The 115,343-nt window shown below is 72.8% G+C and carries 95 protein-coding genes and 1 tRNA gene (1 of these 96 running past the window's edge); 48 read left to right on the top strand and 48 right to left on the bottom strand.

The features are described from left to right. The 5 genes in view from Asi02nite_RS00480 to Asi02nite_RS00460 are tightly spaced (at most 57 nt apart) and all read right to left on the bottom strand, a layout consistent with a single transcriptional unit that may run on beyond the window. Window positions 1-1,057, bottom strand: partial view of an alpha/beta hydrolase gene (locus tag Asi02nite_RS00480; RefSeq protein ID WP_203710044.1) — the 5' portion only. Its footprint begins 26 nt before the window's first position; only the first 1,057 of its 1,083 coding nucleotides appear in the window; its start codon is at window positions 1,055-1,057; the stop codon falls past the left edge of the window. Window positions 1,058-1,076: 19 nt separating this feature from the next. Further along, a complete protein-coding gene (locus tag Asi02nite_RS00475) occupies window positions 1,077-2,192 on the bottom strand; it encodes a calcium:cation antiporter (RefSeq protein WP_203710043.1) in 1,116 nt (371 codons plus the stop codon). 23 nt (window positions 2,193-2,215) lie between these two features. Next, on the bottom strand, window positions 2,216-2,989 hold the full coding sequence (locus tag Asi02nite_RS00470; RefSeq protein WP_239126371.1) for an alpha/beta hydrolase-fold protein: 774 nt from the start codon (window positions 2,987-2,989) through the stop codon (window positions 2,216-2,218). Window positions 2,990-3,046: 57 nt separating this feature from the next. Continuing rightward, complete coding sequence (locus tag Asi02nite_RS00465) at window positions 3,047-3,448, bottom strand: hypothetical protein (protein ID WP_203710041.1); 402 nt, start codon at window positions 3,446-3,448, stop codon at window positions 3,047-3,049. Further along, on the bottom strand, window positions 3,441-3,896 hold the full coding sequence (locus Asi02nite_RS00460; protein ID WP_203710040.1) for a hypothetical protein: 456 nt from the start codon (window positions 3,894-3,896) through the stop codon (window positions 3,441-3,443). The genes Asi02nite_RS00465 and Asi02nite_RS00460 overlap by 8 nt, the downstream gene beginning before the upstream one ends. A gap of 250 nt (window positions 3,897-4,146) precedes the next feature. On the opposite strand from Asi02nite_RS00460, the gene Asi02nite_RS42220 reads away from it, so the two are divergent. Together Asi02nite_RS42220 and Asi02nite_RS00450 are read left to right on the top strand one after the other, a co-directional pair. Continuing rightward, a complete protein-coding gene (locus Asi02nite_RS42220; RefSeq protein ID WP_203710039.1) occupies window positions 4,147-7,170 on the top strand; it encodes a S8 family peptidase in 3,024 nt (1,007 codons plus the stop codon). Between the two features lie 200 nt (window positions 7,171-7,370). Continuing rightward, window positions 7,371-7,895: a GNAT family N-acetyltransferase gene (locus tag Asi02nite_RS00450; protein ID WP_203710038.1), complete on the top strand. Its 525-nt coding sequence runs from the start codon at window positions 7,371-7,373 to the stop codon at window positions 7,893-7,895. Between the two features lie 91 nt (window positions 7,896-7,986). On the opposite strand, the gene Asi02nite_RS00445 is transcribed toward Asi02nite_RS00450, so the two are convergent. The 3 genes from Asi02nite_RS00445 to Asi02nite_RS00435 form a co-directional block, all read right to left on the bottom strand. After that, complete coding sequence (locus Asi02nite_RS00445) at window positions 7,987-9,210, bottom strand: sensor domain-containing phosphodiesterase (RefSeq protein WP_203710037.1); 1,224 nt, start codon at window positions 9,208-9,210, stop codon at window positions 7,987-7,989. 92 nt (window positions 9,211-9,302) lie between these two features. Then, on the bottom strand, window positions 9,303-12,035 hold the full coding sequence (locus tag Asi02nite_RS00440; protein ID WP_203710036.1) for a helix-turn-helix transcriptional regulator: 2,733 nt from the start codon (window positions 12,033-12,035) through the stop codon (window positions 9,303-9,305). An 87-nt stretch (window positions 12,036-12,122) separates the two neighbouring features. After that, window positions 12,123-14,147: an Hsp70 family protein gene (locus tag Asi02nite_RS00435; RefSeq protein ID WP_203710035.1), complete on the bottom strand. Its 2,025-nt coding sequence runs from the start codon at window positions 14,145-14,147 to the stop codon at window positions 12,123-12,125. Between the two features lie 154 nt (window positions 14,148-14,301). On the opposite strand from Asi02nite_RS00435, the gene Asi02nite_RS00430 reads away from it, so the two are divergent. Further along, window positions 14,302-14,838: a hypothetical protein gene (locus Asi02nite_RS00430; RefSeq protein WP_203710034.1), complete on the top strand. Its 537-nt coding sequence runs from the start codon at window positions 14,302-14,304 to the stop codon at window positions 14,836-14,838. Between the two features lie 14 nt (window positions 14,839-14,852). On the opposite strand, the gene Asi02nite_RS00425 is transcribed toward Asi02nite_RS00430, so the two are convergent. The 9 genes from Asi02nite_RS00425 to Asi02nite_RS00385 form a co-directional block, all read right to left on the bottom strand. Beyond that, on the bottom strand, window positions 14,853-16,325 hold the full coding sequence (locus Asi02nite_RS00425; RefSeq protein ID WP_203710033.1) for a dynamin family protein: 1,473 nt from the start codon (window positions 16,323-16,325) through the stop codon (window positions 14,853-14,855). Window positions 16,326-16,368: 43 nt separating this feature from the next. Further along, the gene (locus tag Asi02nite_RS00420; RefSeq protein WP_203710032.1) at window positions 16,369-18,159 is read right to left on the bottom strand and encodes a dynamin family protein; all 1,791 of its coding nucleotides are present in this window, start codon (window positions 18,157-18,159) and stop codon (window positions 16,369-16,371) included. 99 nt (window positions 18,160-18,258) lie between these two features. Next, window positions 18,259-19,311, bottom strand: coding sequence for a hypothetical protein (locus Asi02nite_RS00415; RefSeq protein WP_203710031.1), 1,053 nt, complete (start codon window positions 19,309-19,311; stop codon window positions 18,259-18,261). A gap of 175 nt (window positions 19,312-19,486) precedes the next feature. Further along, window positions 19,487-21,865, bottom strand: a complete 2,379-nt coding sequence (locus Asi02nite_RS00410) for a LuxR C-terminal-related transcriptional regulator (RefSeq protein ID WP_239126370.1) — start codon at window positions 21,863-21,865, stop codon at window positions 19,487-19,489. 16 nt (window positions 21,866-21,881) lie between these two features. Beyond that, a complete protein-coding gene (locus Asi02nite_RS00405) occupies window positions 21,882-22,238 on the bottom strand; it encodes an MmcQ/YjbR family DNA-binding protein (protein WP_203710030.1) in 357 nt (118 codons plus the stop codon). Window positions 22,239-22,242: 4 nt separating this feature from the next. Further along, window positions 22,243-24,978, bottom strand: a complete 2,736-nt coding sequence (locus Asi02nite_RS00400) for a bifunctional polysaccharide deacetylase/glycosyltransferase family 2 protein (protein ID WP_308440139.1) — start codon at window positions 24,976-24,978, stop codon at window positions 22,243-22,245. Continuing rightward, complete coding sequence (locus Asi02nite_RS00395) at window positions 24,975-26,201, bottom strand: hypothetical protein (protein ID WP_203710029.1); 1,227 nt, start codon at window positions 26,199-26,201, stop codon at window positions 24,975-24,977. The genes Asi02nite_RS00400 and Asi02nite_RS00395 overlap by 4 nt, the downstream gene beginning before the upstream one ends. Window positions 26,202-26,607: 406 nt before the next feature. Beyond that, the gene (locus Asi02nite_RS00390) at window positions 26,608-27,378 is read right to left on the bottom strand and encodes a dihydrodipicolinate synthase family protein (RefSeq protein ID WP_203710028.1); all 771 of its coding nucleotides are present in this window, start codon (window positions 27,376-27,378) and stop codon (window positions 26,608-26,610) included. 10 nt (window positions 27,379-27,388) lie between these two features. Next, window positions 27,389-29,065: a dolichyl-phosphate-mannose--protein mannosyltransferase gene (locus tag Asi02nite_RS00385; RefSeq protein ID WP_203710027.1), complete on the bottom strand. Its 1,677-nt coding sequence runs from the start codon at window positions 29,063-29,065 to the stop codon at window positions 27,389-27,391. A gap of 79 nt (window positions 29,066-29,144) precedes the next feature. Here Asi02nite_RS00385 and rsmI point away from each other — a divergent pair, with 79 nt between their 5' ends. Next, window positions 29,145-30,008, top strand: coding sequence for a 16S rRNA (cytidine(1402)-2'-O)-methyltransferase (gene rsmI, locus Asi02nite_RS00380; protein WP_203710026.1), 864 nt, complete (start codon window positions 29,145-29,147; stop codon window positions 30,006-30,008). Here the strand turns inward: rsmI and Asi02nite_RS00375 are convergent. Next, window positions 30,002-30,877, bottom strand: coding sequence for a hypothetical protein (locus tag Asi02nite_RS00375; RefSeq protein ID WP_203710025.1), 876 nt, complete (start codon window positions 30,875-30,877; stop codon window positions 30,002-30,004). The two genes, rsmI and Asi02nite_RS00375, sit on opposite strands and share 7 nt — an antisense overlap. Before the next feature lie 135 nt (window positions 30,878-31,012). Here Asi02nite_RS00375 and metG point away from each other — a divergent pair, with 135 nt between their 5' ends. Next, window positions 31,013-32,809: a methionine--tRNA ligase gene (metG, locus tag Asi02nite_RS00370; RefSeq protein WP_203710024.1), complete on the top strand. Its 1,797-nt coding sequence runs from the start codon at window positions 31,013-31,015 to the stop codon at window positions 32,807-32,809. A gap of 59 nt (window positions 32,810-32,868) precedes the next feature. On the opposite strand, the gene Asi02nite_RS00365 is transcribed toward metG, so the two are convergent. Further along, the gene (locus tag Asi02nite_RS00365; protein WP_239126369.1) at window positions 32,869-34,143 is read right to left on the bottom strand and encodes a hypothetical protein; all 1,275 of its coding nucleotides are present in this window, start codon (window positions 34,141-34,143) and stop codon (window positions 32,869-32,871) included. Between the two features lie 109 nt (window positions 34,144-34,252). Between Asi02nite_RS00365 and Asi02nite_RS00360 the strand changes: the two genes are divergently transcribed. Further along, on the top strand, window positions 34,253-35,146 hold the full coding sequence (locus Asi02nite_RS00360; RefSeq protein ID WP_203710023.1) for a TatD family hydrolase: 894 nt from the start codon (window positions 34,253-34,255) through the stop codon (window positions 35,144-35,146). Between the two features lie 7 nt (window positions 35,147-35,153). After that, on the top strand, window positions 35,154-35,726 hold the full coding sequence (locus Asi02nite_RS00355; RefSeq protein WP_203710022.1) for an isochorismatase family protein: 573 nt from the start codon (window positions 35,154-35,156) through the stop codon (window positions 35,724-35,726). 3 nt (window positions 35,727-35,729) lie between these two features. On the opposite strand, the gene Asi02nite_RS00350 is transcribed toward Asi02nite_RS00355, so the two are convergent. Then, the gene (locus tag Asi02nite_RS00350) at window positions 35,730-36,101 is read right to left on the bottom strand and encodes a VOC family protein (RefSeq protein WP_203710021.1); all 372 of its coding nucleotides are present in this window, start codon (window positions 36,099-36,101) and stop codon (window positions 35,730-35,732) included. 91 nt (window positions 36,102-36,192) lie between these two features. On the opposite strand from Asi02nite_RS00350, the gene rsmA reads away from it, so the two are divergent. From rsmA to Asi02nite_RS00325, 5 genes are all read left to right on the top strand, one after another. Further along, on the top strand, window positions 36,193-37,056 hold the full coding sequence (rsmA, locus tag Asi02nite_RS00345) for a 16S rRNA (adenine(1518)-N(6)/adenine(1519)-N(6))-dimethyltransferase RsmA (RefSeq protein WP_203710020.1): 864 nt from the start codon (window positions 36,193-36,195) through the stop codon (window positions 37,054-37,056). A 32-nt stretch (window positions 37,057-37,088) separates the two neighbouring features. Further along, a complete protein-coding gene (locus tag Asi02nite_RS00340) occupies window positions 37,089-38,042 on the top strand; it encodes a 4-(cytidine 5'-diphospho)-2-C-methyl-D-erythritol kinase (RefSeq protein ID WP_203710019.1) in 954 nt (317 codons plus the stop codon). Next, complete coding sequence (locus Asi02nite_RS00335) at window positions 38,042-39,871, top strand: ABC-F family ATP-binding cassette domain-containing protein (protein ID WP_203710018.1); 1,830 nt, start codon at window positions 38,042-38,044, stop codon at window positions 39,869-39,871. Before Asi02nite_RS00340 ends, Asi02nite_RS00335 begins: the two co-directional genes overlap by 1 nt. A 97-nt stretch (window positions 39,872-39,968) precedes the next feature. Continuing rightward, window positions 39,969-40,421: a DUF4383 domain-containing protein gene (locus Asi02nite_RS00330; protein ID WP_203710017.1), complete on the top strand. Its 453-nt coding sequence runs from the start codon at window positions 39,969-39,971 to the stop codon at window positions 40,419-40,421. 55 nt (window positions 40,422-40,476) lie between these two features. Continuing rightward, the gene (locus Asi02nite_RS00325; protein ID WP_203710016.1) at window positions 40,477-40,956 is read left to right on the top strand and encodes a DUF4383 domain-containing protein; all 480 of its coding nucleotides are present in this window, start codon (window positions 40,477-40,479) and stop codon (window positions 40,954-40,956) included. Here Asi02nite_RS00325 and Asi02nite_RS00320 read toward each other — a convergent pair. Both Asi02nite_RS00320 and Asi02nite_RS00315 read right to left on the bottom strand, forming a co-directional pair. Next, the gene (locus Asi02nite_RS00320) at window positions 40,953-41,552 is read right to left on the bottom strand and encodes a TetR/AcrR family transcriptional regulator (RefSeq protein ID WP_203710211.1); all 600 of its coding nucleotides are present in this window, start codon (window positions 41,550-41,552) and stop codon (window positions 40,953-40,955) included. The two genes, Asi02nite_RS00325 and Asi02nite_RS00320, sit on opposite strands and share 4 nt — an antisense overlap. A 108-nt stretch (window positions 41,553-41,660) precedes the next feature. Further along, the gene (locus tag Asi02nite_RS00315; RefSeq protein ID WP_203710015.1) at window positions 41,661-42,623 is read right to left on the bottom strand and encodes an acyl-CoA desaturase; all 963 of its coding nucleotides are present in this window, start codon (window positions 42,621-42,623) and stop codon (window positions 41,661-41,663) included. Window positions 42,624-42,794: 171 nt separating this feature from the next. On the opposite strand from Asi02nite_RS00315, the gene Asi02nite_RS00310 reads away from it, so the two are divergent. The 9 genes from Asi02nite_RS00310 to cysN all read left to right on the top strand — a co-directional run bounded on the left by Asi02nite_RS00310 (window position 42,795) and on the right by cysN (window position 51,778). Continuing rightward, window positions 42,795-42,866 (top strand) — tRNA-Gln (locus Asi02nite_RS00310). A gap of 142 nt (window positions 42,867-43,008) precedes the next feature. After that, window positions 43,009-44,469, top strand: coding sequence for a bifunctional UDP-N-acetylglucosamine diphosphorylase/glucosamine-1-phosphate N-acetyltransferase GlmU (glmU, locus tag Asi02nite_RS00305; RefSeq protein ID WP_239126391.1), 1,461 nt, complete (start codon window positions 43,009-43,011; stop codon window positions 44,467-44,469). A gap of 31 nt (window positions 44,470-44,500) precedes the next feature. Further along, window positions 44,501-45,481: a ribose-phosphate diphosphokinase gene (locus tag Asi02nite_RS00300; RefSeq protein ID WP_203710014.1), complete on the top strand. Its 981-nt coding sequence runs from the start codon at window positions 44,501-44,503 to the stop codon at window positions 45,479-45,481. 202 nt (window positions 45,482-45,683) lie between these two features. Then, on the top strand, window positions 45,684-46,340 hold the full coding sequence (locus Asi02nite_RS00295) for a 50S ribosomal protein L25/general stress protein Ctc (protein ID WP_203710013.1): 657 nt from the start codon (window positions 45,684-45,686) through the stop codon (window positions 46,338-46,340). Window positions 46,341-46,432: 92 nt separating this feature from the next. Beyond that, the gene (gene pth / locus Asi02nite_RS00290; protein ID WP_239126368.1) at window positions 46,433-47,020 is read left to right on the top strand and encodes an aminoacyl-tRNA hydrolase; all 588 of its coding nucleotides are present in this window, start codon (window positions 46,433-46,435) and stop codon (window positions 47,018-47,020) included. A gap of 245 nt (window positions 47,021-47,265) precedes the next feature. Continuing rightward, window positions 47,266-48,720 (top strand): sugar transferase, encoded by a 1,455-nt coding sequence (locus tag Asi02nite_RS00285; RefSeq protein WP_203710209.1) that lies wholly within the window; start codon window positions 47,266-47,268, stop codon window positions 48,718-48,720. A gap of 16 nt (window positions 48,721-48,736) precedes the next feature. After that, on the top strand, window positions 48,737-49,525 hold the full coding sequence (locus Asi02nite_RS00280) for an inositol monophosphatase family protein (protein ID WP_373312097.1): 789 nt from the start codon (window positions 48,737-48,739) through the stop codon (window positions 49,523-49,525). A gap of 55 nt (window positions 49,526-49,580) precedes the next feature. After that, window positions 49,581-50,486, top strand: coding sequence for a sulfate adenylyltransferase subunit CysD (gene cysD, locus Asi02nite_RS00275; protein WP_203710011.1), 906 nt, complete (start codon window positions 49,581-49,583; stop codon window positions 50,484-50,486). Continuing rightward, a complete protein-coding gene (gene cysN, locus Asi02nite_RS00270) occupies window positions 50,486-51,778 on the top strand; it encodes a sulfate adenylyltransferase subunit CysN (protein WP_203710010.1) in 1,293 nt (430 codons plus the stop codon). Before cysD ends, cysN begins: the two co-directional genes overlap by 1 nt. A 264-nt stretch (window positions 51,779-52,042) precedes the next feature. Here cysN and Asi02nite_RS00265 read toward each other — a convergent pair whose 3' ends face one another. Together Asi02nite_RS00265 and galK are read right to left on the bottom strand one after the other, a co-directional pair. Then, entirely contained in the window at window positions 52,043-52,591 is a 549-nt protein-coding gene (locus tag Asi02nite_RS00265; RefSeq protein ID WP_203710009.1) for a hypothetical protein, read from the bottom strand. A 350-nt stretch (window positions 52,592-52,941) separates the two neighbouring features. After that, window positions 52,942-54,093 (bottom strand): galactokinase, encoded by a 1,152-nt coding sequence (gene galK, locus Asi02nite_RS00260; RefSeq protein ID WP_203710008.1) that lies wholly within the window; start codon window positions 54,091-54,093, stop codon window positions 52,942-52,944. Window positions 54,094-54,152: 59 nt separating this feature from the next. Between galK and Asi02nite_RS00255 the strand changes: the two genes are divergently transcribed. Continuing rightward, window positions 54,153-55,184, top strand: coding sequence for a hemolysin family protein (locus Asi02nite_RS00255; protein WP_203710007.1), 1,032 nt, complete (start codon window positions 54,153-54,155; stop codon window positions 55,182-55,184). Here Asi02nite_RS00255 and Asi02nite_RS00250 read toward each other — a convergent pair. Beyond that, window positions 55,181-56,392: a beta propeller repeat protein gene (locus tag Asi02nite_RS00250; protein ID WP_203710006.1), complete on the bottom strand. Its 1,212-nt coding sequence runs from the start codon at window positions 56,390-56,392 to the stop codon at window positions 55,181-55,183. The two genes, Asi02nite_RS00255 and Asi02nite_RS00250, sit on opposite strands and share 4 nt — an antisense overlap. Next, a complete protein-coding gene (locus Asi02nite_RS00245; protein ID WP_203710005.1) occupies window positions 56,379-56,903 on the bottom strand; it encodes an RNA polymerase sigma factor in 525 nt (174 codons plus the stop codon). Before Asi02nite_RS00245 ends, Asi02nite_RS00250 begins: the two co-directional genes overlap by 14 nt. Before the next feature lie 141 nt (window positions 56,904-57,044). Between Asi02nite_RS00245 and trpS the strand changes: the two genes are divergently transcribed. The 3 genes from trpS to Asi02nite_RS00230 are packed head-to-tail and all read left to right on the top strand — an operon-like array spanning window position 57,045 to window position 59,546. Continuing rightward, window positions 57,045-58,070 (top strand): tryptophan--tRNA ligase, encoded by a 1,026-nt coding sequence (gene trpS / locus Asi02nite_RS00240; protein WP_203710004.1) that lies wholly within the window; start codon window positions 57,045-57,047, stop codon window positions 58,068-58,070. A gap of 44 nt (window positions 58,071-58,114) precedes the next feature. Then, window positions 58,115-59,086 carry a YihY/virulence factor BrkB family protein gene (locus tag Asi02nite_RS00235; RefSeq protein WP_203710207.1) on the top strand — a complete coding sequence of 324 codons (972 nt, stop codon included), beginning with the start codon at window positions 58,115-58,117 and terminating at the stop codon, window positions 59,084-59,086. Between the two features lie 7 nt (window positions 59,087-59,093). Further along, a complete protein-coding gene (locus Asi02nite_RS00230) occupies window positions 59,094-59,546 on the top strand; it encodes a hypothetical protein (RefSeq protein WP_203710003.1) in 453 nt (150 codons plus the stop codon). A gap of 88 nt (window positions 59,547-59,634) precedes the next feature. Here the strand turns inward: Asi02nite_RS00230 and Asi02nite_RS00225 are convergent, their stop codons facing one another. The 3 genes from Asi02nite_RS00225 to Asi02nite_RS00215 form a co-directional block, all read right to left on the bottom strand. Next, entirely contained in the window at window positions 59,635-61,236 is a 1,602-nt protein-coding gene (locus tag Asi02nite_RS00225) for a glycoside hydrolase family 13 protein (protein WP_203710206.1), read from the bottom strand. Between the two features lie 89 nt (window positions 61,237-61,325). After that, window positions 61,326-62,345: a LacI family DNA-binding transcriptional regulator gene (locus Asi02nite_RS00220; protein ID WP_203710002.1), complete on the bottom strand. Its 1,020-nt coding sequence runs from the start codon at window positions 62,343-62,345 to the stop codon at window positions 61,326-61,328. A 78-nt stretch (window positions 62,346-62,423) separates the two neighbouring features. Continuing rightward, window positions 62,424-63,011, bottom strand: coding sequence for a TetR/AcrR family transcriptional regulator (locus Asi02nite_RS00215; RefSeq protein WP_203710001.1), 588 nt, complete (start codon window positions 63,009-63,011; stop codon window positions 62,424-62,426). Window positions 63,012-63,114: 103 nt separating this feature from the next. On the opposite strand from Asi02nite_RS00215, the gene Asi02nite_RS00210 reads away from it, so the two are divergent. From Asi02nite_RS00210 to Asi02nite_RS00175, 8 genes are all read left to right on the top strand, one after another. Further along, a complete protein-coding gene (locus tag Asi02nite_RS00210) occupies window positions 63,115-64,101 on the top strand; it encodes a hypothetical protein (RefSeq protein WP_203710000.1) in 987 nt (328 codons plus the stop codon). A 239-nt stretch (window positions 64,102-64,340) separates the two neighbouring features. Beyond that, window positions 64,341-65,414: a BMP family lipoprotein gene (locus Asi02nite_RS00205; RefSeq protein WP_203710205.1), complete on the top strand. Its 1,074-nt coding sequence runs from the start codon at window positions 64,341-64,343 to the stop codon at window positions 65,412-65,414. Window positions 65,415-65,562: 148 nt separating this feature from the next. Continuing rightward, on the top strand, window positions 65,563-67,080 hold the full coding sequence (locus tag Asi02nite_RS00200; protein WP_308440138.1) for an ABC transporter ATP-binding protein: 1,518 nt from the start codon (window positions 65,563-65,565) through the stop codon (window positions 67,078-67,080). Then, window positions 67,073-68,365 carry an ABC transporter permease gene (locus Asi02nite_RS00195; RefSeq protein ID WP_203709999.1) on the top strand — a complete coding sequence of 431 codons (1,293 nt, stop codon included), beginning with the start codon at window positions 67,073-67,075 and terminating at the stop codon, window positions 68,363-68,365. The genes Asi02nite_RS00200 and Asi02nite_RS00195 overlap by 8 nt, the downstream gene beginning before the upstream one ends. A gap of 4 nt (window positions 68,366-68,369) precedes the next feature. Then, window positions 68,370-69,650, top strand: a complete 1,281-nt coding sequence (locus Asi02nite_RS00190; RefSeq protein ID WP_203709998.1) for an ABC transporter permease — start codon at window positions 68,370-68,372, stop codon at window positions 69,648-69,650. 9 nt (window positions 69,651-69,659) lie between these two features. Next, complete coding sequence (locus Asi02nite_RS00185; RefSeq protein WP_203709997.1) at window positions 69,660-70,352, top strand: cytidine deaminase; 693 nt, start codon at window positions 69,660-69,662, stop codon at window positions 70,350-70,352. Then, window positions 70,349-71,626, top strand: coding sequence for a thymidine phosphorylase (locus Asi02nite_RS00180; RefSeq protein ID WP_203709996.1), 1,278 nt, complete (start codon window positions 70,349-70,351; stop codon window positions 71,624-71,626). The genes Asi02nite_RS00185 and Asi02nite_RS00180 overlap by 4 nt, the downstream gene beginning before the upstream one ends. A 72-nt stretch (window positions 71,627-71,698) precedes the next feature. Further along, window positions 71,699-72,379: a DUF4272 domain-containing protein gene (locus Asi02nite_RS00175; RefSeq protein ID WP_203709995.1), complete on the top strand. Its 681-nt coding sequence runs from the start codon at window positions 71,699-71,701 to the stop codon at window positions 72,377-72,379. On the opposite strand, the gene Asi02nite_RS00170 is transcribed toward Asi02nite_RS00175, so the two are convergent. Beyond that, complete coding sequence (locus tag Asi02nite_RS00170) at window positions 72,372-73,184, bottom strand: putative RNA methyltransferase (RefSeq protein WP_203709994.1); 813 nt, start codon at window positions 73,182-73,184, stop codon at window positions 72,372-72,374. The genes Asi02nite_RS00175 and Asi02nite_RS00170 overlap by 8 nt on opposite strands. 26 nt (window positions 73,185-73,210) lie before the next feature. Here Asi02nite_RS00170 and Asi02nite_RS00165 point away from each other — a divergent pair, with 26 nt between their 5' ends. The 5 genes from Asi02nite_RS00165 to Asi02nite_RS00145 all read left to right on the top strand — a co-directional run bounded on the left by Asi02nite_RS00165 (window position 73,211) and on the right by Asi02nite_RS00145 (window position 79,846). Then, entirely contained in the window at window positions 73,211-74,284 is a 1,074-nt protein-coding gene (locus tag Asi02nite_RS00165) for an adenosine deaminase (protein ID WP_203709993.1), read from the top strand. Between the two features lie 364 nt (window positions 74,285-74,648). Beyond that, window positions 74,649-78,380, top strand: a complete 3,732-nt coding sequence (locus Asi02nite_RS00160) for a sensor histidine kinase (RefSeq protein ID WP_239126366.1) — start codon at window positions 74,649-74,651, stop codon at window positions 78,378-78,380. Next, window positions 78,377-78,781 carry a roadblock/LC7 domain-containing protein gene (locus tag Asi02nite_RS00155; protein ID WP_203709991.1) on the top strand — a complete coding sequence of 135 codons (405 nt, stop codon included), beginning with the start codon at window positions 78,377-78,379 and terminating at the stop codon, window positions 78,779-78,781. The genes Asi02nite_RS00160 and Asi02nite_RS00155 overlap by 4 nt, the downstream gene beginning before the upstream one ends. Window positions 78,782-78,879: 98 nt before the next feature. Continuing rightward, window positions 78,880-79,257: a DUF742 domain-containing protein gene (locus Asi02nite_RS00150; RefSeq protein WP_203701264.1), complete on the top strand. Its 378-nt coding sequence runs from the start codon at window positions 78,880-78,882 to the stop codon at window positions 79,255-79,257. Then, a complete protein-coding gene (locus Asi02nite_RS00145; RefSeq protein ID WP_203709990.1) occupies window positions 79,238-79,846 on the top strand; it encodes a GTP-binding protein in 609 nt (202 codons plus the stop codon). The genes Asi02nite_RS00150 and Asi02nite_RS00145 overlap by 20 nt, the downstream gene beginning before the upstream one ends. A gap of 83 nt (window positions 79,847-79,929) precedes the next feature. On the opposite strand, the gene Asi02nite_RS00140 is transcribed toward Asi02nite_RS00145, so the two are convergent. The 3 genes from Asi02nite_RS00140 to Asi02nite_RS00130 form a co-directional block, all read right to left on the bottom strand. After that, window positions 79,930-81,129: an ABC transporter substrate-binding protein gene (locus Asi02nite_RS00140; protein ID WP_203709989.1), complete on the bottom strand. Its 1,200-nt coding sequence runs from the start codon at window positions 81,127-81,129 to the stop codon at window positions 79,930-79,932. 106 nt (window positions 81,130-81,235) lie between these two features. After that, the gene (locus Asi02nite_RS00135) at window positions 81,236-84,013 is read right to left on the bottom strand and encodes a transposase (protein ID WP_239126365.1); all 2,778 of its coding nucleotides are present in this window, start codon (window positions 84,011-84,013) and stop codon (window positions 81,236-81,238) included. 62 nt (window positions 84,014-84,075) lie between these two features. After that, complete coding sequence (locus Asi02nite_RS00130) at window positions 84,076-85,098, bottom strand: SatS C-terminal domain-containing protein (protein WP_373312095.1); 1,023 nt, start codon at window positions 85,096-85,098, stop codon at window positions 84,076-84,078. A 175-nt stretch (window positions 85,099-85,273) separates the two neighbouring features. Between Asi02nite_RS00130 and Asi02nite_RS00125 the strand changes: the two genes are divergently transcribed. Next, the gene (locus Asi02nite_RS00125; protein WP_203709988.1) at window positions 85,274-85,600 is read left to right on the top strand and encodes a PadR family transcriptional regulator; all 327 of its coding nucleotides are present in this window, start codon (window positions 85,274-85,276) and stop codon (window positions 85,598-85,600) included. Here Asi02nite_RS00125 and Asi02nite_RS00120 read toward each other — a convergent pair. The 9 genes from Asi02nite_RS00120 to Asi02nite_RS00080 form a co-directional block, all read right to left on the bottom strand. Then, window positions 85,597-86,268: a permease prefix domain 1-containing protein gene (locus tag Asi02nite_RS00120; RefSeq protein WP_203709987.1), complete on the bottom strand. Its 672-nt coding sequence runs from the start codon at window positions 86,266-86,268 to the stop codon at window positions 85,597-85,599. The two genes, Asi02nite_RS00125 and Asi02nite_RS00120, sit on opposite strands and share 4 nt — an antisense overlap. A 41-nt stretch (window positions 86,269-86,309) precedes the next feature. Beyond that, window positions 86,310-88,007 carry a thiol reductant ABC exporter subunit CydC gene (gene cydC / locus Asi02nite_RS00115; protein WP_203709986.1) on the bottom strand — a complete coding sequence of 566 codons (1,698 nt, stop codon included), beginning with the start codon at window positions 88,005-88,007 and terminating at the stop codon, window positions 86,310-86,312. Next, window positions 88,004-89,656, bottom strand: a complete 1,653-nt coding sequence (gene cydD / locus Asi02nite_RS00110; RefSeq protein ID WP_239126364.1) for a thiol reductant ABC exporter subunit CydD — start codon at window positions 89,654-89,656, stop codon at window positions 88,004-88,006. Before cydD ends, cydC begins: the two co-directional genes overlap by 4 nt. Then, complete coding sequence (locus tag Asi02nite_RS00105) at window positions 89,653-90,651, bottom strand: cytochrome d ubiquinol oxidase subunit II (RefSeq protein ID WP_203709984.1); 999 nt, start codon at window positions 90,649-90,651, stop codon at window positions 89,653-89,655. Before Asi02nite_RS00105 ends, cydD begins: the two co-directional genes overlap by 4 nt. A gap of 15 nt (window positions 90,652-90,666) precedes the next feature. Further along, on the bottom strand, window positions 90,667-91,926 hold the full coding sequence (locus Asi02nite_RS00100; protein WP_203709983.1) for a cytochrome ubiquinol oxidase subunit I: 1,260 nt from the start codon (window positions 91,924-91,926) through the stop codon (window positions 90,667-90,669). A gap of 143 nt (window positions 91,927-92,069) precedes the next feature. Beyond that, window positions 92,070-92,975 (bottom strand): M56 family metallopeptidase, encoded by a 906-nt coding sequence (locus tag Asi02nite_RS00095; protein ID WP_203709982.1) that lies wholly within the window; start codon window positions 92,973-92,975, stop codon window positions 92,070-92,072. A 3-nt stretch (window positions 92,976-92,978) separates the two neighbouring features. Further along, a complete protein-coding gene (locus Asi02nite_RS00090; protein ID WP_203709981.1) occupies window positions 92,979-93,377 on the bottom strand; it encodes a BlaI/MecI/CopY family transcriptional regulator in 399 nt (132 codons plus the stop codon). Then, a complete protein-coding gene (locus Asi02nite_RS00085; protein ID WP_239126363.1) occupies window positions 93,374-96,298 on the bottom strand; it encodes a hypothetical protein in 2,925 nt (974 codons plus the stop codon). Before Asi02nite_RS00085 ends, Asi02nite_RS00090 begins: the two co-directional genes overlap by 4 nt. Window positions 96,299-96,366: 68 nt before the next feature. Next, window positions 96,367-97,116: a Rossmann-fold NAD(P)-binding domain-containing protein gene (locus tag Asi02nite_RS00080; RefSeq protein WP_203709979.1), complete on the bottom strand. Its 750-nt coding sequence runs from the start codon at window positions 97,114-97,116 to the stop codon at window positions 96,367-96,369. 47 nt (window positions 97,117-97,163) lie between these two features. Between Asi02nite_RS00080 and Asi02nite_RS00075 the strand changes: the two genes are divergently transcribed. Continuing rightward, complete coding sequence (locus tag Asi02nite_RS00075) at window positions 97,164-97,544, top strand: winged helix-turn-helix transcriptional regulator (protein ID WP_203709978.1); 381 nt, start codon at window positions 97,164-97,166, stop codon at window positions 97,542-97,544. A gap of 615 nt (window positions 97,545-98,159) precedes the next feature. On the opposite strand, the gene Asi02nite_RS00070 is transcribed toward Asi02nite_RS00075, so the two are convergent. Genes Asi02nite_RS00070 through deoC form a run of 3 tightly spaced genes read right to left on the bottom strand, consistent with a single transcriptional unit; the run spans window position 98,160 to window position 101,357 of the window. Then, on the bottom strand, window positions 98,160-98,981 hold the full coding sequence (locus tag Asi02nite_RS00070; protein WP_203709977.1) for an aldehyde dehydrogenase family protein: 822 nt from the start codon (window positions 98,979-98,981) through the stop codon (window positions 98,160-98,162). Next, window positions 98,974-100,404, bottom strand: coding sequence for an aldehyde dehydrogenase family protein (locus tag Asi02nite_RS00065; RefSeq protein ID WP_203709976.1), 1,431 nt, complete (start codon window positions 100,402-100,404; stop codon window positions 98,974-98,976). The genes Asi02nite_RS00070 and Asi02nite_RS00065 overlap by 8 nt, the downstream gene beginning before the upstream one ends. A gap of 2 nt (window positions 100,405-100,406) precedes the next feature. Next, window positions 100,407-101,357, bottom strand: coding sequence for a deoxyribose-phosphate aldolase (gene deoC / locus Asi02nite_RS00060; protein WP_203709975.1), 951 nt, complete (start codon window positions 101,355-101,357; stop codon window positions 100,407-100,409). Between the two features lie 107 nt (window positions 101,358-101,464). Here deoC and upp point away from each other — a divergent pair, with 107 nt between their 5' ends. From upp to Asi02nite_RS00045, 3 genes are all read left to right on the top strand, one after another. Beyond that, window positions 101,465-102,097, top strand: a complete 633-nt coding sequence (gene upp / locus Asi02nite_RS00055) for a uracil phosphoribosyltransferase (protein WP_203709974.1) — start codon at window positions 101,465-101,467, stop codon at window positions 102,095-102,097. Window positions 102,098-102,152: 55 nt separating this feature from the next. Next, complete coding sequence (locus tag Asi02nite_RS00050) at window positions 102,153-102,842, top strand: GOLPH3/VPS74 family protein (protein ID WP_203709973.1); 690 nt, start codon at window positions 102,153-102,155, stop codon at window positions 102,840-102,842. 224 nt (window positions 102,843-103,066) lie between these two features. Continuing rightward, complete coding sequence (locus Asi02nite_RS00045; protein WP_203709972.1) at window positions 103,067-104,869, top strand: hypothetical protein; 1,803 nt, start codon at window positions 103,067-103,069, stop codon at window positions 104,867-104,869. Between the two features lie 4 nt (window positions 104,870-104,873). On the opposite strand, the gene Asi02nite_RS00040 is transcribed toward Asi02nite_RS00045, so the two are convergent. Beyond that, window positions 104,874-106,520, bottom strand: a complete 1,647-nt coding sequence (locus Asi02nite_RS00040) for a phospho-sugar mutase (protein ID WP_203709971.1) — start codon at window positions 106,518-106,520, stop codon at window positions 104,874-104,876. Window positions 106,521-106,563: 43 nt separating this feature from the next. Beyond that, window positions 106,564-108,414, bottom strand: coding sequence for a serine/threonine-protein kinase (locus Asi02nite_RS00035; RefSeq protein WP_275410234.1), 1,851 nt, complete (start codon window positions 108,412-108,414; stop codon window positions 106,564-106,566). Between the two features lie 181 nt (window positions 108,415-108,595). On the opposite strand from Asi02nite_RS00035, the gene Asi02nite_RS00030 reads away from it, so the two are divergent. Next, the gene (locus tag Asi02nite_RS00030) at window positions 108,596-110,176 is read left to right on the top strand and encodes an acyl-CoA mutase large subunit family protein (protein ID WP_203709969.1); all 1,581 of its coding nucleotides are present in this window, start codon (window positions 108,596-108,598) and stop codon (window positions 110,174-110,176) included. A gap of 415 nt (window positions 110,177-110,591) precedes the next feature. Continuing rightward, the gene (locus Asi02nite_RS00025; RefSeq protein ID WP_203709968.1) at window positions 110,592-111,857 is read left to right on the top strand and encodes an amidohydrolase; all 1,266 of its coding nucleotides are present in this window, start codon (window positions 110,592-110,594) and stop codon (window positions 111,855-111,857) included. Here Asi02nite_RS00025 and Asi02nite_RS00020 read toward each other — a convergent pair. After that, window positions 111,854-112,897: a DUF4349 domain-containing protein gene (locus tag Asi02nite_RS00020; RefSeq protein ID WP_203709967.1), complete on the bottom strand. Its 1,044-nt coding sequence runs from the start codon at window positions 112,895-112,897 to the stop codon at window positions 111,854-111,856. The two genes, Asi02nite_RS00025 and Asi02nite_RS00020, sit on opposite strands and share 4 nt — an antisense overlap. Before the next feature lie 112 nt (window positions 112,898-113,009). On the opposite strand from Asi02nite_RS00020, the gene Asi02nite_RS00015 reads away from it, so the two are divergent. Genes Asi02nite_RS00015 through Asi02nite_RS00005 form a run of 3 tightly spaced genes read left to right on the top strand, consistent with a single transcriptional unit; the run spans window position 113,010 to window position 115,295 of the window. Continuing rightward, on the top strand, window positions 113,010-113,642 hold the full coding sequence (locus tag Asi02nite_RS00015; protein ID WP_203709966.1) for an MBL fold metallo-hydrolase: 633 nt from the start codon (window positions 113,010-113,012) through the stop codon (window positions 113,640-113,642). After that, window positions 113,635-114,495: a hypothetical protein gene (locus Asi02nite_RS00010; protein WP_203709965.1), complete on the top strand. Its 861-nt coding sequence runs from the start codon at window positions 113,635-113,637 to the stop codon at window positions 114,493-114,495. The genes Asi02nite_RS00015 and Asi02nite_RS00010 overlap by 8 nt, the downstream gene beginning before the upstream one ends. Continuing rightward, on the top strand, window positions 114,492-115,295 hold the full coding sequence (locus tag Asi02nite_RS00005) for an SCO6745 family protein (RefSeq protein WP_239126361.1): 804 nt from the start codon (window positions 114,492-114,494) through the stop codon (window positions 115,293-115,295). The genes Asi02nite_RS00010 and Asi02nite_RS00005 overlap by 4 nt, the downstream gene beginning before the upstream one ends. The last annotated feature ends 48 nt before the right edge of the window (window positions 115,296-115,343 follow it).

Here is a 115,343-nt window from a genome sequence, read left to right as displayed (position 1 = left end):
CCGGGCCCCACGAGCCCAGGCTCCAGGACGTCTCGCCCCACGACCGGGCCAGCAGCCGGGTGAGGTGCGGATCGAACGCGTCCCGCCAGGCGGTGAAGTGGTGCCCGTCGGGCACCTCGACGAGTTCCGCCGGATAGCCCGTGCGGGCCAACGCTTCCGCCATCTCCCGGTTGTTGGTCAGGTTCTCCTCGACGGTGCCACAGGTGAGCAGAGTCGGCACGGGATGCGCGGCGAACTCCGACGCCACGACCGGTCCGGTGAACCGGGTGATCCGGTTGAAGTACCGGAAGCCGGACTCCTGCGGATCCAGCCGCGGCCGGAAGAAGCTGCCGGACTGGAGGAACAGGCCGGCGAACGCGGCGGGGGCGCGGCGCTGCGCGTGCAGCATCGCGAGGCCGCCGAGGCTCGCGCCGATACCGGTAATTTTTCCGGTGAAGCCGAGCTCCCGACGCAGGCGGGTGAGCACCGGCCCGGTGAGGGCGGCCATGTAGGCGTTGTTGGCCGAGTACCAGTTGTCGCGGTCGCCGGGCGCGAGCAGCACCAGGTGGAACGGGGGCAGTGAGCCCGAGCCCACCATCGCCGCCGCGTAGTGGCCGAGGTCGGCCAGCTTGTCGTACTCCGGGCCGTCGTTGGCGACCAGCACGCGCTCGCCGGCGCTCGGCGGCGACCAGGTGCGCGCGTGGATGTCGGCGTCCAATGTGGGCGCCGGCACGGTCAGCTCGCGCCAGGTGCCGCGGGCGCCGGGCAGATCGAGCCAGGCCGGCTCGACGTAGTCGGCCCGGTGCAGCACCGACTTGTCGCCGAACGCGCCGCCGACCCGCGCCGGGTTGTCCGGGTCGTTGACGGTCTCCTCACGACCGTCGAGGTGGCGCAGCCGCAGTTGGTATTCCAGCCGCCAGGCCGCCGGGGCGCGCAGGTCGAGGTGCCAGGCCTGGTCGCGGTAGTCGAACTCCAGCACCTCCCGGGGCAGGCCGGCGTGCTGCGCCAGGCTCACACCGGCGAGCCGGCGTTGCGGATCGGCGTAACGGAACGTCAGCCGACCGTCCACCCATCCCATCGCCGCACTGTAACGGTGCTCACGGGCGTACCGCGAGGAAAACGAAAGCGGCGAGCAACGACAGGTGTACGCCGCCCTGCAGCGGCGTCGCCCGCCCCGGCACGACGGTCAGGATGCCGACGACGACCGTCAGGCCGAGGAGCACGAGTTGCGTGGCCGGCAGGCCGAGGGTGAGCGGGCCGTCGAGCCAGATCGACGCGATCGCGATCGCCGGGATGGTCAGGCCGATGCTGGCCATCGCCGAACCGTACGCCAGATTCAGGCTTGTCTGGACCCGGTCCCGGAGCGCGGCCCGGACCGCGGCGAGGGTCTCCGGCAGCAGCACCAGCAGCGCGATGATCACGCCGACCACGGTGGGCGGGAAGCCGGCCGCGGCGACGCCGCTCTCGATGGTGGGCGAGACCGACTTGGCGTTGCCGACGACCGCGATCAGGGCCGCGGTCAGCAGCCCCAGGCTGACCAGCGCGGCGGTGTGCGAGGGCGGGTCCGCGTGCTCCTCGCTGTCGACGACCTCGCCGGCGCTGGTGATCGGCAGGAAGTAGTCGCGGTGGCGGACGGTCTGCACCGCGACGAACAGGCCGTAGAGGCCGAGCGAGGCGACGGCCGCGAAGGTGAGCTGGGCGGGGGAGAACTCGGGGCCGGGCTCGCTGGTCGTGAAGGCCGGGAACACGAGGCTGAGCGTGGCCAGGGTGGCGACGGTGGCGAGGGCGCCGCCGGTGCCCTCCGGGTTGAACACCGCGATCCGGCGGCGCAGGGCACCGACCAGCAGGCAGAGCCCGACGATCCCGTTGCAGGTGATCATCACGGCGGAGAAGACGGTGTCGCGGGCCAGGGAGGCGGTCTTCTCGGGCGTACCGCTGATCATCAGGGTGACGATCAGCGCGACCTCGATGAAGGTGACGGCGACGGCGAGCACGAGGGAACCGAACGGCTCGCCGACACGCGCGGCCACGACCTCGGCATGGTGTACGGCGGCGAGCACGGCGCCGGCGAGGCAGAGCGAGACGACCACCACGACGGGGCCGGACAGCTCACGCCCCCAGGTGAGCAGCAGGGCGATCAGCGCGACGATCGGGACGCTGACTGTCCAGTTTGTCAGGTACGCACGTCTGGTCGCTGTCGCCTTCGCTGTCATGCGACCAAAGGTGCCATGCTTTCTCAGGTCGGGCTGGGCGCCGGCCTCGTCAGCATGCCCCCGACGAACCGGAACGCTTCGGGCATGACGGACTTCCAGTAGCTCATGTCGTGCCCACCGTCGCTGTAGTGCCCGGCGATCGGTGGGAGGGGCAGGGCCATCTGCAGCGCGCGGACGTTCTCGAGCAGGTCGTCGTCGAGCCCGCACCAGAGCCCGAGGGGGTGGTTGCGCAGCCGCGCGACGTTTTCGAAGATGTCGTCCCCGCGCCGGACGGCGGGCGAGAAGGCGGCGGTGGCCTTGACGAACCCGCGGAAGGTCTGCGCGAGCCGGATCGCGCCGGCGCCACCCATCGACCAGCCCCAGACGGCGAGGCGCGAGATGTCGAAGCCGCGCTCGGCACACCAGTTGGGGATTTCCTCGTACGCCATCCGCTGCGGATCGTCACCGTCGTGCGGCCGCCACCCGCGCGAGCCGCCGTCGGCGCCGGCGAGAACGAAGGGCGGAGCGCCCTTCTCGACGGCCCGGGTGAGCGCCCGCCCGAACCCGAGCCGCTGAAAGTCCTCGGGCCGGCTCGTCCGGCCATGCAGGACGAGACAGACGGGAAGCCCTTTCCCGTCGCCGTGCCCGGCGGGTACGGCGGTGTAGAAGTCGACGGCCTTCTGCCGGGAAACGGACTGCTTACGCTCGAGCCGCTCATCACCGGCGGCGGCCTCGGTCTCGGTGGTTTGAGCGGCCGCCAGCCCACTGACGGCCGCGACCGCACACCCGGCAGCAGCAAGAACGGCCCCGTTAATCAACGCCCGACGTCGCACACCCTGCCCAACGCCACGGCGCGCCCGTCCGTTATGCGCGGCTTAGACGCTTTCGAGGAACAGGTCGAGCGCGCTGAACTGCTCCGGGTTGAACTCGTCGCTCCAGCCCGCGGAGAGCACCGTTCGCTGCAGCAGGTCCGGGGAGGCGCGCAGTTCTTCCGCGTCGGCGGCAGTGATCACGACCGTCGTCACTTCGGCGTGCCGCGAGCGGAACACCTCCGCGAGATCGTCTCCGAGGACCAGTGCGAGCGGGAAGAATTTGCTGATCTGGGCGAGGATCCGCTCGTCGACCACATGGACCCACTCCTCGTCGCCGGGCTCCCAGTCGACGCCGACGGAGCGTACCGCCGCGATGTCTTCCGCGACGCGGACCGCTTCGCGCACATCCCAGGCGGCGGGCGCACCGTCGACCCACGGCCGCAGCGCCGGATCAAGGTCAATCAACTGGGCTCCCTGGTGATGCGTGGATGGTCCGCGACTTCCGGCGATAGACGTTGACCACGTTGGTGGGCCGACCCGTCTCGCCGTGCGTGCCGATGTGGTCGTCGAAGGTCACCCTCGCCTTCGTGCCCTCCTTGAGGTTCCAGAGGTTGGCGCTGTCGGCGCGTTGTGCGGCTTCGAGTGTGAGCCGGTCGACGTCGGTGCCAGGGTAGAACGAACTCTTGCCGGCCAAGGCCTGCCCGTGGGTGTGCTTGAGATTCTCCCTGGAGTTGACGCGGTATCGGCCGTCGGTCAGGAAGCCGTGTCGGTCGCGGCTGATCGGGCGCGCCTCGAACCCGCCTGTCGGCTTGGGTGGGCCGTGCCGTGGTGCCGGTCGTCGGCGGGCGCGCCTGACCGTCTTCCGGAGGAACTCCAGAGCCTTGCGGATCAGCAGCCCTCGGCCACGCGCCATCGACACCTCCTCCCGATGCATCGGAGGCTATAGATGGGAGGTCGCGGCTGTCAGGCCCGAAGCGGAATCCCGGGGTCGGATACAGGACGGGCTTGGCGTCGGTGGGATATAGACCTATGCTGCTGCGTCGGGAGCCGTGCGGGCGTACCACGGCCCTCGCGGGTTGTCCCTTGATTCAACCCTTCACCTGACCCTCATCGGGAGCTTTGAGGGTTTAGCGCGCGTCTATGCGGACCATAGTCTGCCGTCCATGTTGGGCATCCCTCGTGCCGGGCGGCGTCGCTCGGTTATCGCGCTGGTCGCTGTGTCGACCCTGTCCGCGTTCACTTTGACCAGTGCGCCCGCGCAGGCCGCGCCGCCGGAGGCGCCGGTGGCGGGGGGCGCGCCCACCCAGAGCTACATCGTGCAGACCACCGACGCGCCCGCCGCCACCTACAACGGTGGGGTCGCGGGGCTGGCGCCCACCCGCGTCAGCGGCGGGGCCAAGCTCGACAGCTCCAGCCGCAACGTGCGGGCCTACCGCCAGCACCTGGCCCAGAGCCGCGCCCGCGTGCTCGACCGGGCCGGCCTCAGCACAAGCAAGGTCAGGCACGACTACACGCTGGTGTTCGCCGGGTTCTCCGCCGACCTCACCGCCGTCGAGGCCGAGCGGCTCAAGCGGACCCCGGGCGTCGCCAACGTCTGGAAGAACGAGATCGTGCACGGCGAGACCTTCACGACACCGGAATTCCTCGGGCTCGACGGGCAGACCGGCGCCTGGCGCAAGCAGTTCGGCGCCGCCGAGAAGGCCGGCGAGGGCATGATCATCGGGGTCATCGACTCCGGCTTCTGGCCCGAGAACCCGAGCTTCGGGCCGCTGCCGACGCCCCGCAAGGACCAGAAGGTCATCGACGCCAAGTGGCGCGGCAGCTGTGACCCCGGCACCGAGGCCCCGGTCTCCTGCAACAACAAGGTGATCGGCGCCCGCTGGTACGCCGCCCGTGGCATCTCCCGGGTCAACCCCGGTGAGTTCGACTCGCCGCGGGACTTCTACGGCCACGGTTCGCACACCGCCAGCACCGCCGCCGGCAACCACGACGTGACCGCGACCATCAACGGCGCCGTCGCGGGTGTCATCTCCGGCATGGCGCCGGCCGCGCGCCTGTCGATCTACAAGGTGCTGTACGCGAACGCCGCCGGCACCCAGTCGACCGGCAACAGCGACGACATCGTCAAGGCGATCGACCAGGCCGTCGCCGACGGTGTGGACGTTATCAACTACTCCATCGGCGACAACGACGACAACTTCAGCGCCGTCGAGCTCGCCTTCCTGAACGCCGCCAACGCCGGCATCTTCGTCGCCGCTTCGGCGGGCAACGCCGGCCCCGGCGCCTCCACCGTCGACAACGGCATGCCGTGGACGACCACCGTCGCCGCCGGCACGCACGACCGGTCCGCCACCAAGACCCTGACGCTCGGCAACGGCCAGGTCTTCAACGGCGTCGGCACCGGACCGCAGGCGGTGACCGCGCCGGTCGTCGACGGCCGCACCAGCGGCGCTCCCGGCAGCACCGAGCAGTTCGCCGCCCAATGCGTCAGCAACCCGCCGCAGCTCGACCCGGCCAAGGTCGCCGGCAAGATCGTGCTCTGTGAGCGCGGCAACAACAACCGCGTCGACAAGAGCCTCGCGGTCAAGAACGCCGGTGGCGTCGGCATGATCCAGTTCAACCCGACGCCCAACACGCTCAACGCCGACTACCACGCGGTGCCGTCGATCCACGTCGACCTGGCCGCCGGCACGGCCGTCAAGGCGCACATCGCCGAGGGCAACGCGACCGCGACGATCTCCGCGGCCAGCAACGCCAAGGTCCGCGCCCCGATCGTCGCGACGTTCTCCAGCCGCGGCCCCGGCACCTCCACCGGCGGCGACCTGCTCAAGCCCGACATCATGGCGCCGGGCGTCGACGTGGTCGCCGCGACCGGCCCGCCGAGCCACTCCGGCAACCTGTGGGACACCAGCAGCGGCACCTCGATGGCGAGCCCGCACATCGCCGGCATCGCGGCGCTGATCCTCGCCAAGCACCCCAACTGGTCGCCGATGATGGTCAAGTCGGCGCTGATGACCACGGCCAGCGTGCGCGACAACGAGGGCCAGGCCATCCAGGACGAGGCCGACGCCAGCAACGCGAACCCGCTGGAGATGGGCGCCGGCCAGGTCACGCCCAAGGAGGCGTTCGACCCGGGCCTGGTCTACGACTCGGGGATCACCCAGTGGCTGCAATATTCCTGCGGCATCGGGGTGCACATCACCTCGGGTGGCCAGGACACCTGCGACACCGTCGGCGCCGTCGACCCGAGCGACTTCAACAACCCGACGCTCGCCGTCGGTGACCTGGCCGGCAAGCAGACGCTGACCCGCACGGTCACCAACGTGAGCAAGCTGCCCGCGCTCTACCTGCCGACCGTGCAGGCACCGGCGGGCTTCAAGGTCGACGTCTCGCCGAAGATCATCGCCCTGCTGCCGGGCAAGAAGCAGACGTTCAAGGTGACGATCACCCGTACCACCGCCGCCTTCGGCGAATGGGCCTTCGGCTCGCTGCGCTGGCGCGACCTGCTCGGCCACGACGTGCGCAGCGCGATCGCGGTCCGGCCGGTGCCGGCCGCGGTGCCGCTGGAGCGCAGCGGCGAAGGCGCCAGCGGCCAGGTCGCGCTGCCGGTGACCGCCGGCTACGCGGGCACGCTCGCCGCGCAGGGCCACGGCTTGCAGGCGGCCACGGTCGACCAGTGGAACCTGACCCCGAACCCGGCCACGGCGTTCAACGTGAACGCGCCGGCCACCGCGAGCGACATCGTCTCGGTCACCATGGACGTGCCGGCCGGCACCAAGGTCGCCCGGTTCGCGACCTTCGACGCCGACTACCCGGCGGGGACCGACCTCGACATCGCCGTCTACCGGCAGGGCGCCGGCGGCGCGCTGACCCTGGTCGGCCAGAGCGCCAGCGGCACCTCCGAGGAGACGGTGACGGTCACCGAGCCGGGCACGTACGTGGCGTTCGTCGACGTGTTCGCCGCGCCGAGCGCCGTCGACGTCAAGCTCCACCGCTGGGCGGTCGGAGCGGGCAACGCCGGCAACCTGACCGTCACCCCGGCCAGCCAGCCGGTGACGGTCGGCGGCTCGGCCACGGTGACGGCGGCCTGGAACGGCCTCACGGCCGGCCAGCGCTACCTCGGGGTCATCGAGTACACCGACGGCACCACCACCCTTGGGCGTACCAACCTCATGGTCGTGGCGTAACCCCGGTTGCGAGAAGGGCGTCCCCGGCCTCGGGGGCGCCCTTCTCGATGCCCGGACAAGTATCATTGCCCGGGTCCGCCGGGGGCACGACCGTCGCTCCCGCCGGAGACCGCTGCGCTGCGCTCCGCTCGCCAGGTCCGCGGTGGGCTGGGCTCGAGGCCGAACCCCACTTAACGTCCGGTGAGCGCTACGGTGGCTCGATGGTGCTGGAGGTCTCGATCGACCGGTCCACCGAGCCCGCATTCGTGGCGGAGCTGACCGACCTCGTCAACCAGGTCTATGCCGACGCCGAGAAGGGGCTCTGGGTGCCCGGCACGCGGCGGACCGACGAGGCCGAGGTCGCCGCCGTCCTCGAAGCCGGCGAGTTCGCGGTCGCCCGCCTGGACGCGGCGCTGGTCGGTGCCGTGCGGGTCCAACGGTTGCCCGGCGGCGAGGGCGAGTTCGGGATGCTCGTCGCAAGCCCGGCGCACCGCGGTGCCGGGATCGGCCGCGAGCTCGTCCGCTTCGCCGAGGCCTGGGCCCGCGGCCGAGGCGCCCGCACCATGCAGCTCGAACTGCTCGTGCCGCGCGACTGGACGCACCCGGTCAAGGAGTTCCTCCGCGAGTGGTACGAACGCCTCGGCTACCGCGCCATCCGCCGGGACCAGTTCGAGCAGGCCCACCCCACGCTCGCGCCCCGGCTCGCCACACCCTGCGACTTCGTCGTCTACCACAAGCCGATCTAGGGGTGTCCAACCGCGGACCGGGCAGCGTAGCGAAGCGGAGCGGTGTCTGGCGGGAGCGACGGTCGCGCCCACCGCGGACCCGAGCCCGGCGTTATTTCCGCAGTCGGCGCACCAGGGGCAGTGTCGCCTCGACGATCCGTTCGCGGTCGTAGCAGACGCCCGCCTCGAAGCCCGTCCCCGCCTCCCGGGCGAACACCCCGCTGGCGTAGTGGCTGCCGATGAAGAGCGCCGCCCGCTCGTGCACCAGCGGGTCCGTGGCGTCCAGCGGCACCCCGCGGATCCGCCCGCCCGGCTCGGGTGCCACGCCGTGGCCCAGCAGGTAGACCTCGACTCCCCGGGTGGTCATGTAGCCGTACCGCAGCCGGGCCTCGTCGTCGAGGTTGTCCACGTGGCCCACGTTGACCACCAGGATCGCCGCGTCGTCGGTGTGCAGGGCCTGGTTCTCGATGTGTCCCGTCATGGCCGCCAGCAGCGCGGGCGTGGTCGGGTTGACCTGGTCCGTGCCCGAGAGCATCTCGTACGGCGTCCGCTCGGGCACCTGCCGCGCCGTCACCCGGGCCAGCGTGGTCGTCGAGGGCCGCACCCTGGACGGCAGCGGCGCCGGACGGCCGAACAGGTAGCCCTGCGCCAGCGTCGCGCCGAGTGAGCGGGCCACGTCCAGGTGCTCCTCGCTCTCGATGCCTTCGGCGAGGATCTGCGCGCCGCTGCGGGTCGCCTCGTGCAGCACGGCGTTGACCACGTGCGAGACCGCCCAGGTCGGCGAGTGGGCCTGCACCACGCTTCGGTCGATCTTGATGATGTCGGGGTTGACCAGCGGCATCGCGGCCAGGCTCGACGGTTCGACGCCGACGTCGTCGAGGGCCACCCGCACCGACATCCGGCGCGCCTGGAGGACGGCGTCCATCAGCGCGGGCGGGTTCTGGGTCACCGACCGCTCGGTGATCTCGATGACCAGTTGCTGCCCGTCGCGCATGAGCCCCGCGAACACGTCGAGGAGCCGCTCCCGGAACGGACCGCTCAAGGTGTACGGGTCGAGGTTGACGAACAGCGCCAGGTCCCGCAGGCCGGAGGCCACGAAGTGCTCACCGGCGGCGCCCGCGCACAGCCAGTCGAGGTCCATCGAGCGGCCGAGCCGGGCGGCGGCGTCGAACAGGGCGCCCGCCGTCTCGTACTGGCCTTTCGGGCCCCGGGCGAGCGCTTCGAAGCCCACCACGGAGCGGTCGGCGATCGCCACCACGGGCTGGAAAAGCGGAAAGATCGCGCGTTCCCGGAGGATCGCCTCGAACGCTGTGTCGGGTGACCGTTCGGCACACATCGCGACCAGGCCTCCCTCGGGTCCCGAAGACCTCCGCAACCGCGACGCTAACAAGCGACGGGCTCGCGGGTCAGCGAATCAGCCCAGGCAGGTCAACCGGGCGGCGCGGCGCCGAGCAGGCGGGTGAGCTGGGCGCGGTTGCGCACGCCGTGCCGGCGGTAGAGCCGGGTCAGCTTCGCCTCGATCGCCTTCACGGAGAGATGGGTGGCCCGGGCGATCTCCCGGTTGGTGGCGCCGGCCAGCACGAGGTCGACGATCCGCCGCTCCGTCTCGGACAACCCCGGGCCCTGGCCGCCGTCGAGCCGGGACAGCTCCGCCTCCGCCGCGGCGAGCCAGGGTGCCGCGCCGACCGCGGCGTACCCGGCGACCGCCTGGACCAGCGCGGACCGCGACGCGCCCCGGCGGTGCGCGCGGCGCTCCAGCGTCGCGAGCGTGTGCCAGGCCCGGGCGACCTCCATCGGGTACTGGCGGTCGCCCGCCTCGGCCAGCGCCTCCGCGAGGTCGACGGCCGCCTCCCGCGGCTCGCCCTGGGCCGCCCGCAGCAGCGCGCCGGCCCGGGACAGTCCGAGCTGGACGACGCCGCGGTTGAGCATGGTCGCCACCGCGCGGGTCTCGGCCAGCACCTCGGCCGCCTCGTCGAGCGCGCCGACCGCGGTCAGCCCCTCGACGAAGTCGGCGTGCCAGAGGAAGATCGCCGGGTCGTTGCGGCCGAGCCGGCGTTCCAGCTCGCGCGCCTTGCGGAACTCGGCGACGGCCGCCTCCGGCGCGTCCAGGAAGAGCTGGACCTGCCCGTACGCGGCGTGGGCGAGCCGCAGCCAGTCCTCGTCGCCGGCCGCCGTGCAGGCCTCGACCGCCTGCACCAGCAGGTTGGCCGCGACCGCCGGCGAGCCGGCCAGCGCCTCGGCGAGCGCGCCGACGACCAGCCCGTGCCCGGGCGTCGCCTCCATGTCGAGGATCAGCCGCATGCCCTCGCGCCCGGCCCGCAGCGCGTCGGCGCCGCGCCCGGAGCGGGAGTAGATCGAGGCGCTCGCGAGCAGCACGAAGGACAGGTCGCGCAGGGTGCCGGAGCGCAGCACCGCGTCGCGCTGCACCTCGATCACCCGGGTCGCCTCGGCCATGTCGCCCGCGTAGATCCGGCCGCGGGCGTAGCTCGCCGCGGCGTGCACGCTCTCGGTGCTCGGCGGGAGTTCGGCGGCCAGCGACGCGACCCGGCTGAGCAGCTCGGTGCTCTCCGGGTCGTTGGCGCCGCGGATCAGCGAGCGGGTGGCCAGCAGCGACACGAGGTGCTCGGTGGCGCCGGCCTCGCGGGCCTCCGCCTCGCCGCGCTTGAGCTCCGCGTCGGCGAACTCGATGTCGGCGTCGTAGTAGGCCTTCAGCGCACGGTAGTGCCGCACCCGGCAGAGCAGCGCCGGGTCGTCGCCGGCGTCCGCGTACGCGGCGTCCAGCACCGGGCCGACCGCCGACTGGTCCTGGCCGGCGAGGTCGACGATGAGCAGCCGGGCACCGACGCGGACGGCCGGGTCGTCGGCGGCGGCGAGGGCCGCCGAGGCCAGCCGGTGCGCGTCGGCGGTGAGGCCCGCGGCCTGGGCGTATTCGGCGGCGGCGTAGCGGCGGGCGGCGACGAGGCCGAGCAGCGTGGCCGGCGTCCGCTCGGCGGCCCGTTCGGCGAGGTCGGCCGCGACGGCCGGGGCGCCGCGCATCTGCGCGGTGGTGGCCGCCTCCGCGAGCTTGGACGCGAGGTCCTCGTCGGCGTGCGGGCGGGCCAGCGCCAGGTGCCGGGCGCGCTCGACCGAGTCGTCGGTGTGCGCGGCGATGTGCTCGTGCGCGGCGGCCCGGGCCGTCGGGGTGGCGTCGGCGTAGACCAGCTCGCGCAGCAGCGGGTGGGCGAACCGGACCGTCTCGTCCGGACCGACGGTGGCGAGGCCGGCCCGCATCGCCGCGTCGAGCCCGGCCTTGGCGTCGCCGTCGCGGCCGATCAGCGCGACCGTCGGCCGGGCGGCCGCCGCGGCGCGCAGCAGCACCGGGCCGCTCTGTGCGGGCAGGTTGGCCAGCCGCTGGGCGAGCAGCGGCCGGAGCCGTTCGGGCACCGGCAGCGGCTGGTCGACGCCGATGGTGCCGCCGCGGGCGACCAGCGTGCGGCCCAGCTCGACGGCGAGCAGCGGGTTGCCCTGACTCGCCTCGTGCAGCCGGGCGATGGTCGACAGCGACAGCACCGGGCCGAACCGCACCCGGAGCAGATCGGCGGTGTCGTACTCCGTGAGCGGCGGCAGGAGCAGCTCGCTGACGGGCGCCGGGCAGAGGTCGGTGTGTCGCGGGCCGGCGGCGTCGACGCGCTCGGCACCCAGCAGCCGGACCCGCGCACCGCCCAGCCGGCGGGCGACGAACCGCAGCACGCCGGCGCTGTGCGGGTCGACCCACTGCAGGTCGTCGACCAGCAGCAGGACGGTGCGGTTGGCGGCGAGCCGGCGGAGCACCTCGAGGGTGGCCAGGCGCACCGCGAGCTGGTCCTGCGCGGTGACCGGGGCGGCGCCCCGGAGCAGGGCGCCGTCGAAGGCCGCCCGCAGGTGGCGGGGCAGGCCGTCACCGCTGATCCCGTCGAAGAGGTCGACGAGCGTCAGGTAGGGCAGGCCGGACTCGACCTCGGCGGCGTTGGCCCGCAGCACCAGGGCGTCGCCGGCCAGCGCCGGGTAGGCCGCGAGCACGGTGGACTTGCCGATGCCGGCCGGTCCGTAGACGACCACGCTCTCGCCCGCGGCGAGCCGGGCGTGCAGCTGGTCGAGCACGTCGGACCGGCCCACCGGAGCCGTGTCGCGGTTGAGTGCCACGAAAGCGAGTCTGCCTTGCGGTTTGTTCCCTGTCGGTCGGTGGACCGGCCTTTTTTGCGAAAGCGAAACGTTCCTGGTGGTGGCAACCTAACGGCGGTCCTGGATGGTTACGCAGTTGCCGGTGCCGTAACCACCCTTGGTGTCCTTGACGAGATGGTCGGCGGCGTCGGAGATGCGGGCGCACACCTTCGGGTTGTCACCGATGATGTCGCGGTAGTTGGCGCCCGTGACCGAGCGCACCGACGGCTGCTTGTCCTCGAGATAGAACCGGCCGGGCTGGTCCGACTGGTAGCCCATCCGCTCCGCCGGCGGGTTGCGCCCGTCGCCGCCGTAGATGTGCAGGTGGAAGCCGCCGCTGTTCTGCGGGGCGGCACCGGCCCACTCGGCGTCGTACTCGACCACGAACTTCTCGTTGTCGACGAACGCCAGCTTGATGCAGACCCAGCGCGGGTTGGCCTGGATCGCCTGGGTGCACTCCTCCTCGGGCGGGAGCGCCGGCAGGGTCGCGGCGGCCGCGTTGGTCGGCGCGTTCGTCGGGTCGGCGCCGCCGAGGCCGAGGTTGCCGCGGTTGACCCAGAGCGCGGCGCCCGCCAGGGCCAGCACGACCACGACCGCCGACGTGACGAGCAGGGCGCGGCCGCGCGGGCGGGTGGGGGTGGGGTCGGGCGCCGGTGGGCGGGGGGCGGCGTACTCGTATTGGACCTGGTGGGGGCGGGGGGCCGACCCCGCGCGGCCGGGGGAGAACGGCTGTTGCAGGCGGGCGGTGACCTCCTCGGACCGGGGGGCGCGCGGCGGGCTCGAGACCGGTGGGCCGGACGTGGGCGCAGCCGGTGGGGCGGGGCGTGCGGGCGGTCGGCCCATCGGTGCGTGCGCGGTCGGCGCGGGGCTGACCGGCCGGGCCGGACTGACCGGTCGCGCCGGGCTGACCGGGGCGCTGGGCATGGGCGGGGCGCTGACCGGGGCGGAGCCGCTGGCCCGCGTCGGGGGGTGGTGGATGACCACCGTGGCGGAGCCGCGGGCCGCGACGTCGGGCCCCGGCACGGCCGCTCCGGCCGGTGTTCCGGCCAGCCGGGCCGCGCCGAGCGCGACCGCGTGCTTCGGGTGCGCGTCGACCGCCACGGGCCGGTTGAGCTCGGCCGCCACGAGCTGCGCGACGATCGGCATCCGCGAGGAGCCGCCGACCAGGAGCACCGAGTGCAGCTCCTCGGCCTCGACACCGGCCGAGCGGACCGCGCGGCGCAGCGCCTCGATCGAGCCGTAGAGCGCCGGCCGGACCATCGCCTCCAGCTCGCCGCGGGTCAGCCGGACCTCGGTGGAGACGTTGGGCAGCAGCACCGGGATGGACGCGTCGGTGTCGGCGGAGAGCGCCTCCTTGGCCGCCACGCACTCCTCGCGCAGCCGGGCCACGGCGGCGATCGCGGCCGGGTCGTCCTCGTCGAGCTCGCCCAGCTTGCCGCCGAGGGCCTGGGTGACGTGGTGGAACACCGCCGCGTCGAAGTCGATGCCGCCGAGCCGCTCGATGCCCTCCGGCTGGCCGAGGATCTCGAAGCCTTGGGCGGTCTTGCGCAGCACCGCGGCGTCGAACGTGCCGCCGCCCAGGTCGTAGACGGCGACCACGGCGCCGGTGTCGATGCGCTGCTGGCTGGCGTAGAACACGGCCGCGGCCTCGGGCTCGGTGATGAACGAGACCGGCTCCTCGATGCCGGAGAGCCGCACGGCCTGGCGCAGCAGGTCGGTCTTGTAGGGACCCCAGTTGGCCGGGTGCGAGACGGTGATCGCCTGGGGCCGGCCGCCCTCCCGGCTGGCCACCTCCTCGGCCGTCCAGCGCAGCAGGCGACCCATCAGGGACTCCGCCGAATAGGGCACGCCGCCGAGCAGGATCGGCGTGGTGTCGCCGAACCGGCGCTTGAACTCGCGGGCCACCCGGTGCGGCTCGCTCAGCCCGCGCCGGTTGGCCGGCTCGCCGGTCAGGAACGTCTCGTCCTCACGGAGCAGCACCACCGACGGTACGGCGGCCGCCCGGCTGCCCAGCGTGGCGATCTCCGCATGCCCCGCGCGCCAGGTCGCGGCGGCCGTGAACGTGGTGCCGAGGTCAACGCCGAGTGCGTACATCGCGGTCGCTCCGTGATCGTGGGCAGTGGCTGGATCGAGTGTTCTGGATGGCGCGGACCCACGCCCGGTGCTGTCGGGAGTCCGACCGGGTTGGGGGGCAGGCACGGGGAAGTCCCCGACGGAGGTGGGCGGGCAGCCGCCCTAGGGTTGACGCATGGACGCGCGACCGCTCAAGGACGTACTCACCGACCTCGTCGGTGACCCGTCCGCGACCGCCGAGGCGCTGGCCGGCGCCGGCCACGACCTGCCGCCCGATCTGGTGGCCGAGGCCGTGGTCAGCTTCGCCGGCAGCGCGCCCGCGGAGGTCGCCGAGCACCTCGCGCCGTTCGTCACCGCGCACAGCGGCGTCCCGGTCGACGCGGAGCCGGGCGAGCCGGCCGACTGGGCCGCGCTGCTGGCCACCGCGCCCGGCACCGAGGCCGATCTCGACGACGCCGCGCCGGTGGGCGACGACGAAACCCCGGCCACCGAGCCCCTGGAGCTGGCCTTCGGCGCCGGTGACGACCACACCGCCGGGCCCGATCCGGACCCGGACCTCGACCTCGACGGAAGCCCCGACGGCGACCTGGACGACGAGCCGGTCGCCGCCGGTGGCGAACCCGCCTACCCGGAGGAGCCGACACCGTCGGCCGCGCTCTACGACGACGACGCCGACGACGAGCCCGACGACCTCGACGACCTGGACGGCTGAGCGGGGCACCATGGTCAGCGCGCCCGTCCGTCGAGGTCGGCCAGCAGCCCCTCGCAGGAGCGCACCGCCACCCGGGCCGCGACCGCCATCTCGTGGGCCGTCATCGGGTTCTCGGCCCGCCGCTGCCAGCGCACGAGCGCCTCGGACGCGGTGGAGCGCAGCTGGCCCACGGCGGCGTCCGGCGGCAGGTCGAGGCGGATGTGCGGGGCGGTGCCCGTGCCTCCGATGACCCGTTCCAGCTCCTCGACGACCGCCGGCTTGCCGCCCAGCCAGCCCGCGCGCAGCGTGGCCAGCACCCGCAGCTCGTTGAACGGGTGGGCCGACGCGACGATCTCCTCGACCTCGGCCGCCACCGCGGGGCTGCCGGTGCGGGGCCGGCCGCGGGCCAGCGCGTCCAGGGCGAGCAGCGCCGAGCGGGCCTTGAGCACGTCGCGGCGCTCGAAGAACAGCGAGCCGAGCACCTCCTGCAGGTCGGTCAGGCCGCTGCGGTCGGTCAGCTCGCGGGCCAGCCCGGTCGCGGTGGTCTGCCCGTCCTGGCGGAGCAGCGTGCTGGCCAGCCGGATGCCGTAGAGGCCGAACCGGGCCAGCAGCGACTCGCGCTCGATCGACGTCAGGCCCAGCTCGGGCAGGGTGTTGACGAACCGGTCGGCGGTCAGCAGCAGCTCCTCGGCCGGCTTGACCTCGAGCGCGGCGACGGCGCGCAGGTGGCGCACCTCGGTCTCGGTCAGCGTCGCCGCGGTCTCGGCCAGGAGCCCGGCCACAGGTACGACGGTCTGCACCACCCGCCGGACGTTGGCGTCCCCGCCCAGCCGGGTGGCGATCCGGCGCGCCGAGGCCATCGCGTCGAGCCGGCCCACGCCGATCTCGTCGGCCCGCGACAGCACGCCGATCGCGTTGACCGGGTTGGGCCGCGACACCTCGGTGTCGTGGAAGGCGTGCAGGAACTCCAGGTCCTTGGCGTGCAGGTGGCGCATCAGGTAGACGACGGCGTCCGCCGGCGTCTCCTCGTCGTCGGGCGCGAGCAGCTCCCAGGCGCGCTGGGACACCCGCTCGGAGAGCGAGCCGATGCCCGGGGTGTCGATCAGTGTGGCCCGGCGCAGCGCCTGCGACGGCCAGGTGATGTCGAGGGAGTGCGCGTCCTCCGGCCGGACGCCGCCGAGGTCGACCTCGATCGCGCCGTCGTCGCGGCTGAACCGCAACTGGCGCGGTGCGCCGCTGCGCGGGTGCAGGGTGACGCGGTAGGTGTGGCCGTCGCGGTACCAGGTGACGATCCGGGTGCACTCGCCCGCGTCGGTGGGTGCGAGCCGGTCGGCGACGAGCGCGTTGAGCAAGGTGGACTTGCCGGACTTGACCCGGCCGGCGATGGCCACCCGCAGTGGCTCGTCCAGGCGCTCGCGGACCTCGGCGATCCGCGCGTCGAACCCGCTGCCGCGGTAGACGGCGGCGGCCCGATCGAGCGCGGCGCGGGTGCGCGCGACCAGACTCATCCGCCGGCCTCGTTCCGCGCGGGAGCCGGGCCACGGGGCCGGCTCACGCGGCACCGGCCAGCTTGGTCGCGCGGTCGCGGAGCTGGCCCAGCCGGGTCAGCTCGGCGTCGAGGTCCTTGAGCCGTTTCTGGCGGTCGGCCTGCGAGCGCTTGGCGGTGTCGGTAGCGGCGGCCAGCGCGGCTGCGGTGGAGCGGTTGAGCTCCTCGGCGAGCCGGGTGTAGTGGTCGCGGAGCTGGCGCTGGACCCGGCGCACGGTGTCGCGGCTGTCCTTGCCGGAGACGAAGCTGATCTCGTCGCAGTAGCGGCGCATCGCGTTCTTTCCCTGCGCGCGGCGCCGCTCCAGCTGGCGTTTCTTCTCGTCCTTGAGGCCGCGATGGCCCATCACCACGCCGATGCCGATGCCGATCGGGCCCAGCGCGACGCCCATCAGGCTGCCGAGCATCGTGAACATCAGGGCGCCGCCGTACGCGCTCTTCAGCGCGACCATCACCTGCTTGCCGGCGGTCATCTTCGCCAGCTCGATGCGGTGCTCGACCTCGCGCTCCTCGACCAGGAAGCTCGGGTTGTAGACCTTGAGCAGCCCGACCGCCTCGCCCGACGCCTCGGTGAAGTGGCTGGCCACCTGCTCGCTCAGCTCCGTGGCCTGGCGGCGCAGGTAGGTGTAGTTGCCGAGCAGGTCGTATGAGATCCGCGCGCGCAGCCACTCCTCCATCTCGGGCCACATGTCGGCCGGGTCGACCTCGTCGATCGCGTCGTCGGCCTCCGTGGTGATCTTGCGGATCCGGTCGCGCAGGTCGAAGTCGACGTCGGCGGTCAGGTCGGCCGTGCCGTCGTTGAGCGTCACGCTCCACCGCGCGGCCGCGGTCTTGAGCTCCTCCACCCGGCGCTTGGCGGCGTTGAGGTCGTCGACGATCCGCTGCGCGTTGGCCGGGTCGGCCAGCGCCTCCCGTTCGGCGGTGAACTGGCCCGCGAGCTGCTCGCAGACCGCGAGCACGTCGGCGGCCGCGTCGGCGGACCGGCGGGCCGCGGCGCCGCCGCCGACCCGCTCCTGCACGAACTTGACCAGGTCCGGGAAGCCGGACTCGACGTTGAGCGGCTGGTCGTTGGCGCGCACCGCGCGGGTCCGCAGCGGCGACGAGACCGGCATCAACGGGATGTCGCCCACCATCCGCAGGTGGCCGGCGTCCAGGTCGCGGATCCGCCGCCAGGCCGGGTAGAAGTCGATCTTCGTCAGCACGCAGACCACCGTCGGGCACAGCTCCCTGGCCTGGCGCAGGAACTCGACCTCGCTGCGGGTGAGCTCCTGCGAGGCGTCGGTGACGAAGAGGACCGCGTCGGCCACCGAGATCGCGGCCAGGCCGGCGGCGGCGTGCGCGGAGCCGAGCCCGCCGACGCCGGGGGTGTCGACCAGCACCAGACCGCCGCTGAGCAGCTTGCGGGGGACGGTCACGTCGACCCGGGCCGGCCGGGCGCCCTCGGCACCCTCGACCACGTGCCGGCGCAGGTCGGCGAAGTCGACGGTCTCGCGCCGTCCTTCGTAGACGACGGTCGCGGTCTTCTCGGCGCCGTGCCGCACGAAGGTCGGCACCGCCGTCGCCACGTCGTCGTCGACCGGGCAGACCGGGATGCCGAGCAGCGCGTTGATCAGTGAGCTCTTGCCCTGCTTGAACTCGCCGGCCACCACGATGTGCACCGCCGGGTCGTCGAGCCCGGCCCGGATCCGGCCCAGCCGCGCCGCGAGATCCTCCCGCCCGTACGCCGTGCAGGCCTTGACGCCGAGGTCGACCAGGGCCGTGGCCGGGCTCGTGGGCGACCCCGCTGCTGCGGTGCTCATCGCTGCGGTCCCTCCGGAGTGGACACCGCAGCGGGCCGGCCGGGCCGGGTGGCCCGACCGCCCGCTGTCGGCGAGTCGTATGTGGATTTAGGGGTTGCCTCAGGCGGGGGCGTCCTCGGGCTGGTTGTCGCGCAGGGCCGGCTCGTCGGGCTCGTCGAGGGTGCGGACCGGCGGCAGGCCGAGGTCCACGTCGATCTCCGGCTCGAAGTCGGCGTCCTGGTCGCCGGGGCCCTGCTCGGTGTTGACCACCGAGTCCTCGGCGTTGACGTTCGTGTTTTCGGTGATGGTGGTGTCGTTGTCCTCGTTGCGGGTGTCGCCGTCGCCCAGACCGATCGCGGAGTCGTCGTTGTCGGCGATGTTGGTGCCGGAGCCGACGTTCGAGTTGTCCAGGGTCGAGTCGTTGACGTTGTTGACGTCGCCGTCGCCGAAGTTGATGACACCGTCGTTGTCGCCGTCGACGTCCACGTCGTTGGCCTGCTGCTGGTTGTTGTTGCCCACGATCGCGTCGTCGACGTCGCCGTCGGCCACGATGCCGGTGTTGACGCCGGTCACCACGGGCGCCTCGAGGTCGCCGTCGACGGAGACGGCGCCGTCGCTGTTGAACAGGTTGTCGCCCTCGACGTCGCCGTCGACGACCTGCGAGTTGGCCCCGGTCGCGGCGTTGACGCCCCCGTCGGCCTCGCCGACCGCCACGGCGCCGGCGCCGGACGCGTTCGCGTTGTTGGTGTCGATGTCGATGTCACCGTCGAAGTCGTCGCCGACCTCGACGTTGGTGCTCTGGTCGACGATCTCGTTGATGATGTCGTTGTCGTTGGTCACCTGGGTGACGTAGGTCAGGTGCTGGACGACCTGCTCCATCGAGTGGGAGCCGGAGGTGACCGGGTGCGCGGGCGGGTTGTAGCCGCCGCCACCGCCACCGCCGCCGCTGGTGTAGCTCTGCAGCGCCCGGCTCGCGTCGGCCGGGAAGCCCGGCTCGCCGCAGGCGATCTGCGTGATGGCGGGCATGTCCAGACCGGACAGGTCGTGCTCGGTGACGCCCTGGGCGGCCAGCTCACCCTGCGGGTTCTGGACGAACTGGAGGGCCTTCTGCGGATCGGTCGCCAGCTCCTTGATGAAGTTGACCAGGAGGTTGGTGAGCTCGACGTTCTGCATTTCCTTCTCCCCCTTCAGAGGATCGCTCCCGGCCTGTCTGGCGGGGTGTGAGTACAGCCTCGCCGCCGGCCCACCCCCGGGACATCGGGAAGTCCCCCCTGCCTGGGGGGACGCGTTAGGGGGTGCGAGCCGGTACTCAGCAGACCGCGAAACGGCCCCGTCATGACGCGGACTGTCAGGAATTGAGCAGCGATTTCAACGCGGCGACGAACTCGGCCCGATCCGTGGCGCCGACCTTGACGCGGATCCGGGCGACGTGGTGCTCGACGGTCTTCGGCGAGATGTAGAGCTGTGCCCCGATTTCCTTGTGCGTACGGCCGTCGAGGACGAGCCGGGCCACCTCGACCTCGCGCTCCGACAGCCCGGCCGCGTTGCTCTCGCCCGCCGCCCGCTCCTGCTCCACACCGGACAGCTCCCGGGCCACCTCCAGCAGTCGGCGGGCGGCGGCCGGGTCGGCGGTGCGGATGGCCGCGTGCCCGGCCAGCCGGGACGCCTCCCAGGGCAGCTCGGCCGCGGCCAGCCCCTCGACCGCCGTGACGACGGAGGCGGCGTCGACGTCGCCGCCCATCGAGCGGGTCCAGACCTCCGCGGCGACCGCCTGGGCCCGTTGCCGACCGCGCACCGGACCGGCCGCCGCGAGCGCGTCGGCGGCCGCGGCGACCGCGGCCGGGTCGTCGGCGGCCACCCCGAGCTGCAGCCGGAGCCACGCCACCGTGACCGTCCAGGCCGGCGGGTGCCCCAGACCGGCGACCGCGGCGTCGAGCGCGGCGAGCACGGGTGCGATCCGGCCCGGCCGGCGCAGCCGAATGGCGGCCACCGCCAGCTCCTCCACCTGTTCGGCCTGGAACAGATCGACGGCCTGCCGGGCCAGCACCGGCTCCACGCCCGACCAGGCGGCGCGCAGGGTCGCGATGTCACCCGAGCGGCGGGCGAGCCCGGCCCGCAGCGCGGCGGCCAGCAGCACCTCGCGGCCCGGCAGCCCGGCGCCGGTCCGGCGCAGCTCCGCGACCGCGGTGTCGTAGCGGCCGGTCCGCATCCGCACCCAGGCCAGCAGCAGCCGGTGTCGTTGCGCGCCGACCGGGCCCCCGACGCCGCGGTCGAGGGCGCGGCCCAGCAGGTGCTCGGCGGTCGCGGCGTCGCCGGCGGTCACCGCGACGACCGCACCCCACGCGTGCGGCGTGTCGGGCAGGACCACCGCCGGCGGCACCCGCTCCGCGGCTTCCGCGGCCTCGATCAGCAGCGGTACGGCGGTCGCCGGCTCCGCACCCGCGGCCAGCACCGCCTCCGCCAACAGCCAAAACGGTCGGGCCGGCCCCGACGCGACGCCGGCGCCGACGAACGAGCCCGCGGACGTGCCGACCACGTCGGCCGCGGCCAGGTCCACGCCCTCCGCCGGCCGGGTCAGCGGCTTGCCCTCCGCCGGCCCGGCCAGCAGCTCGCGGGCCGCCGCGGCCCGGCCCAGCGCGACCAGTGCCGGCACCGCGAGCAGCGGGCCCGGCGGCGCCGCGGCGGCGAGCACGTCGGCGGCGCGGGCCGCTCGACCGTCGTGGGTGGCGACCGCGCCGGCGACCAGGGCGAGCCGGTGCGCGGTGTCCGGGTCGCCGGCCGGTGCCGGGTCGGCGGGCAGCCCGACCAGGGCGGCCGCCTCCGCCTGCCCGGCCGCGACCAGGGCCGGGTCGGCGCCCGCGTCCACCGCGTCCGCGTACCAGCCGATCGCGGCGGCGGGGTCGGTGAAGCGCAGCCGGTCGCCGGCGGCGCGGAACACGTCGGCGCCGGTGCGGATCCGGGCGGCCCGCAACTGGGTGGCCGCCGCCACCGGATCCGCGCCGGAGGCGGCGAGCGCGGCCGCCACCCGCGCGTGCACCCGGCGGCGCTCGGCCGGGGCGAGGTCGTCGAGCAGCGCGGCGGCAACCGCCGGCACCAGCCGCTCGGTGGCTGGCACCAGAAAACCCAGATCGCGCAGCTCCCGCAGCGCGCCCGGCACCACGTCGGCGGGTTGGCCGGCCGCGGTGGCCAGCACGTCGTCGTCGAGGTCGAGGCCGAGCGCGACGACGCGGGCGACCTCGGCCACGGCCGGCGGCACCGTGGCGAGGCGGCGCTGGACGCGGGGGAGCAGCCCGCCGGTGGCGAGGAGTGTCGCGATCGCGGGCCATCCCGCCGAGGCCTCGTGCAGGTCGGCGCGGCCGGTCAGCGCGGCGACGGCGGCGGCGTCGAGCGGGTCGAGCTGGACCACCCCGGTGCGGGCGGCCGCCTCGTCGAGGTCGGCGAGCGCGGGCCGGTCGAGCGTCGGGCGCCGGCCGAGCAGCACCGGCACGCCACCGCGGGCCACATCGGACACCGCGCGCAGGGTCGCGTCATCGAGCCGGTGGGGGTCGTCGACCACCAGTGCGGAACCGATGCCTGGACTGTCGGTCGGCAGGGAGGAACGCCCCTCAGGGGCGGCGGCCGTGGGCACCCCGGGGTGGTCCGGGGTGATCCAGACCGCGCCGGGTGGGGCCAGGGCGCGCAGCCGGTGCGTCCGACCGGCTCCGTCCACCCCGACCACCACCGTCACGAGGCGCAGCCTGCCATCACTCGAGCCCGGCGACCAGCCGTTTGGGCGCGACTGTCCGGTACGCGTCGATGGCCAGCTCACGGATCTCGGCCCAGTCGGGCGCGCCGTCGAGCCGCACGCCGAGCCAGCCGCGATGACCCACGTACGGCGGCCGGAAGAACCGCGCCGGGTCCTCCGCGATCAGCTCGCCCTGCACGCCGTCGGGCGCCGCGCACCACAGGTGCGGGAACCGGTTGTCGTGGTGCCCCTCGACGTGCAGGGTCACGAAGACCGTGCGGTCCCGGACGAACCAGGTCGGCGAGCCGTGACTCAGCCGCTCCGTGGTCTCCGGCAGCGCCAGGCAGATCTCCCGCATCCGGGCCAGCAGGTCCATGCGCCTAAGTCTGCACCGCGGCCTCGCCGGTCCGGCGCAGCTTGTGCCAGCGCAGCCGGCCACCGGTCAGCGCGGTGACCAGCGACTGGATGAGCACGAGATACATGAGCTGGCGGTACGCGAACTGCTGCAGCGGCAGCGTCCACAGTGGGGTGAGCCGCTCCTTGTCCAGCTTGAACGCGACGAAGCCGGTGACCAGCTGCATGCCGAGCATGGCGAGCCAGGCGAGCGCCGTCTCCGTGCGACCGGCGAACAGGACCGCGTAGACGGCCAGCAGGTCGATCACCGGGGCCAGCAGCGGCAGCGCGATGCCGAACAGCGCGAGGAACGGCAGGCCGCGGCGGCCGAACCGGCCCGAGGGCCCGTCGTCGACCAGCGCGTGGCGGTGCTTCCACATCGCCTGCATGGTGCCGTAGCTCCACCGGTAGCGCTGCCGCCAGAGCTGGCCGAGCGAGGCCGGTGCCTCGGTCCAGGCGCGCGCCCGGCCCTCGTACACCACCTTCCAGCCGTCCCGGAGGAACGCGATCGTGACGTCGGTGTCCTCGGCGAGCGTGTCGTCGCTCATCCCGCCGACTTCCAGCAGCGCGTCCTTGCGCCACGCGCCGATCGCCCCGGGCACGGTCGGCATGCAGCGCATCGACTCGTACAGCCGGCGGTCGAGGTTGAAGCCGATCACGTACTCGATGTGCTGCCAGCGGGCGACCATCGTCTTCCGGTTGCCGACCTTGACGTTGCCGGCGACCGCGCCCACCTCGGGGTCGGCGAACGGCTGCACGAGCTGGCGCACCGAGTCGGGCTCGAAGACCGTGTCGCCGTCGACCATCACGACGATGTTCGCGCGGGCGGCCGCGACGCCGGTGTTCAGCGCGGTCGACTTGCCCCCGTTGGGCTTGCGGATCACCCGTACGTTCGGTAGCCCGAGCGACTCGGCGATGTCCGCGGTGCCGTCGGTCGAGCCGTCGTCGACGACGATCACCTCGATGCCGCCGGGATGGTCGCCGCCGGCCAACGACCGCACGGCCGCCTCGATGCCCTCCCGCTCGTTGTAGGCGGGCACGATCACCGACACCGGCTCGGTCACCGGCGGGCCCCACGACCAGTCGCCGCGGCGGCGCCGGGCCTGGCGGCCGGAGAGCACGAAGAGCAGCAGCGTACGGGCCAGCGTCAGCACGCCGACCACGAGGAAGAGCACCGCGAAGAAGTCCAGCGCCCAGTCCGCGATTCGGATCGCGGTGGCCAGCGCCTGGCCCCGCTGCGTGTCGGTGGCCGCGGCGGGCGGGTTGCGCGGCACGCTCGGCGCGGCACCGGTCACCGGGTCGGCCAAGGCCTTGCTCAGGCCGTCGCTGACGGTCACGAAGGTGTAGCCGCGGGCCTGCATCATCGGGATGAACCGGTCGAGCGCCTGCACCGTCTGCGCGCGGTCACCGCCGGCGTCGTGCAGCAGGACCACCGCGCCGTCGTCGCCGTCCGGCACCATGTTGGCGACGATCCGGTCGACGCCGGGACGCGCCCAGTCCTGGCTGTCCCGGTCGTTGACCACGGTGACGTAGCCGAGCGCGCCGGCCTGCGTGATCAGCTTCCAGGAGGCGTCGTCGATGGCGTCGGGCCGGGACGAGTACGGGAAGCGCAGCAGCGACGTGCGCACCCCGGCCGCCTCGGCCAGCGCGAGCTGGGTCTGCGAGAACTCCATCCGCCGCCGCCACTCGGGCAGCGTCGCCACGTCGGGGTGGGTGAAGGTGTGCGCGCCGAGCTCGTGGCCGTTGGTGACGAGCCGGTCGGCCAGCTCCGGGTGGCGCACGACCTGCGAGCCGACGACGAAGAAGGTTCCCTTGGCGCCGTACCGGTCGAGCGCTTCCATGACCTTGGGGGTCCAGACCGGATCGGGGCCGTCGTCGAAGGTGAGCGCGATGGTCTTGGGCGGCAGGCGGTAGGAGCGGGCCTCCTGACCGGCCGCCGCGTTGATGATCGGCCCGCCCTCGTGGATCTGCTCCGGCACGGCGGTGGTCCGGCCGGCCTCACCCTGGTGGTCGGGGGTGAAGCGGGCGTTGGCGTAGGCCTCGACGACCAGCACGCAGACGAAGACGAAGACCAGGACGGCGGCGACGACCCACTTGGGTTTCGGCACGACCCGCCGCCCGGTCCGCCGCGGCGGCTCGAAATCCGCGGGTACGGTGCTCGACTCCGCGGGCGGCGGCGCGGGCGCGTCGATGACGGCGGTGGGGGCTTCACTGGCATGGAGCGAGACGCGCTGGGCGGGCACGGTTCGGGTGGCGAGCCTGATGGGAAAGCGCGGTGCGCTGGGCACGAGGGCGCGCCCCCTCGGCGGCGGCAACGGCACGGGAATGGGCAGCGTGTCCTCATCACCGTCGCCACCCGGCTCGTTCTCCCGGTCCGGATGCTCGGCACCGACGGGCAGGTATTCGGGATCCAACGGATACCCGGGCTGGCCCGGCGAGTAGCCGAGATTCAGGGGGAACTCCCGATCCCTTGGCCCACGCGCCGGTCCAGAGTCCAGGGCGGCACGGGCCAGGTCCGGGGAGTAGTCCTCGTCCCGGGGTTGGTGGTCGAGGTTCGACGAGTATTCCGGGTCTTGCGCTGGGTCGCTGAGGTCCCGTGGGTGGCCCGCGTCTTGCGGGCGTTGGGGGACGATCTTCATGCCGGCGGGGATGGTGGCTCGGCCGCGGACGGGCTCGTCGGCGGTGCCGGCGAGCCCGTCCGGGTCCCTGGTGGGTGCGCTCATGCGGCGCTGACTGTCGCCGCGGGTGACGTCGGGTCACCGGCGGCGGACGGGTCGGGGGTGCTGGACTGGTCCGCGGATGATCTGTTCGCGGCGGCGAGCACGGTGGTGCCGGCGTTGTTGCCGCCGCCGGTCCCGCCGTTGCTGGCGTTGCTGCCGCTGCCGCTGCCGGTGCCGCCGTTGCCGGCGCCGTCGGAGGCGCTGCTCCCGCCGCCGGTTCCGGTGCTGCCGCCGCCTGTTCCGCCGGTTCCGGTTCCGCCGCCGCTTCCGCTCGTGGCGCTGCCGCCGCTGCCGCCGGTGCCGGAGCCACCGCCGCTACCGCTGCCGCCGGTGCCGGCGCCGCCACCGCTGCTGCTGCCGCCGCTACCGGTTCCACCGCCGGTGCCGCCGCTTCCTGTCCCGGCGCCGCTGCCGCCCGTGCCGTTGCCGGAACCAGAACCGGAACCGGATCCGCCGTTGCCGGCGCCGCTGCCCGAACCGCCTCCGGTGGTTCCGCCACCGCCGGTGCCCGTGCCGCTACCGCCGCCCGAGCCATTGCCTGAGCCGCTGCCGGAGCCACTGCCCGAGCCGCTGCCGCTGCCGGAGCCGCCGCCCGAGCCACTGCCCGAGCCACCGCCGCTACCGCCCTGGTCCGGGTTCGTGCCCGTGCCCGGTTGAGGGTCGACCGGTTGGCCGCCGCCTCCGCCTGGCGGCTCCGTCGACGGGGTTGGCGTCGGGTCCGCCGGGCCCGGGGTCGGGGTGCCCTCGGGCGGGCGGGTCGGCGTCGCCGTGGCCGGTGGAGGCGAAATAGGCGCGGTGCCCTTCGTCGGGCTCGGGGTCGGCCGCGCGGCCACCGGGACCGTCGACGTGCGTAGGCGTGCGCCCGGGCCCGTCGGTGGCGGTAGGGGCGCGACGAACGGGCCGGGGCTCGGCGGCCGGAAGGCCGTCCGCACCGGGTTCTGCTCCGGCGTGCTGTCCCCGTTGGGCCGTTGGACGCGGTCCGGGAACGGCATCAGCGCGTGCGGCAGCGCCGGGCCGCCGGCGATGCTGACACCGACCAGCGCGGTGTAGCCGAGGCAGACGGCGCCCACGCCGTATGCGACGAAGCGCACGAGCCGCCGTCGGCGGCCGGTCTCGTCGACGAAGATGGGTGCCGCGGGATCCTGACCCAGGGTCACTCCGGGCGCGTCCACCGGCTCTGCGGCGCTGACGATGATGTCGGTTTCGGGTTCGTGGTCCGGAATCACGCCGGGAAGCGTAGGTAGCACTCTCCGCAATGTGGAGATCCTGGTCACTCGTGTGAGCGTCGGCGGCCCAGAGGAGAAAACTGCCCGAACCGGCCGTCACCATCACAAGCGGGCAGCGGACGGATGGGCGCACGTCACCGTGACCAGCATGGATGTGGAGGTGACGGGCGCACTGTGCGACCCGACCTGTCCGCTAAGCGACACATGCCGGTCTTGTTCGGCGGTGCTCGCGTCGGGAATCCGACCACACATCTACCCCGCATCACCCGTTGTGCCGGTGATCGTGACTCGTTAAACTCTCACGTGCGCGCCCCTATCGCCCGCTTCCCCCGTGGCAGGCGATCGGGGCGCGTCTTTCTTTCTTCCTGAAAGATCGCGGCACGTGCGGTGAAAGATTTCGCCCGCCTCAGCCCAGCCGCGCGGCAGTCGACGTGCCGTAGCGATCGGCCACCATGGCCTTCAACCCCGCCGGAAACTGGTGCTTCGCCCGCAGGTGCGGCGTGAGCAGGGCCCGCTGGGCCGCGACGTCACCGTTGAAGGCGGCGACCGACTCCGCCGGGTAGGCGTTGGCGACCGCGAGAATCGCGCCGGCGGCACCGACCGCGCCGGCCATCAGGACCAGGGCGCTCGACCCCACGTAGACGGGCCCGCCGAAGACCGCCAGCTCCTCCAGGAGCCGCTCGGCGGAACCGGTCGAGTCCTTCAGCCCCGCGATCGGCAGGTCGGGCAACGCGGAGATGGACACCTCGCCGCCCGCGGTGCCGGGGAAGTGGTAGGCCAGCACGGGTGTGCCACCGGCCGCCTTCGCGACGGCCTCGTAGTAGGCGGCCAGGTCCGGACCCGACCGGCGCGGCGGCGCGACCAGCACGGCATCGGCGCCGCCACTCACCGCCGCCTCGACGCGGGCCGCGGCGCCGCCCCGCCAGGCACCGCTGGCGCCGGTCACCACGGGCACCGAGGCGGGCAGCGCGGCCCGCACGGCCGCGGTCAGCGCCGCGAGCTCCGCGTCGGTCAAAGCGTCGTACTCGCCGGTGCTGCCGGCCACCAGCACGGCGGCGATGCCGTCCTGCGCCAGCCGGGCGGCGTGTGCCGCGGTCGCGCGCTCGTCGACCGCGCCGTCGTCGTCGAACAGGGTCACCAGCGCTACCGCGACGCCGGTCCACAGCGGTTGGGTCACGCCCCACACGCTATATCCAGCGGGACCCCAGCCACATCCGCGCGGACCAGTCCGCGTACGGCATGACGTCGCCGACGAAGACCTTGAAGAAGTACGCGAAACAGAGCACGAACAGCACCAGGTACGCGCCGGCGATCACGCCGCCCACCAGCCGCCGGTCGGCCAGCTTGCGGACGGTCTCCGGGCTCGGTGCCCCCGTCGGTCGGCTGGCCGGGTACATGATCGCGCCGAGGACGTAGACCACCGCCAGCACCAGGAACGGCAGCGCGGGCGCGGTGTAGAAGGAGAACATCGTGCGGCCGTTGTCGATCGCGAAGTAGAACCAGGGCGCCAGGCCGACGAACACCATCAGCAGGATCGCGCCGGCCCGCCAGTCGCGCCGGGCGATGCCGAGCCAGACCAGCGCGGCCAGGGCCGGCAGGAACGACCACCAGAGCACCGGCGTGCCGAGCAGCAGCACCTCGGAGGCGCACGAGTCGGCGCCGCAGGCGCCGGTGTTGGACCAGTAGAACGCGACCGGCCGGCCGAGCAGCAGCCACTGCCACGGCCACGACTGGTAGGTGTGCCTGGTGTCGAGGCCTTCGTGGAACTTGAAGGCCTCCTCGTGGTAGTGCCAGAGGTTGTGCAGGGCGCCGATGACCGCCGGCTCGGGCCGGTTGCTGTCGGCCAGCCAGTGGCGGTAGAACCCGTCGTCGCTGAGCAGCCAGCCGCTCCAGCTGCCGACGTAGACCACGACCCCGACGGCGACGAACATGACGAGCCAGCCGAACTCGTCGAGGAGCGTGTCGCGGATCGGGTGCCGGGCGCCGACCGTACGCCGGGCTCCGTATTCCCACCACAGGATCAGCAGCAGGAACGCCGGCAGGAAGAACAGCGCGCTCCACTTGACCGAGACCGCGCAGCCGAACAGCACCGCCGCCGCGAGCCGCCACCAGGGGAACGCGAAGCCGAGCCGGCCCGCGCGCCCGAGCCGGGTGGGGTCGAGCCCGTTCTCCATCGCCGTCAGCCAGCGGCGCCGGCGGCTGTCGCGGTCGGCGACCAGCGCGGCGAAGGTGGCGAGGATGAAGAGCAGCAGGAAGATGTCGAGGATCGCGGTACGGGACAGCACCAGGTGGAAGCCGTCGAGCGCGAGCAGCAGGCCCGCCGCGGCGCCGAGCACCGTCGAGCCGAACATCCGCCGGGCCACCCGCACCATGATCAGCACGGAGATCGTGCCGGCGACCGCGGCCGAGAACCGCCAGCCGAGTTCCGGGGCGGCGGTCCACAGGTGGCCGGCGGCGCTGACGTTGCCGTCGGCGTCCTGGTAGCCGAACATCCACTCGCCGATCGAGATCAGCCACTTGCCCAGCGGCGGATGCACGACGTACGACGCGGTGCCGTCCTTGTAGTTCCATTCGACGCCCTTGGACAGCAGCCCGTACGCGTCCTTGGCGTAGTAGGTCTCGTCGAAGATCTTGCCGGGCGGGTTCGAGAGGTTGACGAACCGGACCAGCGCGGCGACCGCGACGACGAAGCCGGTGATCGCCCACGACCAGGGGTCGCGGCGGGCGTCGAACGGCAGCAGCCGCCGCCGGATGTGATCGGGGACCCCGTCGCGGGGCGCCGGTATGCCGGAGGGCTGCTCCGGGACCGTGGCCTCCTCGGGCCTGGCCTCGGGGCTCGCTACGCTCGTCGCCGCCAGGGTCACCCCGCGATCGTAGGCTGCCGGGACCCGTTTGGGGGCTTCGGCAGGCAGGCTGTAGGCGTACCGGTTGATGACAAGGGGAATGGAAGTGCCGGAAGAGGACCGGAATGGCCGCTTGATTCTGGTTGGTGCGCCGCTCGGCAATCCCGGCGACGCGTCCCAGCGGATGCGCGACGCGCTGGCCGCCGCCGACGTCGTCGCCGCCGAGGACACCCGCCGGCTGGGCCGGCTGGCCCGCGATCTCGACATCACCGTCGCCGGCCGGATCGTCTCCTACTTCGAGGGCAACGAGGAGCGGCGCACCCCGGAGCTCGTCGAGGCGCTGCGCGAGGGCGCGCTGGTGGCGCTGGTGACCGACGGTGGCATGCCGAGCGTCTCGGACCCCGGCTACCGGCTGGTGCGGGCCGCGCTTGACGCCGGCCTGCCGGTCACCGCCGCGCCCGGCCCGAGCGCCGTGACCACCGCGCTGGCGCTCTCCGGGCTGCCGACCGACCGGTTCTGCTTCGAGGGTTTCCTGCCCCGCGCCCCGGGCGCCCGCCGGTCGCGGCTGGCCGCTTTGGCCGGCGAGGAGCGCACCCAGGTGTTCTTCGAGGCGCCGCACCGGCTGACCGCGATGCTGGCCGATCTCGCCGCCGCCTTCGGCGCCGACCGGCCGGCGGCGGTCTGCCGGGAGCTGACGAAGACCTACGAAGAGGTGCTGCGCCGGCCGCTGGGCGCGCTCGCGGAGTGGGCCGCGGCGGGGGAGCCCAAGGGCGAGATCACGGTGGTGGTGGCGGGCGCGCCGCCGGCCTCGGCGACCCGGCCGCCGGACGAGGCGCTGCGGACCGAGGTCGCCGACCTCGAGGCCGCGGGCAGCTCACGGCGCGACGCGATCGCCATGGTCGCGGAACGCTACGGCGTACGCCGCCGCGAGGTCTACGCGATCGTGCACGGCCCCGGTCAGTAGGTCGCGGCGAGGAAGCCGACCGTGACCAGCAGGGGGGCGGCCAGGCCGCAGAGCGCGGCCGTGCGTCGGGCCCGGCGGTCCTCCAGGCGCAGCGCTCCCGTGGCGAACACGATGCCGAGGCCGCAGAGCAGCACGAGCACGATGCCGAGCAGCCAGCGCAGGGTCATCAGCAGGCGGTCGTCCAGGTAGGCGCTCGCGCTGCCCGCGTGCACCATCTGTGCCCGTACCTGGGTGCCCGGCACCGTCTGCGCCTGGGCGACGCCGACCACGCGTACCAACTCCGTGGTGTAACGCCCGTCCGCCGACGTGAACGAACCCCGGCAGCGCTGGGTGACCCCTTCGCCGACGCAGCCGGCCACCGTCGCCGTGCCGGTGTCGCCGCGCCCGACCGCCAGCCAGATCGGTTCGGCGCTGACCCACGCGAAGAACGTGCCGGTGAGCGCCAGCACGATCAACATGGCCAGCGCGACCTTGAGCCGGCGCGGCTTGCGGGCGCGCTTCTTCCGCTTCGCGGCGTGCCGGTTGGGGCGGTTGGTGCCCCGGGCCAGCGCGGCCAGCCGGGCCGGCGACCAGGTGTCCCGGTCGACCTCCTCGGTGACCCACAGCTCGCCGCCGACCGACGTGCCCGGCGCCGGCTGCGCGGGTGGCGTCGCGTCGCGCAGCGTCTCGACCGGCGCCCCGGCGCGGGCCAAACTGGCGCCGTGCACGGCCGCGGCCAGTCCGTTGACCGCCGCCGGCTCCCGGCTAGGAACGGGAACTTGTGCCCGGGCGACCACGTCCGGTGTCCGCTGCCGCTCGTTGAGGGGCACGGTGTCGAAGGCGAGGTCCGGCTCGCCGGAGGTCTCGGGTCGTTCGGGCGTCGCGCTCACGAATCTCATTGGACAACGCCTCACGTCACCCTTCGTGCAGGTAAAGGGCGTGTCGGCGGATAAATCCGGACAATGCGGTTCGGCATGCCGCTACTCGCTGGCCGGGCTCCAGCCGGGCTCACTACCCTTGCGCCCATGAGTCACGTTCTCGCCGCGGTCGCCTGGCCCTACGCCAACGGCCCGCGTCACATCGGCCATGTTTCCGGCTTCGGGGTGCCCTCCGACGTGTTCAGCCGTTACATGCGCATGGCCGGGCACGACGTGCTCATGGTGTCGGGCACCGACGAACACGGCACGCCGATCCAGGTGCAGGCCGACAGCGAGGGGCTGACCCCCCGTGAGCTGGCCGACCGCTACAACCGGGTGATCGTCGAGGACCTGCACGGCCTCGGTCTCTCGTACGACCTGTTCACCCGCACCACCACCGGCAACCACTACCAGGTCGTCCAGGACCTGTTCGACGGGCTCTACCGCAACGGCTACATCATCGCGAAGACCACCCTCGGCGCGATCTCGCCGTCGACCGGCCGCACGCTGCCCGACCGCTACATCGAGGGCACCTGCCCGATCTGCGGGTACGGCAGCGCGCGCGGCGACCAGTGCGACAACTGCGGCAACCAGCTCGACCCCGAGCAGCTGATCAACCCACGGTCCCGGATCAACGGCGAGACGCCGGAGTTCGTGGAGACCGAGCACTTCTTCCTCGACCTGCCCGCGGTCGCGGAGGCGCTGGCCGCCTGGCTGGACACCCGCGACGGCTGGCGCCCCAACGTGCTGCGGTTCTCCCGCAACCTGCTCGACGACCTGCAGCCCCGGGCGATCACCCGCGACCTCGAGTGGGGCGTCCCGATCCCGCTGGAGGGCTGGCGCGACCGGTCCGACAAGCGGATCTACGTCTGGTTCGACGCCGTGATCGGCTACCTGTCGGCGTCGATCGAGTGGGCCCGCCGGTCCGGCGACCCGTCCGCCTGGAAGAGGTGGTGGTCGGCCGACGGCGAGGGCAAGGACGCCGGTGCCTACTACTTCATGGGCAAGGACAACATCGTCTTCCATTCGGTGATCTGGCCGGCGATCCTGCTCGGCTACTCGGGCCAGGGCGCGCGCGGCGGCGCGCCGGGCGACCTGGGCTCGCTCAACCTGCCCACCGAGGTGGTCTCCAGCGAGTTCCTCACCATGGAGGGCCGCAAGTTCTCGTCGTCCCGCCAGGTCGTCATCTACGTGCGCGACTTCCTGGAGCGGTACGACGCCGACGCGCTGCGCTACTTCATCGCGGTGGCCGGGCCGGAGAGCCAGGACACCGACTTCACCTGGGCCGAGTTCCTCCGCCGCAACAACGACGAGCTGGTCGCCGGCTGGGGCAACCTGGTCAACCGGTCGATCTCGATGGCGGCGAAGAACTTCGGCGAGATCCCGCCGGCCCTGGACCTCACCCCGGAGGACGAGGCGCTGCTGGCCGTGGCCAAGGCCGGCTTCCGTACGGTCGGTGAGCTGATCGAGAAGCACCGGCAGAAGCAGGCGATCGGCGAGGCGATGCGGGTCGTCGCGGAGGCCAACAAATACCTCTCCGAGCAGGCGCCGTGGAAGCTCAAGGACGCGGCCGACAAGGCCCGGATGGGCACGATCCTGCACGTCGCCCTGCAGGTGGTCAGCGACGCCAACACCCTGCTGACGCCGTTCCTGCCGCACTCCGCGCAGAAGGTGCACGAGCTGCTCGGTGGCACCGGCACGCACGCGCCGATGCCGGTCATCGAGGAGGTCGACGACCTCGACGGCGGGCCGTCCTACCCGGTGCTGACCGGCGACTACTCGGTCGGCGCGCGCTGGGAGTCGGTGCCGATCGAGGCCGGCCGCGCCCTGGCCGCGCCGAAGCCGGTCTTCCGCAAGCTGGACCCGTCGATCGTCGACGAGGAGCTGGCCCGGCTGGGGAGCTGAGCAAAAGGAACGGTCCGTTGTTAACGCTATGCGTTAATAACGGACCGTTCCTTTCGCGCTCAGATCTCGTACCTGTTGTCGACGATCTGGCGGTCGGTCACCTCGCCCAGGGGTGCCCAGGTCTCGTAGACGCCGCGCTCGTAGCACTGGGCACCGAGCCGGGCCACCGCCTCCGGGTCGGGCCGGCACAGCCGCAGCCGCAGCCAGCCGGACTCCTGGCGCAGCACCAGGCACGGCGCGTCGCGCCAACGGCCGTACTCGTTGCGCCGGGCCAGCGTCTCCACCGCGTACCGGGCCGCGCGGGTCATCGCCAGCACGCGGAACTCGCCCGGCGGGTCGGCGACCGCGACGCACTCCTCGCCGCGGTACGTGCCGACCAGGTGCACCGCCGACTGCTGCTCGCCGATCTGCACGTACTCCTGGTCGGGCGAGATGCCCGGCAGCTCGGACAGCAGGTCGCGCCAGCGCGGGCCGGCCATCCGCAGCCAGCCGCGCTGTTCGGGCTGGAACGAGTAGAGCATCGCCTCGTCACCCTCGGCCGTGTAGGCGACCAGCGTCGCGTTGGCCGGCATGGGCAGCTCGGTGAAGTTGCTGGTGACGAACTCGGGGATGACGTGCCGGCCGCTGGGCGCGAAGCCGGTGCCGAGCACGGGCGCGCCCATCCGGTCGTGCGCCGGCATGGTGACCAGACCCGGATACAGGTCGTACGAGGGGATGTCGTAGTCGGACGGGTCGACGGCCCGCCAGCGCAGCGCGAACGCGATGTCCTCGCGGTCGCGGCCGTTGTCGGCCTCGGTGCGCAGCAGTTGCAGATCGCCGGGCGTACGCAGGTGCGCGACGTCGTACTCGCGGTAGCAGAACCCGTGCGGCAGGCGCCCGCGCAGGTAGGCCGCGACCTGGTTGGCCGACAGGTGCTTGACCATCCGGGTGCCGCGCCGGATGTGGGCGCTGGTCCGCACGCCGCGCAGGATCGGGTCGCCCGCGGAGGTGGGGTTCTGGCTGCGGTTGTGCACCTCGTCCCAGCCGACGGCCCGGCTCAACGGCAGGGTCAGCGGGTCGTCGGGCTCCTCGGGGCCGTCGTGCAGCGCGCGGTCCGGGTGGTGCGGGTCGGCGGGCCGGCCGTTGACCGCGGTGATCTCGGTGACGTGCGCGTAGCGATGGAAGGGGTAGCGCGCGCCGGGCCGAGGGTCCCGCTCGAAGGCCTCGCCCTGCTCGGCGCTGAACAGCTCGTACGCGGCACCCCGGGCGATCTCCACAGCCGGGTAGGTTGCGACGCCGAGGGTGACACGCAGATCCAGGGTGGAGCTCATCCGCTCCTGGGGGGTGACCTGCATTCGCCCGACCTTAGGTGCGCCCCGTGAGCTGTCCATGAACAGTTCGTGAACTTCTCCCAGGTGGCGCCGCAGGCCGTCCTGACGTGTCTATGTGTGATGCTGACCAGCGATGACCGAGCAGCCGAACGAGTCGCGCCAGCAGCGGGCCGCGCGCCGCGCGGGGGAGTTCCCGCCGCCGCCCCTGCCGCTGGCCGTGCCGGTGGCCGACAGCCACACGCACATCGATATTACGGTAAGTGAAGCCGGCGGCGGTGGCCGCGACGTGTTCGGGCCCGACCCCGTCTCCGGCGCGATCGCCGCGGCGGCCAACGCCGGTGTCGACCGGCTCGTGCAGGTCGGCGTCGACGTCGAGTCGTCCCGCTGGGGCCTGGCCCGGGCCCGCGAGCACTCGGCCGTGGTCGCGACCGTGGCGTTGCATCCCAACGAGGCACCCCGGCTGCCCAACCTCGACGAGGCGCTGCGGATCATCGAGGGGCTCGCCGCCGACGAGCGGGTGCGCGGGATCGGCGAGACCGGCCTCGACACGTTCCGCACCGGGGCCGAGGGCCGGGCGGCGCAGGAGGCCAGCTTCCGGGCGCACATCGCGATCGCGAAGCGGTACGGCAAGACGCTGGTGATCCACGACCGGGACGCGCACGCGGACGTGCTGCGGGTGCTCGACGACGAGGGCGCGCCGGACACGGTCGTCCTGCACTGCTTCTCCGGCGACGAGACGTTCGCGGCCGAGTGCGTGCGCCGCGGCTACCTGCTCTCGTTCGCGGGCACGGTGACGTTCGGCAACGCCGGCGCGCTGCGGGCCGCGGCGGCCCGCACCCCGGCCGAGCAGATGCTGGTGGAGACCGACGCGCCCTACCTGACGCCCATGCCCTACCGGGGGCGGCCCAACGCGTCGTACCTGATCCCGCTGACCGTGCGGGCGCTGGCCGAGGCCAAGGGCGCCGACGTCGACGAACTCTGCACGGCGATCTCCGGCGCCACCGCGCGCGCCTTCGGGCACTGGTGAGCCGGCCATGGCGCTGACCACGCTGGACGTCCGTACCGCCCTGGTCGTCGTCGACCTGCAGCAGGGCATCGTCGCGCTGCCGACCGCGCCCCACGAGGCGGGCGACGTGCTGGTGCGGTCGGCGACGCTGGCCGACGCGTTCCGCGCGCACGGCCTGCCCGTGGTGCGGGTGCGGGTGACGAGCGCGCCGGACGGCGCCGACGCGACGCCGGGCCGCACGCAGGTGCCGGGTGGTGGGACGCGCCCGGCCGACTGGGACCGCCTCGTCGACGAGATGCCCAGCGACCTGGTGGTCACCAAGCGGAACTGGTCAGCGTTCTACGGCACCGACCTCGACCTGCAGCTTCGCCGGCGGCGGATCACCCAGGTCGTGCTGACCGGGATCGCCACGAGCATCGGGGTCGAGTCGACCGCGCGGGCGGCGTACGAGCACGGCTACAACGTCACCCTCGCGGTGGACGCGATGACCGACCTGGACGCGGACGCGCACCGCAACAGCGTCGAACGGATCTTCCCGCGGCTGGGCGAGACCGGCCCGGTCGAGCAGCTCATCGAACTGCTCGACTGGACCCGCGAATAGGACCTAGCGGTCCGAGAGCACCGACAGCACGTTGCCGGCCGGGTCGGTGAACCAGGCGATGTCGGGCCCCTCGCCGCGGACGATGCCCTTGCTGTCGTGCGCCATGCCCTCGTACCGCTCGAACGTGATGCCCCGCTTGGCCAGGTCGTCGACCGCGGAGTCGATGTCGGCCACGGGGAAGTTGAGGATCGTGAACGTGGCCGGCTGGTGGTTGGCCTTCGGGTAGACGAGCACCTCGGCGCCGGCCCCGATATCGATCATCAGCATGCCGTGCTCCTCGGCCACGGGCAGGCCGAGTGTCTCGCCGTAGAACCGCTTCGCCGCCGGAATGTCGTCGACCGAGAACCCGCTGAACGGCCGGGTTGGCTTGAACATCGCTGGGATCACCCTCCGTTGACTGCCTCCGTCACCCCGATCGTCACACGCCGTGGCCGGGACCGCATGGCGTTCCTTTAGGCTCGGCGCCGTGACCGAACTGCTGGGGCCCGCCGAGATCCGGGCGTTGGCGGCGCGGCTCGGAGTGGCACCGACCAAGCGGCTCGGGCAGAACTTCGTGCACGATCCCAACACCGTGCGGCGGATCGTCGCGGCCGCGGACCTCGGGCCCGACGAGACGGTGGTCGAGGTCGGGCCGGGGCTCGGCTCGCTGACCCTCGGCCTGCTCGCGGCCGGTGCCCGGGTGCACGCCGTCGAGATCGACCCGGTGCTGGCCGCCGCCCTCGCCGAGACCGCTGCCCAGCGGGGCGCCCCGGACGGGCGGCTCACCGTGCACGCCGCCGACGCCCTGCGGATCACCGCCGACGCGTTGCGGCCGGCGCCGACCGCGCTGGTCGCGAACCTGCCCTACAACGTCGCCGTGCCGGTGGTGCTGCACCTGCTGGCCGAGTTGCCGAGCCTGCGACACGGGCTGGTGATGGTGCAGAAGGAGGTCGCCGACCGGCTCGTCGCCGGCCCCGGCGGCAAGGTCTACGGCGTGCCCTCGGTGAAGCTGGCCTGGTACGCGGCCGCCCGCTCGGCCGGCCGAGTGCCGCCGAGCGTGTTCTGGCCGGTGCCCAACGTCGACTCTGGCCTCGTCGCGTTCACCCGGCGGGAGCCGCCCCGGGCCGACGTACCCCGCGCGGATGTTTTCCGGGTTGTCGACGCGGCGTTCGCGCAGCGGCGCAAGACCCTGCGGGCCGCGCTGGCCGGCTGGGCGGGTGGTGCCGACCGCGCGGCGCGCGTGCTGGTGGCCGCCGGTGTCGATCCCGGCGCCCGGGGCGAGTCGCTGCCGGTCGAGGCGTTCGCCGACATCGCGGCGGCGGCCAACGTGACCGCGGGCCCCGCCGAGTAGGCTGACGCCGTGCTGAGCCGGGACATCACTCCGTGACCGAAGCGTGGGAGCCGGAGGGCGACGAACGCCCTCGCCTGGGAGCATCAGGCCCGGTCAAGGTCAGGGTCCCAGCGAAGATCAACTTGCACCTGGGCGTCGGTCCCGCGCGCCCGGACGGCTACCACGAGCTGAGCACCGTCTACCACGCGATCACGCTGCACGACGAGATCACCGCCCGGCGCGGTGACACGCTGACGCTGACCATGGAGGGCGTCGGCGCCGGCGAGCTCGCGCTCGACGAGAGCAACCTGGCGATCCGTGCCGCCCGCGCGCTGGCCCGCCACGCCGGCGTGCCCGCGCACGCCCGCCTGCACCTGCGCAAGCAGATCCCGCTCGCGGCCGGTCTGGCCGGCGGCAGCGCCGACGCGGCCGCCGCGCTGGTCGCCTGCGACGCGCTCTGGGGCACCGGGATGACCCGCGACGACCTCGCCGCGATCGCCGCCGAGATCGGCTCCGACGTGCCGTTCCTGGTGTACGGCGGCACCGCGCTGGGCACCGGCCGCGGCGAGACCGTCAGCCCGGTGCTGGCCCGCCCGACCACCTGGCACTGGGTCGTCGCGGTCGCCGACGGCGGCCTCGCCACACCGGCCGTCTACGCCGAGCTCGACCGCCTGCGCGCGCTGCGGGCCGCGCCGCCGGCGCTGGGCAGCACCGACGACCTGCTCGCCGCGCTCCGCCAGCGCGACCCGGAGGTGCTCGCCGCCGCGCTCGGCAACGACCTGCAGGCGGCCGCGCTCTCGCTGCGCCCGCAGCTCGCCGACGTGCTCAAGGCCGGCAAGGCCGCCGGCGCGCTCGCCGGCCTGGTCTCCGGCTCGGGCCCGACCTGCGTCTTCCTGGCCTACGACGCGTCCGAGGCGAGCCAGATCGCCGGCGCCCTGGAGTCGGCCGGCGTCTGCCGCGAGGCCCGCACGGCCACCGGCCCCGTCGCGGGGGCCCGGGTCATCTGATGGCGAACATCGTCAACCTGGACCGCGTGTCCAAGGGGTACGGCGCGGCCGGGCCGTTGCTGTCCGGTGTGTCGGCCGGGATCGACGACGCCGACCGGATCGGCGTGGTCGGTCTCAACGGCGCCGGCAAGTCCACGCTGTTGCGGCTGATCACCAAGCAGGAGGAGCCCGACGACGGGCGCGTGACCCTCCGCCGCGACCTGCGGGTGGCCGCCCTGCCGCAGGCGCTCTCGTTCGCACCCGAGGTCACCGTGCGCGATGTCGTCATCGGCACCGCCTGGCTCGCCGAGGACCTGGGCGCCGAGCACGAGTGGGCCGGCGACGCCGGTGTCCGCGCGATCCTCGACGGCCTCGGCATGCCCCACCTCGGCCTCGACCAGCCGGTCGGCCCGATGTCCGGCGGCGAGCGGCGCCGGGTGGCGCTGGCCGCGCTGCTGGTGCGCCCTGCCGACCTGCTGGTGCTCGACGAGCCGACCAACCACCTCGACGTCGCCGGTGTGGACTGGCTCGCCCGGCACCTGCTCGGCCGCAAGGGCGCGCTGGTCGTCGTCACCCACGACCGGTGGTTCCTCGACGCGGTCTGCACCAGCACGTGGGAGGTCGCGGACCAGTCCATCCGGGCGTACGAGGGCGGCTTCGCCGCGTGGACGCTGGCCCGGGCCGAGCGCGAGCGGGTCGCGGCGGCCACCGAGGCCCGGCGGCAGAATCTGCTCCGCAAGGAGATCGCCTGGCTGCGCCGCGGCCCGCCGGCCCGCACCTCGAAGCCCCGGTTCCGGATCGACGCGGCCAACGCGCTGATCGCCGACGTGCCGCCGCCGCGCGACACGCTCTCGCTGCAGCGGCTGGCCACGGCCCGGCTCGGCAAGCAGGTCTACGACCTGGAGAACGTCTTCCTGACCGCCGGCGACAAGCCGATCCTGGACGACCTGACCTGGCAGGTCGGCCCCGGCGACCGGATCGCGCTGCTGGGCGCCAACGGCGCGGGCAAGACCACGCTGCTGCGCCTGCTGGCGGGCCGGTCGACGCAGCACGCCGGGCGGTTCACCGTGGGCGCCACGGTCAAGCCCGCCTTCCTGTCGCAGGAACTGGCCGAGCTGCCGGGCCACCTGCGCGTGCTGGAGGCGGTCGAGGAGGTGGCCCGCCGGGTCAACCTCGGCGGCCGGGAGGTGTCCGCGGCCCAGCTCGCCGAGGTGTTCGGCTTCGTCGACCGTCCCTCCGGCGGCGGCACCCGCACGTCGAGCCTGTGGACGCCGGTCAGCGACCTGTCCGGCGGCGAGCGGCGCCGGCTGCAGATGCTGCGGCTGCTCGCCGGCGAGCCCAACGTGCTGCTCTTCGACGAGCCGACCAACGACCTGGACACCGACACGCTGGCCGCGCTGGAGGACCTGCTCGACTCGTGGCCGGGCACGCTCGTCGTCGCCTCGCACGACCGCTACCTGGTCGAGCGGGTCACCGACACGGTCTTCGGCATGTTCGGCGACGGCCGGCTGGTGCACCTGCCCGGGGGCGTCGACGAGTACCTGGCCCGCGCCACCGACGGCGGCGCACCGGCCCCGACCCCGGCGGCCGCCGCGGTGGCGCCGCCGGAGCGGGGCGTCGGCATGTCGGCGGCCGAGGTCCGCGCGGCCCGCAAGGACCTGGTCCGCCTCGAACGGGCGGTCAGCCGCCTCGACGAGCGCGAGGCGGCGCTGCACGACGAGATGGCCACGCACGCCACCGACTACGCCAAGATCGCGGAGCTGGACGGCCGACTCCGCGACCTACGGGCGGAGCGGGAGCAGGTCGAAGAGGAGTGGCTCGCCCTAGCCGAGAAGGTCGACGCGTCGTAAGGCAATCGACGCTGCGTGACCCCCGATTGGCCCTGGCCCAGGCCGTTGGGCCACAATCTCTGCGACCGACGACATCGGCGCTGGAGGCAGGCGGACCATGCACAACCCCATCAACCACCCCGCACGGGCGACCTACCGGGTGCTGGCCGGGCTGATCGGGCTCTACCTGGTGGTCTACGGCGGCATCGGCGCGGCCGCGACGGCCGGCGACGGGCTGTTCGCCCAGGACGCCGACTCGGTGCTGGGCCAGGGCACGAACCTGGCGAACTCGCTGATCAGCATCGTGATCGGCGCGATCGTCCTGATCGCCACCGTGATCGGCCGCAACGTCGACGCCGCGGTCAACCGGGCGTTCGCGTACGTGCTGATGGTGCTCGGCCTCGCCACCCTGGCGACGATCCGGACCGACGCCAACTACCTCGGCCACACGCTGGCGACGAGCATCGTGATGATGACGCTCGGCTGCGGGCTGCTGCTGGCGGGCATGTACGGCCGGGTCGGCTCCGACGAGGAGCACGAGGCCTGGCAGAAGGCGCGTCTGGAGTTCTGAGCCCGGAGCCGGAGTTTCTGAGCCCCGGAGCTGGGAAAAGCCCCACAATTGGGGCATGGCTCACTTCCCGCTCAACCACCCGCTCCGGCCCCTCTACCGGACGCTGGCCGGGCTCACGGGCACGTACATCCTGATCTTCGGCTCCGTGGGTCTGACCAAGACGGTCGGGGAGACGCTGTTCGCGCGCGAGAGCAACTGGGCGCTGGGCCTGCGTACCAACCTGGCCTTCGCCATCGCCTCGGTGATCTGGGGCCTGATCGTGCTGGTCGCCAACCTGATCGGCGGCAACATCGGGCACTACACCAACCTGGCCGGCGCCGTCGTCTTCATGGTCACCGGCATCTTCATGGTCTCGTTCATGCAGACGCCGGCGAACTTCCTCAACTTCTCGGTCTCGACCGCGATCCTGTCGTTGATCTTCGGCGTGATCCTGCTGCTCGCCGGCATGTACGACAAGACCGGCAGCCCCGAGTCGCAGCGCGCCGAACAGGTCTACAAGAGCACCTCGATCCCGCGCACCGCCCCCCGGCGCTAACGGTCGCGCACCACCAGCGCGGGCTTCGAGTCGAGGTGGGAGAGGCCGTTCCAGGCCAGGTTGACCAGGTGGCTGGCCACGACGTCCTTGCGCGGCTTGCGCACCTCGAGCCACCAGCGGCCGGTCAGCGCGACCATGCCCACCAGGGCCTGCGAGTAGAGCTCGGCCAGCTTCGGGTCGTACCCGCGGGTCTTGAACTCGGCACCCAGGATGTGCTCGGCCTGGTGCGCGAGGTCGTTGAGCACGCTGCTGAAGTTGCCCGACGAGGACATCACCGGTGACTCGCGGACGAGCACCCGGAAGCCGTCGGTCTCCTGCTCGATGTAGTCGAGCAGCGCCAGCGCCGCCTGCTCCAGCAGCTCGCGCGGATGCCCCGCGGTGAGCGCGTTGGTGATCCGGTCCATCAGCGAGCGGACCTCGCGGTCGACGACGACCGCGTAGAGGCCCTCCTTGCCGCCGAAGTGCTCGTAGACGACGGGCTTGGACACCTTCGCCCGGGCCGCCACCTCTTCGATCGACGTGGCGTCGAAACCACGTTCGGCGAAGAGCTGGCGGCCGATGACTATGAGCTGCTCGCGACGCTGGGTCGCGGACATCCGGACGCGGGACCGGCCACCCCCGGGGCCGGTCGGGTCGGCTACCACGCCTGCATCCTGCCAGTCGGCCGGCGCGGGCCGCTGGCCCGCACCGGGACCGTCATCAGATCAGGCGCTCGTCTTCACCAGCTTGGCGGCGATCCGCTCGGCCTTCGGCCAGCGCACCGCGTACGCCCAGCCGAACTTCTCGAACAGCCAGATGGTCCGGGCGGAGATGTCGAGCTGGCCCTTCAGGACGCCGTGGCGCGCGCAGGTCGGGTCGGCGTGGTGCAGGTTGTGCCAACTCTCGCCGAACGACAGGATCGCCAGCGGCCAGAAGTTGGCGGCCTTGTCACCCTGGCGCACCTCGAACGGGCGCTCGCCGTAGACGTGGCAGACCGAGTTGATCGACCAGGTGACGTGGTGCAGCACCGCGATGCGGACCAGCGCGCCCCAGAACAGCGCGGTCAGCGCGCCCTGCCACGACCAGGTGACCAGGCCACCGACCAGCGCGGGCGCCAGCACGGAGATCGTCACGAGCACGGGGAAGAGCTTGTCGACCCGGCGGATGTCCTTGTCGGCGAGGAGGTCCGGCGCGAACCGCGCACGGTTGCCCAGCTCGCGGGAGAACATCCAGCCCAGGTGCGCGAAGAACAGACCCTTGGTCAGCCCCCACATGCCACCCCCGAAGCGCCAGGGGGAGTGCGGGTCACCTTCGACGTCGGAGAACGCGTGGTGCCGCCGGTGGTCGGCGACCCACTGGATCACGTTGCCCTCGATCGCGAACGAGCCCGCCACCGCGAGGGTCACCCGCAGCCAGCGCTTCGCCTTGAACGAGCCGTGCGTGAAGTAGCGGTGGAAGCCCACCGTGATGCCGAGCCCGGAGACGACGTAGAGGACCAGCGCGATGGAGGCGTCGGTCCAGGAGAGCCAGCCGCCGACGACGGCCACCGGAATCGCGGCCAGCACCGCCAGGAACGGCACGACGACGAAGAACCAGAGGCCGATCAGAACGCCGATCGACTGCTTGCCCTCGGTCAGTGGCTTGGGACCGGCGGTTGCCTGGTCGGGAGTCGCGGTGATGGTGGTCATGGCACCTCGCAGCGGGTGGGGGTGATCAAAAACTTACGCCTACGTCACCGTAACTTACGCACCCGTAGCAACGCATCCGCTGGAGCGGAAATTCAGGTTGGGCTAACCCCCAGGAGGGAAGAGGTCAGCATGTGTATGAACGGCTGTGCACGCTAGGCTTACCGCGCTTGATGGGACGTGGGGTAACGGCAGCCCGCCGGACTTTGAATCCGGAAGGTCCTGGTTCGAATCCAGGCGTCCCAGCTTCCGCTCTTTCGGGTGAGCCACGACCGCCCGCCGGCCGCCCTACTAACATGAGGCGGCACGCCGTACGCCGTCCGACGGGAGTCCCCTCGTGACCGAAGCCCGCACCGTCGTCATCCTCGCCGCGGGTGAGGGAAAGCGGATGAAATCGGCACTGTCGAAGATGCTGCATCCGTTGCTCGGCCGCACGCTGCTCGGTCACGTGCTCGCCGCGGCCGCGCCCGCCGGCGCCGACCGCACGCTGGTCGTCGTCGGGCACGCCGCCGACCAGGTCGAGGCCCACCTCGTCGAGGTCGCGCCGCACGCGACGCCGGTGCTGCAGGCCGAGCAGCACGGCACCGGTCACGCCGTGCGGATCGCGCTCGAGGCGGCACCCGAGGTCAACGGCACGGTCGTCGTGCTCAACGGTGACGTCCCGCTGCTCCGCGGCGAGACGGTGACCGCGCTGCTGGAGGCGCACGAGCGGGCCGGCGCCGCCGCCACCGTGCTGGCCGCCGAGGTGCCCGACCCGACCGGGCTGGGCCGGATCGTCCGCGACCCGGCCGGCGGCCTCGAGCGGATCGTCGAGGAGCGCGACGCCTCGCCCGCCGAGCGCGGCATCCGGGAGATCAACGCCGGCATCTACGCCTTCAACGGCCGCCTGCTGCGCGCCGCGCTGGCCAAGCTGACCAGCGACAACGACCAGGGCGAGGAATACCTGACCGACGTGTTCGGCCTGCTCGCCGCGGCCGGTGAGCCGGTCGCCGTGCACGTCGCCGCCGACTTCGAGGAGACCCTGGGCTGCAACGACCGGGTCGAGCTCGCGGGGCTGCGGGGCCGGCTGCGCGACCGGGTCAACACCGCGCTGATGCGCTCCGGCGTGACGATCCTCGACCCGGCGACCACCTGGATCGACGTCACGGCCACGGTCGAGCGCGACGCGGTGATCGACCAGAACACCCAGCTCCGCGGTGCGACCCGGGTCGGCACGGGTGCCACGGTCGGCCCCGACACGACGCTGATCGACACGATCGTGGCGGCGGGCGCCACCGTGCTGCGGGCGCACGCCGTCCAGAGCGAGGTCGGCCCGGGCGCGAGCGTCGGCCCGTACGCCTATCTGCGCCCCGGCACCCGGCTCGGCGAGAAGTCCAAGATCGGCACGTTCGTCGAGGCCAAGAACTCCGAGATCGGCACGGGATCCAAGGTCCCGCACCTCTCCTACGTCGGCGACGCCACCATCGGCGAATACAGCAACATCGGCGCGGCCTCGGTGTTCGTCAACTACGACGGGGTCGCCAAGCACCGCACGGTCATCGGCAGTCACGCCCGCACCGGCTCCGACAACATGTTCGTCGCACCGGTCGAGGTCGGCGACGGCGCCTACACCGGTGCCGGCACGGTGGTCCGGCGCGACGTCCCGCCGGGCGCGTTGTCCGTTTCCGGCGGGCCGCAGCGGATCTTCGAGGGCTGGGTCGAATCCCGACGTCCCGGGACAGCCGCGGCCGAAGCGGCCAAGCAAGCCAATGCCGCGGCCCAGGCGGCCCGCGCGACACGTGACCAACTGCACGTGACCGAAGACGGTCATGCCGACGCCGACGCTCCGGGTGATACTTCAAGCGAGTAAACACCCGCCTAACTCACGGAGCGCCTCACCCATGGGCAGCATCGTCGCCGAAAACCGCAAGAGCCTGATGCTCTTCTCCGGCCGGGGTTTCCCCGAGCTGGTCACCGAGATCGGCGAGGTGCTCGGCGTGGCGCCGACGCCGACCGACGCGTACGAGTTCGCCAACGGCGAGATCTTCGTCCGTTACCGCGAGTCCGTCCGGGGCTCCGACGCCTTCGTCGTGCAGTCCGCCGGCGAGGGCGTCAACAAATGGGTGATGGAGACGCTGATCATGGTCGACGCGCTCAAGCGCGGCTCGGCCAAGCGGATCACCGTCGTCCTGCCCTTCTACCCGTACGCCCGGCAGGACAAGAAGCACCGCGGGCGCGAGCCGATCTCCGCGCGGCTGGTGGCCGACCTGCTCAAGCAGGCGGGCGCCAACCGGATCCTGACGGTCGACCTGCACACCGCGCAGATCCAGGGCTTCTTCGACGGCCCGGTCGACCACCTGTTCGCGATGGACACCCTGGCGGGTTACGTCGAGCGGAAGTACGCGGGCCGGCCGATGACCGTGGTCGCGCCCGACTCGGGCCGCGTCCGGGTGGCGGAGCGCTGGACCGACCGGCTGGGCGGCTGCCCGCTGGCGTTCATCCACAAGACCCGCGACCCGCTCAAGCCCAACCAGGTCGTCGCCAACCGGGTGGTCGGCGACGTCGAGGGCCGGGTCTGCCTGATCGTCGACGACATGATCGACACCGGCAGCACCATCTGCAAGGCCGCCGAGATCCTGCACGACAGCGGCGCCGCCGACGTCGTGGTGGCGGCGACGCACGCGCTGCTCTCCGACCCGGCGACCGAGCGCCTCAAGAACAGCCGGATCAGCGAGGTCGTGGTGACCAACACGCTGCCGCTGCCGCCCGAGAAGCGCCTCGACAAGATCACCTCGCTCTCGATCGCCCCGCTGCTGGCCCGGGCCATCCGCGAGGTCTTCGACGACGGTTCCGTGACCACTCTGTTCGGCGGGTTGAGCTAAAACGGTCGCACCCGGCGGTAAGGTGCCCGACCGGCTCGGGTAGAGTAGTGAGGTTGCCACGGCGAGGGTGACCCCGGCTGGTTCTCAACGCAGCTCACGGGCACCGTCATCGACGCGGTGTCCGGGCCAGCCCCGCGCGCCTCCTTCGCCCGGCACCGCCGCCGATTGCACGCAGCCCAGACCAAGATCCAGGAGTTCTCCCGTGTCCGAGGTAAAGATCGCCGCCGAGCCCCGCACCGAGTTCGGCAAGGGTGGTGCCCGCCGCACGCGCCGTGCCGGCCTCGTGCCCGCCGTGCTCTACGGCCACGGCGAGCAGCCCAAGCACATCGCGCTTCCCGCGCGTGAGTTCGCCGCCGCGATCCGCCACGGTGGCGCCAACCAGCTCTTCGCGATCGAGGTCAGCGACGGCACCCAGGCGCTGGCGCTGCCGAAGGCGATCCAGCGCGACCCGGTCAAGGACACTTTCGAGCACATCGACCTGCTGCTCGTCCGCCGCGGCGAGAAGGTCACCGTCGACATCCCGGTGCAGCTGACCGGCGACGCCGCGCCCGGCACGCTGGTCGTGCACGAGAGCGACACGCTCTCGGTCAGCGCCGACGCCACCCGGCTGCCGGACCACTTCGAGGTCTCGATCGAGGGCCTCGAGGCCGGTTCGAAGGTCACCGCCGCCGACGTCACCCTGCCGGACGGCACGGAGCTCGTGGCCGACCCCGAGACCACCATCGCCGTGATCAGCGTCGCGCCGAGCGCCGAGGCGCTCGAGGGCGAGACTGCCGAGGGCGAGGCGGCCGAGGGCGAAGGCGCCGAGGGTGAGGCTCCCGCCGCGGCGAGCGAGGAGCCGGCCGCGGCCGCTCAGTAACAAAACTCTGGTCTGCGAGAAAAGGCCCCTTCCGGTACGACCGGGAGGGGCCTTTCGCCAACTGACTTGCGTGTTCCGGGAGAATGACAAGCGTGCAAGCGACAGCGCCCTTCCTCGTGGTGGGTCTTGGCAACCCTGGCAAGGAATACGCCAAGAACCGTCACAACGTGGGCTTCATGGTCGCCGACCTGATCGCCGAGCGGATCGGCGCGAAGTTCGGCCGGCACCGCCGCGCGGTCGCCGACGTCGCCGAGGGGCGGCTCGGCTTCGGCGGGCCCCGGCTCGTCCTCGTCAAGCCGCTGACCTACATGAACCTCTCCGGCGGCCCCACGGTCGCGCTGGCGCAGTTCTTCAAGGTCCCGCCCGGCCAGATCATCGCGCTGCACGACGAGCTCGACATCCCCTACGGCCAGATCCGCGCCAAGCTCGGCGGCGGCGAGGGCGGCCACAACGGCCTGCGCTCGATGTCGAAGTCGCTGGGCACCAAGGACTACGCCCGGGTGCGGTTCGGCATCGGCCGCCCGCCCGGCCGGCAGGACCCGGCCGACTACGTGCTCAACGATTTCTCCTCGACCGAGCGCAAGGAGCTCGAGTTCCTGGTCGACCGGGCGGCCGACGTCGCCGAGGCGGTCGCCGGGAAAGGCGTCGAATGGGCACAGAACGCCTATAACGGATCCTGATCAAGGGCGTATCGCCTGCCCGGTTCCGCCCGTTGTGTCTTAGGCGGAGCTTAACCGGGGAGGCGTGGGTGGAACGAGGACGGTTCGACCCCGCGACCGTCCGCGACCTGATGGAACGCGGTCTCGAGGCCCGGGAGCACGACGCCGACCGGCCCGCGCGCGCGACCCGGACCCGGCCACGCCGCAGGAGCCCGGAACGCGGCGGCCCAGAACGCGGAGGCCTGGACCGCCGCCGCACCGCGGTCATGGCGCCGCCCCGGCGGCGACTCCTGCGCCGGATCCCCGGCCGGCACGCCGCGCTCTCCCGGCGGGCCGCCTGGGAGACGCGCTACCAGCGCACCCTGCTCCTCGCCGACCTGGCGGTCGGCGCCGCGGCCGGCGGCCTCGCCTTCGAGCTGCGCTTCGGCGACGGGCTGACCAGCTACAACCGCGACTACCTGGTGCTCTCGGCGCTGCTGCCGGTCGCGCTGGTCGCCGCGCTCGGGCTGGCCCGGGCGTACGAGTCGCGGTTCCTGTTCGTCGGCACCGACGAGTACCAGCGGGTCATCCGGGCCGGCCTCGGGATGGTGGCCGGAGTCGCGATGGTCTCCTACGCGCTGGAGATCCAGCTCGCCCGCTCGTACGTGCTGATCGCCCTGCCCGCGGCCACCTTCGCCACCGTGACGGTCCGCTTCGCCCTGCGCAAACGCCTGCACCGCGCCCGGAAACGCGGTGACTGCCTCCGCCGGGTGATCGTCGTCGGACACGAACTGGCCGTCATCCACCTCGCCCGGCAGCTCAACCGCGAGCGCTACCACGGGCTCGAGCTGGTCGGGGCCTGTCTGCCGCCGCAGCACGACGGCGACGTCGGCCTGCCGGTGCACGGCACGTTCGACGACGTGGCGCACGCTGTCGAGGCCTCCGCGGCCGACACGGTGATCGTGCTGTCCTGCCCGGAGATCGACGGGCAGACGCTGCGCCGGCTCGCCTGGCGGCTGGAGCGCGACGAGATCGACCTCATCCTGGCGAACGCGCTGATCGACGTGGCCGGCGACCGCACCACGATCCGGCCGGTCGACGGGCTGCCGATGCTGCACGTCGAGCACCCCCGGCTGGAGGGTGCCGCCCGGTTCGTCAAGGAGATCGTCGATCGGGTGGGCGCCGCGCTGCTGGTCGCGCTGCTGTCACCCGTCCTGCTGGCGGTCGCCCTCTGCATCCGGATCGACTCGCCCGGCCCGGTACTCTTCCGGCAGGTACGCACCGGTCGCGACGGCCGGGAGTTCCTGATCTACAAGTTCCGCAGCATGTACCTCGACGCGGAGGCGCGGCTCGCGGAGTTGCGACACCTCAACGAGCACGACGGCGTCCTCTTCAAGATCCGCAACGACCCGCGGATCACCCCCGTGGGGCGCCGGCTGCGCCGGTTCTCGCTCGACGAGCTACCTCAGCTGTTCAACGTGCTGCTCGGGCAGATGTCGCTGGTGGGACCGCGGCCGCCACTGCCTCAGGAAGTGGCGCAGTACGCCGACGACGTGCGGCGCAGGCTCGCGGTCAAGCCCGGGATGACCGGGCTGTGGCAGGTGTCGGGCCGGTCCGACCTGCCGTGGGAGGAGGCGGTCCGGTTGGACCTGCGCTACGTGGAGAACTGGTCGCTCTCCCTCGACCTGGTGATCCTCATGCGCACCCTGGCCGCCGTCGTGCGCCCGAGCGGCGCCTACTGACGAGGAGACACCCCTCATGACTCCGCCGGTGATCGATGGTGCGTTCGCCCGCTGGCTGGCCGGGCGCGCCGGGGAGCTGTTGCTCCGCACCCGGGCCGAGGTCGGCTTCGCCGACCCGCACGCGCTGAAGGCGGCCGGTGACAAGCTGTCACACGAGCTGATGCGGACCGAACTGGCCCGCTGGCGGCCGGGCGACGCCGTCCTCTCCGAGGAGGACAAGGACGCGCGGTCCGTCGGCACCGACAGGCTCTCCGCCGACCGCGTGTGGATCGTCGACCCGCTCGACGGCACCCGCGAGTTCAGCGAGGAGGGCCGCGACGACTGGGCGGTGCACGTCGCCCTCTGGGGCCGGCACGGGACCAGCCCGCACAAGCTGCTCGCCGGCGCGGTGGCGATCCCGGCCCAGCACCGGACGCTGGCCACCGACTTCCCGCCCGCGTACCCGCCGATGGGTGGGCAGCCGCGGCTGCGGCTGGCCGCGAGCCGCAGCCGACCCCCGGCGTTCCTCGCTGACCTGGCCGACGACCTGGGCGCCGACCTCGTACCCATGGGCTCGGCCGGGGTGAAGATCGCCGCGGTCGTCGGTGGCGAGGTGGACGCCTACGTGCACGCTGGCGGGCAGTACGAGTGGGACTCCGCGGCACCCGTCGCTGTGGCGACGGCCACCGGGCTGCACGCTTCCCGGATCGATGGATCTGCGCTGAAATACAACGAGACCGATCCCCGGCTGCCCGATCTGGTGGTCTGCCGGAAGGATCTGGCACCACGGTTGCTCGCGGCGTTGCGGGCGCACATCTCGGGGTAGAGTCGCCCAGGGTAAAAACCCAGTGACCGACTAGACAATTGCTTGAAGGGGTTCCATGCCGCCGGCTTACCGGGTCTCCCACCTCGCGGCGCTCGAGGCGGAGAGCATCTTCGTCATGCGCGAGGTGGTCGCCGAGTTGGAGCGACCCGTGCTGCTCTTCTCGGGCGGCAAGGACTCGATCGTGATGCTCCGGCTCGCCGAGAAGGCGTTCGCCCCGGCGCGCATCCCGTTCCCGGTGATGCACGTCGACACGGGCCACAACTTCCCGGAGGTCCTGCAGTACCGTGACCGCCGGGTCGCCGAGCTCGGCCTGCAGCTCGTGGTCGCCAGCGTGCCCGAGGCGCTCGAATCGGGTCTCGTGGTCGAGTCGGGCGACGGCACCCGCAACCGGATCCAGACGCCGGTGCTGCTCGACGCGGTCGAGAAATACCGCTTCGACGCGCTGTTCGGGGGCGCCCGGCGCGACGAGGAGAAGGCCCGGGCCAAGGAGCGGGTGTTCAGCTTCCGCGACGAGTTCGGCCAGTGGGACCCCAAGAACCAGCGGCCCGAGCTGTGGGGGCTCTACAACGGCCGGCACCACGCGGGCGAGTCGATCCGGGTGTTCCCGCTGTCCAACTGGACCGAGCTCGACGTCTGGCACTACATCGCGCAGGAGGGGCTCGACCTGCCGTCGATCTACTACGCGCACGAGCGCCAGGTGATCTCCCGCGACGGCATGCTGTACGCCGTCAACCAGTTCATCCAGCCGCGCGGCACCGAGCAGCCGTTCACCGCGAAGGTGCGCTACCGCACCGTCGGTGACGCCTCGTGCACCGCGGCGGTGGAGTCCTCGGCCGACACGGTCGAGAAGGTGATCGACGAGGTCGCCGCGACCCGGATCACCGAACGCGGCGCGACCCGCGGCGACGACCGGGTCAGCGAGGCGGCGATGGAAGACCGCAAGCGGGAGGGCTACTTCTGATGTCGACGCCGACCCTGGCTGCCCCCGAGCAGCGCGCCATGGACCTGCTCCGGTTCGCCACCGCGGGCAGTGTCGACGACGGCAAGTCGACGCTGATCGGCCGCCTGCTCTACGACACCAAGTCGCTGTTCACCGACCAGCTCGCCGCCGTCGAGGCGGTCAGCGCGGCCCGCGGCGACGAATACACCAACCTGGCGCTGCTCACCGACGGCCTGCGGGCCGAGCGGGAGCAGGGCATCACGATCGACGTGGCCTACCGCTACTTCGCGACGCCGCGGCGGAAGTTCATCATCGCGGACACGCCCGGGCACATCCAGTACACCCGCAACATGGTGACCGGTGCGTCCACCGCCGACCTCGCGCTGATCCTGGTCGACGCCCGCAAGGGCCTGGTCGAGCAGTCCCGCCGGCACGCGTTCCTCTGCTCCCTGCTGCGGGTGCCGCACCTGGTGCTCTGCGTCAACAAGATGGACCTGGTCGACTGGTCGCAGGAGGTCTTCGAGCGGATCGCCGACGAGTTCACCGCGTTCGCGGCCAAGCTCGAGGCACCCGACCTGACGGTGGTCCCGATCTCGGCGCTGAAGGGCGACAACATCGCCACGCGCTCCGAGAACATGCCGTGGTACGAGGGCCCATCGCTGCTGCACCACCTGGAGCACGTCCACATCGCCTCCGACCGCAACCTGGTCGACGTGCGCTTCCCGGTGCAGTATGTGATCCGCCCGCAGTCGACCACCGTCACCGACTACCGCGGCTACGCGGGCCAGGTGGCCTCGGGCGTGCTCAAGCCCGGCGACGAGGTGATGGTGCTGCCGTCGGGCCTGACGAGCCGGATCGCCGCGATCGACACCGCCGACGGCCCGGTCGCCGAGGCCTTCCCCCCGATGTCGGTGACGGTCAGGTTGGAAGACGAGATCGACATCTCCCGCGGCGACCTGATCTGCCGGCCCAACAACGCACCGGCGGTCGCCCAGGACATCGAGGCGATGATCTGCTGGATGGACGAGAGCAGGCCGCTGCGGGTGGGCGGGAAGTACGCGCTGAAGCACACGACCCGCTCGGTCCGCACGGTGGTCCGCGACCTGCACTACCGCCTGGACGTCAACTCACTGCACCGCGACGAGGAAGCGGTGGAGCTGAAGCTGAACGAGATCGGCCGCCTGCGCCTACGGACGACGGCGCCGCTGCTCGCCGACGAGTACCGCCGCAACCGCACGACGGGCGGATTCATCCTCATCGACGAATCTAGCAACCGGACCGTCGCCGCCGGCATGATCGTCGAAGCTTCCTAGAGGCTGCCTGCTCGGGTCCGCGGGGGTGCGGACCGTTCCTCCCGCGAGGGACCGCTCCGCTTCGCTCCGCTGCCAGGCCCGCGACGGGTCGCGCCCAGGGCAAAGGCGCGAAACCGCGTAGCGGGGCGTGCGCCAATCCGCCGGGGTGGGTGCGTTTGAGGGCGGGGACCGCGGAGGCGGGCCGTGCCCTGTCGCGGTGGTAGGTGTGTCTGACTGCGAGGGGCGGGGCCGCGTAGGCGGGCCGCGCCCAGCGGGGGCGGTGCGCTACGGGCGGCGGCGGGAGACCGCGTAGGTGAGGGCCGCGCCGAGCAGCAGCGGCGGGCCGTGGATGTTGCGTAGGGCCGTCAGCGCTATGGCCACCAGCAGGGCGCCGACCGCGACGAGTCGGCCGAGTGTGCGGTTGCCGCGGCCCCGTTCGCCGCCTGCCACCAGGGCGACCTGGACCGCCGCGCCCGCTGCCGCGCCGATGTAGAGCGCTACCTCCGAGAGCGTGCCGAGGATGGCGACCGTCCACCAGGCCACGCCGGCGGGGAGCCAGAGGTGGCGCGGGCGCAGTTCGGCGCCGGTGGCGTCCGAGCGCCAGGCGGCGCTGGGCCGGAGCGGCGCCGTCAGCAGGGCGATCGTCAGGGCGCCGGCCAGGCCACAGATGGCGATCGAGTTGCCGCCGCCCGTCGGCTGCCAGACCACCGCGATGCCCTCGGCGGCCAGGCCGCAACCGAAGTAGCAGGCCGCCCAGAGCCGGCGCCGCAGCACCAGTTCGGCGAGCGCGCCGACCAGCAGCAGGAACAGCAGGTGGATATCGCGCCGAACCACCCGCCGTCCTGCACGAGCAACGACGTGAAGAGCCGCCACACCTGGCCGTCCCGGATCGCGGGCGTGCGCTGCAGCGAGGTCAGCACCGCGGGATAGGCGAACTGCAGCAGGCTGGGCACCGCCGTGACCACGAGGACGGCCAGGGTCAGCGGAATCCGCCGCACCGCGGTCACTGGACGCCTCCCGCGGACGGGCGCGGGCCGGGCACCGTCCCGGCCGCCGGGGCGGCCAGGGTCAGTGGTGTGCGGCACGTGGTAGTCACTCGACGCGTCCTGCCGACGGGCGCGGGCCGGGCACCGTCCCGGGCGCCGCCGGGGCGGCCAGGAGCAGTGGTGTCCGGCGCGCGGTGGTCACTCGATGCGTTCCGCGCCCGGGCCCGGGCGGGCCGCGAACCAGACCGGGGCCGTGAAGCCCCGCTCGGCGTAGGCCGCGGCCACCGCCGCGGCGACACGGTCGGTCTCGGTCGCGTCGATCAGGGCCAGGACGCAGCCGCCGAAGCCGCCGCCGGTCATGCGCGCCCCGTAGGCGCCCGCGGCCAGCGCCGTCGAGACCGCGAGGTCGACCTCCGGCACCGTGATCTCGAAGTCATCCCGCATCGACGCGTGTGAGGCCGTCAGCAGCGGGCCGATCTCCCGCACGCGGCCCGCGCGCAGCAGGTCGACCGTGTCGAGGACCCGCTGGTTCTCGGTCACCACGTGCCGGACCCGGCGGCGCATGACGTCGTCGGTCAGCTTCTCCAGGGCCGCGTCCAGGTCCGAGACGTCGCGTAGCGCGGGCACCCCGAGCAGCGCCGCCGCCTCCTCGCAGGCCCGGCGGCGGCTCGCGTACTCGCCGCCCGCGTGGCGGTGTGGTGCCTGCGTGTCGACGACCAGCACGGCCAGCCCCGAGGCCGCGACGTCGAACGGGATCTGCTCGATGGCCAGCGAGCGGCAGTCGAGGAACAGCGCGTGGCCGGCCTCGGCGCGGATCGACGCCGACTGGTCCATGATCCCGCAGGGCATGCCGACGTAGTCGTTCTCGGCCCGCTGCGCGAGGCCCGGGCGGTCCTCGACCGGCAGAGCCAACCCGCCCAGGTCGGCGAGGGCGGTGAGCACGGCCGACTCGAGCGCCGCCGACGACGAGAGGCCCGCGCCCGCCGGCACGTCGGAGGCGACGGCCAGGTCGGCGCCGGGCACCTCGTACCCCTTGGATCTCAAGGTCCACACCACGCCCGCGACGTAACCGGCCCAACCCTCGACCCGGCCCGGCTCGTCGGCCTCCGCGGCGCCGAACTCGACCGTCTCGCCGGTCTGCTCGGACCACACCCGCCACCGCGGCGTGGGCACGGCGGCCGCCGCAACGACCACCCGGTGCGGCAGCGCGAAGGGGAGCACGAACCCGTCGTTGTAATCGGTGTGCTCACCGATGAGGTTGACGCGACCCGGGGCGGCCCACAGCCCGGCCGGATCGGCGCCGAAAGCGGAGGCGAAACCCGCTGCGGCGCGGGAGGGGACCTGACTCATGGCCTGCATCCCATCACAACCGCTCGGCGCGGGGAGCATGACGTGTCTACGATCGCTGCATGCAGGACCAACCCGGCACAGCCGGGCCCCGTCGGCGCGTTCCGACGGGGCGTCCCCAGCGCAACCCCGGCCCGGTCGCCCGCCGGCTGGCGCGCCTCGTCGTGCGGACCGCCGACGGGCTCACCGCGGCGCTCGGCGCGGACCCGTCGGCCGGCCGTGAGCAGATCAGCGAAGCCGACCTGCGCGACCTCGTCGCCGCCAGCACCCGCCTCGACCCGGTCGAACGCCGGATCATCGACGAGGTGCTGGTGGCCCGCGACACCATGGTCCGCGAGGTGATGCGGCCGCGGACCGAGGTGACCTTCCTCGCGGCGGAGCAGACGCTGGGCGAGATCGCCGACCTCGTCCGCGCCGAGACGCACACCCGCTACCCGGTGGTCGACGGCACCCACGACGACGTCGTCGGCTTCGTCCACCTGCGCGACCTGCTGATCCGCCCCGAGGGCGACGGCCACGTGACGGTCCGGGAGCTGACCCGTGAGGTGAAGCGGATCCCGGCGAGCAAGCGCGTGCTGGTCGCGCTCACCGAGATGCGGCGGGAGCGGCACCACCTCGCGGTCGTGATAGACGAGTACGGCGGCACCGCCGGCATAGTGACTCTCGAGGACCTCATCGAAGAGGTGGTCGGCGAGATCCACGACGAGTACGACGTCGAGCCCGACCCGGTGCCCGGTCGCCCCGCCGACCTCGACGGGCGGCTCAACCTCGGCGACTTCGCCGAGCGGGCGGGCTTCGAGCTGCCGGACGGGCCGTACGAGACGGTCGGCGGCTACGTGATGGCGAGCCTGGGCCGGGTGCCCCGGATCGGCGACGAGGCGCGCGTGCCCGGCGCCGTCCCGCAGGAGGGCTGGGTGCTGCGGGTCCTGGAGCTCGACGGCCGCCGGGTCGCCCGGGTGGCCATCCGGGCGATCGACCCGCCGCCGCCGGCGCCCGCGCCGGATCCCGAGACCGCCGGCGGCCAGGTGATCGCCACGATCCCGATGCCGGTCGTGCCCACCCGCCGCGAGTCGACCGCGACCGCCCGGGACTAGTTGAGCTGGAGCTTCTGCCAGTTCGTGCCGTCGGTCGAGAAGGCCGCCCAGCTGCCGCCGAAGAGGCCGTAGGCGACATAGCCCGCGTACGTGCGACGGATCCAGCTCGCCGCGGGAAGGTCCACGATCGGGATGAAGGTCTTCCCGTCGTCCGCGCTGGCCCACCACGAGCTGGGTTTCCCGGCCGACTGGATGACCAGCAGCCGGCCGTCGAGCAGCGGCACCGGGTCGCCCGTGAACGGCGCCGGCGCGTTGTCGCCGCCCGAGGCCACGAAGGTCGGTGTGAACCGCTTCCCGCCGTCGGCCGAGTGGTAGATCCCGAGCACCTCGCCGGCCCCGTTGCGGGCCATCGCGTAGACCTCGACGCCGAGCGTGCTGACGGTCACCGTCTCCGCCGGGTCGGCCGGCGTGGGCAGCACCGTGGTCGTCCAGCTGCGGCCCGAGTCACGGCTGACCGCGACCGCGGGCGCGGTGCCGACCAGCCCGCCGACCCACCAGGCCCCGTCGCCCGCGGGGGCCGGGGCCACCCAGCGGGCAGTCAGGCCGGGCTGGGTGGCGAGCGGGCCGAGCGGACCACGGTCCCAGCTCAGCACTCCGATCGCACCGAGGGGCTGGTCGACGCGGGGCAGCTCGCCGGGCTCGATCACCGCGCGGTCGGTCGCCGGCGGCGGGGTGACGACCTGCCAGGTGGACCCGGTCTGCGACGACCACCACCGGTCGCCCTGCACAAGCCAGTGGCCGGCCGGGAAGGCGATCACGTCCATGGGTCCGTCGCCGGTCGGTGACTGCGCGACCGACGACCAGGACAGGCCGCCGTCGGTGGTCCGGGCCAGCGGCGGGCAGTTCCGGTCGCAACCGGCCGCCGCGATGCCGACGCCCTCGTCGCTGAACTCCACCTCGGCGATCGGGCCGTTCAGGCCGTGGACCGGCGCGGGGGACAGGCCGATGATATCGATGCCGCCGCCCCGGTAGACCGGCGCCGTGACCGACGGGTCCGTGGCCGTGACGGACGGCGTGGTGTCCTGCTGCCACGGGCGGACGCCGATGGCCACGACACCGAGCAGGGCCAGGGCCGCGGCGCCCGCGGTGACGGCCCGGCGGCGCCGGATCCGGGTGGCGCGGCGGCGCACGGTGGCCAGCGGCGGCTGCTCGATCTCGTCGAGCAGGTCCGCCCGGGACCGGGCGAGCCGGGAGTCAAGATCGGGCACGGGTCACCTCCGTCCGGTAGCCGTCCAGCCGGCCGGCCAGCGCCGTGCGGGCCCGGGACAGCCGCGACTTGACCGTGCCGGTGGGCACCCCGAGCAGCGCGGCGACCTCGTCGATCGGCAGGTCGGCGTAGTAGTGCAGGACCACGACCTCGCGGAAGTGGGGTGGCAGCGTGGCCAGCGCGTCGCGCAGGTCGGCCCGCTCGGGGCCCGGCGCCGCCTCGACGGTCCGGGCCACCGGGCGGTCGCGGAGCAGGATCGTGTCGAGCAGCTTCCGGCGTCGCCAGCGGCGGCGGACGATGTTGACCGCGACCGTGCGCAGCCACGCCTCCGGGTTGTCCACGTCGGCGAGACCCCGCGGCCGGGCCAACGCCCGGGCGAACGCCTCCTGCACCACGTCCTGCGCCTCCGTAAGGTCAGTGGTGAACGCGTAGATCTGCGCGACCAGCCGCCGATAGCAGGCGTGGTAAACCTCCTCCACCGTGCCGCCGATGCCTGGACTGACAGTCGGCATGGAGGATCCACGCCCCTGCGGGGCGTCGGTCGCGCCGCTACCCTCTTGGTGCGCCAATCGCCGTCCTTCCGGTTCTGGCCACACCGTACGAGTTCCGAGGGGCTGGCGGGGTTCCACGATGGCCCTGGCAGAATTGCCGGCATGTCCGACGCTCCCACTGCCCGGCCCCGGGTGCTCTCCGGCATCCAGCCGACCGCCGACTCGTTCCACATGGGCAACTACCTGGGAGCGGTCCGCCAGTGGGTGGCCCTGCAGGAGACCCACGACGCGTTCTACTGCGTCGTCGACCTGCACGCGATCACGGCCGGCCACGACCCGGCGGTCCTGCGGTCGCGCAGCCGCGTCTCCGCCGCCCAGTTGCTCGCGCTCGGCCTCGACCCGGAGCGATGCACCCTCTTCGTGCAGTCGCAGGTGCCCGAGCACCCGATGCTCTCGTGGGTCCTCAGCTGCATCACGGGCTTCGGCGAGGCCAGCCGGATGGTCCAGTTCAAGGACAAGTCGGCCAAGCAGGGCGCCGACCGGTCCAGCGTCGGCCTGTTCACCTACCCGATCCTGCAGGCGGCCGACATCCTGCTCTACCAGGCCGACGCGGTGCCGGTCGGTGAGGACCAGCGCCAGCACCTGGAGCTGACCCGCGACCTGGCCGGCCGGTTCAACACGCAGTTCGGCAAGACGTTCACGCTGCCGGCGCCGTTCATCGTGCGCGACACCGCGAAGATCACCGACCTGCAGGAGCCGACCGCGAAGATGTCGAAGTCGTCGTCCTCGCCGGCCGGCATCATCGAGTTGCTCGACGACCCGGCCAGGTCGGCCAAGAAGATCCGCTCGGCGGTCACCGACACCGGCCGCGAGATCGTCTACGACCCGGCCACCAAGCCCGGCGTCTCCAACCTGCTCACCATCTACTCGGTGCTCGCGGACCGCCCGATCGACGATTTGGTCGCGGCGTTCGAGGGCAGGGGCTACGGCGACCTGAAGAAGGAGCTCGCCGAGGTGGTGGCCGAGTTCGTCCGGCCGATCCAGGAGCGCACCAAGGCCTACCTGGACGACCCGGCCCAGCTCGACAAGCTGCTCGCGATCGGCGCCGACAAGGCCCGCGCGGTGGCGTCGGCGACCCTTTCCCAGGTGTACGACCGCGTCGGCTTCTTCCCGAGCCGCGGCGCCTGACGCGGGCGGCTCGCGGATCCAGGTGATCCGCAAGAATGAGCCTTGTGAACGCGTTGGGGCGGATCGAGGCCGGGATCAACCGGGGACTCGACCGCGCCCGGGAACGGTCCGGCGCGTTCGACCACTTCTACCGGGCGGCTGACCGCTTCGGGTTCGTGCTCGGCGGGCGGCTGGCCGCGGCGATCGCGTACTACGGCTTCTTCGCGATCTTCGCGTTCGCCCTGGTCGGCTACGCCGTCTTCGGCTTCACGCTGAGCAATGCCGAGGTCAACGAGGCCGTCGTCAGCTTCGTCGCGGGCAACCTGCCGTTCCTGGACATCAAGAGCGTCGAGGACGCGGTCAGCGGCGTGCAGACCTCCGGGCGCCCGATCGGCATCGTCGGTCTGATCGGCCTGGTGTTCACCGGCATCGGCTGGGTCGAGGCGATCCGGTCCTCGCAGCGGGCCGTGCACGGCTTCCAGCAGCAACCCGGCAACCTCGTGGTCCGGCGGTTCATCGATCTCGGCGTGCTGCTGGTCGTGCTGGCCATGGTGATCGCCTCGGTGGGCGCCGTCGACGGGCTCAAGACCCTGCTGACCTGGGCGATCGGTGGCGACGGCACCTGGTTGATGGTGCTTACCTACGTGCTCACCGTGCTGGTCAACCTGGTGATCGCCTTCGCGCTGCTGTGCGCGATCCCGCGGATCCACATGAGCCCGCGGCGGTTGGTGATCCCGATGATCATGGTGGCCGGCGGGCTGACCGTGCTGAACTCGGTCGGCCGGCTCTACGTCAACTGGGTCCGGGCGAACGCGGCGTACGCGCTGATCGGTCCGGTCGGCTTGTTGATCTACCTCTACATCTACAACCAGATCATCATCTGGGCCGCCGCGGTGGCCGCCACGGACAACCACGGCACGGTCCGCGACCTGGGCGGCGGTGAGCCGCAGCCGGGGCCCCCGCACGCCGTCTCACCCGTCGACCATGACGAAGATGACGAGGGTAACGGAGATCCGGAGGGCCATCACGGCGCATGATGGTCGGATGGGTGCACTGGTGACCTTGCGGCTGGCCGACGACTCGCCGCTGCACGACCTGCCATGGATCATCACGTTCGGCCCGCTGGGCGACGACGAGGAGTGGGAGCCCGTGGTCAGCGGGCCCTACGAACGGCCGCAGGCGCTCGCGCTGGCCCAGTCGGTCGTCGCCGACGAGGAGCTGATGGCCGTCGTGGAGCCGTGCATGCCGCACATCTCCACCGACGAGATCCGCGGCGAGATCGAGGCGGCCCGGATCTCGGCGTTGCGGGACGAGCGGCCGGCCGACGGCTCGCTGGACGACCTGGATCTCGAGGACGAGGACGGCCCCGACCTGGCCGAGACGTTCGGCGAGAACGACGCCGGCTACGCGGCGCCGCCGCCCACTCCCGACCAGGTGATGGCGGGTTGGGGCCGGATCGCGGCCAAGCTCACCGCACCGCGGGCCGACAACCCCTGAGCGTAGGGGTGCCCCGGCGGAACCGTCGTTCGACGCCGGGGCACCGTACCCACCACACCCCCACCACAGGGGCCTCGTGGGTAACGCCTTACCCGGCTGTCGCCGGTTTCAACCACACCGCCGCGTCGATCGGCAGGAAATCTCCGTCGAGGGCCGCGGTGGCCAGGATCGGCGCGCCGTAGCGCCGCACGTCGACCGGGCCGGCCCCGACGTTGACGACGCAGGTCAGGTCGCCGCGGCGGAACGCGAGCACGCCGGGCTCGGCGTCGAGCCAGACCAGCTCACCGCCGCCCAGCCCCGGCTCGGCGCGGCGCAACCGCAGGGCCGCCCGGTAGAGCTCCAGGGTCGATCGCGGGTCGCCGGCCTGCGCGGCCACGGTGCACGCGACCCAGCTCGCCGGGGGCGGCAGCCAGGCGCCGGCCGGGCCGAAGCCGTACGGCGCCGCCTCGCCGGACCATGGCAGCGGCACCCGGCAGCCGTCGCGGCTCTCGCCGGTGCGCCGGAACGCCGGGTCCTGGCGCAGCTCGTCGGGCAGGTCGAGCACCTCGTCGAGGCCGAGCTCCTCGCCCTGGTAGAGGTAGGCGACACCGGGGAGGGCGAGCATCAGCAGTGCGGCGGCCCGGGCCCGGCGCAGGCCGAGCTCGCCACCGCCGTACCGGGTGACGTGCCGTTGCTTGTCGTGGTTGGACAGCACCCAGGTGGTGGGCGCGCCGACCAGCGTGGCCTCGGCCAGGGCCGTGTCGATCACCTTGCGGAACGAGTCGACGCTCCAGGTCGCGTGCAGGAAGTCGAAGTTGAAGACCTGGTGCAGCTCGTCGGGGCCGACGTAGCGGGCCAGCCGTTCGGGGCTGGACGCCCAGGCCTCGGCGACCGCCATCCGGCCCGGCGGATAGCTGTCGAAGATCTTTCGCCAGGCGCGGTAGATCTCGTGCACGCCGTCCTGGTCGAAGTAGGGCAGCGTGGTGCCCTCCAGCAGCCGGCTCTGGCGCTGGTTGCGGCCGGTCCTGCTGCTGTAGCCGACGTCCGGCAGGCCGGGCGCCTTGATGTTGCCGTGCGCCACGTCGACCCGGAAGCCGTCGACGCCGCGGTCGAGCCAGAACCGCAGGATGTCCTCGAACTCGGCCCGCACCTCGGGCAGCTCCCAGTTCAGGTCGGGCTGCTGCGGGTCGAAGATGTGCAGGTACCACTGGCCGTCCGGGACCCGGGTCCAGGCGTCGCCGCCGAAGATCGACTCCCAGTCGTTGGGCGGCTCGGCGCCGTCCGGGCCACGGCCGTCGCGGAAGATGTAGCGCTCGCGTTCCGGCGAGCCCGGGGCCGCCGCCAGCGCCTCCTGGAACCAGCGGTGCGCGCTCGACGTGTGGTTGGGAACCACATCGATGATCACCCGCAGCCCGTACGCGTGTGCGTCGGTCATCATCGCGTCGAAGTCGGCGATGTCCCCGAACATCGGGTCGACCTCGCGGTAGTCCGTGACGTCGTAGCCACCGTCGACCATCGGCGAGCGGTAGAAGGGCGTCAGCCAGATCGCGTCGACGCCGAGATCACGGAGATAGGGCAACCGGTCGCGGAGTCCGGCCAGGTCGCCGATGCCGTCGCCGTTCGCGTCGGCGAAGCTGCGCACGTAGACCTGGTAGACGACCGCGGTGCGCCACCAGTCGGCTGCGCCTAAATCGTCCGCATTTGTCGTCAGTTCGGTTGGCACCGCAGAAGCATGCCGGATCGAGGCCGGAGTCTGCAAGGACCCGTCAGACCTTGCGCAAGCTTCGCAAGGAGCGCGTTTCAGTGCGGATTGGCGATCGCGGTCGATGATCGGACGACGAGTTCCGGACGGAACAGGTACTCCGAGTGCGGCGCCGCGTGGCCCTCGATCTCGTCGACCAGCGCGCGCACCGCGGCAACCGCCATGGCCTCGACGGGCTGCCGGAGCGTGGTCAGCGGCGGATCGGTGAACGCCATCAGCGGCGAGCCGTCGTAGCCGACCACCGAGACGTCGGCCGGCACCCGCAGGCCGCGGCGGCGGACGCTGCGGATCGCGCCCAGCGCCATCATGTCGGAGCCGCAGACGATGCCGGTGACGCCGGCGTCGAGTAGCCGGTGGGTGGCCGCCTCGCCGCCCTCGACGCCGAACAGCGACAGCGAGATCAGCCCGTCCAGCTCCCCGGCGTCGACGCCCAGGACGGTCCGCATGGCGGCGCGGTAGCCGGCGATCTTGCGCCGGACCGGCAGGAAGCGGTCCGGCCCGTTGATCAGGCCGATCCGCCGGTGGCCGAGGGTGGTGAGATAGGACACCGCCAGCTCGGCGGCGGCCTGCTCGTCGGGCGAGACGAACGGCGCCGGCAGCCCCTCGACGTAGCCGTTGACCAGCACGATCGGCAGCTCGCGGGCGACCAGGCGGCGGTAGCGCTCGTGGTCGCCGGTCGCGTCGGCGTGCAGGCCGGAGACGAAGACGATGCCGCTGACCTGGCGGTCGAGCAGGATCTCGACGTACTCGTCCTCGGTCACCCCGCCGGGCGTCTGCGTGCACAGCACCGGGGTGTAGCCGCGCTGGGCCAGCGCCGACTCGATGGTCTGCGCGAACTCCGGGAAGATCGGGTTGCCCAGCTCCGGGACGACCAGCCCGACCAGGCCGGCGCTGCGCCGGCGCAGGCGACCGGGGCGCTCGAGACCGAGCGCGTCGAGGGCGGCGAGGACGGCTTCGCGGGTGTCGGGGGAGACGCCCGGCCGGTCGTTGAGCACCCGGGAGACGGTCGCCTCGCTGACCCCCGCCCGCAGGGCGATGTCGGAGAGGCGGGCACGCATGTGCTGCACGATATCCGCTGGTCTTTCGCGTCTTGCGCAAGCCCTTGCTATCAAGCAACAAACTCGAAACAAGCTCGCTTACGGAACGAGGGTGCGGAGGCCGGCCGCGTAGGTCTTGGCGTCGGGGCCGTTCGAGAGCATTCGTTGCAGGGCGTAGCCGGGGACCATGCCGAACAGGACCGCGCCGATCGCCTCGACGTCGGCGTCCGCCGGGAGTTGGCCGGCGTCGCGGGCGCGGGTGGCGAGGTGGACGAAGTGGCCGCGCATCCGGCTGTAGGCGTTGCCGACGAACTCGGCCAGCGCGGGGTCGCGCATCGCCTCGGCCCAGACCTGCAGGGCGATCCGCAGCAGGCCGTCGGGGCCGGTTTCCCGCTCGACGAAGGTCACGGCCCGTTCGACCGCCTCGGTCGGTGACAGCGGCGGCTCGTGCCGGGCCAACTCCTCGAACATCGTCGACGCGTCGCCGATCACCGACTCGGCGATCGCGGTGATCAGGTCGTTCTTGCTCTTGAAGTAGCGGTAGACCGCGCCGACGGAGAGCCCCGCCTCGGCGATCACGTCCTGCATCGACGTGTTGTGGAAGCCGTCGCGCATGAAGCACCGCCGGGCGGCGTCGAGGATCTGCTGGCGGCGGGCGGCGAGGTGGGCTTCGGAGACACGTGGCATGGCACACATAGTAAAACGAACGCTCGTTCTTGACTACCGACGGCCATCGATGGGATGCTCGGTCCGTCAAAGAAGAACGAGCATTCGTTTTAAGGAGATGGTCATGCCTCGCCAAGGTCGCCCGCCGCTCCTGATCGCCGTCCTGATCGGGGTCGGCATCGTGGTCGCGCAGGCTCTGCTCGTCCCCCTCTTCGCGGCACCGGCCGCGAACCTCGGCCCCCGCGACCTGCCGGTGGTCGTCGCCGGCCCGGCGCCCGCGGCCGACGCCTTCGCCGCCCAGCTCGCCCAGCGGGAGCCCGGCGCCTTCGAGATCAGCCGCGCACCGGACGCGGCCGCAGCCGACGCGATCCTGCGCGACAACGCGGCCTACGCGGCCTTCGTGGTCGGCCCGACCGGCCCGGCCGTGCACACCGCGAGCGGTGCGAGCCCGATCGTGGCCCAACTCGTCGGCCAGGCCGCCGCCGGGATGAACGCACCGGTCACCGACGTCGTGCCGGGCTCGCCCGACGACCCGCGCGGCGGCGGCTTCGCGGCCGGGTTCCTGCCGCTCGCGCTCACCGCGCTGGCCGCGGGCGCCGCGCTCGCCCTGCTGGTCCGCGAGCGCCGGGCCCGGTTCGTCGGCGTGCTGTCCTTCGGCGTGCTCGCCGGCCTGGTCGGTCCGCTGGTCCTGCAGACCTGGCTCGGCGTGTTGAGCGGTGACTACCTGCTCAACGCCGCGGCCGTCGGGCTGTTCGCGACCGCGGTCGCCGGCACCGTCGCAGGCCTCGGTGCGGCGCTCGGGCGCCCGGGCATCGCGCTGTCGATGCTGGTCGTGTTCCTCGTCGGCAACCCGCTCTCCGCGGTCAGCGCCGCACCGGAACTGCTGCCCCAGCCGTGGGGCGCGATCGGCCAGTTCCTGCCGATCGGGGCGGGCGGCTCGCTGCTGCGGTCGACCGCGTTCTTCGACGGTGCCGGCGGGGCCGGGCCGGCCTGGGTGCTCGGCGCGTACGCCCTCGTCGGTCTGCTCCTCGCCCTCGTCGCCGGCGCCCGCCCGACCCCCGCGGAGTCGAGGGTGGAGGCCCCCGCCGACCGCGAGGCGGTCGCGGCCTGAGCGACATCGGTTAACAAGGGTCCCTTCCTATGCGGAAAGCGTGGGGAAGGGGCCCTTCCTTACTGTGCGGGCGATTTCACGCAGGCCTTAGTCACGCCTGAGTAACGGCCATCCAACAGTCGAGTCTGGATTTTCGTACCTGGCGTTTGCTGCGCGTACAGTCCCGAGCAACGTGAACTCACCGCGCATCTCTTGCGGTGTGTAATGGGAAGGAGACCGTCTTGCGCTCTGTGCGTGGGATGCGGATCGTCTCGATACTCGCGGTGGGTGGCCTTGCAGCGGGCCTCGCCGCGTGTGGTGACGCTCCGGAAAGCAGCAGCGGCACCGGCAGCAGCGCCGCGCCCGCCGCGGGCACCTATAAGACGTGCATGGTCACGGACATCGGTGGCATCGACGACCGGTCGTTCAACGCCTCGGCGTGGAAGGGCCTCACCGAGGCCAAGGCCGACAGCGACAAGCTGGCCGAGCCCAAGAACGTCTCGTCCAAGGCCGAGGCCGACTACGTGCCGAACCTGACGCAGTTCGCGCAGCAGGGTTGCAACTTCAACCTCGCCGTCGGTGGCCTGATGACTGACGCCACCAAGCAGGTCGCGGCGGCCAACGCCGACAAGCAGTTCGCGATCGTCGACTCGGCGATCCCGGGCGCGACCAACGTCTACCCGATGCAGTTCGACACCGCGCAGGCGGCGTTCCTCGCCGGCTACCTGTCCGCGGGCTACTCGAAGAGCAAGAAGGTCGCCACCTACGGCGGCCTGAAGATCCCCCCGGTCACGATCTTCATGGACGGGTTCGCGGACGGCGTCGCCTACTGGAACACCCAGAAGAACGACAAGGTCCAGGTGCTCGGCTGGGACAAGGCCACGCAGAACGGCTCGTTCGCCGAGAGCTTCACCGACCAGGGCAAGGGCAAGGCGCTCTCGGACGGTTTCGTCGCGCAGGGCGCTGACGTGATCATGCCGGTCGCCGGCGGCACGGGCCTCGGCACGGCGGCCAACGCGGCCGACAAGTACGCGGTCGTCTGGGTCGACGTCGACGGTTGCGAGAGCGCCCAGCAGTACTGCAAGGCGTTCCTGACCACCGTCGTCAAGAACATCCCCGAGGCGGTCAAGGAGGCGGCGGTCAAGGGTGCCGACTCCACCGGCATGCTGACCGGCAGCTACCTGGGCACGCTGGAGAACGACGGCGTCTCGATCGCGCCGTACCACGAGTTCGACAGCAAGGTCAGCGCCGAGCTCAAGGGCGAGGTCGACAAGCTGAAGGCCGACATCATCGCGGGCACCGTCAAGGTGACCTCGCCGGCCCAGCCGAAGTAGTACCCGAGCCTGGCCGAACAGCCGGTCCCACCTTGGTGGGACCGGCTGTTCCCAGGCCAGGTCCGATCGTGAAGAATTTCCGCACCGTCTGAGGGAGGTCACGCTGAGACTCGAACTGCGCGGCATCACCAAGCGCTTCGGCGACCTCGTGGCCAATGACGACATCAGCCTCACGGTCGAGCCGGGCGAGATCCACGCCCTGCTCGGCGAGAACGGCGCCGGCAAGTCGACGCTGATGAACGTCCTCTACGGGCTGCTCCAGCCCGACGAGGGCCAGATCCTCGTCGACGACAAGCCGGTGCGGATCCAAGGCCCGCGCGACGCGATCGCGGCCGGCATCGGCATGGTGCACCAGCACTTCATGCTCGTGCCGGTGTTCACCGTCGCCGAGAACGTGATGCTCGGCGCCGAGCAGACCACCGGCGGGCCGATCGGCTTCCTCGACCGGCGGCGGGCCCGCAAGCTCGTCCGCGAGGTGTCCGACCGCTACCGCCTGGCCGTCGACCCCGACCGCACGATCGAGGACCTCCCGGTCGGCGTGCAGCAGCGGGTCGAGATCGTCAAGGCGCTGACCCGCGACGTCGACCTGCTCATCCTCGACGAGCCGACGGCCGTGCTGACCCCGCAGGAGACGCAGGACCTGCTCGAGGTCATGCGGACCCTGAAGGCCGCCGGCAAGTCGATCGTCTTCATCACGCACAAGCTCAAAGAGGTCCAGGCGATCGCCGACCGGATCACCGTGATCCGCCGGGGTCGCACCGTCGGCACCGCCGCCCCCGACACCAGCGAGGAGGAGTTGGCCTCGCTGATGGTCGGCCGCTCCGTGCTGCTGCGGGTCGACAAGGGCGCGGCCGAGCCGGGCGCGCCGGTGCTCGAGGTCGCGGGCCTCGCCGTCAACGACGACCGCGGCCACCGTGCGGTCGACGGTGTCGACCTGACCGTCCGGGCCGGTGAGGTGCTCGGCATCGCGGGCGTGCAGGGCAACGGCCAGACCGAGCTGATCGAGGCGATCATGGGCCTGCGCCCGGTGGTCGCCGGCGACGCCAGCCTCGACGGCCGCCCGATGCGCGGGCTGTCGACCCGCGAGATCCTCCGCGCCGGCGTCGGCTACGTGCCCGAGGACCGCAGCGTCGACGGCCTGGTCAAGGACTTCACGGTCGCCGAGAACCTCGTCCTCGACATCTACAACACGGCGCCGTACGGCACCCGCTGGGTGGTCCGGCCGGAGGCGATCGCCGAGTCGGCCCGGGCCCGGATCGAGCAGTTCGACGTGCGGACCGACGCCTCGGGCGGGGCCGCGGTCGGCACGCTCTCCGGCGGCAACCAGCAGAAGGTGATCGTGGCCCGGGAGTTCTCCCGGCCGCTCAAGCTGTTCATCGCCGCCCAGCCGACCCGCGGCGTCGACGTCGGGTCCATCGAGTTCATCCACCGCCAGATCGTCCACGAGCGGGGCGAGGGCACGGCCGTGCTACTCGTCTCCAGCGAGCTCGACGAGGTGCTGGCGCTCGCCGACCGCGTCGCGGTGATGTACCGGGGACGGGTGATCGCCGTGGTGTCGCCGGACACCCCGCGCGAGGAGATCGGCCTGCTGATGGCGGGCGTCACGACGACCGACGTCGCGACGGCCGGCGCCGGCACCGCGAAGGACGGGCAACCCGATGACTGAGCAGACGACGGCGACCGCGGAGGACCTCGCCGCGGTCGGTGCCGACCAGCAGCCGCCGCCGAAGACGTTCGCCGGGAAGTTCCTGGCCAACCTCTGGACCGCCAACAGCTTCACCGTGACGCTGCTGGCCGTGCTGCTGGCGCTGGTCATCGGCGGCATCCTGATCGCGGTCTCCGACGAGGCCGTGCGGGCCACCTTCTCCTACTTCTTCTCGCGGCCGTCCGACTTCTTCACGCTGTCGTGGGACAAGGTCAGCGACGCGTACGCGCAGCTCTTCAAGGGTTCGATCGTCGACCCGGAGGCGGTCACCGCCGCGGTCAACGGCACCGGCCCGTGGGAGCGGGTGTTCTTCCCGATCTCGGAGACGCTGACCTACGCGGCGCCGCTGGCGCTGACCGGTCTCGCGTTCGCGCTGGCGTTCCGGGGCGGCCTGTTCAACATCGGCGTGCAGGGCCAGGCGATCATGGGCGCGGTCGGTGCCGCGATCGCCGGCTTCCTGCTGCCGCTGCCGGTCGGCATCCACCTCGTGGTCGCGCTGGTCTTCGGCGCGGCGTTCGGCGGCATGTACGGCTTCGTGCCCGGCTTCCTCAAGGCCCGCACCGGCGCGCACGAGGTCATCACGACCATCATGCTCAACTACGTCGCGCTGTTCTTCCTGGGCTGGCTGATCATCCAGAAGGGCATCCAGGACCCGGACCGGTCCGACGCCATCAGCAAGCCCGTCGACGACTCGGCCCAGCTGACCCACCTGCTCGGCTTCGTCGGCCCCAGCCTGCGGGTCAACCTCGGCATCGTCGTCGCGATCCTGGTCGTCGCCGCGATCGCCTGGACGCTGAAGCGCTCGACGTTCGGTTTCGAGCTGCGCGCCGTGGGCCTCAACCCCGAGGCGTCGAAGACCGCCGGCATCGGCGTCGGCTCCACGTACGTCATGGTCATGACGGTCGCGGGCGCGCTGGCCGGGCTCGGCGGCGCCACCATCGTGCTGGGCACCGCGGTCAGCCTGACCGGCGCGGTGATCGGTGGCGTCGGCTTCGACGGCCTGCTGGTCGGCCTGCTCGGCCGGGCCAAGCCGTGGGGCGTGCTCTTCGCGGCGCTGCTGTTCGGCGCGCTGTCCGCCGGTGGCAACCGGATGCAGTCGTTCTCCGGGATCTCGCTCGAGCTGGTCGGCGTGATCCAGGCGCTGATCGTGATCTTCGTGGCGGCGCCCGCGCTCGTGAAGACCGTCTTCCGGCTCCGGCCGGCCAAGGTCAGCGGGCTCGGGACCGGCATGTCCAAGGGATGGTGAGAACGTGACCGCCAGCACCGTGGAGGCGGCCCAGGCGGTCGTCGAACCGACCCGCTACTGGACCCGGCAGCGCAAGGTCGGTGTCGGCCTCGCCGCCGTCGGCGTCCTCGCCGCCCTGCTCTTCGGCGCGCTCGCCACCGGCCGCAAGGCCGAGTTCACGCTGGCCGAGACGATCAGCGGCAGCGCGGTCGGGATCAACGGCACCGTGGGCGCGGTCCTGTTCGGCGCGATCGCGGCGCTGGCCGGCGCGGCGATGCTGGTCACCGCCAAGCGCTGGTTCGGCTGGCTGCTCGGTGTCGGCATCGTCGCCACACTGATCTCGTTCCTCTGCTGGCAGCTCTCCCAGGCGCCGGACAACCTCAACACGATCCCGCTGGGCAGCGTCGCGCGCAGTTCGGTGACGCTGGCGCTGCCGCTGATCCTCGGTGCGCTGGCCGGCGTGCTCTGCGAGCGCTCCGCCGTGATCAACGTGGCCATCGAGGGCCAGTTCCTGATGGGCGCGTTCGCCGCGGCGATGTTCGCGACCCTCGCCGGCAGCGTCTGGGTCGGCATCCTGGCCGCGGGCGTCGGCGGCCTGATCATCGCGCTGCTGCTCGCCGTGCTCGCCATCCGCTTCCTGGTCGACCAGGTGGTCCTCGGCGTCGTGCTCAACGTGTTCGCACTCGGCCTGACCGGCTTCCTCTACGAGCAGCTCATGGCCAAGGACCAGACCCGGTTCAACCAGCCGACCTTCGTGCCGGAGTGGGACATCCCGGGGCTGTCGGACATCCCGCTGATCGGCCCCGCGCTGTTCAAGGGCAACATCTTCCTGTACGGCGCGATCGTGCTGGTCGTCCTCATCCACGTGGGCCTCTTCTACACGCGGTGGGGCCTGCGTACCCGGGCGGTCGGCGAGCACCCGGCGGCGGCCGACACCCTGGGCGTGAAGGTGCTCGCGCTGCGCTACCGCAACGTGCTGGTCGGTGGCCTGGTGGCTGGCTTCGGCGGCGCCTACTTCACGCTTCTGTCGACGACCAACTTCAACAAGAACATGACCTCGGGTCTCGGCTTCGTCGCGCTCGCGGCGCTCATCTTCGGCCGGTGGAGTCCGATCGGCGCGACGCTGGCGGCCCTGTTCTTCGGCTTCTGCAGCGCGCTGGCGTTCAGCCTGGGCTCGATCAACAGCCCGATTCCCAGCCAGTTCCTGAACATGCTGCCCTACATCGCGACCATCGTCGCGGTCGCCGGGCTCGTGGGCCGGGTCCGCGCGCCCGCCGCGGACGGTACGCCCTATATCAAGGGTTAGGGTCTGGTCATGGAGATCGACTGGGTGGCGCTGCGGGCGGCCGCCGTCGAGGTGATGGGCCACGCGTACGCGCCGTACTCGGACTTTCCGGTCGGTGTCGCCGGGCTCGTCGACGACGGGCGGATCGTGGTCGGCTGCAACGTGGAGAACGCGTCGTACGGCGTGACGCTGTGCGCCGAGTGCGGCATGGTCTCCGCCCTGCACGCCTCGGGCGGCGGCCGGCTGGTCGCGGTCTCCTGCGTCGACGGCGCCGGCGCGCCGCTGATGCCCTGCGGCCGCTGCCGGCAGTTGCTCTTCGAGCACGGCGGCCCCGACTGCCTGGTCGAGGCGGTGCCCGAGCCGCTGCGGGTGGGCGACCTGCTGCCACACGCGTTCGGCCCGGCCAACCTCGACCGGCCTCGGGTCGCGATCCCGGAGGTCCCCGAGCGTCTGGCCCGCTGGCGCGGTCGCGGCACGGTCTTCGTGCACACCGACAGTGCCGGCGGCGCGCTGGTCTGGACGGGCTACTGGGAGCGTTCGGCCGGCGAGGGCGAGGAGACCGGCATCCTCGAGGAGGCGCCGACCTGGCCCGAGCCGCGACCCGGGATCGAGTGGGCCCGGGCCCGCACGGCCCGCATCGTGGTCGTCGACGAGGCCGGCGAGACCTGGTGGGCCGGCGAGGGCGAGCCCCCGGCCGAGATCGGAAAGCGGTGGGAAGCGTGACGTTCGCGGCCGTCGACGTCATCCGGACCAAGCGCGACGGTGGCGTGCTCTCCGACGCGGCCATCGACTGGGTGGTCGACGCGTACACCAAGGGTGTGGTCGCCGACGAGCAGATGTCGGCGCTCGCGATGGCCATCCTGCTGCGCGGCATGACGCCCGCCGAGATCGCCCGGTGGACCGCCGCCATGATCGCCAGCGGTGAGCGGCTCGACCTCTCCGCGGTCGACCGCCCGACCGCCGACAAGCACAGCACCGGCGGCGTCGGCGACAAGATCACGCTGCCGCTCACGCCGCTGGTCGCCGCGTGCGGCGTCGCCGTGCCGCAACTCTCCGGGCGCGGGCTCGGCCACACCGGCGGCACCCTCGACAAGCTCGAGTCGATCCCCGGCTGGCGGGCCCAACTCGACAACGCCGAGTTCATCGCCCAACTGCGCGACGTCGGCGCGGTGATCTGCGCGGCGGGCGAAGGGCTGGCCCCGGCCGACCGCAAGCTGTACGCGCTGCGCGACGTCACCGGCACGGTCGAGGCGATCCCGCTGATCGCCAGCTCGATCATGAGCAAGAAGATCGCCGAAGGCACCGGCGCGCTGGTGCTCGACGTCAAGGTCGGCTCCGGCGCGTTCATGAAGTCCCTGGACGACGCGCGCGAGCTGGCCCGCACGATGGTCGACCTGGGCACCGCCCACGGGGTGCGGACCGTCGCGCTGCTCACCGACATGTCCACGCCGCTCGGCCTGGCGGTCGGCAACGCCGTCGAGGTCGAGGAGTCGGTGGCCGTGCTGGCCGGCGGCGGCCCGGCCGACGTGGTCGAGCTGACCCTCGCGCTGGCGCGGGAGATGCTCGACGCCGCCGGACGGCCCGACGCCGACCCGGCCGCGGCGCTCGCCGACGGCCGCGCCATGGACGCCTGGCGGGCGATGGTCCGGGCGCAGGGCGGCGACCCCGACGCCAAGCTGGCGACCGCGCGCGAGACGCACACGGTCACCGCCGAGGCCGACGGGTTCGTGGCCGCGGTCGACGCGTACGCCATCGGTGTCGCCGCGTGGCGCCTCGGCGCCGGCCGGGCCCGCAAGGAGGATCCGGTCTCCGCGGCGGCGGGCGTGGTGCTGCACCGGCGGCCCGGCGACCCGGTGCGGGCGGGCGAGCCGCTCTACGAGCTGCGTACCGACGATCCGGCCCGGTTCGCGCCCGCGCTCGAGGCGGCCGCCGGCGCGGTGTCGGTCACCGACGTCGCACCGGCAGTGCGGCCACTGGTGATAGATCGCCTCGCCTGACATTCCGCTGCGCGCCCGGAGGGGCTATCCTCGCTGGCCAGGGGGATCACCGACGCCAGAGGAACTACGCCTGTGTCCGTGTCTGCTCCCGACCCGCGGCCGATCCGCGCCGCCAGTGTCGATGAGCTGCGCCGACTTCGGCTGCCGACCCCACCGGCCGGTTTTCCGCTCGTGTGGGAGCCCGGCGACGAGGTCGAGCTGCGGCCCACCGGCGACATCGAGGCGCGCACGGCGATCCTGCACCTGGTGCTGGCCCGCTGCTTCGGCATGCCGCCCCAGGCGGCGATGAGCTGGTTGCTCACCTCGCACCTGGTCGAGCTGGTCACGCCGCCGGAATGGCAGTTCGTGGTGGCCGAGCGGGGCGACCGGCGGTCGTTCGTGCTGCACCACGACGCGATCTTCGCGCTCGCCTGGCTGCTCGGGATGAGCAAGCACCTCGACCCGACCGCGCCGACCGACGAGCGGTTGATGGACGCGTTGCCGCACCTGCCGGAAGGCGAGACATTCCGGACGTGGCGGTCGCGCATCCTGGCCGCGCCGCGGGACGCCGCCGAGGCCGCCGCGATGCTCGACTTCTACTACTGCCTCGACTGGAGCTATCTCGAGGCCGAGCGCCGGGGCATCGACCTGCCGGGCGTCATCGACGCCAACGCGATCGGGCAGCGGCGCTGGGCGCTGGAGTGGGCGGTGGTCTTCAAGGGGCCCTACCACGACCCGCCCGGCGGTTGGGAAGAGGTCGACCTGTCTACCTAGGCCGGTATTGGTCGAGTCGTACCGCCGCCGTCACCTCGACCGGTGTCGGCAGGTCGATCGCGGCGGCGTCGCGGTGCCAGGCGCTCGGGCCCATGCCCACCACCGTGGCGACCTCGGCGTGGTCCAGCCGCATGGTGTGCCGCAGTGACTGCCGCCGTACCAGCGTGAAGTGCGTGTCCAGGCTGGCCGCCAGCCGCTCCTCCTTGGCCGGGTCGACCGCCAGCAGCCCCAGCGCCGCGACGAGCTCGGCCAGGTGGTCGGGCTCGGGCGTCACGACCAGCAGGCGGCCGTCGGCCCGCAGCACGCGGTGGAACTCGGCGCCGTTGCGCGGCGCGAACACGTCGAGCAGCACGGCGGTGCCGTGGTCGGCCAGCGGCAGCCGGTCCCAGGCGTCGGCCCGCACCGCACCCGCCCGCTCGTGCGCCTTCGCCGCCCGCCGCAGCGCGGGCTTCGACGCGTCGACGACCAGGCCGAGCAGGTCGGGGTCGCGGTCCAGCACCACCGCGAGGTGCTGCCCCGTGCCGCCGCCGACGTCGACGACCAGCCCGCCGGCCCCCGCGGCCGCGTCGGCGAGCGCCGCGCTGACGAACCCGTAGTGCCCGCTGCCCAGGAACGCGGCGCGCGCGGCGACCATCTCCGGCGTGTCACCGGTGTGCGGCGACCGGCCCGCGCTCAGGTCCGCGTACCCCTGTCTGGCCAGGTCGAAGCTGTGCCCCCGCGGACAACGCAGCGTGCGCGCGTCAGCGACGCGCAGTGTTTCGCGGCACACCGGACACCGCAGGTGTGCGACAACGTCGGGGTTCATCCATCCTCAGCCACTAGGGTCTTTCCATGGTCGCAATCGGCATGGAAGAGATCGTCAAGGCACCCAAGGCACTGCTGCACGACCACCTCGACGGTGGGCTCCGACCGGCGACGGTCGTCGACCTGGCCGCCGAGGTCGACCATGCCCTGCCGACCACGGATCCGGGCGAGCTCGGGCAGTGGTTCGTCGAGTCCGCCGACTCCGGCTCGTTGGAACGCTACCTGGAGACGTTCGACCACACGGTCGCGGTGATGCAGACCCCGGCCGCGTTGCACCGGGTCGCCGCGGAGTGCGCGCTCGACCTGGCCGCCGACGGCGTCGTCTACGCCGAGGTCCGGTTCGCGCCCGAGCAGCACCTGGAGCGCGGCCTGAGCCTCGACGGCGTGGTCGAGGCGGTGCTGCGCGGTTTCGCTGACGGCACCGAGCAGGCCGCCGCCAAGGGGCAGCAGATCCGGGTCGGCACGCTGCTCACCGCGATGCGGCACGCCGCCCGGTCGCAGGAGATCGCCGAGTTGGCGGTCCGCTACCGGGACACCGGGGTGGTCGGCTTCGACATCGCCGGCGCCGAGGCGGGGTTCCCGCCCACCCGCCACCTGGACGCGTTCGAATACCTCCAGCGCGAGAACTTCCACTTCACCATCCATGCCGGCGAGGCCTTCGGGCTGCCGTCGATCTGGCAGGCGATCCAGTGGTGCGGCGCCGACCGGCTGGGGCACGGCGTGCGGCTGGTCGACGACATCACGCCGGGCGGTTCGCCGGTGCTCGGCCGGCTCTCCGCGTACGTGCGCGACAAGCGGATCCCGCTCGAGCTGTGCCCGTCGTCCAACGTGCAGACGGGCGCGGCGCCGTCGATCGAGCAGCACCCCATCGGGTTGCTGCGCGACCTGCGCTTCCGGGTGACGGTCAACACCGACAACCGGCTGATGAGCGGCACCTCGATGTCGCGCGAGATGGGGCTGCTGGTCGACGCGTTCGGCTGGGGCTGGGCTGAGCTGCAGTGGTTCACCATCAACGCGATGAAGAGCGCCTTCATCCCGTTCGACGAGCGGCTCAGCATCATCAATGAGGTGATCAAGCCCGCGTACGCCAAATTGGCGTGACGGACGTCTTCGCTGGATGCACAATCCGGCGTTTCGGAAGTCCAATCCAGACTTAACGGGCCTTTTCTATTGTCCATTCGGCCTAATCAACGGTGGCCCTCGCCGTTGAGGGGGTCGCACGGATCCGCGCGCCACGGAAGAAGTACGGGCCGCGGTAGATCGATCCTCACCTAGGGTGACGCCGACCAAACGCGGTGCTGACAAACGGACTGAACATCGCATCAGTACGGCGATCACGGACAGGGTGGGCTTTCTCTTTGACCGGCCGACGTGATGGAATGCCCAGGGTCCGACCCGCCCGGGTCGGTCGATCGGCGGTGCCCGTGCGCAATTTCCTGACGGCGCCGAACCGGAGGGCGGTGACGTGAGCAAGCGGCCGAAGACGGCGAATTCCTTCATGTCGCGTCTCCGCCGGCCAGCCGGCCGGCTTCGTGATCTGCCGATTTGGTCGAAGCTCGGCCTGATCATGATCGTGCCGACCCTGGCGACGATCGTGGTCGGCACAAACGGCCTCATCGACCACATCAGGACATCGGAGAACGCGGACCAGGCACGCGACCTCGCCGTAGTGGTGGAAGCGTCCGGGGATCTCGTCCAGAACCTGCAGAACGAGCGGGCCGCCGCGGCTCTCCTGCTCGGCGCTCAAAGCGACAAGGAAGCGGAGAAGTACCGCCCGGTCTTCGACTCGGCGCAGCAGGCTGTCGAGCGCGTCGTCAACAACTACGCGACCCAGCGCGCTTCGCTCAACGACCTGCCGGGCAACTTCGTCTCCACGCTCAACCAGATCGACGCCGGCCTCCAGGGCCTGCCGGGCGTGCGCAGCCAGGTGACGGGCAAGAAGTTCGCCTTCACCGACTCGTCCAACGCCTACAACGCCCTCGTCGACAACCTGCTGACGCTCCGCGACGGCGCCGCCCAGCTGGCCTCCAACACGGGCCTGAGCGAGCGCATGCGGACCGTGGCCGCGGTCGCACGACAGAAGGAGTTCCTCTCGCAGGAGCGCCTCGTCGTCCTGCAGGCCTACAGCGCCGGGTCGATGAACCAGAACCTCAAGAAGGAGTTCATCGCCTCGCAGACCGGCCAGGTGCAGGCGGCGGAGACCTTCGTCTCGGTCGGCACCGTGGCCGAGCGCGAGCAGTACAACCAGACCGTCGCCGGCTCCGACCTGCGCTCGTCGACCTCGTTCGCGGGCTGGATCACCGGCAGCATGGGCACCGACGGCCTGTTCGCCAACGCGCCCTTCACCAAGGACTCGTGGGACAGCGCGCTGCTCGGCCACAGCCGGTTGATCCGCAGCGTCGAGCGACGCCTCGACAACTCGGTCGTCGACACCGCCACCACCCTCCGCGACGAGGTGCAGCGCCAGGTCCTCATCGAGACCGGCCTGCTGCTGGCCATGCTGCTGCTGGCCATCCTGTTCGCCTGGTTGGTCGCCCGGTCGATGGCGCGGTCGCTACGCGAGCTGCGGCACGGCGCCCTGGCGGTCGCGCAGTACGGCCTGCCGCAGGCGGTGTCCCGACTACGTGACCCGGCGCTGTCCACCCAGATGTCGCCGGCCCAGTTGGCCAACCAGATCGCCGAGCCGCTGCCCGTCCGCAGCAAGGACGAGTTCGGCCAGGTGACCGAGGCGTTCAACGCGGTCCACCTCGAAGCCGTCCGCACCGCGGCCGAGCAGGCCGCCCTGCGGGCCTCCGTCGCGACGATGTTCGTCAACCTCGCCCGCCGTTCGCAGATCCTGGTCGACCGGCTGATCGGTCACCTCGACCGGCTGGAGCGCGGCGAGGAAGACCCGGACCGCCTGGCCGAGCTGTTCCAGCTCGACCACCTGGCGACCCGGATGCGCCGTAACGACGAAAACCTCCTGGTGCTCGCGGGTGCCGACTCCACGCGTATCCAGCGCGAGCCGGCCGCCCTGATCGACGTGCTGCGCGCCGCGCAGTCCGAGGTCGAGCACTACACCCGCATCGAGTTCGGGGTCATCGACCGCGACATCGAGGTCGCCGCGCACGCGGTCAACGACCTCGTCCACCTCGTCGCCGAGCTGTTCGACAACGCGACCGCCTTCTCGCCGCCCGACTCGCACGTCATGGTCGAGGCCCGCGTCGTGGGCGACCGCGCCGTGCTCTACGTCGAGGACCGCGGCATCGGCATCACCCACGACCAGCTCAACGACCTCAACGAGCGGCTGGCCACGCCACCGATGGTCGACGTGGCCGTCTCCCGGATGATGGGCCTGGTCGTGGTCGCGCGGCTCGCCGCGCGGCACGGCGTCAAGGTCGAGCTGCGGCCCGCCGCCGACCGTGGCACGGTCGCCGACGTCGCCCTGCCCCCGTCGGTCCTGGTGCCCCGCGCGCTGGTCGGTCGTGGCCCGCAGGCCGGCATGCCGTTCGAGGTGCCGGTGCAGCAACAGCAGCAGCAGCAGCAGCCGCCGCAGGTCGCCCGGTCGCCGTTCAGCTCGCCGCTCGCGCTCGAGAGCGGCCCCGTGTCGCGCTCCGACCGTGACCTCGCCGGTGCCGGCGCGGGTGGCGGCATCGCCAGCGCGTTCGGTGGTCGGCCCAGCGACGGTCCCAACGGTTCCAACGGCTCCAACGGGTTCGGCACCAGCAACGGCACGAGCCGCTCCGGCGGCGCGATGCCGGCCTGGTCCGACCTCACCGGTGCGGGTCCGCAGGACGGCGGTGGCCGCTTCGGCGGGCAGCGCGACGAGCCGTTGCCGCACCGGCGGGCGACCGACGGCTGGGCCATGGAGGGTGAGGTCACCCCCGGCCCGCAGTCGCCGGCGATCCCGCGCCAGACCTCGCGCGACAACGGCACCGCGCCGTTCTCGGCGCCGCCGATGATCTCGGTGCCGCCGGTCATCTCCGTGCCCCCGTCGTCCGGGCCCGCGACGTCGTCGCGCCAGCCCGAGCCGTGGGAGCTGGGTGGCGGCCCGACGCTGCCGCCGAGTGCGCCGGCCGGTCCGCCGATCGCCATGCCCGACAGCCCGGTCGTGCCGGGTCGTGCGGGTGGGCTGCCGGCGCGCGAGCCGCAGCAGCCGGAGGGCCCGCGCATCCCGCTGAGCCAGCCGCAGGCCGCCGCCGCGCCGCCGGCGCCGCCCATGGCCCCGCCGGCCGCACCGCCGCAGGCGCCCTACGGCAACGGCCTGTCGGGTGCCCCGGCGGGCGGTCAGGCGCCGCCGGCGTGGCCGCCGGTCGCGGCCGAGCCGCAGCAGCACCAGCAGCCGGTCGGCCAGACGGCGGGTTACGACCTGACCGCCGAGCTGCCCCGGATCGAGCGTCCGGCCGCGGCTCCCGCGGCCGCGCAACAGCAGCAGCCGGCCGTCCCGCCGATCATCCCGGCCACCAACAAGGCCCGGTTCGCCGACGAGACGATGGAACTGCCGATCTTCCGCGAGCTGGAGTCGGCGTGGTTCCGCACGCGCCGTGCCGCCGCCGAGGACGAGGAGTCGCTCACGCCGACGCCGAGCCCCGCGGCAGCCGCCCCCGCGGCCACCGCGGCGCCCACGCCGGCCCCGGCCGACGCCCGGGTGGGCGGTGGCGCCACCGCGGCGCCGACGCAGCAGTTCGCCACGGTCGAGGCCAGCCAGCGGCTCACCAGCTCGCCGCAGTCGCGGACGACGCCGGCCACCGGTGGCCCGGTCGGCGCGGGTGCGCCGGGCGGCAGCGGCCTGCCGACGCGTCCGGTGCCGAGCCCGGCCCAGCCCGCTGCCCGGCCCGCCGGGGGCGACAGCAACGGCAACGGCAACGGTGCGACCCGACGGGCGGAGCCGGATTCCTGGCAGACGGCCGCGGACGACGGGTGGCGGACAGCCTCCGCCGTCTCGGAGATGCAAGTGAACGAGACCACGGGCGCCGGCCTGCCCAAGCGGGTTCCGATGGCGCAGCTCGTGCCGGGCGGGGTCGACAAGGCGTCCGCCTCCGTGCAGAAGCGCACGCCGGAAGCGGTCCGCGGGCTGCTCTCGGCCTACCACCGAGGTGTGCAGCGCGGTCGCACCCAGCCCAAGGACGAAACTTCGGATACGACTCCGGCCGGGCAGCCCTCCCAAGCTGGCCACGGTCCGGGTGCCGGGAGCGGTCAGAAGGAGCACGAACGATGACAACCACGCAAGATCTCGGCTGGCTGCTCGCCAACTTCGCCGACCGCGTGCCGGGTGTCGCACACGCGATCGCGGTCTCGGCCGACGGTCTGCTCCTCGCCTCGTCGCGGGACCTGCCGCGCGACCGGGCCGACCAGCTGGCGGCGATCTCGTCCGGCCTGGTCAGCCTGACCCAGGGCGCGGCGCGGTGCTTCGAAGGCGGCGCGGTCCTGCAGAACGTGGTCGAGATGGACAACGGGTTCCTGTTCCTGATGTCGATCTCGGACGGCTCCTCGTTCGCGGTCCTGGCGGCTCGCACCTGCGACGTCGGCCAGGTCGGCTACGAGATGGCCCTGCTGGTCGACCGGGTCGGTGAGGCGCTGACGCCGGCGCCGCGCACGGCCGCCGGGATGCTCGGCTAAGTCGTTCTCCGGAACGGCGCACCACAACAACACAAAGACGCGACGGGTCCCGATCGGTCGGGCCGGGCGCAACGGATGCGAGAAGGGGGTGAACGGCGATGACCGACAGGGACGAGCCAACCGGCGCGCTGGTGCGGCCGTACGCCGTCACCCGCGGCCGCACCCGGCCCAGGCTCGAGATCGCCCTCGAGGCACTCGTCGAAACGACGGTCCGTGGCCGCACCGCCAACTCCACCAAGGGTGGGCACGGCCGCGAGCACCAATACATCGCCGCGTTGTGTGACGGCCGGTTGCAGTCGCTCGCGGAGATCGCGGCCCGGATGCAGCTCCCACTGGGTGTTGCCCGGGTCCTGATCGCCGATATGGCCGCGGACGGGCTCGTCGCGGTCTACGAACCGACCTCACTGGAAGATACGAACGATGCGGTGGGCACTGAACTGCTGGAGAGGGTGCTGAGTGGACTTCGCAGGCTCTGACGTGACGCACCGCCCGAGCGCTGGCCGTGTTACGTCGGCGAAGATTGTCATCGCCGGCGGGTTCGGCGTCGGCAAGACCACGCTGGTCGGGTCGGTGTCCGAGATCACGCCGCTGACTACCGAGGCGATCATGACCTCGGCCGGCGTCGGCGTCGACGACACCCGGCAGGTGCCGGGCAAGACGACCACGACCGTCGCGATGGACTTCGGCCGTATCACGATCGACCGGGATCTGATCCTCTACCTGTTCGGCACGCCTGGCCAGACCCGGTTCTGGTTCATGTGGGACGAGCTGGTGCGGGGTGCGATCGGGGCGATCGTGCTCGTCGACACCCGTCGACTGGCCGACTGTTTCGCCGCTATCGACTTCTTCGAGCATCGCCGCCTGCCCTACCTGGTGGCGATCAACTGCTTCGACGGCGTTCAATACCATGACCCGCAGGACGTCCGCGACGCGCTCGCGATCTCCAGCGACGTTCCGGTCGTGGCCTGCGACGCCCGTAACCGCGAGTCGACCAAGCACGTGCTGATCAGCCTCGTGGAATACGTGCTGAGCATGCGCCGGTCCCGCGCGGTCGCCCCGGCCTGACGGGCCGGGGCGGGGCAGCACCCCTCACCCACAGCAGAAAGAAGCCCCACCGCCGCGGCGGTGGGGCTTCTTGTGTGGCGCTGTCAGTTGACGCGGACCCAGGCCGCGTTGGTGACCTGGAAGACGGCCAGCGAGTCGGCGGTCATGCCGCCGTGCTTGATCGGCTGAAAGTCGTACGAACCGGCGATGCCCTCGGTGATCAGGTTTTCCAGGTAGACCCGGATGCGCCCGCGGTCGACGCTGCGGCCCAGCCGCGCCGCGTTGGCGATCAGCCGCACGGCGTCGGACGTGTAGGGCGCGAAGCCGCGGAAGGCGCCGTGCTTCTGGATGTAGCGGTAGATGAAGTCCCGCCGGTCGAGGTCGGCCATCGTCGTGTCGGTCAGCGACATGCCCGCCAGAGAGGACGGGTGGATGGCGAAGGCGTCCTGGGCCGCGGTCGCGTTGTCGCCCGTGAGCGTGTCGTCGGCGACCGCACCCGGGTCGAAGACGACCTGCTTGCCGAAGCTGGCCGCGCGGAGCGCCTGCACCGCGGCACCCGAGTCTGGCGCCTGCGCCCAGATGATGACGGCGTCCGGTGCCGCGTCGGCCACCTTGCGGACGGCCGTCGAGACGTTGCTGCCGGTCGGCGGGAGCTGGGACTCGGCCGCGAGCTTGCCGCCGAGCGCCTTGCGCACGGCGGCGAGGCCGGCCTGACCGTAGGCCCCGCCGGAGTAGATCAGCCCGACCTTGGGCTTCGCGGCCAGCAGGTCGGCCATCATCCGGGCGACGTCTTCGGCGTTGGGCTGAAGCTTGTAGATGTAGGTGCGCTGGGGAAGCGGCGTGATGATGCCGTCGGCCGCCGCGAGCGAGATGAACGGCACCTGCTCGGTCTGCGCGACCTTGAGCATCTCCAGCGAGGTCTCGGCCGTGATGCCGCCGATCAGCGCGTGCACGTTCTCTTTCGAGATGAGCTCGGTGGCCTGCTGTGCGGCGGTCTCCGGCCGGCTGCCGTTGTCGCGGTAGATCATCTTGATGCGGCGCCGCAGGTTGCCGACCGGCACGCCCTCTTCGTTGAGCGTGTCGACGGTGATCCGCAGGGCGCGCTCCTGGAGCACACCGTGCGCCGAGCCGGGGCCGGTCAGCTCCAGGCTGGCGCCGATGATGAGCTCCTCGGAGCCCCGCGTGGTCGGACCCGGGCTGTTGCTCTCGTCGGTGCCACAGGCGGCCGTGAACAGCGTCCCGGCGGCTGCGACGAGGACTCCCCGCCGCGTTATCCGGGTCCGGTCGAGCGCCGGCTTGGCCATCTGGTGCCGCCTTTCAACAGCCCGGCGACGCCAGTCGCCAGATACCACGCGCGTATGCTCCCGGGCCGGCAGGCCCGCCGTCAAATCGCGGAAATACCCGTCCGAGTCACGACCGGGCTGACCGGTATTCGTATTCCTGGCTCTCGTCGCGTCCACCGTGGTCACGGCTGAAGTCCCAGCCGCCGGCGGCCTCGCGACCCGGGCGCCCGCCGACCGCGTAGCCGCCGATCTCCTGGCCGCGGCGCCAGCCGCGGAAGTAACCGGTGGTGTGCGCGGCGATGCTCGCGGCGTCGCGGACGATCCGCAGCGGTCGCTCCTCGCGCAGCGGCGAACCGGGCACCAGGTTGGCCTGCGGCACCCGGCGCGGCAGGCCGGACTGGGTCTCGAGGCCGATGGACGGCGCGGACGCCTTCTCGGCGGCGCGCCAGCCGGTGTCGGCGACCGACGACCAGCTCAGGTCCTCGTGCTCCTCGGTGTGACCCGTGAACCAGGCGGACCGGGCGGCCGCGAAGATCAGCAGATCGCCGTCGCCCTCGCCCTCGGAGACCGGCGGCGCGCTGATGCCGATCGGCAACTGGTGGCTGCCGGTGTCGGAGGTCGTGTCGACGAGGCGCAGCGGCGGCGTCTCGTAGCGCGCGGCGTAGTCGGACGACCGTTCGGCGGCCCGGCTGCGCGAGCGGGTCTCCCGCGGGCTGTCGTCGCGTAGGGCGCGGTCGGCCAGCGGCGGCGGCTCGACCAGCCGCAGGATCGGCGGCTCCGGCGGCATGTCGTCGGCGAGCCACGGCGGCGTCACGCGGTCGTCGCCAACCGGGGAGTAGGTCGGCCGGTCGAGCTCGCTCGGGGGCAACTCGCTCAGGTCGGGGAAGCGCGGCTCGCCGTTGGCCCGGTCGTCGGAGGTGTTGTCGACGAGCGGCCAGTTGGCCCGGGCACCCGGCTCGGGCCGCGGCGCGGGCACCGGGACGCTCAGGTCGGTGGCCTGGAAACCGGTGACCGGCGGCTCCGGCGGCGGGGTCGGCGCGTTGCGGCCGTTGGCCCGGGGCGGGATGACGGTCGGGCGCTTGCGCTCGGCCCGCGCCGAGTTGATCGCTGCGTTGGTGAGCGTGGCCCGGAACGGCTCGCCGGCCTCGGCGGGCGGCACGCTGGGCCGCTGGGCGGCCGGCGCGGCAGGCCGCTGCGTGGTCGGGGTGGTCGGGCGCTGCGTGGTCGGCAGGGTCGGCGCGGTCGGCCGCTGCGCGGGGATCGGGGTGATGCCCGGCGGCGGTGGCGGCACGGAGACCGGCTTGTTGGCCGGGCCGGCGGAGACCGGGCGGCCCGGCAGCGGCGTCGTCGTGGACGCGGCCGGGCTGACCGGGGTCGGCGGCTGCAGCGTGGCGGGCGTCGGCGGTTGCGGCGGCGCCGACGTGGGCGTCGGCTCGTAGCGGCTCGTGCCGTCGAAGCCGGTCGACCAGGCGTGGCCCGGGCTGCGCGAGGGCATCGGCGTGCCGTTGGCCGGCGTGGGGTTGGCCAGGGCGGCCGGAGGGGTGATCGCCGGCGGCCGCGGCGTGCGCGGTGGCGTCAGCGGCTCCGTCGAGCGGACCGGCGGGATGCCGCGCGGCGCCTCGGCCGCGCGCGTGGGCGTGCGCGGCTCGGCGGACCGGGAAGCGGAGCGCGAGGCGGCCGGGTGGCGCGGCGCGTTGGGCGGCCGCGACTGGTTGCCCGCCCGCTGCGGCTCGGCCGGCCGGGCCGGCTCGGCGAACGGCGCGGCGGCGGTCGTGGAGACCGGGGTGGGCGCGGTCGGCGGCGGGGTGACCGGCGCCGGTGCGACCGGCGGGGTGGTCAGCGCGCGCGGCGTGGTGGCCGCGGCGGCCGGCTCGGGCCGGTGCCGACGGCCCGTGGAGCGGTCGGGCAGCGGCAGGGGCAGGGCGTGCAGCCCGGCCGGTGTCGCCGCCGGCTCGGTGGTCTCGGTCGTGTCGGCCACCGCGGCGCGCCGCACCGGGCGACGCGGGACCGCCGTCAGCGGGGTCGTGCGTTCGGCCAGCGTGGCGACCAGCGCCGCGCAGCCCTCGTCGCAGGAGCGCACCGCGGCCACGGCCTGGCGCACGGCTTCGGCCGAGGCGCTGGCGAGCGACTTGTTGACGGTGCCGCGGCGCGGGGTCTCGGAGATGGCCACGCGCAGGGCGGTGATCGCCTCGGTGACCGCGGCCAGATCGCCGGCGCCCTCGGCGGCGAGCCGCTTGGCGACCGCCTCGGCGGCCACCGGGAGGTCGCGACCCCGGGCGGTGGGACCGGAGAGCATGCCGGCCTCGGGCAGCGCGTCGAGGACCGCGAGGGCCAGCGGCTCGGCCGGGTCGGAGTAGGCGCGCAGGGCCGCGGGGTAGAGCTCGCGGAGCACCTCGCGCAGCGTCGCGGCGGCGGCGTGCCGGCCGCCGGCGAGCGCGGAGTGGGCGGCCAGGACAGGCCGGAAGGGCACGAGGTCGCGGGGCACCGGGAGGCCGACGGCGAAGATGGCACCGGCCTGCAGCGCGCGGGCGAGGCCGACCGCGCGGCGCTCGGCCGCGGGCGACTCCATCTCTTCGAGCGACTCGTCGTCGGCGAACCGCTCGGCGAAGTCGTCGACGGCGTCGTCATCGGCGATGGCCAGCGGCCGACCGGCGGCGGACAGCAGCGACGTCACCTCGTGGTCGTCGCTGTCGGCGGCGATCGCGGCGGAGCCAGGGCCGTTGGCCCGCTCGGCGAGCCTGGCGCCGAGCTGGGCGTAACCCGCCGGGTCGTCGGTGATCTCGCAGACGTCGAGCAACCGCCCGGCGTCGTCGACAACGGCGGCCGTCAGGCCTGTGCCAGCGATCGCCGGCCGACCCGTCGGTTCCGCAGATGCGAGACCGCAGTACACCCGCACGAGTGCCACGCTGTCGTCCTCCTCCCCGGGCACAACGCGTGTGCCAAGGACTGATGGTCCCTGGTTAGGGGTCAGTCGCGCCAGTCCACAGCGGCAGAGATCTTGCCGATAATCGTGCGCCAGCCCAGACTTGCCGTTTGTGCCCCGATTTTCCGGAGTCGTCGGCGTGCCATGAAGCCGCCGATGCCTCCGTCGACCACGCCACGCAGGGCTTCGTCGAGGTCGTCGAGGCTGTTTCCGGGTGACAGCATGTCAAGCACCGAGGGCAGCCGCAACGCGTAGGCCAGGTCGCGGGCGACCTCGCCGGCCTCGATGATCAGCGGCGGGTCCCAGCTGTCGTGCCCGCCGCGCAGGTTCTCCACCACGAGGTCGAGCTCGTAGGAGTCCTCGTCGAGCGGGGCGACGTTGGCCGGCTCGAGCCGTTCGGCCAGCCGCGTCCACGTGTCGACCTGGGCGAGGTCGTGCGGTGCGCCGGAGCGGACGAAGCTCACCAGGCCCTCGGCGCTGCGGAAGAGCAGCAGCTTGCCGCGGTGGGTGAGGAAGACGGGGACCTCCTCGGCCTCCGGCTCGTCGTCCTCGTCCTCGTCTTCTTCGTGCTCGTCTTCGGCCGTCGGCTCCTCGACCTCGTCGTGGTCGGCCTCGTCCTCGTCGTCCTCGTCGTCGCCACGGGCCTTGCGGCGCTCCTCGCGGCCGGCGGCCTCGGCCTGCTCGGCCAGCTCCTCGTCGGTGAAGAGGTCGGCGTCGTCGTCCTCGTCCTCGTCGGCGCGGGCCCGGGCGGCGAACAGGTCGTCCTCTTCGCGGTCGGAGGTGTCGGTCGGCGTCAGCTCGGTGGAGAGCCGGTAGGCGCGCAGCGTGTAACCGGTGCCGGCGGGCAGCGCGATCTCGACCGGGTCGATGCGCAGGTCTTCCCAGAACGCGCGCTGCTCGGCCGGGTCGACACCCGCCTCGTCGTCGTCCTCGGTGGCGACGGCCTCGACGATCTCGGGCTCGTCCGCGGCGGGCGCCTCGTCGTCTGCCGTGGTCTCCTCGACCTCGGTCACCGGCTCGTCCGGAGTCGGCGACTTGGCCTTGGACCGGTTGGACTGGCGCGCCACGCTGACCTCCGGGAGTGGTGTGTTTCGGGCGTGCGGTGGTGACTCGCGCACGGAGACGTGCGGTGTGAGACTTCGCGCACGAACACCCTAGTGTGCGCCCGCCCGCTCCACCGACCGCACCCCGGGGTGGCGAGTCCCTGGCGTCGCGCCGCCCTCACTAGTAGTCTTCCTACTTATGAAGGCGCAGGCGCTGCACGGCCACCTCGACGCCCTGTTGCTGTCGGTGCTCGAGGGCGGCCCGCTGCACGGATACGCGGTCATCGAGGCGCTCAAGGCGCGCAGCGGCGGTTCGCTCAACCTGCCCACGGGCACCGTCTATCCCGCGCTGCGCAGGCTGGAGCGGGCCGGCTTCGTCGACAGCACCTGGAGCACCGTCAACGGCCGCGAGCGCCGCACCTACGAGCTGACCGGGCCGGGCCGCCGCGCGCTGGCCGGTGAGCGGGCCAGCTGGACCGAGTTCAGCTCCACGGTCGGCCGGTTCCTCGGCGCCGAGCCGTCCTAGGCCTTTGACGCCGCGAGGCTCGTCGACGCCGCGCGGCTGAGCCAGACGGCCGCGGCCGCCATCGCGACCCCACCGGCGATCATCGGCGGCCAGGTGAGCGCGGTGTCCCACATGCCGGCCGACCAGGCGAAGAGCGCCGTCGACGTGGTCGCGATCAGGGTGAGCACGCCGACCAGGCCGGCCGTCGCGCGGCGCAGCACCCGGCGCGGCACCCCGCGGCCCCGGCGGGTCGCCACCCACAGGGTCAGGCTGCCCAGCAGGGCGGAGGCGATCGCGACCTTGCCGAGCCAGTCGACGCTCGCGGAGAGCACGAGATAGCCCAGCGGGGGCTGCGGCCCGGTCCACGGGGCGCCCTGCCACATCAGGTCACTGCAGATGGCCGTCACCGCGAAGACCGCCAGCACCCGCAGGCCCAGCACCCGGGCGGCCGACGCGGCCAGTTCGGCCTGGAAGGCCGGTGCGACCTCGTCGACGGCGCCGAACTCGGTCACCGCCTGCCGCTGGGCCGCGGCCGGTGGCTGGCCGGCGTCGCAGAGGTCGCGCACCGCGTCGTCGAGGCCGTCGCGGGCCTCGGTCAGCATCCGGCGCTTGAGCCTCACGGGCCCGGACAGTGCCCGGTCGAGCCGCTGGATGTGCTCGTCGACAAGGCTGGCGGACCCGGCGTGCATGGCCCCCACGATGCCATGCGTGCGGCCCCGGGGCCTCCGGTCTATCCCCTAAGTGTCAGGTAGCCCTGCTCGTCGGCCTGCTGCACCAGCCACTGCTCGCGGTACCAGCCGGGCTGGGTGACCAGGTCCGCGTGGCGGCCGCGCTGGGTCACCCGCCCGGAGTCGAGCACCAGGATCTCGTCGAACCCCGCCAGCCCCTGCAGCCGGTGGGTGACCAGCACCAACGCGCCGGGGCTGGCCGCGACCACCGCGGCCAGCACGGCGTCGGCGGCGGCCGGGTCGAGCCCCTCGGTCGGCTCGTCGAGCACCAGCACCTCGGGGCGCAGCAGCAGCGCCCGGGCCAGCAGCAACCGCTGGCGCTGGCCGCCGGAGAGCTGACCGCCGTCCTCGCCGACCTCGGTGTCCCAGCCGGCGGGCTGGTCACGCACCCAGTCGAGGAAGCCGGCCGGCGCCGCCGCGGCCGCGAGTTCGTCGTCGGCGGCACCCGGGCGGGCCAGCAGCAGGTTGTCGCGGACCGGGGCGTGGAACACGTGGGCGTCGGCGAACAGCCCGCCGACCCGGTGCGGGTCGCCGGCCCCGGCGACCCGGCCGCTGTCGGGCCGGACCGCGCCGGCCAGCACGGCCAGCAGGGTGCTCTTGCCGGCGCCGCTGGGACCGACCACCGCCACCCGCGAGCCGGGCGGCAGCCGCAGGGTCACCCCGTCGAGCGCGGGCGCCGCGCCCGCCCGGTAGGTGACCGACACCTGGTCGAGGCCCGGCACGGCGTCGTCGTCGGGCCGCGCGTCGTCCGCTCGCGCGGCCGCTGGTTCGTCGAGCAGCGCGGCGACCCGGGTGAGGGCGGTGCCGAGCTGGGTACGCTGCCGCGCCGCACCGACCAGGGCCAGCGCCGACTCGACGGCCGCGATGGTGCCGACGGCGAGCACGCCGACGAGGGTGCCGGACGTGCCGGCGTGCAGCGCGGTGAGCACCACGACGGCGGCGGTCGCGCCGGCGAGCAGCACGCCCGCCCCGTCGACCGCCCAGCCGACCAGGGCCAGCCGCCGCTCCAGCCGGGACAGCTCGGCGGCGCGGCCCGCGGCCTTGGCGAGGGCCGTGTCGGTCGCCCCGAAGGCGGCCAGGTCGGCCGCGCCCGCGGTCAGGTCGACCGCGTCGACGGCGAGCGCGCCGCGCAGCGGGGCCACCCGGGCGGCGGTGCGCCGGGTCAGGGCGCTGCCCAGGGCGGGCAGCGCGACGGCGGCGAGCAGCAGCCCGATTGCCAGCGGCAGCGCGGCCGGCGGGCTGACGATCGCGGCACCGATCACCGCGAGCACCGCCACCAGGCCGGCCGCGGCGCCGGGCACCAGCACCCGCAGCAGCAGGTCCTGCACGGCGTCGACATCGGACACGAGCCGGCTCAGCGCGTCGCCGGACCGGTCGGTGGCCCGGGCCGGGCGGTCGGCGAGCGTCCGGAAGATCCGGGTGCGGACCTCGGTGATGATCCGCAGGACGGCGTCGTGGCCGGCCAGCCGCTCGGTGTAGCGCAGCACGCCGCGGGCGATCGCCAGCGTGCGGACGGCCACGATCGCCACCGTCAGCGCGGCCACCGGCGGCTGCCCGGCCGCGGTGATCAGCAGCCAGGTCGCGGTGGCCATCAGCGCGAGGCCGGCGAGTTCCGTGCCCGCGGCCAGCAGCCCGGCCCCGAGCAGCCGGCTCAGCCACGGGCGGGCGACCCGGAGGACGGCGCGTTCGGCGGCGGTCATGTCGGCACCGCCGTGAGCTCGGTCACGACGCCCTCCTCGACCCGCAGCACCCGGTCGGCGGCCGCGAGCAGGGCGGGCCGGTGCGCGACGAAGACGCCCGTGCGCCCGGCCAGCAGGTTCACCGTGGCCTCGACCACGGCCGCCTCGGACGCCGCGTCGAGGCGGGCGGTCGGTTCGTCCAGGAGCACCAGCGCGGCGTCGTCCCGCAGGAACGCCCGGGCCAGCGCGATCCGCTGCCGTTGGCCGCTGGACAGCCCGTACCCCCGCTCGCCGAGCCTGGTCTCCCAACCGTCGGGGAGCCCGTCGACGACCTCGTCGAGCGCGGCGGCCGCGGCGGCCTTCTCGACGTCGGCGTCGTCGGGCGCGCCGAGCCGCACGTTGTCGGCGACCGTCCCGGCGAACAGGTGCGCGCGCTGTGGCACCCAGGCCACCTGGCGGCGCCAGGCGGTGAGGTCGGCGCCGGCCAGGTCGACGCCGTCGACCAGCACCTGGCCCGCGGTGGGCCGGACGAAGCCGAGCAGCAGCGCGAGCAGGGTGCTCTTGCCGGCGCCGGACGGGCCGATGATCGCCACGCGTTCGCCGGGCCGGATCGTCAGTGAGACGTCGCGCAGGGCCGTCGTCCGGTCGTACGCGACGGTCACGCCGGACAGCACGATCGGGCCGCGCCGCGGCACGGCGCCGCCGGCCGGCACCGGCGTCTCGTCGGGCAGCGCCGAGAGCGCCTCGTCGAGCGCGGTCAACCCCTCCAGGCTCGCGTGGAACTTGCTGCCGGCGGCCCGCAGCGGCAGGTACGCCTCCGGCGTGAGCAGCAGCACCAGGAGCGCCACCTGCAGGGTCATGCCGCCGGAGAGCAGCCGCAGCCCGACCGGCACGGCGACCAGCGCCACCGAGATGGTCGCCACCAGTTCGAGCACCAGGGCGGAGAGGAAGGCGATGCGCAGGGTACGCATGGTCGCCGCGCGGTGGGCGTCGGCCATCCGGCGCACCACGTCGACCTGGGCCTGGGCCCGGCCGAACGCGCGCAGCGTCGGCAGCCCGCGCAGCATGTCGAGGAAGTGGCCGCCGAGCCGGGACAGCCGGCGCCACTGCCGCTCGGTGGCGACCTGCGCCTGCCAGCCGACCAGCGCGCCGAAGATCGGGATCAGCGGGATGGTCACCGCGACGATCACGGCGGACGTCCAGTCGGCGAACACCAGCCGGGCCAGCACCGCGATCGGGATCGTGACGCCGAGCACGAGTTGCGGGAGATAGCCGGTGAAGTAGGCGTCGAGCCCGTCCAGCCCGCGACCGACCAGCGTCGCCAGCGAGCCGCCGCGCTGCCCCGCGAGCCAGGCCGGGTCGCGCCGGGTGACCGAGCCGAGCAACTCGACCCGGAGGGACTCCTTGACCGCGGCGGCGCTCCACGCGGTGACCGCGCCCTGCGCCCAGGCCAGCCCGGCGCGCACGGCGACCAGGGCGACGAAGAGGCCGAGGGCGGTGCGGTCGAGCCGCCCGCCGGCGGCCGCCGCGAGGACCGCCGCGAGGGCGGTGGCCTGGAGCACGACCACGACCGCGGTGGCCACCCCGGCCAGGCCGAGCACGGCGAGATGGCGCCGGGTGGCGGGCACCCGGCGCAGCAACCGCGGGTCGAACGGTCGGCGGCGACTCACCAGTAAACCGGCGCCTTTCCGTCGATCCGTCCCCGGAACACCCACCAGCACATCGCCTGGAAGCCTATAAGCACGGGAACGAACGGGGCGGCCACCCAGGTAAGTAGGCCCAGGGTCGAGGGTGCCGCCGCCGCCTCCGGCACGGTCAGCGTCGCCGCCGGATCGGTCGTCGACACCAGCGCGGCCGGGTACCGACCGAGGCCGACGGCCAGCACCACGGCCACCAGCGCGCCCGAGGTGGCGACGAAGGCCCAGCCCGGACGGCTTCCCGAAAGCGCCCGGGCCGCGCCGAGGGCCAGCACGATCAGCAGCAACGGCAACAGGATCGGCCACCTGACCGCGGCCCGGACGTCGGCGGAGAGCAGGCCGAGCACGGTGGCCAGGGCGACGGCGCCGAGGGCCGCCGGCACGAGCCGCCGGACCAGCGCGGCGCGCTCCGGCAGTTGATCGGCCGGCATGCGCAGGGCCAGGAAGGCGGCGCCGTGCACTGCGACGAGCGTCACCAGTGTGATCGCGGTCGCGGCGACGAACGGCGTGGCCAGATGACCGATGCCGGCGACGTGCCCGGCGGCGTCCAGCGGGAGGCCCTGGAGCAGACCGCCGAGCAGCGCGCCCCAGCCGAGGGCGGCCAGCACGCTGCCGGCGATCACCGCGCGGTCCCAGCGGGCCCGGGTCGCCAACCGCTCGGGACGGCCGCGCAACTGGACGGCGACGGTGACCAGCACCACACCGGCCACCGCGGCGACGACCGCCGGGTAGTAGCCCGCCAGCAACTCGCCCTCCAACCGCGGGAAGGCGCCGAACAGGATGCCGACGGTGGCGACCAGCCAGACCTCGTTGCCGAGGAAGAACGGGCCGACGGCGGTGAGGGCGGCGCGGCGGTCGCGCTCGTCGCGGGTGCCGGCGAGCAGCAGGCCGACGCCGTAGTCGAAGCCGCCGAGCACCAGGTAGGCGGCGAAGCTGACGCCGAGCACGGCGTACCAGGCGAGTTCCATCGCGTCTCCTTCGACCTAGGCCAGGACCGGCTCGGGCCGGCGCTCGTCGTCCGCGGCGGTGACCTCGGCCAGGTTGCGGCCGAGGGCGGGATCGGCGGTGCCCCTGGCGGCCCGCTTGGCGATCAGCACCCAGTTGGTGACCGCGAGGGTGAGCAGCAGGGCGGTGAAGCCGAGGAAGGAGGCCAGCATGACGCCGCCGCTGACGGGGCTAACCGCGTCGTCCACTGTGAGCAGTCCGTACGCGGCCCATGGTTGCCGGCCGCCCTCGCGGGTGAGCCAGCCGAGGATCGCGGCGACGAACGGCAACGGCAGCGCGAGGCCGACGATCACCAGCGGGAACTTCAGCCGGACGATCCAGTCGCGGTAGAACAGCGGCAGCATGACGAACGACCAGGCGAGCGTGAACCCGATCAGGATCATGAAACCGAGACTGACGTTCGCGTACGGCGGTGGCAGGTAGTCACCCGGCCCGAACCGCGCCGTGAAGTCCGCGACGGCCTGCGCCTTGGCCGCGTCGTCGCCGAACTTGGTCGGCTGCACGGGGCCGACGGCGCCGAACTGGGCGAAGCCGAACCCCATCAGCGGGACGCCGGCGATCGTCACCGTCACGAGGCCGATCCACAGCGACTTGCGCAGCAACTCGTAGTCGGGGCTGCGGCGCAGCAGCAGCCAGGCGCTGATGCCGGCGAGCACCATGCCGCCGGTGAGCAACGCGGCCGCGACCACGTGACCGAGCGCCATCGTGAACGTCGGGTTGGTCAGCAGGGCGGTGAAGTCGGTGAGGTAGGCGATGCCGTCGCGCACCTCGTAGCCGACCGGGTGCTGCAGCCAGGCGTTGGCGGCCATGATGAAGAACGCCGACACGTACGCGGTGATGGCGACGCCGTAGAGCAGGGCCAGGTGCGTGCCGCGGCGGAGCCGGTGCCAGCCGAAGATCCACATGCCGAGCAGGGTGGACTCGAGGAAGAACGCGAGCAGTGTCTCCAGCGCGATCGGGGCGCCGAACACGTTGCCGACGTAGCGCGACAGGCCGCTCCAGTTCAGGCCGAACTGGAACTCCATGACGATGCCGGTCGCGATCCCGAGCACGTAGTTGATCAAGTAGATCGTGCCCCAGAAGCGGACCATCCGCTCGTAGACGGGCTTGCGCGTGACGTAGGCCGCGGTCTGCAGATAGACCAGCAGCGTCACCAGGCCGAGCGTCACGAGCACGAACAGGAAGTGGATCGAGGTCGTGGTGGCGAACTGCAGGCGCGCGAGTGGCAAGGGGTCCATGGCCAAGCCCCTCCGAGGGGATAGTGAGGTTCGCTTGTTATAGCGACTCTACACGTAGCGTCCCTACCTATAAGTCCTACGGCTCGTAGTAGTCATAATCATGACTCTACTACGAACTGTCGTAGATCGGGTGCCCGGGGTCTCTACGCGAGGAACAGCGCGATGGGCAGCATCGCCAGCATGGTGCTGGCGGTCAGGGCGGCCATGGCGGCCAGGGGCGTGGGGCCGAGCGGCGCGCGCAGGCGGCGTACCCGGGCGACGATGTCGTGGTCGGCGGCGGCGAGCATGCCCGCGGGCGTCGCCCGGGACGGCGCGGTGGCGAACCGGGCGAGCGCGGCCGCCAGCAGCTCGTCGGTGTGCTGGCGGCGGGCCCGGTCGTCGGCGCGCATCTCGACCAGCAGGGCGACGGCGGCCAGCGCGCGGACCACCCAGGTCACGCCGGGCAGGGCGCGGACCAGCGCGGTGAACGGCAGCAGCACGAGGTCGTGCCGCTCCTTGGCGTGCGCCTGCTCGTGGCTGAGCACGGCAGCGAGCTCGGCGCGGGGGAGCAGGCTGAGCGCGCCGGCACTGATCACCACGCGCGGGCGCAGGCCGGGCACGCAGTAGGCCGTGGCGCTCGGGTGGTCCAGCACCAGCGCGCCCGGCGCGGCCGGGTCGGCCCGGGCGACCAGGGCGAGCAGGTCACGCTGGCGCTGCCGGGCCCGGAACGCGTGCCGCAGGCTCGAGCCGGTCGACCAGAACAGCACGGCGCCGACACCGAGGCCGACGCTGATCAGCGCGAGGTGGCCGACGCCGAGCTCGGCCGGGAGGCGGCCGCCGGCCAGGTCCTCGGCGAGGAGGCGCAGCGAGGTGCCCGGCGGCTCCGCGTAGGGCGCGAGGCCGATCGAGAGCGGGATGCCGATGGCCGACAGGCCGACCGCGAGGCCGACGCCCTGCCAGCAGAGGATCGCGATGGTCGGTGAGGAGGCCGGCCAGCGCGACCGGAGCATCGCCAGGGCGATCAGGTAACAGCCCAGCACCGCCGCGCCGAAGTGTGCGGTGTAGAGCATCGGTCAGGCCTTGTCTCGCGACTTGCCGCTGGGCGTGCCGCCGCCGGTTGTCGTGCCGCCGGCTTCGAGGGCGGCCCGCAGCACGTCGGCCTCGTCGCCGGTCACCGAGCGGGCGAACCGCACGAGCGCCGCGTCCCGCTCGCCGGCGAGGTCGAGGGCATCGAGCATGAGCTGGGCGATGTACGCGTCGCGGCCCGCCGCCGGCAGGTAGCTCCAGGCCCGGCCGTGCCGCTCGCGCTCGACCATGCCCTTGCCGGCGAGCCGGTCGAGCACCGTCATCACGGTGGTGTAGGCGAGGTCACGTCCGTCCAGGGCGTCGACGACCTCGCGGACCGTGGCCGGGCCGGAACGGTCCCAGAGGACGTCCATCACCGCCCGCTCGAGCTCTCCCAACCGCGTCACGCGTCGATCCTACCCGGCGTAGTAGGTCGGCGTCGGCCCAGGGCCGCCGCGGTCGCGGCGATCGCGCCGGTCCCGGCCGCGATGGCCGGCAGGCTCGGCGGGATGCCGAGGTAGACCGTGATGCCGAGGATCCGCGACAGGCCCCAGGGGAGCAGCGCGAGTTGGTCGTTCCAGATCGTCAGCGCCGGTTCGAGGCCGATCGCGGCGACGGCGCCGGCCAGCACGGCGAGCGCGCCACCGGCGGCCATGATCGTGGCCCGGGCGCCGCAGGCCAGGGCCGTGGCGACGAAGAGCCAGCAGAACGCGGCGAAGGCGACCGTGATGTAGACCGCGCGGGCGGTCGGGGCGGTCCAGAACTGGAGCCAGTAGTGGCCCGGGCCACGGACGCTGAGGACGGCGAGGAGCAGCGCGGTCCGGATCAGGGCCACGCCGCCGACCACGGCCCACGCCCGGTTCCGGCCGGAGATCAGCCGGACCGCCACGGCGAAGAGCAGCCAGGCGGTGAGGGTCAGCGCGATGTGGGCGGGGGCTGCGAACCAGGTGTACGCGAGGCGGCTCGCGAGCAGGGCCGCGGCGGGGATCGCGAGGAGCGCCGGTGTGGTCGCGTCGGGGGCTTTCCAGGGGCGGGTCGCACCGAGCCAGAGGGCCCGGCAGGTGGCGCTGCGGCCGGTGGCGCCGAGCAGCAGGACGAGCAGGACGCCGGCGAGCAGGATCCGGGCGAGCCAGGCCATCGCCTGGTCCCGTGCGGAGCGGTCGAGGCCCAGGTCGGCGGCCGTGAAGTTGTAGGCGGGCAGGTCGAGGTCGGCGCCGTACCGGGCCAGGTGCCGGGTTCGGCTCTCCTCGTACGCGGCGCGGGCCTGTCGCTCCTGTTCTTGTGCCTGTCGGCTGCCCGTGTCGAGCCATTGCGCGTGGCGCAGGACGGTGGTGCGGTAGGCGGCCAGCGTCGTGAAGAGGTCGACCTGGTAGTCGAGGGTGTCGACCAGGTGTTGGCGCAGCGCCGGGTCGCGCCAGGTCGCGGGGTCGGTTCCGGTGATCAGGTCGCGCATCTCGGTGGCCAGCGCGACGGCGCGCTCCCCGTCGGCGATCGCCTCGTCGAGCCGGTCGCGGCTGACCGCGTAGATGCTGTCGATCGCGGCCGAGTCGCCGGTGACGATGTCCCACTCGAAGATCCACATCATCGGCGGCGGTTCGAGGCCGAGGGCCTTGACGCTCTTGTCCGCGTACGGCCCGATGTAGAGGCCTTCGGTGATCGCGGCGCGGCTGCGGGCGAACATCCCGGCGATCCGGTCGGCGGTGACGGGGTCCGTGCTGAGGGTCTGGTGGATCCAGTCGCGGGTGATGTGCTCGGCCGGCGTCCCGGGCTGCCAGGCGAGCCGGGCGGCGGCGTACGCGTTGAGGTCGTAGATCTGCCAGAAGCCGGTTCTCAGGTAGAGCGACATCGGGCCGGCGCGCAGGGGGCCGCCGTCCTGGGTCCAGGTCCAGATGCCCTCGACGTGCGGGTTGGTGTCGAGGAAGTGCCGCAGCGCCTGCTGGTGGAGGGCCGTCAGGTCGTTGGGCAGGGCACCGAACGCCTCGAACTCGCGGCGCGCCTGGAACTCGACGATCCGGCGCTGGCTGCCCCTGCTCATCGTGGGGTTGAGCGGGAGGTGGCTGTAGAAGTCGCCGGCGGTGTACTTGGTGGAGACGATCAGGTGGGGATCGTCGAGGTCGCTCAGGACCTCGTCGTACGAGGCGGGGTTGGTGTGCAGGTCGCCGACGGCGCCGACGCCGACGGTCCAGGAGCGGAAGATGATGTCCTTGTCGTGCTGGCCGGCGGTTCGCAGCAGCGCGGTCAACATCGCCCGGACGGCCGCGGGGGTGGTGACGGCGAGCCGCGACTCGTAGTCCCAGCCGCGCTGCTTGTAGACGGCGCCGCCCTCACCGACACGGATCATCAGACCGCTGGCGTACGGCATGCGGTCGAAGAGCTCGTCGAGGCCGTGCTGGTAGACGGCCCAGAGCCGCTCGTCGGTGACGTCGAGGCCGCCGGTGGTCTGTTCGAGGTAGCGCTCGAGTGGCGGTGAGAGCGCGAGCATGTCGGTGAGGAAGTAGACCCGCATGCCGTTGTCGGCGGCGTACGCGAAGATCGGCGCGAAGGCGGTCACGAGGGCTTCGTTCCGAGCCCGGTCTGCGTCGTCGTAGACGTCGAGGCCGGCGAAGGTCACGTACTCGAGGAAGCCCGGGACGACGATGCCGTTGTATCCCTGGGCGACGGCGTGGTCGACGAACTGCCGGAACTGGTTTCCAATCCGGTCGGCAGCCGCGGCGTCGACCCAGGGCGCGCCGGGCAGCAGCGCGCCGCCGACGATGTCGGTGTTGAGGGAGTAGTCGGTGCCGCCGCGGAAGGCCGCGGGATCCGCTTCGCGTCCGACGGAGCCGGCGTCGGTCAGCCGCAGGGGGACGCGCGGGGTGACGACCTCGTTGGCCGGGATGGCGGCACCGGACCGGATCCGGTCGGCAACCGCGTAGAGCCCGGCTGCGGTCCCCTGGGCGGAGGCGCCTTCGACGGTGATGCCGTCGGCGCTGTTGGTCAGCCGATAGCTTTCGGGCGACTCGGCTCCCGGCTGGAGGACGACCCGCGCCCGGAGGCGGGCCTTCGGGTGATCGTGGCCGATCGCGGGGCGGGGCCGGCCGCGTGCGACGAGCGCGTCGGCGACTGACGCGGCGGCGCGGGCGATCAGGCGGTCGTCGGGGACGGCGATGGCGTCGATGGTCGGAGCGTCGGCCGCGGGCTGCGGTCGGAGGGCGAGGTTGGTCGCCTCGACGGGCACGTCAGCGTCGGCGTGGCTGAGCCCGAGCGCGGAGTCGACGCCGTAGGCGACGACCCCACCGGCGGCAAGCAGGATGGCGACCGTAACGCCGACGACCCGACCTCCTGCCACGGCGGTCATCCTAGATCCGCTTTCGCGCCCGTCTATCCCTCCATCTGGTCGGCGGGGTCGTTTCTCAGCTACCGGCGGCGGACCAGGGCCGACAGGACGGAGTCGAGCCGGGCGGCGGCCTCGGGGTCGAACTCGGGGCGGGTCAGGCGCACGGTCGCGCCCCGGCGGTACGCGGTCAACGGCTTGTCGGGCGGGTTGTCCAACACGTTCGCGAGCCGCTCGGCCATCGCGCAGGTCGTGGCACCGAAGGCGGCTGCGGCGGCGCCGGTGAGGGCGCGCAGGGGTTGGCGGAGTTGGCGGTGCATGCCGCTGTTGACCAGCAAGGGGTTGTAGAGGACGTAGCGCACCCGGCCCGCCCGCGCGGCGAAGCTCACCCCGAGCAGGTCGAGGGCCCGGGCGCCCTGCATGGTCGCCTTGAACATCGTGTAGCCGCGCTCGAGTTGCAGGTCGTCCCAGTGGATGCGCCCGGCCGGGATGCCGCCCGTACCGCTGAGGTTGAGCACGACCGGTGTCCTGGCCGCCTCCAGGGCGGGCCGCAGCCGCTCCGCGAGGAGGTAGCGGCTCACCACGCCGATGGCGAAGGTCTGCTCCAGCCCTTCGTCGGTCACGACGCGCCGCTGGCTGAACCGCCCGGCGGCCAGGACGAGCGCGTCGATCCGCTGGGGGAGCCGGCCGACGAGGTCGGTCGTCTGCCGGATGGAGCTGAGGTCGGCGTCGGCACTGCCGATGGCGACCACCGTGTCTCCGGCCGCCCGCAGCCGCGCGGCCAGGGCTCCACCGATGCCACGCGTACCGCCCGCGATCACCACAGTGCGCATACTCGAATCCTGTGCGCCCGCCCGCGCGACGGAAAGAAGGCACATCGATGTCACCGGTGATCCCACTACCCGTCACGGCGACCGACCGAGCCGCCTGCCCGGCCACCGACGTGCTGCGCCGCGTAGGCGAAAAATGGAGCGTGCTGGTCCTGGCGCTGCTGAGCACGGGCCCGTACGGCTTCAACGAACTGGACCGCACGATCCACGACCTGAGCCGCCGCATCCTCACCCGCACACTGCGCACCCTGGAGGGCGACGGTCTGGTGAGCCGCCGCGAAACCCCGGAGCGGGTGGAGTACGCCCTGACCGACCTGGGCCGCTCCCTCCTACCGCTGGTAATCGCCCTCGGCGAGTGGGCGGTGGAGCACGCACCCGAAATCACCGCGGCCCGCACCCGCACAACGCCCGGGCCTGCCAGCGACGAGTAGCTTTTCCGCTTCGGCGGCCACGGCTGGCACGGCCGCCACGCCGCCGCGGCGGCCGCAGCGGGCGGTTGTGGTGGCGACGGTCGTTCCAGCGGCTACGGTCGGCGCGGCCAGGCACGCACCGCCACGCCGCGGTGGCGGCTACGGTCGGCGCGGCCAGGCACGCGCCGCCACGCCGCGGTGGCGGCTGCGCTGGGCGCGGGCGGTTGTGGTCGCCACGGTCGCTTCAGCGTTTACGGTCGGCGGCCGCCGCCGCACCGCCACGCCGCGGGGGCGGCTGCGCTGGGCGCGGGCGGTTGTGGTGGCGACGGTCGTTTCAGCGGCCACGGTCGGCGCGGCCAGGCACGCGCCGCCACGCCCCGGTGGCGGTTGCGGTGGGCGCGGGCGGTTGTGGTGCGACGGTCGTTCAGCGGCCACGGTCGGCGTGGCCGCCACGCACCGCGGTAGGCGTGGTGGCCCGAACGGTCGCGGCCGCCGCGGGAGGGCGGCTGCGTGGCCGCCGTGGGCGCGGTGCCGCTGCGCGGCCGCCGTGGGCGCGGTGCCGCTGCGGGCGCGCGGCTGGCTCGTGTCGTGGCCGGGTGCGCCCCGTGCCGCGCCATCACCCGGGCCGGGCCTGCGTCAGATGCCCTTCGGGTGCCAGACCGTCTTGGTCTCCAGGTAGGCCGTCATGCGGGTCAGGCCCGGGTCCGCGGACCAGTCCGGTGCCGTCAGTGGCGGGCGGAGGACGCGCTTCAGGTTGCCCGCGGCCGCTTCCTCCAACGACGTGGCCAGGGCCGGGTCGGTGACCGCGGTCAGGTCGATGGCGTTGACGTCCATGTGGGCGGCCAGCCACGGTGCGGTTTCGGCCGGGTCGCCCGTCAGGATGTTGACGACCCCGCCGGGTAGGTCGGAGGTGGCCAGCACCTCGGCCAGGGTGACGGCCGCGAGCGGGGCGTCCTTGGCGGCCAGGACGATCGCCGTGTTGCCCGTGACGATGGCCGGGGCGATGACGCTGACCAGGCCCAGGAAGGACGGCGGCGCGGCCAGGCCGACCACGCCCGTCGGCTCGGGCGCGGACAGGTTGAAGTAGGGGCCGGCGACCGGGTTGGCGCCGCCGTACACCTGGGTGATCTTGTCTGACCAGCCCGCGTACCAGACCCAGCGGTCGATGGCCTCGTCGACCTCGCCCGCCGACAGGCCGAGGCCGACGAACTGGTCGCGGCGGCCTTCGAGCATCTCGGCCACGCGGTAGAGGATCTGGCCGCGGTTGTATGCGGTCGCACCCGACCAGCCCTTGACCGCGGCGCGGGCGGCGACGACGGCGTCGCGGACGTCTTTGCGGGAAGCCAGGGCCACGTTGGCGTCCTGTGCGATGTAGGAGCGGCCGGACTCGCTGCGCGGGAACTTGCCGCCGATGAACAGTTTGTAGGTCTTGCGGACCGCCACGCGTGCCTCAGACATCGAGATATGCCTCCAGCCCGTGGCGACCGCCCTCGCGGCCGTAGCCGGACTCCTTGTAGCCGCCGAACGGCGACGTCGGGTCGAACTTGTTGAACGTGTTGGCCCAGACCACGCCGGCGCGTAGTCGGTCGGCCATCCACAGGATCCGGGAACCCTTCTCGGTCCAGACCCCGGCGGACAGGCCGTAGGGCGTGTTGTTGGCCTTCTCCACCGCCTCGGCGGGCGTGCGGAAGGTCAGCACCGAGAGCACCGGCCCGAAGATCTCCTCGCGCGCGATGCGGTGGGCCTGGGTGACCCCGGTGAAGATGGTCGGCGCGAACCAGAAGCCGTTGTCCGGCAGGTCGCACGGCGGCGACCAGCGCTCGGCGCCCTCTTCGCCGCCGATGTCGGACAGCGTGCGGATCCGCTCGAGCTGGGCCGCCGAGTTGATCGCGCCGATGTCGGTGTTCTTGTCGAGCGGGTCGCCGACCCGGAGCCGGGCCATCCGCCGCTTGAGCGAGGCCAGCACCGGCTCGTAGACCGACTCCTGCACGAGCAGCCGCGAACCCGCGCAGCACACATGGCCCTGGTTGAAGAAAATGCCGTTGACGATGCCCTCGACCGCCTGGTCGATCGGCGCGTCCTCGAAGAGCACGTTGGCGGCCTTGCCGCCGAGTTCCAGCGTGACCTTCTTGCGCGAGCCGGCCGCCGACCGCGCGATCGCCTTGCCGACCTCGGTCGAGCCGGTGAACGCGATCTTGTCGACGCCGGCGTGCTCGACCAGCGCGCGGCCGGTGTCGCCGGCGCCGGTCACGATGTTGACCACGCCCGGCGGCAGGTCGGCCTGCTGGCAGATCTCGGCGAACAGCAGGGCCGTGAGCGGCGTCGTCTCGGCCGGCTTGAGCACCACCGTGTTGCCGGCGGCCAGCGCCGGCGCGATCTTCCAGGCGAGCATGAGCAGCGGGAAGTTCCACGGGATCACCTGGGCGGCGACGCCGAGCGGGCGCGGCGCCGGACCGAAGCCCGCGTAGGGCAGCTTGTCGGCCCAGCCCGCGTAGTAGAAGAAGTGCGCCGCGACGAGCGGGATGTCGACGTCGCGGGACTCGCGGATCGGCTTGCCGTTGTCGAGCGACTCGAGGACGGCGAGCTCGCGCCCGCGCTCCTGGATGATGCGGGCGATCCGGTAGAGGTATTTGGCCCGATCGCGGCCCGGCATGCGGGACCAGACCTTGTCGTAGGCCTTGCGGGCCGCCGCCACCGCGCGGTCGACGTCGGCGGGGCCACCCTCCGCGACCTCGGAGAGGACCTCTTCGGAAGCCGGGTTGATCGTCTTGAAGGAGGCACCGTCGGCGGGGTCGCTGAACGCGCCGTCGATGAACAGGCCGTACGACGCCTTGATGTCGACGACCGCGCGGGACTCGGGGGCGGGGGCGTATTCGAACATCGTCAGTCCAGCGTGAAGTAGTCGGGACCGGAGTAGACCCCGGTCGTGAGCTTGGTGCGCTGCATGAGCAGGTCGTTGAGCAGCGTCGAGGCGCCGAACCGGAACCAGTCGGGGTCGAGCCAGTCGTCGCCGGCCGTCTCGTTGACCAGCACCAGGTATTTGACGGCGTCCTTGGTGGTGCGGATGCCGCCGGCGGGCTTGACGCCGACCTGGCGCCCGGTCAGGTCGCGGAAGTCGCGCACCGCCTCGAGCATCACCAGCGTCACCGGGAGCGTCGCCGCGACCGGGACCTTGCCGGTCGAGGTCTTGATGAAGTCGCCGCCGGCCAGCATGCCGATCCAGGAGGCCCGGCGGACGTTGTCGTAGGTCGCGAGCTCGCCGGTCTCCAGGATGACCTTGAGATGGGCGTCGCCGCAGGCCTGCTTGACCGCGGCGATCTCCTCGAAGACCTCGAGGTAGCGACCGGAGAGGAAGGCGCCCCGGTTGATCACCATGTCGATTTCGTCGGCACCCGCGGCCACGGCGGCCCTGGTGTCGGCGAGCTTGACCTCGAGCGGCGCCTGACCGGACGGGAACGCGGTCGCGACGCTGGCGGTGTGGATGCCCGAGCCGGCCAGCGCCTCGACGGCCACCGGAACCATCGCCGGGTAGACACAGATCGCGGCCACCGGCGGGCAGGTCGGGTCGGCCGGGTCGGGCCGCCGGGCCTTCGCACACAGCGCGCGGACCTTGCCGGGGGTGTCGGCGCCCTCCAGCGTGGTCAGGTCGACCATGCGGATCGCCAGGTCGATCGCCCAGGCCTTGGCGGTCGTCTTGATCGACCGGGTGCCGAGCATCGCGGCGCGCTGCTCCGCGCCAACCTGGTCGACCCCGGGCAGACCGTGCAGAAATGCCCGAAGGGCCGCGTCGGAACTTGTTACTGAGGACAGGTCCGACGCCGTCGTCGCTGTCATGCGGACGAGTGTACGGGTGCTGCCGAGGGCCATTCGGTTATCCACAGGCCCCACGGCTGTCCACAGGCCGGTACACAGACATCCCCCTACCTGTACGTTGACGAACCGTGGACGTACAAGTGGTCAATCACCCCCTCGCCGCGACCCGCCTGACGGCGATGCGGGAGAAGAGCACCGAGCCCGGCAGCTTCCGGGCCGCACTGCACGAGCTCACCACCATGCTGGTGTACGAGGCCGCCCGCGCCTTCCCGGCCGAGCGTTACCCGATCGATACCCCGGTCGCGCCGACCGAGGGCATCCGGCTGGCCAACCCGCCGCTGCTCGTCCCCGTCCTCCGCGCCGGCCTGGGCATGGCCGATTCGGCCCTGGCGCTGCTACCCGAGTCGTCGATGGGCTTCGTCGGGCTGGCCCGCGACGAGGAGACGTTCGAGCCGCGTGCCTACCTGGAGTCACTGCCCGCTGACCTGTCCGGCATCCCGGTGCTCGTGCTCGACCCGATGCTGGCCACCGGCGGCTCACTGGAGCACTGCTGCCGCCTGCTCGCCGACCGCGGCTGCACCGACATCACGGTCATCTGCGTCCTGGCGGCCCCGGAGGGCATCGCCCGCCTGGAGCGGTCCGGGCTCCCGCTACGTCTGGTGACGGCCTCGATCGACCAGCAGCTCAACGACAAGATGTACATCGTTCCTGGCCTAGGCGACGCCGGTGACCGGCAGTTCGGTGGAATGCCCCGATTTTGACGCATGGGCGACCGGTGAGTGCGACGCGGGCGCGGAGCGGCTACCGTTCCGGGCCATGACCACTGTTCCCATCGCCGAGGAGCTTCTGCTGCTCGCATACGACAACGAGTCCGGAAAAGCGACCGGTTCGCGGATCGGGCTCGACCTCGGCATGGCCGCGGCGGTGCTGGTGGAGCTGGCCCTCGCGGGCCGGGTCGCCTACTCGGACGGCAACCTCGTCGTGGTCGACGCCACCCCGACGGGGGTCCCGGTGGCCGACGAGGTGCTGGCCAAGATCGACTCGAACGTGCCGCACACGCCGGCGTCGTGGGTGCAGCGCCTGCGCCACGGCCTCCGCGACCGCATCCTGTCCGACCTGGTCACCCGCGGCGTGATCCGCGACGTCGACGAGGTGGAGCTGGAGTTCATCCACGTCCACCGGTACCCGTCGGTCGACGGTTCGGTCGAGGACGAGACCCGGGCCCGCCTGGCGGCGGCCCTGGCCGGCGAAGGCGCCCCCGACGAGCGCACGGCCGCCCTCGCGACGCTGATCGCCGCCACCCGCATGGAGGCGGCACTGGGCCTGACCGGCGAGGAAGCGGCCTCGGCCCACGAGAAGCTGGAACGCATAGCCAGCGGCGCCGGCTTCAGCGGCGGCGTAAGCCTGGACCAGTCGACGGTCCGCCCGTCGGTCGCCCTGGTGGTCATCGCCCTGGGCAAGGCCATCCAGGCGGCCCTCGGCACCCCCCGCCCGGTAACGCACTAGTCCAAAGGCAGAGCGAGCCGCAACCAGACGCGGTCCGCCGTGACCGCCTCGCAGCGCCCGCCCCGCCGCCGGCAGCAGGACTCTCTGGCAGCGGCCTGCCGGGGCAGTGGCCAGTGATGTGAGTTCGGCGAACGGTCGTAGCTGGGTTGTCGAACTGTCGACTCGCTGAGTAGGCGAGCGAAGAGAGACCTCGGAGAGCGACCACCCCACTACGCTGTGGAATCGTGGCCGCCGCTGTTGGGGAACCGGTCTCGCCCGGGCCGTCGGAGGCGGCGCAGCGGGTTGTGCGGTCGTGGGTCGGGGTGGCGGTCAGCGTTGGCGTCGCTCTGCTTTATCTCGGCGCCGCCTTTGCCGTGACCGGGCGGTTCTGGGTCGATCTCGGGCAGGCCACCCCCGCCGTCAACCCGCAGGACCACGTCTTCTTCCAGTGGGTCCTCGCCCACGGTGCGCAGGTCGCCGAGCACGGGATCTATCCCTTCACGACCAAAGCGCTCAACATGCCCGACGGCGTCAATCTCATGGCCAACACCAGCGTGCTCGGCCTGGGCATCCCGACCTCCTGGATGACCCTCCTCTGGGGGCCGCAGACCACGTTCGCCTTCCTGCTGGTGATCGGTCTCGCCGGGACCGCGTTCGGGTGGTACTGGGTGTTCAGCCGCCACCTCGTCGACAACCGGCTCGTCGCGTTCGCCGCCGGCGCGCTCTGTGGGTTCGCGCCCGGCCTGATCAGCCACGCCCAGGGGCACATCAACTGGACCGCCCAGTTCGTCGTGCCCTGGCTCGTCGTCGCGACCATCAAGCTCGCCCGCCCCGGCCACGCCATCAAGCGGGGAATCTGGCTCGGCCTGCTCGTCACCTACCAGGCCTTCGTCAACGAGGAGGTCCTCCTCTACACCGCCCTCGGCCTCTTGATCTTCGTGCTCGCCTACACGCTGGCGAAGCCCAAGGCGATAAAAACGCAGATCCCCAGCTTCCTCGGCGGCCTCGCCGTCGCCGTCGTGCTGGCGGCACTGCTCCTCGGCTACCCGCTCTGGGTCCAGTTCTTCGGCCCCCAGAGCTACCAAGGCGTACCCACCGCGGTGAAGGACGTCAGCACCGACCTCGCCGCCTACCCCGCCTTCGCCCGCCTCTCCATCGCCGGCAGCACCGCCGGCGCCGAGAACCTCACCCAGGGCCCGGCCGAGGAGAACAGCTTCCTGGGCTGGCCCTTGCTGATCATGTGCCTGATCGCCGTCGGGCTCACCTGGCGCCGCAAGGTCACCTGGGCCCTCCTCGTCACCGGCCTCGTGTTCGTCGCCCTTTCCCTCGGGCCGAACATCACCGTGAACCGGGACGACACCGGCGTCGACGGACCCTGGCGCTGGCTCGAGAACCTGCCGATCTTCAACTCCGTCGTGCCCACCCGGCTGTCGCTGATCGTCGTCCCGGTCGCCGCCGCCCTGCTCGCCCTCGGCGCCGACCAGATCCTCACGTTCGCGCGCAGCCGCCGACCCCCGACCGCGATCGCCCTGCGCGTCGTCACCGCCGCCGCGATCCTCGGCGCGCTCGTCCCGCTGGCCCCGCGCCAGATCCCCACCACCGACGTCCCCGAGACGCCCGCGTTCGTGACCCAGGGACTCTGGCGCGACTACGCCAGCGACGGCCGCTCGCTCGTCTTCGTCCCCGTCACCGACAACATCTACCTGGACGGCATGCGCTGGGCCGCCCAGGCCCAGATCGGCTTCGCCATCGCCGGCGGCTACTTCCTCGGCCCGGCCACCGAAGGCGACGACAACCGCGCGATCTTCAACGCGCCCACCCGGTTCACCGGCGCGCTGTTCGACCAGACCGCGCGCAGCGGCGACCTGCCGCCCGTCACCGACGAGACCCGTGCCAAGTTCCAGGACGACCTGGCGTTCTGGCGCGCCGACGCGCTCGTCCTGCCGCAGACCGAGACCAACGCCGGCCAGCTCCGCTTCCTGGTGACCGAGCTGACCGGCGAGATCCCGGACGACGTCGGCGGCGCCTGGGTCTGGCGCGTCCGGTAGCGGGTCACCAGATCCCGAGCGCCGCCGCCGTCTCGGTGCGCAGGGCCCGGACCGACGCCGCCGCGCGCTCCCGCGCCGCTGCCACGTCGCCGTCCACGACCGGTTCGACCACTTCCAGGTACGCCTTGAGCTTGGGCTCCGTGCCCGACGGCCGGACCACCACCCGGGCCGACTCGGTGCGCAGGATCAGCACGTCGTTCTCCGGCGCCAGGTCCTCGACCGAGATCACCGCGTCGTCGAGCAGCGACCCCGGCGTCTTCGTCCGGATGTACGCCATCGCCGTGTCGATCTCCGACAGGTCGTCGACCCGGACGGAGAGCTGGTCGGTCGCGTACACGCCGAACTCCGCGGCGATCTCGTCGAGCCGGTCGCCGATCGTCCGCAGCGACGCCTTCAACCCCGCCGCGAGCTCGGCCACCAGCAGCGCCGCCGTGATGCCGTCCTTGTCGCGCACCAGCGATGGCGCCACGCAGTAGCCCAGCGCCTCCTCGTAGCCGTACGCCAGATCGGCTCCGGCCCGCACGATCCACTTGAAGCCCGTCAGCGTCGCGCCGTAGGGCACACCACGCCGCGCGCACAGCTCCGACAGCAACGACGACGACACGATCGTCGTCGCGTAGCGCCCGGCCACCCCACGCCGCTGCAGGTGGTCGGCGAGCAGCACGCCGACCTCGTCACCGCGCAGCATCCGCCAGCCCTGCGGCCCCGGGATCGCCACCGCGCACCGGTCGGCGTCGGGGTCGTTCGCGATCGCGATGTCGGCACCCGTCACCGTCGCCAGCTCGATCACCCGGTCGATCGCGCCGGGCTCCTCCGGGTTCGGGAACGCCACGGTCGGGAACAGCGGGTCCGGCTCGGCCTGCTCGGCGACGAGGTGCGGGCGGGCGAAACCGGCGTGGGCGAACGCCGCCGCCAGCGTGGTCGCGCCGACACCGTGCAGCGGCGTGTACGCCACCGCGAGGTCGCGCGGCCCGTCCGGGTCGACGACCGTCGCCGCGGCTTCCACATAGGACTCGACAATGTCGTCGTCCAGGACCACACCCAGATCGCCCAGGGGTACGGTCGACAGCCGCCCGACAGCCGCGATGGCGGCCGAGATCTCGACGTCGGCCGGCGGCACGATCTGCGCGCCCGCGCCCAACTCGCCGCCCAGCGACTCGCCGAGATAGACCTTGTAGCCGTTGTCCTGCGGCGGGTTGTGGCTCGCGGTCACCATCACGCCGGCCGCCGCGCCCAGCTTGCGCACCGCGTACGCCAGCACCGGCGTCGGCAGCGGGCGGGGCAGCAGCATCGCCTCCCGCCCCGCACCGGTGGCCACCCGGGCGGTGCGCTCCGCGAACTCCTTCGAGCCGTGCCGCGCGTCGTACCCGATGACCAGCGGGCCCGTGCCACCGCGGGCGGCGAGCCAGCCGACGAGCCCGGCCGCGGCCTGGGTGACCACCGCGAGGTTCATCCCGTTCGGGCCGGCCCGCAGCGGGCCGCGCAGCCCGGCGGTGCCGAACGTCAGCGGCCCGGCGAACCGGTCGGCCAGGTCGTCGGCGGTGCCGGGCAGCCCGTCGAGCACCCGGGACAGCTCGGCCCGGCTCGTCTCGTCCGGATCGTCGGCCAGCCAGGCCCGCGCCCGGGCCGTCAGGTCCTCGAGGTCAGTCATCCCGTTTTGATAGCACGTGCGGCCCCCAGGGGCACCAGCCGGCCTAGCTCGCGGTGAGCGCGAACGAGCGGACCATCTCGTCGAAGATCGACTTGCTGGCCGCGAAGTTGTCCTCGGTGCTGGTCAGGAAGAACGAATAGGCCTTGCCGTCCTTGACCACCGCGCCCCAGACACCGTGCCGCTGGCTCGCGTCGGCGCCACAGGTGTATTCGAGCTCGGCGGAGACCCGGCCGCCGATCTCGCCCTCGCGCAGGTCGACCCGCTCGTACGGCTTGGGGCAGGACTTGCTGTTGCCCTTGAGCCCGCGCTCCGCGGCACCCAGGAACCCCGTCGGCGTCGCCTTGGTGCTCACGTCCTCGACGAGGATGCGCACCTTGCGGCCGGCGTCCTCCGGGTCGATGTAGTCGAAGTAGACCGACTTGCCGCCGCCCGCCTTCTTCCAGCCCTTGGGCACGTTGACGGTGACGCCGCGCTCGGCGTGCTGCTGGGTGGGGAAGTCGGCCGCGGCCGGCGCCCCGGTCGGCCCACCGGCCTGCACCGGCGTGGTGTCGATGGGATCGTCACCGCCGCGGAACGCGAAGACGCCGATCAGCACCAGCACGACCGCGAGGCCGCCGGCGGCGCCGAGTTGGAGCCTGCGCGGCCAGCCCTTGACGGTGTCGACCAGGTCGCCGCCGCGCCGCTTGAGGCCGGCGAGCCCGGACGCGGCCGGCGCCGGCTTGGGCGCGCCCCAGCTCGGGGCGGGCATCTGCCCGGTCGGCGTCTGCAGCGGCCCACCGGCCGGCGGCAGCGGTCCGCCGCCGTGACCCGCGGCCAGCCGGTCGTGCAGCGACTCGCCCGGCGCCAGCATGGCCCGGCCGCCGATCTGCCCGGACGGCCGTTCCTGCGACTGCTGCGGCGGCGTGACCGGCTGCCACGGCGAGCGCTGCGCCGGCACGACCGCGTACGGGTCGGTCATCATGTGCACGGGCGCCTTGTTGACCAACGGCCCGGCGAGCAGCTCGCGGATCATGCCGCGGGCGGTGGCCACGTCGTAGCGGCGCGCCGGGTCCTTCTCGAGCAGGCCCATCAGCACGTCGTTGAGCACACCGGCCCGGGTGGTCGGGGCCGGCGGGTCCTCGACGACGGCGTGCATGGTCTCGATCGGGTCGCCCCGGTCGAACGGCGGCCGGCCCTCGATCGCGGTGTAGAGCGTCACGCCGAGCGAGAAGAGGTCGCTGGGCGGGCCGAAGTCCTGGCCCATCGCCCGCTCGGGCGAGATGAAGTGCGGGGAGCCGAGCACCATGCCCGGCGTCGTGAGCTGCACGTCGGTGGGCATCCGGGCGACACCGAAGTCGGTGAGCACGCACCGCCCGTCGTTGCAGATGAGCACGTTGGCGGGCTTGACGTCGCGGTGCAGCACCCCGTTGGCGTGCGCGATCTCCAGCGCGCCGAGCAGGGCGATGCCGATCTTCGCGACGGCGCGCGGCGCGACCGGGCCGTCCTCGATCACCATGTCGGCGAGGCTGCGCGCGTCCAGCAGCTCCATCACGATCCACGGTCGACCGTTCTCCTGCACCACGTCGTAGACCTGCACGACGGACGGGTGCTGCAGCGCGGCGGCGGCCCGTGCCTCGCGCATGGTGCGCTCGTACATGGCGTCGCGGTCGCTGGGCGCGAGGCCCGGCGGGAGCACGACCTCCTTGACGGCGACGTCCCGGCGGAGCAGGACGTCACTGGCGCGCCAGACGGTGCCCATGCCGCCGTGGCCGACCGCGGCCCGGAGCGAGTAGCGACCTCCGATGACGGTCCCGGGAGCCGCCCGACTCCCCGAGACGGCTGTGGAGGAGCCGCTGGAGGCTGGGCTGTTGGATCCGGAGGTGGCGGAGCTGCTCCACGTCGGAATCTGAGTCACTGAAAAGCCGCCGGGGGGTCGAGGGCCAGTTACCAACCTCCCTATCTTGAGGGAGGCGGCCGAATAAGGGAAACCGCATCACCTGTTGTGATGGATCATCGACGGTGGGTACGAAAGACCCGAACCGTCTGTGCCCGATGCCTCACGCACGATGCCCGGGGCCGGGACTTAGGATTCGTTAATGGCGCAGCGAAAGACGGAGTCGGGTTTTCCGGTGAAGCCGGTCTACGACCAGTCGGACCTTCCCGGCGACAGCGACAAGCGGGTCGGCCGTCCGGGCGAATACCCGTACACCCGTGGCGTGTATCCGACCATGTACACGTCGCGCCCGTGGACCATGCGCCAGTACGCCGGCTTCGGCACCGCGACCGAGTCCAACGCCCGCTACCACCAGCTCCTCGAGCACGGCACGATGGGCCTGTCGGTGGCGTTCGACCTGCCGACGCAGATGGGCTACGACTCCGACGACCCGGTCGCGCACGGCGAGGTCGGCAAGGTCGGCGTCGCGATCGACTCGCTCGCCGACATGAAGACGCTCTTCGACGGCATCCCGCTCGACAAGGTGTCGACGTCGATGACGATCAACGCGCCGGGCTCGGTGCTGCTGCTGCTCTACCAGCTCGTGGCGGAAGAGGCCGGCATCCCGGGCAGCGCGCTCAACGGCACGATCCAGAACGACATCCTCAAGGAATACATCGCGCGCGGCACCTACATCTTCCCGCCGAAGCCGTCGTTGCGGCTGGTCGCCGACACCTTCGCGTACTGCCGCCGGGAAGTGCCCAAGTGGAACACCATCTCCATCTCCGGCTACCACATGGCGGAGGCCGGCGCGACGCCCGTGCAGGAGATCGCGTTCACGCTGGCCAACGGCGTCGACTACGTACGCGCGGCGATCGCGGCCGGCCTCGCCGTCGACGACTTCGCCCCCCGCCTGTCGTTCTTCTTCGTCGCCCGCACGACGCTGCTCGAGGAGGTCGCCAAGTTCCGCGCCGCCCGGCGGATCTGGGCCCGGCTGATGCGCGAGGAGTTCGGCGCGCAGGACCCGAAGTCGATGATGCTGCGGTTCCACACCCAGACGGCCGGCGTGCAGCTCACCGCGCAGCAGCCCGAGGTCAACCTCGTCCGGGTCGCCGTGCAGGGCCTCGGCGCGGTGCTCGGCGGCACCCAGTCGCTGCACACCAACTCGTACGACGAGGCGATCGCGCTACCCACCGAGAAGGCGGCCCGCCTCGCGCTGCGCACCCAGCAGGTGCTCGCCTACGAGACCGACCTGACGGCCACGGTCGACCCGTTCGCCGGCTCGTACGTCGTGGAGGCGATGACCGACGAGATCGAGACCGAGGCGCTGGCGCTGATGGAGCGGGTCGCGTCCTACGGCTCCTCCGTCGACGCGATCGAGGCCGGGTTCCAGAAGAACGAGATCGAGACGTCCGCCTACCGGGTCGCCCAGGAGATCGACAGCGGGTCCCGCGTCGTGGTGGGGCTCAACCGCTACACGATCGCCGAGGAGGAGCCCTACGAGCCGCTGCGGGTCGACCCCGCGATCGAGGCGGCCCAGGCCAAGCGGCTGGCCGCGATCCGGGAGTCGCGGGACGAGGCCGCGGTGCAGGCGGCGTTGGCCGAGGTCAGGAGCGCGGCGGCCGGCACCGAGAACGTTCTCTACCCGATGCGCGAGGCCCTGCGGGCGTACGCCACGGTTGGGGAGGTTTGCAACGCCCTTCGCGAGGTATGGGGTGTCTACCACCCGGTCGAGCGGTTCTGATCGCGAGCTTGTTACAGTGCGTTAAACTCGCACAGGCAGTGCACGGTTACGCTGAGCGACCATGATCTGGCGCACCAACTGTGCGGCGTTCACGAGCGGGAACGTGTCACCGTAAGTGGCCTCACCCGGCAAGGTGACCTTTCGCCGGGTAGATTGACGACAGATAACCGCTTTTCCCGCGTGATCCGCGGCGTGCCCGTGTCCGCCGCCACCATCACGCGTTGTAGGAGGTGTGGGACAGTTGGCAGGTTTCAATGCGACCGCCGACGCGTCCCAGCCACTCGACGAACGCTCTCACCAGGGCTTTCGTGACACTGCGCTATCCGATCATCACCATAATGATGTTGCGCAGCGTCACCGTCGGAGGTCTAGGCTAGCCAAGTCCCTTTCCGCCCAGAGTGATCGAGATTTTCACGTGACGAGTGCGTTGACACTGCCGCCCAACGGCAGCGGGATGGCGTCCTCATGGCCTGAGACGCCCCCCGGTGCCGACCCCCTCCCAGGCCAGCTCGACCGCTGGCTGGCCGCCCGAGGCGCCGAGCTGGTAGCCGTACGACGTCACATCCACGCTCATCCCGAGCTGTCGCACCAGGAGTTCGAGACCGCGTCCCTCGTCGCCCGGGAGCTGGCCGTCGCCGGCCTCAACCCGCGGCTGCTACCCAAGGGCAACGGCGTGATCTGCGACGTGGGCCAGGGCGACCGGGTGATCGCACTCCGCGCCGACCTCGACGCGTTGCCGCTGCCCGACGGCAAGGACGTGCCCTACCGGTCGACCATCGACGGTGTGGCGCACGCCTGTGGCCACGACGTGCACACCACGATCCTGCTGGGCACCGGCCTGGCGCTGGCCCAGCTCGCCGAGCGCGACGAGCTGCCCGGCCGGGTCCGGCTGCTGTTCCAGCCTGGCGAGGAGTGCATCCCGTCCGGCGCGCCTGAGGTGATCTCGGCCGGCGGGCTCAAGGACGTCGCCGCGATCTACGCGCTGCACTGCGCGCCGCAGCTGCCGGTCGGCCTGGTCGGCGTGCGTTCCGGCCCGTTCACCGCGGCCGCCGACACGATCGAGGTCAACCTGCGCGGCAAGGGCGGGCACACCGCGCGGCCGCACCTGACCACCGACCTGGTGCACGCCATGGGCCGCGTGATCGTCGACGTGCCGTCGCTGCTCGACCGCCGGGTCGACGCGCGTGCCGGTGTCTCGATGGTCTGGGGCCGCGCGCACGCGGGCGAGGCCTACAACGCGATCCCCGCCGAGGCCAACCTCAAGGGCACCGTCCGGATCCTCAACCGGGACGCCTGGCGCGAGGCGCCGGAGCTCGTGACGAGCCTGATCCGCGACGTCGTCGCGGCGACCGGCGCCGAGGTCGACATCAAATACACCCGCGGCGTGCCGCCCGTGATCAACGACCGGATGGCCACCGCGGTGGTCGCCGGCGCGGTGGGCGCCGCGCTCGGCCCCGACCGGGTGGTCGAGGCCGAGATCAGCATGGGCGGCGAGGACTTCGCGTTCTATCTCGAGCAGGTGCCCGGTGCGATGATCCGGCTCGGCACGACGCCGCAGGGCGCCGAGGTCAAGCCCGACATCCACCAGTCGACGTTCGACGTCGACGAGCGGGCCATCGGGTACGGCGTACGCGTCATGGTGCACACCGCACTCGCGGCCCTCGCCGCCGGCACCTTCTAAGCCTTCTCCTCGTCGCGCGCGGGCTCGTCGGCCGCGGCCGGTTGGGTCGGGATCGCCGGCCCCGCCAGCGCCACGGTCGGCCGCCCGCGGCGGGCGCGGCGCACGAAGACGTAGACCAGCAACCCCAGGCCCGCCAGGACCAGCCACGGCACCAGCGCGCCCAGCACGGTCAGCACGACCCCCACGGTCGCCAGGAAGGCGTCCCACCCCGCGCTCAGGCCGCCCAGGAAGCCCGACCTCTCCTCCGGTGGCGGGGCGGGGGCCTGTGCCTCGGGGCCGAGCAGCGTCGCGGTGATCGTGGAGAGCGCGGTCAGGTCGTCGAGGCGGCGCTTCTTGCCCTCCAACGACGCCAGGTCGGCCTCCCGCTTGCCCAACTCGTTCTCCAGGGAGACCAGGTCGTTGATCGTCTTGGCCTGGGCCAGCAGGCGGCGGGCGCTCTCCACCCGGGCCCGCTGCGTGACGATCCGGGCGTCGAGGTCGACCACGTCCTCGGTGACGTCCTGGGTGCTGATCTCGCGCCGGTCGTCGGTGCCCTTGCCGGCGATCTCGTCGACGACCTGGGTGAACCGGTTGGCGGGGACCCGCAGCGTGAGGACCGCCTCGGACCGGCCGCCGTCGTCGGTGCGCTTGTCGCCGCCGACGAAGCCGCCCGCGCCGGTGACCAGCGAGGTGACCTCGGCGGCGGTGCGCTCGACATTTTCCACCCGGACCATGATCGAACCGTTGTAGATGATCTGGCGCTGGTCGACCTGGAGATCCACGCCGCCCGCGCCGCCCGCCTGGGCCTGCGCGGCCTGCGGGGCCTGCGGCGCCGCGCCGGGCGCCTGCTCGGCCGCCTTGCCTTCTTCGCCACCGGCCTGCGACATGTCGGCCACGTCCGCGCCGGCGTAGCCCGGCCCGCCCGCTGCCGGCGCCGCGTTGCCGCTGGTCTGTGTGCCATCACCGGAGTCACTGGCGGAGCATCCGGCCAGGGCCAGGCCGGCCGCGAGCCCACCGGCCGCGAGCGTGGCCAGGACCCGCCCCCGTCGTACGCTGCCCATATCGGTCCCTCCGAATCGTGTGCGGTTCGTCGGTCAGACGTGCGGCGTGCGCACGCCGGTTCCGGCAGACTCGCCAGGGGACATCACGATTCGGCAGCCAGGGGGTCACGAGATGCGACTGACCAAATTCGGCCATTCCTGTGTACGCGTCGAGCAGGACGGAGCCGTGCTGGTCATCGATCCGGGCGGCTTCACGGAACGGACCGCATTGGACGGTGTCGACGCCGTGCTGATCACCCACGAGCACCCGGACCACATCGACGTGGACGCGCTGACCGACATGCTGGCCAAGCGGCCCGCCGTCACCGTGCACACCAACGCCGACACCGCAGCGAAGCTGAGCGCCCTGGGCGACGTCGTCACGACCGTCGAGACCGGACAGTCCTTCTCGGCCGCCGGGATGCCGGTGCGCGCGTTCGGCGGCATGCACGCCGAGATCCACCCCGACCTGCCGCGGATCGCCAACCTCGGGTTCCTCGTCAACGACTCCGTCTACCACCCGGGCGACTCGTTCGACGTACCCGAAGGGGTCCGGGTCGAGACGCTCTTCGTGCCCGTCTCGGCGCCCTGGCTGAAGATCAGCGAGTCGGTCGACTTCGTCCGCGCGGTCGCCCCGCGGCGCGCCTTCGCGCTGCACGACGGCATCGTCAACGACGCCGGGGGCAAGCTGATCGACGGCGTCCTCGGCCGCCTGCTCAAGGTCGACTACCAGCGCTTGGCCCCGGGTACGAGCGTCGATGCCTGATCCCGTCGCCGAGCTCTACACGGCGCCGCCCGAGGGTTTCGTCGCCGCCCGCGACGAGCTCGTGGCGGCGGCCAAGGCCGCGGGCCAGACCGACCGGGCCAAGCAGATCGGCAAGCTGCGCAAGCCGACCGTGGCGGCCTGGGTGGTCAACCTGCTGGCCATCCGCCGGCCCGAGCTGGTCGACCAGCTCGTGGAGCTGTCCGCCGCGCTGCGGTCGGCCCAGCGTCAGCTCAAGGGCGACGCGCTGCGCGAGCTGACCCGGCAGCGCCGGGAGGCGGTCGGCGCGCTGGTCAAGGAGGCCGTCGCGCTGGCCACCAAGGCCGACCCGGGCGCTCGCGGCAAGCTGCCGGTCGCCGAGGTCGAGGCGACGCTGACCGCCGCGGTCTCCGACGCCGAGGTCGCCGGGCTGGTCCGCTCGGGGCGGCTGGTGCGCGCGGCGAGCTACGCGGGCTTCGGTGAGGTGCCCCGCCCGCAGCTCCGCCTGGTCACCGACGAGCAGCCCGAGCCGGCCGAGCCTGCGGAGTCGACCGACGAAAGCGACGACAAGGCCGCGCGACGGGCGGCGGAGGCGCAGCGGCGGGCCGCCGAACGGGAGCTGACCGCTGCCCGGGCCGCCGAGAAGAGCACCGCCAAGGAGCTGGACAAGGCCACCAAGGCCGAGGCCGACGGCGAGGCGGCCGTGGAACGGGCCGAGGCGGCCCTGCAGAAGGCTGAACAGGCCCGCGCCGACGCCGACGCCGCGCTCGGCCGGCTGCGCGCGGCCCGCAAGGCCGCCGACCGCGCCGCCGCCCAGGCCCGCCGCCGCGTCGGCGAGGTCGAGGCGGCCATCGAGGCCCTGGACGAGGAAGCATGACACCGGAGCAGACCGCGCAGGCGTCGCGGGACGTGGTGCTGGAGCTGGGTGGGGCGTACGCCGAATGTCCGCGCACCCTGCGCCGGGCCCGCCAGCTCGGGCTCTCCGGCTGGGCCTTCTACGTGGCCGGTCGCGGTGGCGCCCTGGGCGACGTGCGGCCCGACACGGTGGCCGCGGCGCTCGGCTTCATCGCGCCCGAGGCCGTCGCCGACGGCTGGGACGGGGCCCGCCGCGTGCTGCCGCCCGCCGAGGTCGCCGCCGTGCACCTCGCCGAGTGCTGCCGCTGGGGCGTCGAGCAGCTCGGCCGGTTCCCGCGGGTCGAACGGCTGGTCGAGCTGACCCAGCGGGTCGTGCTCGCCGCCGACGCGTCCGCACTGCCGCTGTTCGCCGCCTGGCGGGCCATGCCGGTGCCGGACGACCACCCGGGCGCGCAGGCCGCCGTGCTGCTGCACCTGCTGCGCGAGCACCGCGGCGGCGCGCATCTGCTCGCCGTGCGGGCCAGCGGGATGAGCCCCCTGGAGGCGATCATCTCCGGCCCCGAGGGCGAGGCGGGTGCGGTCGCCTGGGGCTGGCAGCCGCCGTACCCGGGTGTCGGGCCCCTGCTGCGGCGGCGCGTCTGGGCCGAGGCGGTGACCGACCGGATCGCCTCCTCCGCGTACGCGGCGCTCACGCTCGAGGAGCGGATCGAGCTGCTCGGCCTGCTGGACAGCGCCCGCAAGGGCGTCCGCCCGGCGGGCAGCGAGCCCAACCGCCGAAGCGGCCGCGAGCCCGGCGACGACGCCCACGCCGTGCTCGACTAGGTTCTGTTTCGTATCTGGGGTCGAGGCGAGGCGGAGTCCAGGTGTCGG

Origin of the sequence: Asanoa siamensis (assembly GCF_016862555.1) — a bacterium.
In the GTDB taxonomy this organism is placed as follows: Bacteria; Actinomycetota; Actinomycetes; order Mycobacteriales; family Micromonosporaceae; genus Asanoa; species Asanoa siamensis.
The sequence above is the reverse complement of the archived record's forward strand: the minus strand, read 5'-3'. Positions and strand labels throughout refer to the sequence as shown.

Coding starts and splice junctions, on each gene's coding strand:
- Asi02nite_RS00475 (WP_203710043.1), bottom strand. CDS start 2,192: ATGACAGCGAAGGCGACAGCGACCAGACGTGCGTACCTGACAAACTGG.
- Asi02nite_RS00460 (WP_203710040.1), bottom strand. CDS start 3,896: ATGGCGCGTGGCCGAGGGCTGCTGATCCGCAAGGCTCTGGAGTTCCTC.
- Asi02nite_RS42220 (WP_203710039.1), top strand. CDS start 4,147: ATGTTGGGCATCCCTCGTGCCGGGCGGCGTCGCTCGGTTATCGCGCTG.
- Asi02nite_RS00450 (WP_203710038.1), top strand. CDS start 7,371: ATGGTGCTGGAGGTCTCGATCGACCGGTCCACCGAGCCCGCATTCGTG.
- Asi02nite_RS00445 (WP_203710037.1), bottom strand. CDS start 9,210: ATGTGTGCCGAACGGTCACCCGACACAGCGTTCGAGGCGATCCTCCGG.
- Asi02nite_RS00435 (WP_203710035.1), bottom strand. CDS start 14,147: ATGTACGCACTCGGCGTTGACCTCGGCACCACGTTCACGGCCGCCGCG.
- Asi02nite_RS00430 (WP_203710034.1), top strand. CDS start 14,302: ATGGACGCGCGACCGCTCAAGGACGTACTCACCGACCTCGTCGGTGAC.
- Asi02nite_RS00425 (WP_203710033.1), bottom strand. CDS start 16,325: ATGAGTCTGGTCGCGCGCACCCGCGCCGCGCTCGATCGGGCCGCCGCC.
- Asi02nite_RS00420 (WP_203710032.1), bottom strand. CDS start 18,159: ATGAGCACCGCAGCAGCGGGGTCGCCCACGAGCCCGGCCACGGCCCTG.
- Asi02nite_RS00415 (WP_203710031.1), bottom strand. CDS start 19,311: ATGCAGAACGTCGAGCTCACCAACCTCCTGGTCAACTTCATCAAGGAG.
- Asi02nite_RS00405 (WP_203710030.1), bottom strand. CDS start 22,238: ATGGACCTGCTGGCCCGGATGCGGGAGATCTGCCTGGCGCTGCCGGAG.
- Asi02nite_RS00400 (WP_308440139.1), bottom strand. CDS start 24,978: ATGAGCGCACCCACCAGGGACCCGGACGGGCTCGCCGGCACCGCCGAC.
- rsmI (WP_203710026.1), top strand. CDS start 29,145: ATGGAAGTGCCGGAAGAGGACCGGAATGGCCGCTTGATTCTGGTTGGT.
- metG (WP_203710024.1), top strand. CDS start 31,013: ATGAGTCACGTTCTCGCCGCGGTCGCCTGGCCCTACGCCAACGGCCCG.
- Asi02nite_RS00365 (WP_239126369.1), bottom strand. CDS start 34,143: ATGCAGGTCACCCCCCAGGAGCGGATGAGCTCCACCCTGGATCTGCGT.
- Asi02nite_RS00360 (WP_203710023.1), top strand. CDS start 34,253: ATGACCGAGCAGCCGAACGAGTCGCGCCAGCAGCGGGCCGCGCGCCGC.
- Asi02nite_RS00355 (WP_203710022.1), top strand. CDS start 35,154: ATGGCGCTGACCACGCTGGACGTCCGTACCGCCCTGGTCGTCGTCGAC.
- Asi02nite_RS00350 (WP_203710021.1), bottom strand. CDS start 36,101: ATGTTCAAGCCAACCCGGCCGTTCAGCGGGTTCTCGGTCGACGACATT.
- Asi02nite_RS00335 (WP_203710018.1), top strand. CDS start 38,042: ATGGCGAACATCGTCAACCTGGACCGCGTGTCCAAGGGGTACGGCGCG.
- Asi02nite_RS00330 (WP_203710017.1), top strand. CDS start 39,969: ATGCACAACCCCATCAACCACCCCGCACGGGCGACCTACCGGGTGCTG.
- Asi02nite_RS00325 (WP_203710016.1), top strand. CDS start 40,477: ATGGCTCACTTCCCGCTCAACCACCCGCTCCGGCCCCTCTACCGGACG.
- Asi02nite_RS00320 (WP_203710211.1), bottom strand. CDS start 41,552: ATGTCCGCGACCCAGCGTCGCGAGCAGCTCATAGTCATCGGCCGCCAG.
- Asi02nite_RS00315 (WP_203710015.1), bottom strand. CDS start 42,623: ATGACCACCATCACCGCGACTCCCGACCAGGCAACCGCCGGTCCCAAG.
- glmU (WP_239126391.1), top strand. CDS start 43,009: ATGAAATCGGCACTGTCGAAGATGCTGCATCCGTTGCTCGGCCGCACG.
- Asi02nite_RS00300 (WP_203710014.1), top strand. CDS start 44,501: ATGGGCAGCATCGTCGCCGAAAACCGCAAGAGCCTGATGCTCTTCTCC.
- Asi02nite_RS00285 (WP_203710209.1), top strand. CDS start 47,266: ATGGCGCCGCCCCGGCGGCGACTCCTGCGCCGGATCCCCGGCCGGCAC.
- Asi02nite_RS00280 (WP_373312097.1), top strand. CDS start 48,737: ATGACTCCGCCGGTGATCGATGGTGCGTTCGCCCGCTGGCTGGCCGGG.
- cysD (WP_203710011.1), top strand. CDS start 49,581: ATGCCGCCGGCTTACCGGGTCTCCCACCTCGCGGCGCTCGAGGCGGAG.
- cysN (WP_203710010.1), top strand. CDS start 50,486: ATGTCGACGCCGACCCTGGCTGCCCCCGAGCAGCGCGCCATGGACCTG.
- galK (WP_203710008.1), bottom strand. CDS start 54,093: ATGAGTCAGGTCCCCTCCCGCGCCGCAGCGGGTTTCGCCTCCGCTTTC.
- Asi02nite_RS00255 (WP_203710007.1), top strand. CDS start 54,153: ATGCAGGACCAACCCGGCACAGCCGGGCCCCGTCGGCGCGTTCCGACG.
- Asi02nite_RS00245 (WP_203710005.1), bottom strand. CDS start 56,903: ATGCCGACTGTCAGTCCAGGCATCGGCGGCACGGTGGAGGAGGTTTAC.
- trpS (WP_203710004.1), top strand. CDS start 57,045: ATGTCCGACGCTCCCACTGCCCGGCCCCGGGTGCTCTCCGGCATCCAG.
- Asi02nite_RS00230 (WP_203710003.1), top strand. CDS start 59,094: ATGGGTGCACTGGTGACCTTGCGGCTGGCCGACGACTCGCCGCTGCAC.
- Asi02nite_RS00220 (WP_203710002.1), bottom strand. CDS start 62,345: ATGCGTGCCCGCCTCTCCGACATCGCCCTGCGGGCGGGGGTCAGCGAG.
- Asi02nite_RS00215 (WP_203710001.1), bottom strand. CDS start 63,011: ATGCCACGTGTCTCCGAAGCCCACCTCGCCGCCCGCCGCCAGCAGATC.
- Asi02nite_RS00210 (WP_203710000.1), top strand. CDS start 63,115: ATGCCTCGCCAAGGTCGCCCGCCGCTCCTGATCGCCGTCCTGATCGGG.
- Asi02nite_RS00205 (WP_203710205.1), top strand. CDS start 64,341: ATGCGGATCGTCTCGATACTCGCGGTGGGTGGCCTTGCAGCGGGCCTC.
- Asi02nite_RS00195 (WP_203709999.1), top strand. CDS start 67,073: ATGACTGAGCAGACGACGGCGACCGCGGAGGACCTCGCCGCGGTCGGT.
- Asi02nite_RS00185 (WP_203709997.1), top strand. CDS start 69,660: ATGGAGATCGACTGGGTGGCGCTGCGGGCGGCCGCCGTCGAGGTGATG.
- Asi02nite_RS00170 (WP_203709994.1), bottom strand. CDS start 73,184: ATGAACCCCGACGTTGTCGCACACCTGCGGTGTCCGGTGTGCCGCGAA.
- Asi02nite_RS00165 (WP_203709993.1), top strand. CDS start 73,211: ATGGTCGCAATCGGCATGGAAGAGATCGTCAAGGCACCCAAGGCACTG.
- Asi02nite_RS00155 (WP_203709991.1), top strand. CDS start 78,377: ATGACAACCACGCAAGATCTCGGCTGGCTGCTCGCCAACTTCGCCGAC.
- Asi02nite_RS00150 (WP_203701264.1), top strand. CDS start 78,880: ATGACCGACAGGGACGAGCCAACCGGCGCGCTGGTGCGGCCGTACGCC.
- Asi02nite_RS00140 (WP_203709989.1), bottom strand. CDS start 81,129: ATGGCCAAGCCGGCGCTCGACCGGACCCGGATAACGCGGCGGGGAGTC.
- Asi02nite_RS00125 (WP_203709988.1), top strand. CDS start 85,274: ATGAAGGCGCAGGCGCTGCACGGCCACCTCGACGCCCTGTTGCTGTCG.
- Asi02nite_RS00120 (WP_203709987.1), bottom strand. CDS start 86,268: ATGCACGCCGGGTCCGCCAGCCTTGTCGACGAGCACATCCAGCGGCTC.
- cydC (WP_203709986.1), bottom strand. CDS start 88,007: ATGACCGCCGCCGAACGCGCCGTCCTCCGGGTCGCCCGCCCGTGGCTG.
- Asi02nite_RS00105 (WP_203709984.1), bottom strand. CDS start 90,651: ATGGAACTCGCCTGGTACGCCGTGCTCGGCGTCAGCTTCGCCGCCTAC.
- Asi02nite_RS00100 (WP_203709983.1), bottom strand. CDS start 91,926: ATGGACCCCTTGCCACTCGCGCGCCTGCAGTTCGCCACCACGACCTCG.
- Asi02nite_RS00095 (WP_203709982.1), bottom strand. CDS start 92,975: ATGCTCTACACCGCACACTTCGGCGCGGCGGTGCTGGGCTGTTACCTG.
- Asi02nite_RS00080 (WP_203709979.1), bottom strand. CDS start 97,116: ATGCGCACTGTGGTGATCGCGGGCGGTACGCGTGGCATCGGTGGAGCC.
- Asi02nite_RS00075 (WP_203709978.1), top strand. CDS start 97,164: ATGTCACCGGTGATCCCACTACCCGTCACGGCGACCGACCGAGCCGCC.
- Asi02nite_RS00070 (WP_203709977.1), bottom strand. CDS start 98,981: ATGTCTGAGGCACGCGTGGCGGTCCGCAAGACCTACAAACTGTTCATC.
- Asi02nite_RS00065 (WP_203709976.1), bottom strand. CDS start 100,404: ATGTTCGAATACGCCCCCGCCCCCGAGTCCCGCGCGGTCGTCGACATC.
- deoC (WP_203709975.1), bottom strand. CDS start 101,357: ATGACAGCGACGACGGCGTCGGACCTGTCCTCAGTAACAAGTTCCGAC.
- Asi02nite_RS00050 (WP_203709973.1), top strand. CDS start 102,153: ATGACCACTGTTCCCATCGCCGAGGAGCTTCTGCTGCTCGCATACGAC.
- Asi02nite_RS00040 (WP_203709971.1), bottom strand. CDS start 106,520: ATGACTGACCTCGAGGACCTGACGGCCCGGGCGCGGGCCTGGCTGGCC.
- Asi02nite_RS00030 (WP_203709969.1), top strand. CDS start 108,596: ATGGCGCAGCGAAAGACGGAGTCGGGTTTTCCGGTGAAGCCGGTCTAC.
- Asi02nite_RS00020 (WP_203709967.1), bottom strand. CDS start 112,897: ATGGGCAGCGTACGACGGGGGCGGGTCCTGGCCACGCTCGCGGCCGGT.
- Asi02nite_RS00015 (WP_203709966.1), top strand. CDS start 113,010: ATGCGACTGACCAAATTCGGCCATTCCTGTGTACGCGTCGAGCAGGAC.
- Asi02nite_RS00010 (WP_203709965.1), top strand. CDS start 113,635: ATGCCTGATCCCGTCGCCGAGCTCTACACGGCGCCGCCCGAGGGTTTC.
- Asi02nite_RS00005 (WP_239126361.1), top strand. CDS start 114,492: ATGACACCGGAGCAGACCGCGCAGGCGTCGCGGGACGTGGTGCTGGAG.